General features: G+C 48.3%; 89 protein-coding genes, 1 rRNA gene and 1 pseudogene. 67 read left to right on the forward strand and 24 right to left on the reverse strand.

Annotated elements, in window-relative coordinates; translation table 11 throughout:
- Positions 1 to 289: 289 nt before the first annotated feature.
- Both GNP95_RS22880 and GNP95_RS22885 read left to right on the forward strand, forming a co-directional pair.
- On the forward strand, positions 290 to 1,075 hold the full coding sequence (locus tag GNP95_RS22880; RefSeq protein WP_155613150.1) for a TIGR00266 family protein: 786 nt from the start codon (positions 290 to 292) through the stop codon (positions 1,073 to 1,075).
- An 82-nt stretch (positions 1,076 to 1,157) separates the two neighbouring features.
- Positions 1,158 to 1,583: an Rrf2 family transcriptional regulator gene (locus tag GNP95_RS22885; protein ID WP_155613151.1), complete on the forward strand. Its 426-nt coding sequence runs from the start codon at positions 1,158 to 1,160 to the stop codon at positions 1,581 to 1,583.
- A gap of 73 nt (positions 1,584 to 1,656) precedes the next feature.
- Here the strand turns inward: GNP95_RS22885 and GNP95_RS22890 are convergent, their stop codons facing one another.
- Together GNP95_RS22890 and GNP95_RS22895 are read right to left on the reverse strand one after the other, a co-directional pair.
- Positions 1,657 to 2,436 (reverse strand): hypothetical protein, encoded by a 780-nt coding sequence (locus GNP95_RS22890; RefSeq protein WP_155613152.1) that lies wholly within the window; start codon positions 2,434 to 2,436, stop codon positions 1,657 to 1,659.
- Between the two features lie 68 nt (positions 2,437 to 2,504).
- Positions 2,505 to 3,416, reverse strand: a complete 912-nt coding sequence (locus GNP95_RS22895) for a DNA-3-methyladenine glycosylase 2 (RefSeq protein WP_155613153.1) — start codon at positions 3,414 to 3,416, stop codon at positions 2,505 to 2,507.
- 149 nt (positions 3,417 to 3,565) lie between these two features.
- Between GNP95_RS22895 and GNP95_RS22900 the strand changes: the two genes are divergently transcribed.
- The 17 genes from GNP95_RS22900 (at position 3,566) to GNP95_RS22980 (ending at position 22,973) form a co-directional block, all read left to right on the forward strand.
- Positions 3,566 to 4,147, forward strand: a complete 582-nt coding sequence (locus tag GNP95_RS22900; RefSeq protein WP_155613154.1) for a bifunctional transcriptional activator/DNA repair enzyme AdaA — start codon at positions 3,566 to 3,568, stop codon at positions 4,145 to 4,147.
- Entirely contained in the window at positions 4,144 to 4,692 is a 549-nt protein-coding gene (locus tag GNP95_RS22905) for a methylated-DNA--[protein]-cysteine S-methyltransferase (protein ID WP_155613155.1), read from the forward strand. Before GNP95_RS22900 ends, GNP95_RS22905 begins: the two co-directional genes overlap by 4 nt.
- A 230-nt stretch (positions 4,693 to 4,922) precedes the next feature.
- Positions 4,923 to 5,591 (forward strand): pectate lyase, encoded by a 669-nt coding sequence (locus GNP95_RS22910; protein WP_155613156.1) that lies wholly within the window; start codon positions 4,923 to 4,925, stop codon positions 5,589 to 5,591.
- Positions 5,592 to 5,725: 134 nt separating this feature from the next.
- On the forward strand, positions 5,726 to 6,484 hold the full coding sequence (locus GNP95_RS22915; RefSeq protein WP_155613157.1) for a MerR family transcriptional regulator: 759 nt from the start codon (positions 5,726 to 5,728) through the stop codon (positions 6,482 to 6,484).
- A 479-nt stretch (positions 6,485 to 6,963) separates the two neighbouring features.
- Positions 6,964 to 8,787: an assimilatory sulfite reductase (NADPH) flavoprotein subunit gene (locus tag GNP95_RS22920; RefSeq protein ID WP_155613158.1), complete on the forward strand. Its 1,824-nt coding sequence runs from the start codon at positions 6,964 to 6,966 to the stop codon at positions 8,785 to 8,787.
- Positions 8,788 to 8,826: 39 nt separating this feature from the next.
- On the forward strand, positions 8,827 to 10,548 hold the full coding sequence (cysI, locus tag GNP95_RS22925) for an assimilatory sulfite reductase (NADPH) hemoprotein subunit (RefSeq protein ID WP_155613159.1): 1,722 nt from the start codon (positions 8,827 to 8,829) through the stop codon (positions 10,546 to 10,548).
- A gap of 157 nt (positions 10,549 to 10,705) precedes the next feature.
- Positions 10,706 to 11,275, forward strand: a complete 570-nt coding sequence (locus GNP95_RS22930) for a biotin transporter BioY (protein ID WP_155613160.1) — start codon at positions 10,706 to 10,708, stop codon at positions 11,273 to 11,275.
- 108 nt (positions 11,276 to 11,383) lie between these two features.
- Positions 11,384 to 12,196 (forward strand): energy-coupling factor transporter ATPase, encoded by an 813-nt coding sequence (locus GNP95_RS22935; protein WP_155613161.1) that lies wholly within the window; start codon positions 11,384 to 11,386, stop codon positions 12,194 to 12,196.
- Entirely contained in the window at positions 12,181 to 13,056 is an 876-nt protein-coding gene (locus GNP95_RS22940; RefSeq protein WP_155613162.1) for an ATP-binding cassette domain-containing protein, read from the forward strand. Before GNP95_RS22935 ends, GNP95_RS22940 begins: the two co-directional genes overlap by 16 nt.
- A gap of 3 nt (positions 13,057 to 13,059) precedes the next feature.
- Positions 13,060 to 13,863 (forward strand): energy-coupling factor transporter transmembrane component T family protein, encoded by an 804-nt coding sequence (locus GNP95_RS22945; RefSeq protein ID WP_155613163.1) that lies wholly within the window; start codon positions 13,060 to 13,062, stop codon positions 13,861 to 13,863.
- Between the two features lie 9 nt (positions 13,864 to 13,872).
- Positions 13,873 to 15,594 (forward strand): adenine deaminase C-terminal domain-containing protein, encoded by a 1,722-nt coding sequence (locus GNP95_RS22950; RefSeq protein ID WP_155613164.1) that lies wholly within the window; start codon positions 13,873 to 13,875, stop codon positions 15,592 to 15,594.
- 38 nt (positions 15,595 to 15,632) lie between these two features.
- Complete coding sequence (locus tag GNP95_RS22955) at positions 15,633 to 17,186, forward strand: AMP-binding protein (RefSeq protein WP_155613165.1); 1,554 nt, start codon at positions 15,633 to 15,635, stop codon at positions 17,184 to 17,186.
- A gap of 2 nt (positions 17,187 to 17,188) precedes the next feature.
- The gene (locus GNP95_RS22960; RefSeq protein ID WP_155613166.1) at positions 17,189 to 18,358 is read left to right on the forward strand and encodes a thiolase family protein; all 1,170 of its coding nucleotides are present in this window, start codon (positions 17,189 to 17,191) and stop codon (positions 18,356 to 18,358) included.
- Between the two features lie 15 nt (positions 18,359 to 18,373).
- Complete coding sequence (locus GNP95_RS22965; protein WP_155613167.1) at positions 18,374 to 19,222, forward strand: SDR family NAD(P)-dependent oxidoreductase; 849 nt, start codon at positions 18,374 to 18,376, stop codon at positions 19,220 to 19,222.
- Positions 19,223 to 19,245: 23 nt separating this feature from the next.
- Positions 19,246 to 20,496 carry a nucleotide disphospho-sugar-binding domain-containing protein gene (locus GNP95_RS22970; RefSeq protein WP_155613168.1) on the forward strand — a complete coding sequence of 417 codons (1,251 nt, stop codon included), beginning with the start codon at positions 19,246 to 19,248 and terminating at the stop codon, positions 20,494 to 20,496.
- Between the two features lie 108 nt (positions 20,497 to 20,604).
- Entirely contained in the window at positions 20,605 to 21,741 is a 1,137-nt protein-coding gene (locus GNP95_RS22975; RefSeq protein ID WP_196427294.1) for a glycosyltransferase, read from the forward strand.
- Positions 21,742 to 21,803: 62 nt separating this feature from the next.
- Positions 21,804 to 22,973 carry an acyl-CoA dehydrogenase family protein gene (locus GNP95_RS22980; RefSeq protein WP_155613170.1) on the forward strand — a complete coding sequence of 390 codons (1,170 nt, stop codon included), beginning with the start codon at positions 21,804 to 21,806 and terminating at the stop codon, positions 22,971 to 22,973.
- Here the strand turns inward: GNP95_RS22980 and GNP95_RS22985 are convergent.
- On the reverse strand, positions 22,970 to 23,998 hold the full coding sequence (locus GNP95_RS22985; protein WP_196427295.1) for a MaoC family dehydratase: 1,029 nt from the start codon (positions 23,996 to 23,998) through the stop codon (positions 22,970 to 22,972). The genes GNP95_RS22980 and GNP95_RS22985 overlap by 4 nt on opposite strands.
- Positions 23,999 to 24,329: 331 nt before the next feature.
- Between GNP95_RS22985 and rhaB the strand changes: the two genes are divergently transcribed.
- The 11 genes from rhaB (at position 24,330) to GNP95_RS23040 (ending at position 37,178) form a co-directional block, all read left to right on the forward strand.
- Positions 24,330 to 25,811, forward strand: coding sequence for a rhamnulokinase (rhaB, locus tag GNP95_RS22990; protein WP_155613171.1), 1,482 nt, complete (start codon positions 24,330 to 24,332; stop codon positions 25,809 to 25,811).
- Between the two features lie 66 nt (positions 25,812 to 25,877).
- The gene (locus tag GNP95_RS22995) at positions 25,878 to 27,947 is read left to right on the forward strand and encodes a bifunctional aldolase/short-chain dehydrogenase (RefSeq protein ID WP_155613172.1); all 2,070 of its coding nucleotides are present in this window, start codon (positions 25,878 to 25,880) and stop codon (positions 27,945 to 27,947) included.
- 102 nt (positions 27,948 to 28,049) lie between these two features.
- A complete protein-coding gene (rhaI, locus tag GNP95_RS23000) occupies positions 28,050 to 29,270 on the forward strand; it encodes an L-rhamnose isomerase (RefSeq protein ID WP_155613173.1) in 1,221 nt (406 codons plus the stop codon).
- A gap of 53 nt (positions 29,271 to 29,323) precedes the next feature.
- Positions 29,324 to 30,088 carry a DeoR/GlpR family DNA-binding transcription regulator gene (locus GNP95_RS23005; protein WP_155613174.1) on the forward strand — a complete coding sequence of 255 codons (765 nt, stop codon included), beginning with the start codon at positions 29,324 to 29,326 and terminating at the stop codon, positions 30,086 to 30,088.
- 47 nt (positions 30,089 to 30,135) lie between these two features.
- The gene (locus GNP95_RS23010; protein ID WP_155613175.1) at positions 30,136 to 30,864 is read left to right on the forward strand and encodes a (Fe-S)-binding protein; all 729 of its coding nucleotides are present in this window, start codon (positions 30,136 to 30,138) and stop codon (positions 30,862 to 30,864) included.
- Positions 30,861 to 32,453, forward strand: coding sequence for a LutB/LldF family L-lactate oxidation iron-sulfur protein (locus GNP95_RS23015; protein ID WP_155613176.1), 1,593 nt, complete (start codon positions 30,861 to 30,863; stop codon positions 32,451 to 32,453). Before GNP95_RS23010 ends, GNP95_RS23015 begins: the two co-directional genes overlap by 4 nt.
- Positions 32,454 to 32,494: 41 nt before the next feature.
- Positions 32,495 to 33,193 carry a LutC/YkgG family protein gene (locus GNP95_RS23020; protein WP_155613233.1) on the forward strand — a complete coding sequence of 233 codons (699 nt, stop codon included), beginning with the start codon at positions 32,495 to 32,497 and terminating at the stop codon, positions 33,191 to 33,193.
- A 243-nt stretch (positions 33,194 to 33,436) separates the two neighbouring features.
- On the forward strand, positions 33,437 to 34,216 hold the full coding sequence (locus GNP95_RS23025; protein WP_155613177.1) for a prolipoprotein diacylglyceryl transferase: 780 nt from the start codon (positions 33,437 to 33,439) through the stop codon (positions 34,214 to 34,216).
- The gene (locus GNP95_RS23030) at positions 34,213 to 35,628 is read left to right on the forward strand and encodes a radical SAM protein (protein ID WP_155613178.1); all 1,416 of its coding nucleotides are present in this window, start codon (positions 34,213 to 34,215) and stop codon (positions 35,626 to 35,628) included. Before GNP95_RS23025 ends, GNP95_RS23030 begins: the two co-directional genes overlap by 4 nt.
- Positions 35,625 to 36,026, forward strand: coding sequence for a hypothetical protein (locus GNP95_RS23035; protein ID WP_155613179.1), 402 nt, complete (start codon positions 35,625 to 35,627; stop codon positions 36,024 to 36,026). The genes GNP95_RS23030 and GNP95_RS23035 overlap by 4 nt, the downstream gene beginning before the upstream one ends.
- A gap of 48 nt (positions 36,027 to 36,074) precedes the next feature.
- The gene (locus GNP95_RS23040; RefSeq protein ID WP_155613180.1) at positions 36,075 to 37,178 is read left to right on the forward strand and encodes a metallophosphoesterase; all 1,104 of its coding nucleotides are present in this window, start codon (positions 36,075 to 36,077) and stop codon (positions 37,176 to 37,178) included.
- 38 nt (positions 37,179 to 37,216) lie between these two features.
- On the opposite strand, the gene GNP95_RS23045 is transcribed toward GNP95_RS23040, so the two are convergent.
- Positions 37,217 to 38,245, reverse strand: a complete 1,029-nt coding sequence (locus tag GNP95_RS23045; protein WP_155613181.1) for an ABC transporter substrate-binding protein — start codon at positions 38,243 to 38,245, stop codon at positions 37,217 to 37,219.
- Positions 38,246 to 38,460: 215 nt separating this feature from the next.
- Between GNP95_RS23045 and GNP95_RS23050 the strand changes: the two genes are divergently transcribed.
- From GNP95_RS23050 to GNP95_RS23095, 10 genes are all read left to right on the forward strand, one after another.
- Positions 38,461 to 39,444: a FecCD family ABC transporter permease gene (locus GNP95_RS23050; RefSeq protein WP_155613182.1), complete on the forward strand. Its 984-nt coding sequence runs from the start codon at positions 38,461 to 38,463 to the stop codon at positions 39,442 to 39,444.
- A complete protein-coding gene (locus GNP95_RS23055) occupies positions 39,441 to 40,487 on the forward strand; it encodes a FecCD family ABC transporter permease (protein ID WP_155613183.1) in 1,047 nt (348 codons plus the stop codon). Before GNP95_RS23050 ends, GNP95_RS23055 begins: the two co-directional genes overlap by 4 nt.
- An 18-nt stretch (positions 40,488 to 40,505) precedes the next feature.
- The gene (locus GNP95_RS23060; protein WP_155613184.1) at positions 40,506 to 41,435 is read left to right on the forward strand and encodes an ABC transporter ATP-binding protein; all 930 of its coding nucleotides are present in this window, start codon (positions 40,506 to 40,508) and stop codon (positions 41,433 to 41,435) included.
- Positions 41,436 to 41,593: 158 nt separating this feature from the next.
- Positions 41,594 to 42,289 carry an HAD family hydrolase gene (locus GNP95_RS23065; RefSeq protein ID WP_155613185.1) on the forward strand — a complete coding sequence of 232 codons (696 nt, stop codon included), beginning with the start codon at positions 41,594 to 41,596 and terminating at the stop codon, positions 42,287 to 42,289.
- A gap of 246 nt (positions 42,290 to 42,535) precedes the next feature.
- Entirely contained in the window at positions 42,536 to 43,018 is a 483-nt protein-coding gene (locus GNP95_RS23070; RefSeq protein WP_155613186.1) for an RrF2 family transcriptional regulator, read from the forward strand.
- 43 nt (positions 43,019 to 43,061) lie between these two features.
- A complete protein-coding gene (locus GNP95_RS23075) occupies positions 43,062 to 44,081 on the forward strand; it encodes an LLM class flavin-dependent oxidoreductase (RefSeq protein ID WP_155613187.1) in 1,020 nt (339 codons plus the stop codon).
- A 155-nt stretch (positions 44,082 to 44,236) separates the two neighbouring features.
- The gene (locus GNP95_RS23080; RefSeq protein ID WP_155613188.1) at positions 44,237 to 44,653 is read left to right on the forward strand and encodes a VOC family protein; all 417 of its coding nucleotides are present in this window, start codon (positions 44,237 to 44,239) and stop codon (positions 44,651 to 44,653) included.
- Positions 44,654 to 44,956: 303 nt separating this feature from the next.
- On the forward strand, positions 44,957 to 45,409 hold the full coding sequence (locus tag GNP95_RS23085; protein ID WP_155613189.1) for a MarR family winged helix-turn-helix transcriptional regulator: 453 nt from the start codon (positions 44,957 to 44,959) through the stop codon (positions 45,407 to 45,409).
- A 23-nt stretch (positions 45,410 to 45,432) separates the two neighbouring features.
- Positions 45,433 to 45,948 carry a GNAT family N-acetyltransferase gene (locus GNP95_RS23090; RefSeq protein WP_155613190.1) on the forward strand — a complete coding sequence of 172 codons (516 nt, stop codon included), beginning with the start codon at positions 45,433 to 45,435 and terminating at the stop codon, positions 45,946 to 45,948.
- Between the two features lie 164 nt (positions 45,949 to 46,112).
- Entirely contained in the window at positions 46,113 to 47,027 is a 915-nt protein-coding gene (locus GNP95_RS23095) for a tyrosine-type recombinase/integrase (protein WP_155613191.1), read from the forward strand.
- Positions 47,028 to 47,124: 97 nt separating this feature from the next.
- Here GNP95_RS23095 and GNP95_RS23100 read toward each other — a convergent pair whose 3' ends face one another.
- A complete protein-coding gene (locus GNP95_RS23100; RefSeq protein WP_155613234.1) occupies positions 47,125 to 47,637 on the reverse strand; it encodes a DUF3231 family protein in 513 nt (170 codons plus the stop codon).
- Between the two features lie 192 nt (positions 47,638 to 47,829).
- Between GNP95_RS23100 and GNP95_RS23105 the strand changes: the two genes are divergently transcribed.
- Positions 47,830 to 48,684, forward strand: a complete 855-nt coding sequence (locus GNP95_RS23105) for a manganese catalase family protein (protein ID WP_155613192.1) — start codon at positions 47,830 to 47,832, stop codon at positions 48,682 to 48,684.
- 88 nt (positions 48,685 to 48,772) lie between these two features.
- On the opposite strand, the gene GNP95_RS23110 is transcribed toward GNP95_RS23105, so the two are convergent.
- Positions 48,773 to 49,468 (reverse strand): peptidylprolyl isomerase, encoded by a 696-nt coding sequence (locus tag GNP95_RS23110; protein ID WP_155613193.1) that lies wholly within the window; start codon positions 49,466 to 49,468, stop codon positions 48,773 to 48,775.
- 88 nt (positions 49,469 to 49,556) lie between these two features.
- Positions 49,557 to 50,069, reverse strand: a complete 513-nt coding sequence (locus tag GNP95_RS23115) for a DoxX family membrane protein (protein WP_196427296.1) — start codon at positions 50,067 to 50,069, stop codon at positions 49,557 to 49,559.
- A 225-nt stretch (positions 50,070 to 50,294) separates the two neighbouring features.
- Here GNP95_RS23115 and GNP95_RS23120 point away from each other — a divergent pair, with 225 nt between their 5' ends.
- From GNP95_RS23120 to GNP95_RS23150, 7 genes are all read left to right on the forward strand, one after another.
- The gene (locus GNP95_RS23120) at positions 50,295 to 53,660 is read left to right on the forward strand and encodes a discoidin domain-containing protein (RefSeq protein WP_155613194.1); all 3,366 of its coding nucleotides are present in this window, start codon (positions 50,295 to 50,297) and stop codon (positions 53,658 to 53,660) included.
- Positions 53,661 to 53,811: 151 nt separating this feature from the next.
- On the forward strand, positions 53,812 to 54,519 hold the full coding sequence (locus tag GNP95_RS23125) for a DUF421 domain-containing protein (protein WP_155613195.1): 708 nt from the start codon (positions 53,812 to 53,814) through the stop codon (positions 54,517 to 54,519).
- Positions 54,520 to 54,553: 34 nt separating this feature from the next.
- Positions 54,554 to 56,137 carry an alkaline phosphatase family protein gene (locus tag GNP95_RS23130; RefSeq protein ID WP_155613196.1) on the forward strand — a complete coding sequence of 528 codons (1,584 nt, stop codon included), beginning with the start codon at positions 54,554 to 54,556 and terminating at the stop codon, positions 56,135 to 56,137.
- A gap of 106 nt (positions 56,138 to 56,243) precedes the next feature.
- Positions 56,244 to 57,224: a LacI family DNA-binding transcriptional regulator gene (locus tag GNP95_RS23135; protein ID WP_155613197.1), complete on the forward strand. Its 981-nt coding sequence runs from the start codon at positions 56,244 to 56,246 to the stop codon at positions 57,222 to 57,224.
- 167 nt (positions 57,225 to 57,391) lie between these two features.
- A complete protein-coding gene (locus tag GNP95_RS23140) occupies positions 57,392 to 58,861 on the forward strand; it encodes a glycoside hydrolase family 32 protein (protein ID WP_155613198.1) in 1,470 nt (489 codons plus the stop codon).
- Between the two features lie 45 nt (positions 58,862 to 58,906).
- Positions 58,907 to 59,908 carry a carbohydrate kinase family protein gene (locus tag GNP95_RS23145; protein ID WP_330163592.1) on the forward strand — a complete coding sequence of 334 codons (1,002 nt, stop codon included), beginning with the start codon at positions 58,907 to 58,909 and terminating at the stop codon, positions 59,906 to 59,908.
- Positions 59,901 to 61,883: a sucrose-specific PTS transporter subunit IIBC gene (locus GNP95_RS23150; protein WP_155613200.1), complete on the forward strand. Its 1,983-nt coding sequence runs from the start codon at positions 59,901 to 59,903 to the stop codon at positions 61,881 to 61,883. The genes GNP95_RS23145 and GNP95_RS23150 overlap by 8 nt, the downstream gene beginning before the upstream one ends.
- A gap of 42 nt (positions 61,884 to 61,925) precedes the next feature.
- Here GNP95_RS23150 and GNP95_RS23155 read toward each other — a convergent pair whose 3' ends face one another.
- A complete protein-coding gene (locus GNP95_RS23155; RefSeq protein WP_196427297.1) occupies positions 61,926 to 63,719 on the reverse strand; it encodes an Ig-like domain-containing protein in 1,794 nt (597 codons plus the stop codon).
- A 282-nt stretch (positions 63,720 to 64,001) separates the two neighbouring features.
- Between GNP95_RS23155 and GNP95_RS23160 the strand changes: the two genes are divergently transcribed.
- Positions 64,002 to 65,231 carry a cytochrome P450 gene (locus GNP95_RS23160; RefSeq protein ID WP_155613202.1) on the forward strand — a complete coding sequence of 410 codons (1,230 nt, stop codon included), beginning with the start codon at positions 64,002 to 64,004 and terminating at the stop codon, positions 65,229 to 65,231.
- Positions 65,232 to 65,312: 81 nt separating this feature from the next.
- Here GNP95_RS23160 and GNP95_RS23165 read toward each other — a convergent pair whose 3' ends face one another.
- Entirely contained in the window at positions 65,313 to 66,101 is a 789-nt protein-coding gene (locus tag GNP95_RS23165) for an SDR family oxidoreductase (RefSeq protein WP_155613203.1), read from the reverse strand.
- A gap of 274 nt (positions 66,102 to 66,375) precedes the next feature.
- Between GNP95_RS23165 and GNP95_RS23170 the strand changes: the two genes are divergently transcribed.
- From GNP95_RS23170 to GNP95_RS23195, 6 genes are all read left to right on the forward strand, one after another.
- Entirely contained in the window at positions 66,376 to 66,960 is a 585-nt protein-coding gene (locus GNP95_RS23170; RefSeq protein WP_155613204.1) for a TetR/AcrR family transcriptional regulator, read from the forward strand.
- Between the two features lie 259 nt (positions 66,961 to 67,219).
- A complete protein-coding gene (locus GNP95_RS23175) occupies positions 67,220 to 67,762 on the forward strand; it encodes a MarR family winged helix-turn-helix transcriptional regulator (protein WP_155613205.1) in 543 nt (180 codons plus the stop codon).
- 31 nt (positions 67,763 to 67,793) lie between these two features.
- Positions 67,794 to 69,245, forward strand: a complete 1,452-nt coding sequence (locus GNP95_RS23180) for an aryl-sulfate sulfotransferase (protein WP_155613206.1) — start codon at positions 67,794 to 67,796, stop codon at positions 69,243 to 69,245.
- Positions 69,242 to 70,252, forward strand: a complete 1,011-nt coding sequence (locus GNP95_RS23185) for an ABC transporter substrate-binding protein (RefSeq protein ID WP_155613207.1) — start codon at positions 69,242 to 69,244, stop codon at positions 70,250 to 70,252. Before GNP95_RS23180 ends, GNP95_RS23185 begins: the two co-directional genes overlap by 4 nt.
- A gap of 17 nt (positions 70,253 to 70,269) precedes the next feature.
- Positions 70,270 to 71,046 carry an ABC transporter ATP-binding protein gene (locus GNP95_RS23190; protein ID WP_155613208.1) on the forward strand — a complete coding sequence of 259 codons (777 nt, stop codon included), beginning with the start codon at positions 70,270 to 70,272 and terminating at the stop codon, positions 71,044 to 71,046.
- Positions 71,047 to 71,068: 22 nt separating this feature from the next.
- Positions 71,069 to 71,845 carry an ABC transporter permease gene (locus GNP95_RS23195; protein WP_155613209.1) on the forward strand — a complete coding sequence of 259 codons (777 nt, stop codon included), beginning with the start codon at positions 71,069 to 71,071 and terminating at the stop codon, positions 71,843 to 71,845.
- Between the two features lie 459 nt (positions 71,846 to 72,304).
- On the opposite strand, the gene GNP95_RS23200 is transcribed toward GNP95_RS23195, so the two are convergent.
- Together GNP95_RS23200 and GNP95_RS23205 are read right to left on the reverse strand one after the other, a co-directional pair.
- Positions 72,305 to 74,599, reverse strand: a complete 2,295-nt coding sequence (locus GNP95_RS23200; RefSeq protein ID WP_155613210.1) for a glycosyl hydrolase — start codon at positions 74,597 to 74,599, stop codon at positions 72,305 to 72,307.
- Positions 74,600 to 74,767: 168 nt separating this feature from the next.
- Positions 74,768 to 75,139, reverse strand: coding sequence for an ArsR/SmtB family transcription factor (locus GNP95_RS23205; RefSeq protein WP_155613211.1), 372 nt, complete (start codon positions 75,137 to 75,139; stop codon positions 74,768 to 74,770).
- A gap of 62 nt (positions 75,140 to 75,201) precedes the next feature.
- Between GNP95_RS23205 and GNP95_RS23210 the strand changes: the two genes are divergently transcribed.
- The 7 genes from GNP95_RS23210 (at position 75,202) to GNP95_RS23240 (ending at position 84,360) form a co-directional block, all read left to right on the forward strand.
- Complete coding sequence (locus GNP95_RS23210) at positions 75,202 to 76,230, forward strand: arsenic resistance protein (RefSeq protein WP_155613212.1); 1,029 nt, start codon at positions 75,202 to 75,204, stop codon at positions 76,228 to 76,230.
- A gap of 168 nt (positions 76,231 to 76,398) precedes the next feature.
- On the forward strand, positions 76,399 to 78,612 hold the full coding sequence (locus GNP95_RS23215) for a heavy metal translocating P-type ATPase (RefSeq protein WP_155613213.1): 2,214 nt from the start codon (positions 76,399 to 76,401) through the stop codon (positions 78,610 to 78,612).
- Positions 78,613 to 78,625: 13 nt separating this feature from the next.
- Positions 78,626 to 79,246 carry a class I SAM-dependent methyltransferase gene (locus GNP95_RS23220; RefSeq protein WP_155613214.1) on the forward strand — a complete coding sequence of 207 codons (621 nt, stop codon included), beginning with the start codon at positions 78,626 to 78,628 and terminating at the stop codon, positions 79,244 to 79,246.
- A 271-nt stretch (positions 79,247 to 79,517) separates the two neighbouring features.
- Positions 79,518 to 80,081 (forward strand): pyridoxamine 5'-phosphate oxidase family protein, encoded by a 564-nt coding sequence (locus tag GNP95_RS23225; protein ID WP_196427298.1) that lies wholly within the window; start codon positions 79,518 to 79,520, stop codon positions 80,079 to 80,081.
- Between the two features lie 36 nt (positions 80,082 to 80,117).
- Complete coding sequence (locus GNP95_RS23230) at positions 80,118 to 81,344, forward strand: copper amine oxidase N-terminal domain-containing protein (RefSeq protein WP_155613215.1); 1,227 nt, start codon at positions 80,118 to 80,120, stop codon at positions 81,342 to 81,344.
- A gap of 76 nt (positions 81,345 to 81,420) precedes the next feature.
- The gene (locus tag GNP95_RS23235; RefSeq protein ID WP_155613216.1) at positions 81,421 to 83,322 is read left to right on the forward strand and encodes an AAA family ATPase; all 1,902 of its coding nucleotides are present in this window, start codon (positions 81,421 to 81,423) and stop codon (positions 83,320 to 83,322) included.
- Positions 83,323 to 84,360, forward strand: coding sequence for a hypothetical protein (locus tag GNP95_RS23240; RefSeq protein WP_155613217.1), 1,038 nt, complete (start codon positions 83,323 to 83,325; stop codon positions 84,358 to 84,360). It abuts the gene before it with no gap.
- A gap of 160 nt (positions 84,361 to 84,520) precedes the next feature.
- On the opposite strand, the gene GNP95_RS23245 is transcribed toward GNP95_RS23240, so the two are convergent.
- Positions 84,521 to 85,189: an ArsR/SmtB family transcription factor gene (locus tag GNP95_RS23245; RefSeq protein ID WP_155613218.1), complete on the reverse strand. Its 669-nt coding sequence runs from the start codon at positions 85,187 to 85,189 to the stop codon at positions 84,521 to 84,523.
- Between the two features lie 501 nt (positions 85,190 to 85,690).
- Between GNP95_RS23245 and trxA the strand changes: the two genes are divergently transcribed.
- From trxA to GNP95_RS23260, 3 genes are all read left to right on the forward strand, one after another.
- The gene (gene trxA / locus GNP95_RS23250; RefSeq protein WP_330163593.1) at positions 85,691 to 86,011 is read left to right on the forward strand and encodes a thioredoxin; all 321 of its coding nucleotides are present in this window, start codon (positions 85,691 to 85,693) and stop codon (positions 86,009 to 86,011) included.
- 386 nt (positions 86,012 to 86,397) lie between these two features.
- Positions 86,398 to 87,651: an MFS transporter gene (locus GNP95_RS23255; RefSeq protein WP_413773774.1), complete on the forward strand. Its 1,254-nt coding sequence runs from the start codon at positions 86,398 to 86,400 to the stop codon at positions 87,649 to 87,651.
- A 12-nt stretch (positions 87,652 to 87,663) separates the two neighbouring features.
- Complete coding sequence (locus tag GNP95_RS23260) at positions 87,664 to 88,758, forward strand: flavin monoamine oxidase family protein (RefSeq protein WP_155613220.1); 1,095 nt, start codon at positions 87,664 to 87,666, stop codon at positions 88,756 to 88,758.
- An 80-nt stretch (positions 88,759 to 88,838) separates the two neighbouring features.
- Here GNP95_RS23260 and nfsA read toward each other — a convergent pair whose 3' ends face one another.
- Positions 88,839 to 89,579 (reverse strand): oxygen-insensitive NADPH nitroreductase, encoded by a 741-nt coding sequence (nfsA, locus tag GNP95_RS23265; protein ID WP_155613221.1) that lies wholly within the window; start codon positions 89,577 to 89,579, stop codon positions 88,839 to 88,841.
- A gap of 190 nt (positions 89,580 to 89,769) precedes the next feature.
- Between nfsA and GNP95_RS23270 the strand changes: the two are divergent.
- Both GNP95_RS23270 and xerS read left to right on the forward strand, forming a co-directional pair.
- Positions 89,770 to 89,865: pseudogene (locus GNP95_RS23270) on the forward strand (winged helix-turn-helix transcriptional regulator); the annotation flags it as partial.
- Between the two features lie 177 nt (positions 89,866 to 90,042).
- Complete coding sequence (gene xerS, locus GNP95_RS23275; protein WP_155613222.1) at positions 90,043 to 91,113, forward strand: tyrosine recombinase XerS; 1,071 nt, start codon at positions 90,043 to 90,045, stop codon at positions 91,111 to 91,113.
- A gap of 392 nt (positions 91,114 to 91,505) precedes the next feature.
- On the opposite strand, the gene GNP95_RS23280 is transcribed toward xerS, so the two are convergent.
- From GNP95_RS23280 to rrf, 11 genes are all read right to left on the reverse strand, one after another.
- Positions 91,506 to 92,144 (reverse strand): HAD family hydrolase, encoded by a 639-nt coding sequence (locus GNP95_RS23280; RefSeq protein WP_155613223.1) that lies wholly within the window; start codon positions 92,142 to 92,144, stop codon positions 91,506 to 91,508.
- 63 nt (positions 92,145 to 92,207) lie between these two features.
- Positions 92,208 to 92,834 carry an HAD family hydrolase gene (locus tag GNP95_RS23285; RefSeq protein ID WP_155613224.1) on the reverse strand — a complete coding sequence of 209 codons (627 nt, stop codon included), beginning with the start codon at positions 92,832 to 92,834 and terminating at the stop codon, positions 92,208 to 92,210.
- A gap of 76 nt (positions 92,835 to 92,910) precedes the next feature.
- Positions 92,911 to 93,861 carry a LacI family DNA-binding transcriptional regulator gene (locus tag GNP95_RS23290; RefSeq protein WP_155613225.1) on the reverse strand — a complete coding sequence of 317 codons (951 nt, stop codon included), beginning with the start codon at positions 93,859 to 93,861 and terminating at the stop codon, positions 92,911 to 92,913.
- 810 nt (positions 93,862 to 94,671) lie between these two features.
- Positions 94,672 to 95,793, reverse strand: coding sequence for a sensor histidine kinase (locus GNP95_RS23300; RefSeq protein ID WP_155613226.1), 1,122 nt, complete (start codon positions 95,791 to 95,793; stop codon positions 94,672 to 94,674).
- A complete protein-coding gene (locus tag GNP95_RS23305; RefSeq protein ID WP_155613227.1) occupies positions 95,790 to 96,239 on the reverse strand; it encodes a response regulator transcription factor in 450 nt (149 codons plus the stop codon). The genes GNP95_RS23300 and GNP95_RS23305 overlap by 4 nt, the downstream gene beginning before the upstream one ends.
- 93 nt (positions 96,240 to 96,332) lie before the next feature.
- Positions 96,333 to 97,913: an alpha/beta hydrolase domain-containing protein gene (locus GNP95_RS23310; RefSeq protein WP_155613228.1), complete on the reverse strand. Its 1,581-nt coding sequence runs from the start codon at positions 97,911 to 97,913 to the stop codon at positions 96,333 to 96,335.
- A 577-nt stretch (positions 97,914 to 98,490) separates the two neighbouring features.
- Positions 98,491 to 99,405 (reverse strand): NmrA/HSCARG family protein, encoded by a 915-nt coding sequence (locus tag GNP95_RS23315; protein WP_155613229.1) that lies wholly within the window; start codon positions 99,403 to 99,405, stop codon positions 98,491 to 98,493.
- Between the two features lie 147 nt (positions 99,406 to 99,552).
- Positions 99,553 to 100,122, reverse strand: coding sequence for a TetR/AcrR family transcriptional regulator (locus GNP95_RS23320; protein ID WP_196427299.1), 570 nt, complete (start codon positions 100,120 to 100,122; stop codon positions 99,553 to 99,555).
- Between the two features lie 341 nt (positions 100,123 to 100,463).
- Entirely contained in the window at positions 100,464 to 102,014 is a 1,551-nt protein-coding gene (locus GNP95_RS23325) for a glycine betaine uptake BCCT transporter (RefSeq protein ID WP_155613231.1), read from the reverse strand.
- Positions 102,015 to 102,481: 467 nt separating this feature from the next.
- Positions 102,482 to 103,693, reverse strand: coding sequence for a bis-aminopropyl spermidine synthase family protein (locus GNP95_RS23330; RefSeq protein WP_155613237.1), 1,212 nt, complete (start codon positions 103,691 to 103,693; stop codon positions 102,482 to 102,484).
- Positions 103,694 to 104,338: 645 nt separating this feature from the next.
- Positions 104,339 to 104,455, reverse strand: a 5S ribosomal RNA gene (gene rrf / locus GNP95_RS23335).
- Between the last annotated feature and the right edge of the window lie 9 nt (positions 104,456 to 104,464).

A 104,464-nucleotide genomic window follows, 5' to 3' on the forward strand; every position in this document is an offset into this window, starting at 1 on the left:
TCGCCACACACTTCCATCCATTTGTCAAGTCCTTTTTTCTTTTGCATGCAAAAAAAGAGCGGGCTATCTTTTCGATAACCTGCTCTTTTCACGATATTTGGATCTGCGCCCTAACTTAATGACATTGCCCCTGCGGGGCATCCTTTTCCCACCGGAGAATTGGATGTCTTTTTTTTATTTTTGCGGCGATGACGGTGTATAATGAGATAAGCAAAACAGAATGGATTTTCGCTTAAGCTATCTTTGGTTTACATAACTATAATTACGTTAATTTATTGGAGGACTGCGTATGAATGCACATGAAATCGATTTTGAAATTTACGGCAACGAAATGCAGTGCGTCGAAATTCAGCTGGATCAGGGGGAGAGCGTAGTCGCTGAAGCAGGAAGCTTCATGATGATGGATCAGGACATTCGGATGGAGACGATTTTTGGTGATGGCAGCAGCAGCGGCGGCGGGTTGGTCGGCAAGCTGATGGGAGCGGGCAAACGGCTTCTAACCGGAGAAGGCTTGTTCATGACCGTGTTTACGAACGAGGGCTATAACAGACAAAGCGTGACCTTCGCATCTCCCTATCCGGGCAAAATTATTCCGCTCGATCTTCAGATGCTCGGCGGGAGAATTATTTGCCAAAAGGATTCCTTCCTGTGTGCTGCCAAGGGCGTATCGGTAGGTATTGAGTTTCAGCGCCGGCTCGGCACTGGCTTTTTCGGGGGCGAGGGCTTTATTATGCAAAAAATTGAGGGAGACGGGCTGGCGTTCGTTCACTCCGGCGGTCTCGTCCTGGAGAAAAACCTCGCGCCGGGCGAAGTGCTTCGCCTCGACACAGGCTGTCTGGTTGCGATGACGGCCGGAGTCGATTATAACATCGAGTTCGTGAAGGGAGTCAAGTCAGCCTTGTTTGGCGGGGAAGGGCTATTCTTTGCCACGCTGCGCGGACCGGGCAAAGTGTGGGTGCAGTCCTTGCCGTTCAGCCGTATGGCCGATCGCGTGCTATCGGCGGCCCGCTACTCGGGACGTAAGGATGAAGGCAGTATTTTAGGCGGGCTGGGCAATTTATTTGAAGGAAGATGAAGCAAATTAGACTCAGGCCTCCTATTGACAATCCGCCACTAGTGTAACTACACTTGTTACAGTATAGGCGGGAGGGATATGTATGACGATCAGTTCACGATTCGCCGTCGCTATTCATATATTGACCGTGCTGGAAACGAACCGGGGAGGCGTGAATACGTCCGAGTATATTTCGGACAGCGTGAACACCAACCCGGTCGTAATTCGGCGCATTACAGGGATGCTAAGCAAAGCAGGCCTCGTAGAAGCAAGGCCGGGCGTTGCCGGCTCGAAGCTGGCAAAGGAAGCAACCGATATTACGCTGCTGGACATTTACCAGGCTGTCCATGCTGTGGATGAGAATGGCCTGTTCGCGGTTCATGACAAGACGAACGATAATTGTCCGGTAGGACGCAACATCCAGTCGACGATTGAACCTGTTTTTGCTGAAGCTCAGAAGGCGATGGAGAGCACCCTTCAGAAGGTTACATTGCAGGATATCGTGCGCGATTTGGAGAGCAAGCCATAACCGTCTTGTTAGAAGCTCGAAAAGCCGATTCCCTCGCAAGAGAGAGTCGGCTTTTTGACGGGCAGGCATTGGCTTAAGCTTCCTGCTTTTCGATTTTGGCGACGTTGTTGAGCTTATGCCGTACGGGATGCTTGGCCAGTTTTTTGGCCACGATTTTAGCCTCAAAGGTAATGGTATCTCCAATGTCTAGTCCGGTCTTTTTCATGGTTGCGCTATGGCTTGACCAAGCGTCCCCGATTTCGATTTCAGGCTCGATGACAGCCGCATTCTCATAGATGACGACCTCATCATCGTTATCGGAGAAGTGATTGGGGATGGTTGTAAACTCCTTGACGGTAGCCATCATTTTCACTTTGCCCTCCGGAAGCTCCAGTTTGGTTTTTTTGGCTTTTTTACTGCTGGCTTTAGGGGTCTCTTCAGCAGCAGCTGGCAATTTGTCGTTCGTATTGTCGGCTGGGATCGCTTTCTCCTTCGCTGGAGCGGCGGCAGCTTCATTCTTAGCTTCATGTTCCGATTCCGCTGCCTTAGACGAATCTGTTTCATTGGCCTTATTGTCCGGTGCTTCCGCCGCGTCACCTGCTTTGACCCCATAACTGGCGGCCTGCATTTCCTTCAGGTAGGAAGGGTGGATACAATGCTTCTGATGGTTCGCCAACTCGATGACAGCCGTAATATGATCGACATAGCCGATAATGCTGCATGCTTCATTTAATCCATGGCCTTTATAGTAGAAAATTTTGATCTTAGCCGCTCTGTCGGATAACAGGCCCCATTCCTTGCACTTATCGATGAGGTCTGCTTCGTCCGAGAAGGCCGTATACGTATCCGGTTCGATCAGAAACGAATGCACCATATATTTTCTCCGCCTTTATTGTTTATTCCATCCTATTTTATCATGTTTTGCTCCAATTAGCGGCATGCTCAGTACAGGAATCTCCATAAGTAGAACGTCGCATATGCTTCCCAATTGGTCCACGCCGCGGCCAGTGTGCGGATTTCCTGCTTTGCCGGCTTGCGGTCGCTGCCCGTTAAATGCTTAATGGCGTTATGCAGACCGACATCATCGATTGGAAAAGCCGAAGGCATCCGCAAACAACGCATCATTACATAATTAGCGGTCCACGGCCCGATGCCGCGAATGGAAACAAGCATCTGCTCCGCCGCCTTTAAACTGCTGGCATTCAGCAGCTTGTCTTTCGTCAATTCTCCTTCGGCAATTAGCCGGGCTGCACCGATAAGGTACTCGCATTTTTTGACGGTCATTCGCAGCCCGCTTAAATCTTCAACCGTTAACACGGCTATGTCGGCTGCGGAAGGGAAGAGCCAATACTGCTCTCTATCAACAACTACTTGTTTGCCAAAACGCTCAACAAGCCGTCTTTTCAATGTATATGCATAACCCAGACTGATCTGCTGTCCGAGAATCCCCCAGCTTACCGCTTCGAACAGATCGGGGATGCCGATCATACGAAGTCCATAAAAAGAAGAGACCGCTTGCGTCAGCAGCCGATCCTCCCTGGCCATCTCATAAAAAGGAAGAAGATCCCGATCCATGTCGAACCATTCTCTGACGTATTTCGCGACTTCCGATTGCAGCGATGGACTGATGAGCGCAGTACCGGCTTTAATAGTTACCTTCAGCGACTTATCACCATTATCGCTGACCTCTATGATCGGTGTATGCTGACCGATCGCTAATGCTCTGCTAATCCGGCCATGGCGGATCTGATATAGGCATTCATTGGGCGATCTTAATAAGTAAGCCAAATTTTGCGCAAAGCTAAATGGTTCGGGAACGTCTATCAACAGGTTCATCTCTGTGCTTGTATCCATAGTTATTCCTCCATTCCGGCTGTTTAGAGCACATTCTAGTTGTAACATGAAAGTTGGTTTAGCAGTTTCGATATCTTGCTTTTACATTCGGAAATACGTTCAATTCGGCGAATCTGGAGTTATACTTGTTTATGGAGGCGAAGCAAGCTATGAGAAAACAAGGCCAACCGTTAACCGAAGAGTTATGGCAAGCGATCGTAGGGAATAATGCGACTTACGACAACCGATTTATTTACGCTGTGCAATCGACGGGGATTTTCTGCCGGCCTTCCTGCAAATCCCGCCCGCCGAAGAGGGGGCATGTCCGAATATTTGCCAATGCGGAGGAGGCTTTATCCGCGAATTTTCGCCCCTGCAAAAGATGCAAGCCTGCTCATGGCCAGCTTCCAGACGCTGAATGGGTGGAGCAGATTACGGGGTATATGGACGTCCATTACCGGGAGAAGCTCACACTGGATATTTTAGCTGAAATGTGCCATGGCAGCCCATATCATCTGCATCGCACCTTTAAGCGAATTAAAGGGGTGACGCCAGCTTTGTATCTGCAGCAAAGGAGATTGAACACGGCGACAAAATATTTGCGCACAACCGACAAAGCGATCTCTGAAATCGCCGAGACTGTTGGTATCGGCAGCACTTCTTATTTTATCACCCTTTTTAAAAAAGCGACGGGACAGACCCCGTCAGAATACCGCGAATGCGTGAATAGAACAGGAGGTACCTTATCATGACAGCGTTAACGGAAACCCCATTGTACTGGTCATTGCTGCAGATGGATCATTGGAGCATTCATATTGCCGCAACGCCCCGGGGATTGTGCTATGTCGGTTCTCATAACCAGCCGTTTGCGGAGCTGTCGGCTTGGGCAAACCGGAGATTCCCAGGCAGCGGCTTGAGGGAGGACGAAGCGAGAATGCGTCCCTATGCGGAAGAATTAAGTCAATATTTACGAGGAGAGCTTGAGTGCTTCAACCTTTCATTGGACGCTCCCGGGACCGGGTTTCAACGGATGGTCTGGCAAGCGCTCGCCGAAATCCCTTATGGCTGTACAGAATCTTATACAGGTATTGCCCGCAAAATCTCTAAACCATCTGCTGTACGGGCCGTTGGGGCCGCGATTGGGGCAAATCCGTTATTGATCGTCATTCCGTGCCACCGCGTTATAGGCAGAAATGGGGCCCTTACGGGGTATCGCGGCGGGCTGGACATGAAGGCGCGTTTAATCGAACTGGAACAGGACTATGGAAAAAGACAGGAGCCATTTATGAGGCTTTAAAATTTTTGAGCCGGTCAGCTTCGCACCGCGAGAAAGTATGTTAAAATGTTATAGAAAAACCCAAAACAAGTTTTCTATAAAATAACAAATATGTAAATATGATACAAAAGTCCTATTGATTTGTAATACATCCTCCACTAATCTGTGATTGAGAGAAAGTGTTCACAATTTTGTTAAAAATTGCAGACGTGTGCATAAACTCTCCACACCATATCGGGAGGATGATTTGTATGAAGAAGAAAGTTAGTTTTTTTCTCGCTCTATCGTTAGTGATGACACTATTCGGTGCGCTCCATGCATCCGCGGCGTCCATTACGGTAGACTCTACAATTATCGTTAAGGCAGGAACAACGTTTGACGGCAAAGGCCAAACTTATGTTGCCAACCCGAAAACTTTAGGCGACGGCAGCCAGGCTGAGAACCAGAAGCCGATATTCCGCCTGGAGGCGAACGCCACGCTGACGAACGTCATTATCGGGGCGCCAGGCGCTGACGGAGTTCACTGTTACGGAAACTGCAACATCAATAACGTAACATGGGCGGATGTAGGTGAAGATGCACTTACTCTCAAATCTTCTGGAACCGTTAACATTAATGGTGGAGGCGCTTACAAAGCGTACGACAAAGTATTTCAAATGAATGCGGCTGGTACGATCAACATTAAGAACTTCAAAGCGAACGATATCGGCAAGCTTGTGCGGCAAAATGGCGGCACCTCTTTCAAAGTTGTAATGAACGTGGACAACTGCGACATTTCCAAGGTTAAAGATTCGATTCTGCGTACAGACAGCAGCACATCAACCGGGAAAATCACGAATACGAGATATTCTAGTGTTCCTACCTTATTTAAAGGCTTCGCATCCGGCAACACAAGCCAGTCTGGAAATACGCAATATTAATAGTTTAGCCTGTTACGGCCTGCGAATGACATGCACGTGTTGTCATTTGCAGGTCTTTTATATATTTTAAAAATATTAGTGTTGACCTTCTCGTTACGTAAAGGTGTACAGTGATGTTGTCAGGAGGTGATCCCATGGAATATACCATACAGAAGCTAGCCCGGCTAGCCGGAGTCAGCACGAGAACGCTTCGCTATTATGACGAGATTGATATTCTTAAGCCGGCAAGAATCAACTCGTCCGGTTACCGCATCTACGGCCAAGCTGAAGTAGATCTGCTGCAGCAAATTTTGTTCTACCGCGAGTTAGGCATTTCACTGGAGCAGATCAAAGCGATCATCACCTCGCCCAGTTTCAACAGCGTTTTGGCGCTTAAACAGCACCGGGAACAGCTCCTTGACAAAAGAAAGCAATTGGATGTCCTGATTGGAAATGTGGATAAGACGATTGCTATGCATGAAGGGAGAACAAGCATGACGAATAAAGAGAAATTTGAAGGGTTCAAACAGCAATTGATCGACGATAACGAGCAGAAATACGGCAGGGAAATCCGGGAAAAATACGGGGAAGAAAAGGTTGACCAGTCCAACTTGAAATTGCGCGGAATGACGGAGGAGCAATACGAAAAAATGACGCACTTAGAAGAAGAGTTCAAGCGAACGTTGGCCGAGGCATATAGAACCGGCGATCCAGCTAGCGAAATTGCTCAGCGGGCGGCGGATCTGCACAAGCAGTGGCTGTGCTATTCTTGGAATGAATACAGCGCAGAAGCTCATGCCGGGCTGGCGCAGATGTACGTAGACGATGAGCGGTTCACCGCTTATTATGATGCAGAACAGTCCGGTACGGCACAGTTCCTTCGCGATGCAATTCTCATTTATACGGGAATTTGATTCATCCCTGCGGGGAGCGGGTATTAATGAACAAGTGGGAAGTGGCTATAATCAATGAACAGACGGAACGGCAGAATCCTGTATTCCGAAAGGTAGTTGATTTACCATGTACTCTCTCAAAAGGAAGAGAAAATCGATATTGCGTCGATTGTTCTCTGGTAAGGCACCCTAGCTATTGGAAGGCGGCTGCGCCATAAATGGTAACCCCATAGGGGGAGCGCCATGATGGGTTGCGCCATAAATTGAATATGACTTGAAGCTACCGCTTCCCACGTTTAAAGACTCTGTGCCCTTGGCACGGGGTCTTTTTTGCTTCAGCGGGCGGCGGGTTTGCAATTATTAGTTTTCCTAATCAAAGATATAAGATCATTCTAATTGACCACCTGCACACGCTATGATAAGTTTTATTAAATGATAAATTAGATAGTAACACTAGGAATTAACTCAAATTCTATGTATGCTGCGTGAGGTGGATATTGTTGGAACTACAAGTGAGTAACAGCCCATTTAGTCAAGAGCAGGCGGAGCTGCTCAATCGTCTTCTTCCTACGCTAAACGATCATCAGCGTATTTGGCTAAGCGGATATTTGATCGCATTGCAGGGAGCCGGTGCGCCTACCGCTGCAGCTACCCTCGTTCAGGCAGTTGCGGCCGCAGAACCGGCCATTTCCAAGGAAGTGACCGTGCTCTACGGCTCGCAGACGGGGAACAGTCATAATCTGGCTGGAAAGCTGTCGAAGAAGCTGGAGGAACAGAGCTTCCAGGTCACTATGGCGTCGATGAGCGATTTCAAGCCGAATACACTGAAGAAAATTGAGAACCTGTTTATTGTCGTAAGTACACATGGCGAGGGAGAACCGCCGGACAGCGCTATCGCCTTCTATGAATTCCTTCATAGCAAGCGGGCTCCGAAGCTTGAAGGACTACGTTATTCCGTCCTTGCGCTTGGAGATACATCCTATGAGTTCTTCTGCCAGACAGGGAAAGATTTCGATAAACGCCTGGAGGAGCTTGGCGGCGAACGGATATCTCCGCGTGTGGATTGCGATGTTGATTTCGATGAATCCGCCGCAGAATGGATGGGGAATGTCCTCGAAGCGCTCGGCAAACTAGCGTCATCCGGTGTTTCGGTTAGCAGTACAGCTCCTGCGGCCGCAGGCAGCGGCACGGAGTCCGAATTTTCGAGAAGCAACCCGTTCTCTGCGGAAGTGCTGGAGAATCTGAATCTGAACGGCCGCGGCTCGGATCGGGAGACTCGTCATATCGAGCTATCGCTGGAAGGCTCGAACCTTCAGTATGAACCGGGAGACAGCCTGGGCATTTATCCGGAGAATCATCCGCAACTGGTCGAGGATCTGATCACGGCTATGGGCTGGAAGGGCGAGGAAACGATCACCGTAAATAAGAACGGAGAACAGCGGACCCTTCGGGATGCCCTGCGTCGCTATTATGAAATTACGGTATTGACTAAACCCCTGCTGGAGCAAGCTGCGCAGCTAAGCGCGAGCGGAGAGCTGAAGCAGCTGTTTGAAGCCGGGCGCGAACAGGAGCTGCGGGCCTATCTGGCTGAACGCGATCTGCTCGATCTGGTTACGGATTACTCTTTTGCGGGGGTAAGCGCCAGCCAGTTCGTGTCGATTCTGCGGAAAATTCCTGCGCGCCTGTACTCCATTGCCAGCAGCCCCAACGCATATCCGGACGAGGTGCATCTCACCGTTCGCACCGTCCGTTATGAAGCGCATGGCCGCAACCGTTACGGGGTCTGTTCGGTTCAGCTAGCAGAGCGGGTAGAGCCGGGGGATACTTTGCCGGTATTCGTTCAGCATAATCCGAGCTTTAAGCTGCCGGAGAATCCCGACACTCCGATTATTATGATCGGGCCAGGAACGGGAGTTGCGCCTTTCCGAGCTTTTCTAGGCGAACGGGAAGAGACGGGGGCGGAAGGAAAGTCATGGCTGTTTTATGGGGATCAGCATTTTTCAACGGACTTCCTGTATCAGGTGGAGTGGCAGCGCTGGCTTAAAGATGGCGTGCTGACCCGCATGGATGTTGCGTTCTCCCGGGATACCGACAAGAAGGTCTACGTTCAGCACCGGATGCTCGAGAAGAGCAAAGAGCTCTACAAGTGGCTGCAGGAAGGCGCGGTAGTGTATGTATGCGGGGACGAGAAGAAGATGGCCCATGACGTGCATGCCGCCTTGGCTGCTATTCTTGAACAAGAGGGCGGTCTTAGCCCGGAGGAAGCTGCAGAGTATTTGACGCAGATGCAGCAGGAGAAACGTTATCAACGGGATGTATATTAAGCGGGGAATCCTGGAGATTACGAGAGGAGAATTGCCAATATGTCAGACAACAATTTATTGTCGCCGAACAGTGCGCCGCATAGCGACGTTGAAGATATTAAGATAAGAAGTAATTATTTGCGCGGAAGCCTGGAAGAGACGCTCCTGGATCCGATAACCGGATCCATACCGGAGGATGATAACCGGCTGATGAAATTCCATGGCAGCTATATGCAGGACGATCGGGATTTGCGGAACGAGCGTCAGAAGCAGAAGCTGGAGCCGGCCTATCAATTCATGCTGCGGGTGCGTGCCGCAGGCGGCGTCGTAACGCCGGAGCAATGGCTCATGATGGACAGCGTATCGCAGAAGTACGCAAATGGAACGATTCGGTTGACGACGCGGCAATCGTTCCAGCTTCATGGGGTCATCAAGTGGAACTTGAAGAAGACCATCCAGGAAGTAAATGAAGCCATGCTGAGCACCTTGGCCGCTTGCGGTGATGTGAACCGTAACGTGATGTGCAACCCGAATCCGTACCAATCGGAAATCCATTCCGAGGTATATCATTGGGCCAGCAAAGTAAGCGACCACCTTGATCCGCAAACAAAGGCGTACCATGAGATTTGGCTGGACGGCGAGAAGGTTATCGACAGCAATGATCAAGCCGAGCAGGAGCCTATCTATGGACGCGTCTATTTGCCGCGGAAGTTCAAAATCGGCTTAGCCGTCCCGCCGTCGAATGATGTCGACGTTTTCTCGCAGGATTTGGGGTTCATTGCAATAGTTGAGAACGGACAGCTAAAAGGCTTCAATGTTACGGTGGGCGGCGGTATGGGAATGACCCACGGTGATGTGAAAACTTATCCGCAGGTATCCAAAGTAATCGGCTTCTGCTTGCCGGAGCAAATCATCGATGTGGCGGAGAAGACCGTCACGATACAGCGAGACTACGGAGACCGTTCCGTCCGGAAGCATGCGCGTTTCAAATATACGATTGATGACCGAGGTATCGATTGGTTCGTTCAGGAACTGACAAATCGCCTGGGATGGAGCCTGCAGGAAGCAAAGCCTTTTCACTTCGAGCATAACGGCGATCGTTACGGATGGGTGAAGGGCAGTAACAACAAATGGCATTTTACGCTATTTATTCAGAACGGCAGAATCAAGGATGAAGCGGATTACAAGCTGATGACGGGCCTGAGGGAAATCGCCAAGGTCCATACCGGGGATTTCCGGCTTACGCCGAACCAGAACCTGATCATCGCTAATGTCAGCAGCCAGAAAAAGAAAAAAATCGAAGGCTTGATTCAGCAGTATGGACTTACCGACGGCCTGCATTATTCTGCGCTGCGGAGAAACTCCATGGCCTGTGTGGCATTCCCGACCTGCGGCCTCGCCATGGCTGAGTCAGAGCGTTATTTGCCGACATTGCTCGACAAGATCGAGCCTATGCTGGAGGAGTCCGGTTTGCAGGAAGAAGATATCGTCATTCGGATGACTGGCTGCCCGAACGGCTGCGCCAGACCGATGCTCGCTGAAATCGCCTTTATCGGCAAAGCGCCAGGCAAGTACAATATGTATCTTGGCGGGGGGTTCTCTGGGAACCGCTTGAATAAATTGTACAAAGAAAATATCGGCGAGGCTGAAATTCTGGAGTCCTTGCAGCCAATCATTACTCATTACTCCAAAGATCGCCAAGAAGGCGAGCATTTCGGTGATTTCGTCATTCGCGCCGGTTACGTTCAGGAAGTCACCGACGGCCAGAATTTCCACGCTTAAAATCAAGCCGAGTCAAGCATAGCGTCTCACTGCCAAGTGAGGCGCTATTTGTTTTTTTGTCTTAAAAAGTTAATTATTGACATGAAAAAAATATTATGTCATTATTGTGTCAATATTGAATCTATTAAATGAAAATCGAATAGTAGGGGGCCGATTTATGAAAATCAAAGATATGATGTATGTGGCTTTATTTGCCGCAGTCATGGCTGTTTTAGGTTTATTGCCTCCTATTCCGCTCCCGTTCATCCCCGTGCCGATTACAGTTCAAACGTTGGGAGTCATGTTGGCCGGAAGTATTTTAGGCGCTAGATTAGGAGGTTTAAGTCTGCTTATCTTCGCAATCATCGTCCTCGCAGGAGCGCCTCTACTGTCCGGTGGAAGAGGAGGCTTGTCCGTTCTGGCCAGTCCAACCGGAGGTTACTTCTTAAGCTGGCCGATCGCTGCATTTTTGATTGGATACATGGTGCAGCGGATGGGTGCACGCATCAACCTCTGGAAATTGATATTAATCAATGTGGTTGGCGGAATCCTAATCATTTATGCCGTCGGCATCCCTTACATGTCCTTCATGACGGATGTACCGCTTGGGAAAGCCATTATTGGCAATATCACCTTTATCCCTGGCGATCTGCTCAAGGTCGTGGTATCTTCACTGATTGCGATCAGAATGCTGAAGGTAAGTCCAGTTATGCTCCGCCAGGCGAACAGCCGCTCACACAAAGCTTAAATCTCCTACCATTGCGAATACGTAAGGTTTGCCTCCACTTGGCAAACCTTTTTTCAACCAAACAATTCCATTGCTGCTGCATTACTAACATCATATGGAGGTCATGCCATGATCTATTTTTCGGGCGTCTCATTCCAGTATCCCCAGCAGGACTGCGTTCTGAGTGATATATCCTTTACTATTTCACCCGGCGAATATGTGATTATCGCAGGAACAAACGGCACTGGGAAATCCACGGCAGCCAAGCTGATCAACGGGCTGCTGCTGCCTACGGAGGGCGAGGTGCGATATATGGAGTACCGGACCAGCAATGAACGGGAGCTGGGAACGATACGACAAAAAATCGGGATGGTCTTCCAGAATCCCGAAAATCAAATCGTTGCTTCTACCGTGTATGAAGATGTTGCTTTTGGCCTGCAGAATCTCTGCTTGGCCCCAGAAGAGATTGCCACGAAGGTGAGGCTCGTATTGGAACTCGTAGGTATGCTGGAATACATCCACGCTGATGTCGATTCTTTATCAGGCGGTCAGAAACAGAGAATAGCGATTGCCGGCATTCTGGCTGTAGAGCCGGATGTAATTATATTCGACGAGTCGACTTCGATGCTTGATCCGGAAGGCAAACAGCAGGTGCTGGGTCTGATCAGGGAACTGAACCGGAAGGGGATCACAATCATTTCAATCACCCATGATATGGAGGAACTGGCCGAGGCGTCTAGACTGATCGTGCTGGATCAGGGATGTATCCGGTACGACGGTCTGCCGGGCAAGCTGTTCGAGGAGGGCTATCTGTCGATTCCCGGCTTGGCTGCTCCTTTCGCTGTAAACGTAAGAGATGCTTTGCGAAGCAAAGGAATTCCGCTCCCGCGCAACCTATTTAGTATGGAAGATTTGGTGGATGGATTATGGAAATTACATTAAATGACGTATTTTACTCCTATAACGCTGGAACGCCGCTCGAGAACGAAGTGCTGCGCGGACTCAATTTGAAGCTGGACAGCAATAAAATTACCGCTGTCGTAGGAAGGACGGGCTCTGGCAAATCTACCTTCGTCCAACATCTTAATGGACTGCTGTACCCGACGAGGGGAAGCGTCCATGTTGGCGACGCCATCATCAAGAGCGGCAGCAAAAGGAAGCCCGTTCTCTTTGACAAAGTGGGCATCGTATTTCAAATGCCGGAGCACCAGCTGTTTGAGGAGACCGTTCTAAAGGATGTTTCCTTTGGTCCCCGTCAGTTAGGCTGGCCGCAGGATCTGATCCGAGCCAAGGCGCTGGAGGCGCTTAGGCTGGTCGGTCTGGACGAATCTTTCGGAGAGCGGTCGCCATTTGAGCTAAGCGGCGGGGAGAAGAGGAGAGCTGCGATTGCCGGAGTGCTGGTGATGGAGCCTTCCGTGCTTATTCTGGACGAGCCTACGGTTGGTTTGGATTCCGAGGGCAAACAGTCGCTTATGGAGCTGTTTCTAAGCTGGCGCAAGGAGAAGCAGCGTACGCTTGTCATTGTAACCCATGATATGGACCTACTGGCCGAGTACGCTGAAGATGTCATCGTTTTCGAAAGTGGTAAAGTCAAACTCAAAACAGATCCGCTTACGCTTTTTACGTATTATCGAAAGGAAATTGAGGCGTTAGGATTAAAGCTCCCGCTGGCGCTGTCCCTCGTCGAGCAATTAAACGCCAAGCTGTACACCCCTATAACGGTTGAGTCCGTGAAGAAGGAAGCGATTCTGGCGCAGCTCGCCGATCATTTCCTTATCCCCAGCGGAAAAGGAGGGGTCTGAAGCATGGCCTTGACCCAGCATCTGATATTTGGCCAATACATTGATAAGAAATCGCTGGTCCATGAGCTCGATCCGCGAACGAAGCTGTTGATCGTCATGGCCTTCATGATTTCGGCGCTGCTCCTCACGACGCTTGTCTCTTATGTTCTGCTGGCGCTAATGGTCGCGGCGGCCATTGCCATTTCCAAAATACCGCTCACCTACATCATCAGGGGATTAAAGCCGGTATGGCTGATTGTGATCATTACGTCGGTCTTTCACATTTTCTTAACGCAGGGCGGAGAGGTGCTGTTTCAACTTGGCTCTGTGTCCATCTATGAGCAAGGCGTACTTAAGGCGATTGCGATTGCTGTACGCATCATTTTACTGTTAGCCATGGCCACCTTGCTGACCTTAACGACGAAGCTGAGCGATTTGACCAGCGCCATTGAAACACTGCTGTCACCGCTGCGCAGAATAGGAGTGCCGACACAGGAAATCGCCATGATGATGACTTTAACGATCCGCTTTATTCCGATTCTTCTGCAGGAAACCGACAAAATTATGAAAGCCCAAAGAGCCAGGGGCGTTGATTTTGCCTCCGGCAACATAGTCAAAAGATTGCTGAACTTTATCCCGATTATTGTACCCGTCCTGATGCTGGCGTTCCAGAAAGCCGAAAGTGCCTCCCAGGCAATCGAAGCCCGGGGTTACCAGCCAGGAATGCAGCGCACACAGCTAAGAACGCTTGCTCTGAAAGCCATCGACTTCAAATCGCTGCTTGTGTCGGGACTATTCATGTCCGTGCTGATCGCACTCAGAATGTGAGGAGGAACGATGCGTATATATCCATGCACTCTTGAAGAGTACCGCGACCTTATTGCCGTATCCCTTGGCCGGAAACCTCCGGATGTTTGGTTGAAGAATGCAGCCTATCTCAACGTATACACGGGACAAGTCGAAAGGGGTCATATTTACGTTTCCGGCAACCGGATCGCCTACGTCGGAGACAAGGAATTTGCGGCATCGCCAAATACGCAAATCATTGAACTGGAGCAGAGGCAAATCGTCGTTCCCGGTTATATTGAGCCCCATGCGCATCCCTGTCAAATGTACAACCCGTTCACTTGGGGCGTTAGCCAGCTCCGTCAAGGGGCCGTATTATCGATTAACGATAATTTGTCCCTGCTTATGCTCCTTGGCGAACGGGCGATCTCGTTTATTGAAGAATTAGACCGGATCAGCAGCCATATGTTTTTGTGGTGGTGCAATTTTGATCAAGTACAGGCTGGCGACCGGCATTTGCTCAAAACGTGGCTTGCTCATCCGCTTGTCATTCAAGGCGGTGAATTTACGGAATGGTTTCAGCTTCTTCAGGGCGATGAGGAGCTGCTGGAACGGCTGTATCTGTTAAAGAGCGCGCGTTTGCGAGTAGAAGGTCATCTGCCGGGCGTCTCCTATGAAAAAATCAGCGGGATCGCGGCGGCGGGTATCGGGGCGGATCACGAGTCCCTAAATGCCGAGGATGTGCTAAAGAGATTGAAGCTCGGACTGTACGCCAGCCTGAGATACTCTTCTATACGCCCGGATCTGCCGGATATTTTGGCTGGACTGGCCGGAGATCCGCGTTTTAATTTAAACCGCGTTATGCTTACGAGCGACGGCCCTTCGCCGCATTTTACGGAGGAGCACAGCATTCCCGCCATGATCAAGCTGTGCATGGAAGCCGGCTTATCCGCCGTAGAAGCTTACAGGCTGGCTACCCTGAATCCGGCGACGTACTATGGGCTCTATGAAGATCTGGGCGGCATTGCCCCCGGCAGGCTTGCCAGCTTCAACGTACTGGATTCGCTGAACGAGCCGGCTCCGCTCCATGTTATGCAGCAGGGGACATGGCGCATCTGGAACCGGGAAGACATGCAGCCAGCCGATGAAGCTGCTATCGCAAGCTGGCTGCATACCTATTTCCGGCCCCCAAGAGTGCCAGCCGAGCTGGTCCCGGAACAGATCCGTGAACAAGGCAGCACAGGTATTGAGCTTGTCAACGATGTCATTACGAAGCCATACGAATTTATTGCTGGTGAACCGCTAGAGGACGAGGAGAGCTTCATTACGCTGCTTGACTCTAAAGGGAATTGGACGCTTCATACCCGTATAAAAGGCTTTGCTTCTGGGGTTACGGCGCTGGCCAGCACTTATAGCGCTTCAGGTGATACTTTGCTGATCGGCAGGAGTGAAAAGGGGATATGCGACATATTGCAGGAGCTGAACGAGCGTGGCGATGGGATACTGGTTTATTTCATCAACGGGGAGAAGCTGCATATCCCCCTTCCGTTAGGCGGCACAATGAGCGCCGGGAACATGAAAGAGATCAGCGAATCCCTTGGTCTTTTTGCATTTCGGATGAAGCAACACGGCTATCGGTTTCGCGATCCCGCCTATACGCTGCTTTTTCTGACCGCTTCCCATCTGCCTAATATACGCATGTCTGCGAAGGGACTGTATCTGGTTAAGAACGGACATGTGATTGCCAGTCCTGTTCGTCTGGATACCCGTTAGATGTCATTACCAAACATTCTGCAGAGAAGGTGATCCTTATGCTGATTACGGAGGCCGTTCAAACACACGCCGCCAGACAACCGGAGAAAACCGCGCTCGTCGTCGATCACCGCCGGTTGACATACCAGGAGCTTGACAAGGCCATTAACGAGGCGGCTTGCGAACTTATGGCCTTTGAGAATAGCTTTAATGAAGCTGGGCATACGCTCGTCGGTTTCTTGCTGCATAACAGCGTGGAGTTCGTGCAATATTTTTTGGCTGCGGCAAAGCTCGGGATATGCTCAGCGCTATTCGATCCGAAATGGGCCGATGCAAATATCGAGGCGATTTTAGAGGAGTGCAGGCCTGCTATTTTGGTTGTTGGCATCGATTTGCTGCCTCGCTTGGCCAGTGTTCCTGATACGACGAAGCTGATCGTCATTGACAGCGATTCCGCAGTGCAGGAGGAAATAAGGGGCCATAGCCGCGAAGGCAATACGGCTCCAGCCAGAGCTGGTTTTGCCGGACACCGATTTCCCCGCAATTCAACTCCAGACAGCATATTCTATATGGGGTTTACTTCAGGAACCACTGGAATGCCGAAAGGCTTCCTTCGTGCTCAGCATTCATGGCTGGAGAGCTTCGCTCAGGCCAAGGAGGCATTTGGCTTAAGCGAAGCCGACCATGTTCTTGGTACCGGGCCGCTCGTACACTCTTTGACGATTTATGCGGCGATTCAAACCTTGTATCTTGGCGGAACCTTCTATCTCCCGCGAAGATTCAAGGCCGCGCCAGCGCTGGCTATGCTGGAAGCCTGTCCCATTACCCATATTTATCTCGTTCCAACGATATTCGAAGCGCTGTACTATGAAGCGATCTCGCAAACCCCTGTTTTTGCTGCGCCGCAGGTAAAATCATTAATCACGACGGGAGACAAGTGGACACCGGAATCGAAGGTGAAGGCAGGGGAGGTCTTTCCTCAGGCAGGCATTTACGAATTCTATGGCGCTTCCGAGCTCAGCTTCGTCACGGTGCTGGATCCGGCAGGCAACGAAGCTAGACCGGACTCGATCGGCAAGCCGTTTAACGGAGTGGAGGTGTCCTTGCGCAAGCCTGACGGTACAGAAGCAGGGGCAGGTGAAGTGGGACAGATTTTTATCAGAAGCGGCATGATTTTCTCCGGCTACTTCAATCATGCTGACGAAACGAAGCAGGTTATCCATGGAGAGTGGGCAACGGTAGGAGATCTGGCGATGAGGGACTCAGAAGGCTTCCTCTATATGGTGGGCAGAAGCAACAATATGATCATCAGCGGTGGGCTTAACATTTATCCCGAAGAAATCGAGAAAATTTTGCTGTCGTTAGAGGAAATCGAGGAGGCCATTGTAGCTGGATTGCCTGACGCCTACTGGGGGCAAAAGGTCGTGGCTCTCGTGAAAGCAAAACAGGACGCGGTGATCAGCGATCAGGATATTATGGCGCACTGCCGCAAACGGCTGGCCAGCTATAAATGCCCGAAGGAAATTTTGCGGGTCGAATCTTTCCCTTACACGAACAGCGGCAAAATATCGCGCGCGTCCATCCATGATTGGCTGGCCGGAAGGGTGGTGTGAGTATGTCCATTCCTGTGATTGTAGCTGCCAAACGAACGGCCATCGGCAAATATGGAGGAATGTTCAGGGAGATTCCACCCGAGTTGCTCGCCGCAGAGGTCATTCGAGCTATTCTGGGCGAAACCTCCGTGAACCCTGGGGATATCGATGACGTAATCCTCGGCAATGCAGTTGGCCCTGGCGGCAATATCGCCAGATTGTCCGCTTTAACCGCCGGACTGCCGGTGGAGGTACCAGGAGTTACGGTCGATCGTCAATGTGGCTCGGGTCTCGAAGCGATCCATTTGGCGGCGCGGCTGATTCAGGCTGGAGCGGGCGAGATCTATTTGGCGGGCGGTGTGGAGAGCACAAGCCGAGCGCCGTGGAAGATCGAGAAGCCTCTTTCTTTATATGGCCGAGGATTTCCAGTTATTATGGGCCGCGCAAGGTTCTCTCCTGATTTTATCGGCGATCCGGATATGGGCAAGGCCGCGAATAATGTTGCTAACAAATATGGGATCACCAGGGAGCAGCAGGATTTATTTGCGCTTCATAGCCAAAACAAGGCCGTAGACTCGATCCGCAGCGGGCGCTTTCAAGGTGAAATCGTGCCGGTCTCCATTACGGCAGAGCGTGAAGCAATCATCATCGATACGGATGAATGTCCGCGCCCGGGCACAACGCTCGAGAAGCTCGCGGCTCTGCCGCCCGCATTCGATGCCGACGGCACGGTAACCGCGGGCAATGCTTGCCCGGTCAATGACGGTGCAGCGATCGTCCTGTTGATGTCACTCAAGATGGCCCGCTCATTAGGCTTGCAGCCTGTCATGCAGTTCGTCGATTCGGCCGCAGCTGGCGTTGATCCGAATTATTTAGGAATCGGTCCGGTACCCGCAGTAAGCAAGCTGCTCGCAAGAAACAGCCTGACGGTAGGTGATCTCGATATCGTGGAATTCAATGAAGCTTTTGCCTCGCAGGTGCTGGCCTCTTTACAGCAGCTGAGCATACCGGAGGATATCGTCAATGTCGGCGGCGGGGCTATTGCGCTGGGCCATCCTTACGGAGCCTCCGGCGCCATTCTCGTCACACGCCTGTTCAGCGAAATGCGGAGCATGGACGCTGCAAGGGGCGTGACGACGCTTGGTATCGGCGGCGGACTGGGGCTCGCGACGTTATGGGAGAAATGCGTATAAAAAGGAGGCAACTGCATGCACCTTAATCAGCAAACTGCAGTAATAACCGGCTCCACCCGCGGTATCGGCCGAGCGATCGCCCATAGAATGGCACAAGAAGGTGCCCGGGTGGTCGTCAACGGTACCGATGCAAGCCGTGTTAACGCAGTTGTTGAGGAAATTCGCCAAAACGGCGGCGTCGCCATTGGCATCGCCGAACCAGTCCATACGATGGAGGGCGGAGCCCGGATCATCTCCGCGGCGACGGCGGAGTTCGGCCAGGTGGATATTCTGGTGAACAACGCTGGAATTATCCGCGATAAAATGGCGCACAAGCTTGGCGAAGAAGATTGGGACGCTGTGATCAGCATTCATTTGAAAGGAGCCTTCTCCTGCATTCGGGCCGCGCTGCCGGGCATGAGGGAGAGGAGACAGGGCTGTATCATCAATATGACCTCAACAGCGGGCTTAACCGGAACAGCGGGTCAGCTCAATTACAGCGCGGCTAAAGCCGGCTTGCTCGGCATGACGTGGACGCTGGCACTGGAGCTCCGGCATTACGGAATCAGCGTCAATGCCATCGCTCCGGCGGCCTTGACGGACATGACTGCTCCGTATATCGAGCGGGCGAGACGGGATGCAGAGGCTGCGGGCCAAAACCTCCCCGATTACTGGCGGGTCGGAACGCCCGAAGAGGCTGCCGAGCTGGCGGTGGCGCTAAGCCTGCCGCAGACCCGGGGAATTAGCGGTGAAATATTCTCCGTTAACGGCGGCGATATCGGATTATGGGCACGACCCAAGCATGAGTTGCTGACCTCGCGTACATCGGGAAATTGGAAGGCCAGCGAAATTGCCGCCGAATTATTGACCAAATCGCCGAATTGATCGAGCTATGGGGGAATGCCTTGTTGAAAAAGAAAAGAATATTTATCGGCATGATGGCCGGAATGGGCAGGGTCAACCGCTGCTTGCCCATCGCACTCAAGCTTCGGGACATGGGGCATGAGGTCGCTTTTACGATTTGGGGAAATGCGGGCGCAGCCATGGAGGAGCTCGGCTTTGAAGCTATCCCGATTCCGCCTATTCCGGAGCCGAAGGGCCAAACATTCGATCCCGATTTTGCGGATTTCAATCAATTTCTGGCGATGATGGGTTATGCCGACCCGGTATATATGAAGAACGAGCTTGAATCCAGGCTGGGTGTAACGTCGGCCTTCAAGCCGGATCTCGTGCTCACAGATTCCAGTTTATCGGCGGCTTTCATTGCCCGCAAGCTTGGAATTCCGCTTGTTTCCATCCACCAGTCCTGCTCCCTTCCCGGAGGCGTGCCATTTAACCCAGAGGCAGCAGCAGAACCGATAGATGACGGCGCCGGTAATGCCAATGATGCCGGTAATGCCGGTAATACTGTCACTGTGGCGCTAAACGAGACGCTTGCTTTGCACAGACTGGAACAGAGCGACAATGTCTTGACCTTCTTGGCCGGCGATTTAGCAATTGTGCCAAGCATCCCAGAATTTGATCCCGTAGATCCAAGGGCCCTTTCAATCCCCCTGGAATATGTTGGTCCGATCGTCTGGAGGGATGACAGCGTGGCAGGTCTGCCGCCGTCCTGGTTGGCCGAGGAGCGGAGCGTGGCCGGGAAGAGACGCGTATTCGTGTATACGAGCAGGCTCGTGGAATGGGGTGTCGAGAGCGGTGGACATATTTTCAGGGAAGTGGTCCATGCGCTGGGTAATACGTCTACGGAAATACTAATCGCTACGGGCTTTAATCCGCTGGAAGGGGATCGGGGGAAAATTCCTCCGAATGTGAGCTTTGCGACTTACGTATCCGGGGTGATGGCGGCAGAGCGAAGCGATATTATGATACACCACGGCGGGCACGGGAGCTGCATGACGACGCTATTGACAGGCACACCTTCATTGATGATTCCTACCTGGGCGGAAAGGGAGTTCAACGCTAGGCAGCTGCACCATATTGGCGGCGGCCGTATGATCCGCCCTAACGAAATGACGGGGCAGCGGCTGGCGGAAACCGTGGATACGATGCTCGGCGGGGGTGCTTTGGAGCAGGCGCAAACATTACGGGACAGCATTGCTTCCCGTCATTACGGAGGCGCAGAGCGCGCTGCCGCCTTAATTAACGGACTGCTGTAGGCGTTGCGCATAGATTGACTAATAAAAGGAGCTAACGGCTTTGCCCTATCAATTTCGGCCACGATGCAATGCATGTTCCCGGGCTGCGGGCCGAGAAAGGAGAATTCTATGAAGGCTAGCATTGTCATACTGGCCTATAATCAGAAAGAAATTATCGAAGCCTGCCTGACTTCCCTATCCCGTCAATATCTGCAGGAGGGGGATGGCTTCGAGGTCATACTCGTCGATAACGGATCAACGGATGGCACAGGAGAAATGATTCATCAATTAGCGGTAAATTACCCGCTAACTTATAAATACATCCCGGACACGGCGGAATCGAGCAGAGCTGTTTCCCGTAATCAGGGCATTGTAAGCTCAAGCGGTGATATCGTTATTTTTCTGGATGGGGATCAAATTCCCGGACCGGGGTTCGTCGCCGAGCATTTGCGCGTTCATAAATTTGCGGAGGACAAGCTTGTCATCGGCTTTAGAAGATATTTGGAGCAAGGAGCGATCGCTGGGGGGCGAGGAAAAGCGCTTTTTGAAGCAGGCAGCTTGCCGCCCTTTGAGGAAGATGAACGGTTTTGGCTGATGGAGCGGTTCTCCGAGAATGCCGGAGCGCTTCGTACGGCCTGGCATCTGTTCTTCAGCTGCAATATATCGGTCAGAAGAGAGAGACTGATCGGAGCCGGCATGTTTAATGACGGTTTCGTGGGCTGGGGACTGGAGGACAGCGAGCTCGGCTACAGGCTGGAGCAGGGAGGCGGTTCGTTTATTTTCAACAAGAGCGCGCTTGCCTATCATGTCCATCATCCTTCCGAATTCAATGAGGCCCGTTACGCTGGCTGGCTGGCGAATTTGCAGCATTTCATCTCCCGCCACCCGTCCTTTGAAGTAGAAGCGCAAAAAATCCTGGCGGAATTTTTCAATCCGCAAATCAGAATTTCCTGGTGGGACTGCTACGTAAGGTTCGAGAATGTCGTCCGGGCCTATCAAGGGTATGAAGGGAGCCGTTATCCCGTCAGCATTATCGTGGTTTATAAGCATAGCACCGAAGCGGTCAATGCGATTACTTCCGAGGCAGCAGGCAGGGAAGTCGCTGTGATCGATCAAACCGCATTATCCGATCTCGATCTTATCTGCCAGTCGATCAGGCAAGCTTACGATGTACTTTACTATAAACACCCTACCGAGAGGCAGCTTGTCGAGCTGTACCGCATATTTGCAGCCAGAGGAATTTGGAGGCAGCAGGTGTTCGACTGAGTTGGGATCGCTTTAATATCAGGTCATAATCGGATCATATTCATAAGGAGTTGAAAGGAAGCATGAATTTTGAACTGACCGAAGAGCAGAAGCACATTCAACGCACCGTACGCCAATTTGTTGCCGATGAGCTCATTCCTTTAGAACGCCAGCTGCTTCTCAACGAGCGAGAGGGCAGGCAGGGGATCAGCCGGGAGCAGCTCAGAACGCTTCAGAACAAAGCTAGAGACCTCGGGCTTTGGGGCATAGAAACGCCGCAAAGATACGGGGGAGCTAATCTGGGTACGATCACAAGCGCCATCGTAAAAATGGAGCTGGGCCGCACCTGCGTTCCTTTTGTACTGGGCGGGGAGGCTGATAACATCCTGTTCATGTGCAATGAGAAGCAGATGGAACGGTATTTGTACCCGGTCATTGCCGGGGAAAGGCAGTCCTGCTTTGCGCTTACCGAACGGGCAGCCGGGTCGGATGCAAGCAATATCCAAATGTCGGCCAAGCGGACGGTTGGCGGATGGATTTTGAATGGCGAGAAGGCTTTTATTACGAATGGAAACGAGGCGGATTTCGCCATTGTCTTTGCCGTGACCAATCCATCAACCGGCAAGAACAAAGGTATTACCTGTTTTCTTGTCGACCGGGAAATGGGCTGGACGTCGGAACCGATTCTGACGATGGGCGGAGATAAAAGCCCCTCCTTGCTGACGTTTGACCATGTGCTCGTTCCCGATGAGAATGTGCTCGGCGAAGTGGATCACGGGCTCACGATGGCAATGCAGTGGATCAGCAGAGGACGCTGGGTCGTTCCGGCCATTGCGGTCGGGGCGTCGGAGAGGCTGCTGCAGATGGCGATCGATTATGCGAACGAAAGGGTGACCTTCGGCGAAACACTGGCTTCCAGGCAGAGTATTCAATGGATGATTGCCGATTCCGCGGTTGAGGTCGAGGCGCTGAAATGGCTTGTCCTGCATACGGCATGGCGGGTGGAAAAACAGCTTGATGCGCGTCATCATGCCTCCATGTCGAAGTTGTACGGTGCGGGCGTCGCCAACCAAGTCGTTGACAGGGTGCTGCAAATTTACGGCGGCATGGGTTATTCCAAAGATCTGCCGATCGAGCGCTGGTACCGGGAGATGAGAGTATGGCGCATCTATGAGGGAACGGATGAAATTCAGCGGCTCATTATTGCGCGAAACCTGCTGAAAGGAAATGTGAAGATCGGTCATTGGGATTAGGCGAGTACATAATCGGCCGAACCGCTGTATGCCAATATGCGCTGCGATTGACCACTCGTAAAAGGAGCGTCCGCATAAGATTCAGAACACGATGAATCAGGCTCAGGCCGAACGATAGAAACCTCCAGGAGGCAATGGATAACCGGATTATTTTGGGCTTCTGCTTCATTGAGAATATCACCGTCGATGATAGTCTCTTTGTCCCCAGGCTGAGAGGGGACTACGGACTGAACAATAACCTTGGCGAACACGGTGTCCCCTTCTACAATAGGCATGCGAAAGCGGCATTCCAAATTCCTGAGCGTCATAGGCGCGGTTTGCAGCTCCTGCAGCAGATTTCCGACCATGCCTAATACGAGCATGCCATGAGCCACCCGGCCGGGCAGCCCGAATTCTACTGCCTTCTGGGCATCCAAATGGATGGCATTGTAATCGCCGGAAGCTGCGGCATAAGCGACAAGCATGTCCCCGGTTATCGTGCCGAGGCAGGCATCGATCAGTATGGTTCCCGGAATGAGAGAGCTCTCCTTATCCCATAGGCCGTACAGCGCGGAAGGTAAAGTATGCCGGGCAATCCTAGGGGTAGCTGGGTTGGTATGCGATTGGGGCCGCGGCTGTGGTTTTGGCTGATCCAGCAGAAGAAGGGTGGTATTCGCCTGCAATATGAGTTCCTCATGCGCATTCCTGACATCCATCACGCAATCCAGCAATTGCATTGGTCCTTGGGAACCTTCCGTTTCCCGTATGCTTGCCAGGTGAATTTGCCAGATAATCTCCTCATTATAGGGAAGAACCCGATAATACTGCAGCGTCTGCTGGCCGTGAATGATAGTTTTGCCGCCTTGATCGTCTGGCAGCCAGGGAAGCTCTACGTTCTGCCACAGCGTAATAGGATACGTCAGAGGAACGATGGTAACACTAGAACGAAAGGCTGCGGGAAAGCCCTGCAGAAACGCACCGGTTCGTTCCTTGGTAATGATTGTGCGCTGCGGCGGTACTGAAGTTAGCTGCCATTGATCCATCATCGAGACTCCTCCATTCAAACAATAAAATGCGCGATACAAATGTATATTCCATAAAATTCCTCCCCTTTAATATAGCCGATCATTTCAAGCTGCTGCAATAAATAACGTCCAAACCTGATTCTACGATGAATCGGGTTTATTTTGTTTCCCTATAAAATCAAGTAAAAATACAGACAAGCCCAGCTGAAACACAAAAACAAAATAAAACCAATTACTAAATAAACAAAAACAGATATAAAAAAAGAAATAATTATGTATTATTGTTGACTTTTATGGTATTTTGGGATTAGGATGATGTCATACCTTATTTTATTAAGGAGATGGGTATGGAATGAAGAACTACATTGCCGTAGATATCGGCGCCTCGAGCGGCCGCCTGGTGAGGGGAACCCTTCATCAGCAGGAGCGGAGGATCGAACTGCAGGAAATTCATCGCTTCAGCAATGCTTTTACCGAAACAGAAGGGCATGATTACTGGGACATCGATTACTTATTTGCGGAAATTATCAAGGGATTGCAGCAAGCCAAGAAGGAGGGGATTGAAGCCTGTACGCTTGGAATCGATACGTGGGCTGTCGATTATGTACTTCTTGACGATAATGGAAAGCGCATTCATGATGTGTACGCTTACCGGGACGGCAGGACAAAGGACGCCCCGGATCGTCTGCACCGAACGATTAGCAGAGCCGAGGTGTACAGCAGGACAGGAATACAAGAGCTGCCGTTCAACACGTTGTACCAGCTCTATGTTCATGAAGACGATCAGCTCTCCCAAGCCGCCAAAATCATAATGGTACCGGACTATCTATATTACCGCTTAACCGGCAAGCTCATAAACGAAGTGACGAACGCCTCGACCATGCAGCTTCTGAATTTGGCAGAGAGAGATTTTGACAGTAAACTGCTCGGGCTGTTGGGATTGCGCCGCGAACAATTCGCGAAGCTTACGGAGCCGGGCGTGAAGCTGGGAAGAATCTCACCTGAGCTGCAGCGGCAGTACGATTTGCCCGAGTGCGAGCTCATCGTTGCTCCAACCCATGATACGGCCTCGGCCGTTGCGGGGGTTCCGGCTCAGCCGCATACGTCCTGGGCATATATCAGCAGCGGGACATGGTCTTTGCTGGGTGTGGAGCGCAGCACCCCGCTGAACACGGCCGAGGCAATGAACGCCAATTATACGAATGAGTGGGGCGTTTATGGCACGTATCGTTTCCTCAAAAATATTATGGGACTCTGGATGATCCAGGAGGTGCGCCGCGAGACGCAGAACGCTTACAGCTTTGCCGCGCTGGCGGAGCTGGCGATGCGGGAAAAGCCGTTTCAGCACTTGGTTCCGTGCAATGACCAGCGATTCTTAAACCCCCGCAGCATGACGGAGGAAATCCGGGCTTGCTGCCGGGAGACGGGGCAGCCCGAGCCGGATACGATCGGCAAGCTGGCGCGCTGTATCTTTGACAGCCTGGCACTGACCTACAAAGACAGCATCCAGGAGCTGCAGAGACTGACGGATCAGCGAATCGATACGCTGCATATTGTCGGCGGCGGAGCCAATAATGAGCTGCTCTGCCAGTTAACCGCAGATATGGCGGAAATCGAGGTTATAGCGGGGCCATCGGAGGCGACCGCTCTAGGTAACATCGCTGTCCAGATGATCAGCTCGGGACAATTGCAGGGAATGGAAGAGGCCCGGGGGATCATCGGTAATTCGGTTCCGTTAAAGCGATACGAGCCACGGCCTATTCATGAAGAAGAAATGGATGCTGCCGGCGCGCGCTGGGAGCAAATCAAAGCGAGATTGGTTCAGCCCCGCTGAAAATATATCAATACTATTATATCAATACTATAATCGCTATTATCTTAAACAATCGGAGGTTATCACATGGTACAAAATTTATGGGATTCTTCTAAAGCATCCGCACTGCAGGGAGGACTCGACCAACTCGTTTACCGCTCCAATCTCATAGGCTCAGACCGCCGGGTGTGCAACTGGGGCGGCGGAAATACTTCAAGCAAGACCGTAATCAAGGATTTTAGAGGCCGTGACGTTGAAGTGATGTACGTCAAGGGGAGCGGTTCGGATCTTGCGACGATGAAGCAGGGAAATTTCACCGGCCTGCGTATGGAAGACATCCAGCCGTTATTCGAGCGCGAAGAAATGTCTGATGAAGACATGGTCGCCTACTTGGCAAATTGCATGATCGATTCCAAACATCCGCGCGCTTCCATCGAAACACTGCTGCATGCTTTTCTGCCGTTCAATCATGTAGATCATACGCATCCGGACGCGATTATCAGCCTGTGCTGCGCAGATAACGGCAAAGAGATTGCGAAGGAAATTTTCGGAAACCGCTTCGTTTGGGTCCCGTACATCCGGCCGGGATTCACGCTGTCGAAAATGATTGCCCAGGGCGTTCTTGATAACCCTAAGGCCGAGCTTGTATTAATGGAGAAGCATGGGCTGGTAACCTGGGGCGATAGCTCTGAAGCCTGCTATGCCAAGACGATCGAAATCATCAATGAAGCCGAGCGCTACATCGAGTCCCGCGTTAATGAGGCCACTTTGTTCGGGGGCTTGGTTCATCAGCCGCTGCCAAGCGAAGAGCGCAAGAGCATCGTCGCAAAGCTAATGCCTTCGATTCGCGGAGCGGTCAGCGACGGCAAGAAAATGATCCTGACCTTCGACGATGAAGATGATGTGCTTGCCTTTGTCGGCAGCAGGGATTCGGCCCAGCTGTCCCAGGTGGGGGCGGCCTGCCCGGATCATCTCGTGCACACGAAGGTTGTACCGCTCTTTATCGACTGGACGCCGGATGCAAGCGATGTCGAAGGGCTGCGCAGGAAGCTGATTGAAGGTATCGCTGATTACAAGCAGCAGTACAAGGCCTATTTCGAGCGGAACAAGAATGAGGGCGATGTCATGTTCGAAGCAGCTCCGCGGGTTATTCTCATACCGGGACTTGGAATGATCAACACCGGCAAGAGCTGGGCCAATTCCCGAGTCAGCGCGGCCTTATACCATCGCGCGATCGCAGTTATGCGCGGTGCGACGACGCTCGGCAAGTTCGTCTCGCTCAGCGAGAACGAGTCATATAACGTAGAATATTGGCCGCTTGAGCTGTATAAGCTGTCCCTGGCCCCGGCCGAGGCGGAATTCTCCCGTAAGGTAGCATTCATTACGGGCGGAGCAGGCGGCATCGGCAGCGCGACGGCATGGCGCCTCGTTAGCGAAGGAGCGCATGTGGTGCTGGCGGATCTGAACTTGGAAGGCGCGCAGCAGGTGGCCGTGGAAATAAACGGGAAGTTCGGCGATAACGTCGCTTTGGCCGTAAAAATGGACGTCACCAATGAGGACATGGTGCGCGCCGCATACGAGCAGGCAGCCCTGCATTATGGAGGCGTTGACATCATCGTCAACAACGCGGGACTGGCGACTTCGAGTCCTTTTGACGAGACCTCGCTGCAGGAATGGAATCTGAACATGAACGTGCTGGGAACCGGTTATTTTCTCGTGGCGAGAGAAGCCTTCAAGCTGATGAAGGAACAGGCTCTTGGCGGCAGCATGGTGTTTGTAGGCTCCAAAAATTCGATCTATGCCGGTAAAAACGCCTCAGCCTACAGCTCGGTGAAGGCGCTGGAAGCTCACCTGGCCCGCTGCATCGCCGCAGAGGGTGGTAAATACGGCATCCGCGTGAACACGATTCTTCCAGATGCCATCCTGCAGGGTTCGGCCATTTGGAACTCGAATTGGCGCAATGAGCGGGCCGCGGCTTACGGGATAGAGCCGGATCAGCTGGAGGAGCATTACCGCAAGCGCACAACACTGTTAGTCAATATTTACCCGCAGGACGTAGCCGAAGGGATTGCCTTTTTCGCCTCCTCCAAGGCGGATAAGACTACGGGCTGCATGCTGACGATCGATGGGGGAGTACCGGCAGCATTTACGCGTTGAGGGTACATGGTGCAACATCTTAATATTAGGGAAACATCGCCTATTTTTTCATAAGTGATTCGCAGAATTGAATTCTCATGGGATGAAGAGGAGGACTTGTCGATGTCGGATAAAACGTATATGTTATTTGAAGAGCAGCAGAAGCTGCGGGGGATCGATTTGGAGCAGGTAAAGACCAGGCTGAAGAAGCTGAAAATCGAAACGCCATCTTGGGGTTACGGGGATTCTGGAACGCGTTTTAAAGTGTTCCAGAAGGTTGGCGTACCGCGAAATCCGTTCGAGAAATTTGAAGATGCCGCCATCGTGCACCGCCTCACGGGGCTATGTCCTTCTGTGGCGATCCATATTCCGTGGGATCACGTCGATGATTACGGGAAACTAAGAAGCCATGCCGAGGGGCTTGGACTCTCGATCGGGGCTGTTAACCCGAATCTGTTTCAGGACGACGATTATATGCTGGGCAGCGTCACGAACAGTGATCCGGCTATTCGCCGCAAAGCGGCAAATCATTTGCTGGAATGCGTGGATATTGCCAAGGAGACAGGCTCGAAAGATCTGAGCCTGTGGTTTGCGGACGGAACAAATTACCCGGGCCAAGGCGATCTCCGCAAGCGCAAGCATTGGATGCTTGAAGCATTGGCGGAAATGTACAGCGCGCTGACGCCCGATATGCGCATGCTGATCGAATATAAAGCGTTTGAGCCGGCTTTTTACCATACAGATATCGCCGATTGGGGCATGGCCTACAACTATGCCCTCAAGCTGGGGCCGCAGGCCGAGGTTCTGGTTGACACCGGGCATCATTTGCCTGGAGCCAACATCGAGCATATCGTGGCTTATCTGATTGACGAAAAGCGGCTGGGCGGATTCCATTTTAACAGCTATAAATATGCGGACGACGATTTGATCGTCGGTTCGATGAATCCCTATGAATTGTTCCTGATTTTCTACCAGATCGTGCTTGCCGCCAATGATGCGGATGAGGAAGTACGGGGAACGGTAGAGAAAATCGCATTTATGATCGATCAGTCCCACAACATAGAACAGAAAATACCAGCCATGATCCGCTCCGTGCTGAATGTGCAGACACAGTATGCCAAGGCGCTGCTCATCAATCACGAAGAGGTCGCGGAAGCGGCTGAGCGGGGTGATGTGCTCGGTGCCGAGGACGCGGTGCGCCGTGCATTCGAATTTGATGTCACACCTCTGCTGCATGCGTTGCGCGAGGAAGCCGGGCTTCCGGTCGACCCGATGAAGGCATATCATGCTTCCGGCTACGGAGCGGAGATCATGGCCAGAGGCAAGGGCGGAGCAAGCTGGTAGTTGGCAAGCCCGTTCTGCCGTTCTAATGAAGAAAGATATGGAGTGAAGTAGGAATGCTGGTAGCTGAACGCTATGAATACATCGTACAGATGATCAATGAGAAGGGAAGCATGCGGGTCTCGGAGCTTAGCGAGCTTTGCGGCGTAACCGAGGAGACGATTCGCCGCGATCTCGACCGTTTGGAGCAGGCCGGGCGGCTTCGGCGCTCACATGGTGGAGCCGTGAGCGTCAAGCCAAAGGGAGATGTGCCGGAAATCCCCTACGCGGAACGCGAAATTACGCACGCCGAGCAGAAAATGCGGATCGCGGATGAGGCGGTCAAACGGATTCAACCGAATGAGCGCATCCTGCTGGATGCGAGTACGACCGCTTGGTATATGGCATCCAAGCTTCCGGATATCCCGCTTACCGTGCTGACCAACTCGATTCGCGTCGCTACCGAGCTTAGCGGCAAAGAGAAAATCGAAGTGATCTCCACGGGCGGGCTGCTGGCGAGCCGTTCCATGTCGTTCGTCGGACCGCTCGCCGAGCGCTCGCTTGAATCTTATTATGTAGATAAAATGTTTCTCTCCTGCAAAGGGGTTCATCTTGATCGCGGGGTCAGTGAATCCAACGAGCTGCAGGCCCGCATCAAGCAAAAGATGGTGGCCATCGCCGATCAGGTGATTCTGCTGGCTGATGCCAGCAAATTCGGGCAGCAGAGCTTTACCCATGTCATGAACCTCGAGCAGGTGAGCGCGGTTGTTACGGACGAGGGGATTGCGGAGGAGACGCTGGCCGCTTTATCCGACAGGTCGATATCCGTAACGGTCGTGTAAAGGGCGGAAGCTGAAGTTTCAAACGGCTCCAGGAAGAGAGGTTTGCCATGAAAGTATCCTTATTTATCACTTGCCTTAGCGACGTCATATATCCGCAAGTCGGCGAAGCGATCGTGCGCATCCTTGCCCGGTACGGCGTTCAGGTGGACTTCCCTGAAACCCAGACATGCTGCGGGCAGCCCCCTTATAACAGCGGATACTGGGAGGAGACGCGAACCGCTGCCCGAACGCTGCTGCAGGCTTTTGATGACAGCGATTTTGTCGTATCGCCTTCGGGCTCATGCACGTATATGATACATCATTACAGCGAGCTGTTTAAAGACGAGCCTGAATGGCTGGACAAAGCGAAGCGCCTGCAAGAGAAAACCTACGAGTTCACGCAGTTCCTCGTGCAGGTGCTGGGCATTACCGATGTCGGCGCGAGGTTCCCGCATAAGGTCACCTATCATCCTTCCTGCCACGGCAGCAGACTGCTCGGGGTGAAGGAGGAGCCGGTACAGCTTCTCAGCAATGTGAAGGATTTACAATTCGTGCCGCTGCCTTATGCCGAGGACTGCTGCGGGTTCGGAGGCACGTTCGCGATTAAAATGCCCGATATCTCCGGCGCCATGGTCACCGAGAAGGCGGAGCATGTGAAGGAGAGCGAAGCTGAGGTGCTCGTCGGGCTGGACATGGCCTGTCTCATGAACATCGCGGGCCATTTGCGCTACCGCAATGAACCGGTGCGGGTGATGCACCTCGCTGAGCTGCTCTATGAAGGGATGCGGGTAAAATGAGTACGACGAATCCGATGGCGGTCGACGTTAAGAAGAGAGCCGAGCTGGCGTTGAACGATGATTTTCTGCGCAAAGCGGTTCGTTTTACGACGGAGCGGCTCAAAAACGGCAAGCTAAGCGCCGCCGAAGAGCTCAGTAACTGGGAAGCGTGGCGCGAAAGAGGCCGTGAGATCCGGCTGCATACGATCGCACACCTGGACTATTATTTGAACCTGTTCGTGGACAACGCCCGCAGGAACGGGGTGCATATTCATTTTGCGGATAACTCCGCAGAGGCTGTGCAGATCTCTTTGGAAATCGCCAGGCAAAAGCAGGCGAAAAGCGCAGTGAAATCAAAGTCCATGGTTACCGAGGAGCTGCATTTAAACGAGGCGCTGGCTGGAGAAGGCATTGAAGCGATCGAGACGGATTTGGGCGAATATATTATCCAGCTGGCTGGAGAAGGGCCTTCCCATATCGTTATTCCAGCGATTCATAAAAACCGGTACCAAATTGCCGAGCTCCTCTCGAGGGAGGCCGGTGAGCCGCTGGCTGCCGATACGACCGTGCTCGCCGGCTTCGTGCGCAAAAAGCTGCGCGAGAAGTTCCTGGAAGCCGATCTAGGCATTACCGGCTGCAACTTTGCCATCGCGGAGACGGGCTCTATGGTGCTCTTCGAAAATGAAGGCAACGCGCGCATGGTGTCCACCGTTCCCAAGACGCAAATTACGTTTATGGGCATGGAGCGGATCATTCCGTCCTTTGCGGACTTGGAAGTGATGGCGACGCTGCTGCCGCGTTCGGCGACGGGACAGAAGCTGACGATGTACATGTCATGCATTTCCGGCCCGCGGCGGACGCAGGATGCGGACGGACCGGATGAAATGCATATTATTATCGTTGATAACGGGCGTTCCTTGCAGCTAGGCGATCCGGAGTTCCAGGAGCTGCTGAACTGCATCCGCTGCGGCGCCTGTCTGAACGCCTGTCCCGTCTATCGCCACATCGGCGGCCATGCTTACGGCGGCACGTACAGCGGCCCGATCGGCGCCGTGCTGACCCCAGCCTTGAACGGTAACGTCAGCGAGTGGAATGATATCGCCAGCGCATCCAGTCTGTGCGGGGCCTGTTACGAGGCTTGTCCGGTGAAAATACCGCTGCATGACATGCTCGTCTCCTTGCGGCGGCGCAAGGTGGAGCAGGGGCAGGGCAATAAACTGGAGACGGCCGGGATGAAAGGTTTCGCCGCGGTCGCCGCCAATTCCAAACGGTTTGCCGCTGCGGTCAGAGCGGCACAAATCGGGCAGAAGGCAATCGTCCGTGATGGCGGCATTCCGCTAAAGCTTGGGCCGTTAAAGGGCTGGAACAGCTATCGTATCGCTCCATCCGTCGCCAAGCGCACCTTCCGGCAGCGCTGGGCTGAATTGGAGCATGAGCTGCAGGAAATGGGCGGATGGCGTGATCCCCACCCAGCGGATCATGGGCAGAAAGAGGTTGAAAGTGACGGCTTGAGAACAGCCGCGGATGGCGCAGCCGCCCGTTCGGTGGATGCGGCGATCCGTGAGCGGATGGAGCGTATCATCCGGCAGCGGCAGCAGGGAGGGGAATAGAATTGAGCAATTCGCAGAAGCAGGATGAATGGCTTGTCAGGATGGAAGCCCAGTCAAAGGCAAAGCAGGAGCAGTTCATGGACCGCATTGCCCAGCGGCTCAACCGGCCGCGAATGATTGAGAGGCCAGCGCAGCCTTTCCGCGGGGCACCGGATTTTTGGCGTACGTTCGAATGGAACGAGCAGGAACGCATCGAGCGGTTCACGCAAAATTTTCTGAGCGTCGGCGGCCATGTCAAGCGATTGGGTACGATGGAGGAGGCCAGCAGCTTTATTACGGCGAAAGCCCGAGAGCTCGACGCGAAATATATCGTCAGGCAGCAGGAATCCGCACTGGAGCAGCTCGGCCTTGAAACGAAGCTCGCGCAAGCACAAGTATCCGCTTGGAATTCCGATGGTTCTGGGCCTGACTTCTGGAAAGCGCGTGCCGCCGAAGCCGACATCGGGGTTGTCATGGCCGATTACGCTGTCGCTTACACGGGCTCTGTGGCCGTCCTGTCCTCTCCGTATAAAGGGCGTTCCGTAAGCCTGCTGCCAACGGTGCTTATGATCCTCATTCCCGCCGAACGGTTAAAGACGAGACTAGGAGAGGTCCTGCCTGAGTTCGATGAGCTAGGACAGGGTCGGCTGCCCGCCGGTATCCATTTCATCTCCGGGCCGAGCCGTTCCTCGGATATCGAGAATGATCTGACGATTGGCGTGCATGGCCCAGGAATCGTATATGCCTTGATTGTTGGGTGAGCACTGCGCAGAGAAATATGGCATATCGCAGCGAAGCCGAGGAGAATTAGCTAGAATACGAGATTTGAAAATTTTAATAAGAGAATACTAGAATACAACTGTTATAGGACCGCTAATTCAGCGGTTTTTCTTTTTTTATTTTTCTCCCGGTTTGGTAAGATGTGTATAATAGAAGCAGCTCCTAAAAATATCCATTCACTAAATTGGTTCATATCTTTCGAGGAAAGAACAGGAGGTGGACTATTGGAGTTTCCCGTCTACATACATATCGCCGGATTGCGGATTCATCCCCATTTCTTGTTTGAATCGCTCGCCTATTTCATCGGCTTCCGAATCTACGTTTGGCGGCGCAAAAAAAGCGATATCTCAACGATCAACATGTTCTGGCTGATCGTCGGCGCGGCGCTCGGCGCTTCCCTGGGCTCCAAGCTGCTCTTTTGGCTGGAGAATCCGGCATGGCTGCTGTCCATTTCGGAACACTGGAGAGAGCTGTTCGGAGGCAAGACGATCGTCGGCGGATTGCTGGGTGGATTGATTGGTGTCGAGCTGACCAAGAAATTTGTAGGCATTACCCGCTCAACCGGGGACGAATTTGCATTTCCCCTGATCATTGCGATAACGATCGGGCGGATCGGTTGTTTCTTGACCGGGCTGGATGATCATACGCATGGCACGCCAACGACCTGGATTACGGGTTTCGACTACGGGGACGGGGTATTGAGGCATCCGACACAATTGTATGAAATCGGATTTCTGCTTCTCCTGGCCTTTACGCTGTTTGCGGCGAAGAAGACAAGCGTTTCGCGCAGGCAAGAGCTGCCCAATGGCCTGATCTACATATGGTTTATGTTCGGGTATTTAACGTTCCGCTTCGCCATTGACTTTATTAAGCCGACACCGCATCCTTATTTCGGACTGAACAATATCCAGCTTGCCTGTGTGCTCGGCATGATGTATTTTGCGTATCGCATGTTCGCGGTTAGCCGTAATGCGAATATTCTGAAAGGGAGCCATGCCTCATGACGACGAAAAATCGACCGTATTTATTTTACGAGCTGACAAACAGCATTTGCTCGAAATGCCTGAAGAAAGTAGAAGCCAAGGTCATTATTGAAAACGATTGCGTCTACCTGTCAAAATACTGCTTCGAGCACGGACGGGAAAAAGTGCTAATCTCAACCGACGTCGGATATTATAAACGCTGCCGCGAGTTCATCAAGCCTTCGGAGATGCCGCAGCACTGGAATACGCCCATTCGTTATGGCTGTCCATACGATTGCGGATTATGCCCCGATCACGAGCAGCACAGCTGTTTGTCGATTGTGGAAATTATCGATCAATGCAATTTAAGATGCCCGATCTGCTATGCCGATTCCTCCCCGGACAAGAAGCTGTGGCGTTCGCTGGAGGAAGTTGAGCGGATGCTGGACGCCGTTGTGCGCAATGAAGGCGAGCCGGACATCGTACAGATCAGCGGGGGAGAGCCGACGATCCATCCGCAATTTTTCGAAATTCTCGATATGGCCAAGAGCAAGCCAATCAAGCATTTGATGGTGAATACGAACGGGATCCGCATCGCCCAGGATCGGGAATTCGTAAAGCGATTGGCGGACTATTTACCGGGCTTTGAGCTGTACTTGCAGTTCGACAGCTTTGAACAAGAGGTGCTGCAGGAGCTGCGCGGCGCCGATCTGCGGCAAATCCGCGAGAAAGCGATCGCGCATTTGAATGAATTCAATATTTCCACGACCCTTGTAGTTACGCTGAAAAAAGGGCTAAACGACCACGAAATTGGCGATATTATCCAATACGGCCTTAAGCAGCGGGCAGTGCGGGGCGTTACGTTCCAGCCGATCCAGGCGGCAGGCCGGACGGAGGATTTCGATCCCGCCAAGGATCGCCTGACGCTAAGCGAGGTCAGGCAGTCGATTATCGATCAGTCCGGTGTGTTCGAGGCCGAAGACATGCTTCCGGTGCCCTGCCATCCGGACAGCCTGGCAATGGGTTATGCCTTGAAACTGAATGACGGGGTCATACCTCTCACTCGTATGGTTGATCCGCAGATTTTGCTGGAGGGCGGCCGCAATACGATCGTGTTCGAGCAGGATCAAAGTTTGAGGGAGCATATATTCGAGCTGTTCTCCACCAACCATTCGCCGGAATCATCAGCCATGTCATTGAAAAGCTTGCTCTGCTGCCTGCCGTTTGTGCAGGTTCCCGAGTCGGTAAGCTATGACAATGTGTTCCGGGTCATTATCATGCAGTTCCTCGATCCGTATCATTTTGACGTTCGCTCTGTCAAGAAATCCTGCGTGCACATCGTTCATCCGGACGGAAGAATTATTCCTTTTGATACGTATAACATTTTTTACCGGGGTGACCTTGAAGAGCGTCTAAAGGAAATTAAAGCTGAAATGGAGGGAAGAATAGAATGAGCGATGGCCCTAACGAGCGCGAGAAGCCTGAGTTAGTCCAGCCTCAAGAAAAGGTGACGGCGGGGGAGCAAGACCCGATGCAGGAACAGATGCAGGGTCCGTTTCATGAGACGCTGCAGGAGCTGCCCAGGGAACCGCTGCATGAACCGCCGAAACGTAACCATACTACCGAGGTATTCAAAGGGATCGGGATTCTGGCGCTGCTTCATCTTTTGCTCATTTTTATCCCCCTATCCTATTTCTTTATTGGCATAGCCCAGATCGTCTATTTAATCCCTGCTGCGGTGGTGGCTTTTGCGAAGAAACGGGTTGGCATCGGACAGGGACTGTTGATTGGCGGAGCTGTTACGTTTCTGTTGAATGCGGCTTGTTTTGGCGTCGTTATGGCCAATTTTTAATTTCCCGCAGATGCGCTATAATAGCGATAGAAATGAAGGGAGATTAATATGTTTGTTGTATTTGGAATCATTGCACTGCTTGTTTATGGCCTGTTAGTATTATATATCGGCCGGAGCTGCTGGGGTTGGCTGAAGGAAGGTACCCCCACCTGGTTCAAATATATCTACATAGGTGTTGTTGTGCTGCTGGCCGTTTCTTTTCTGCTAGGAAGGGTCGGAGAGGGGCTCGTACTGTTCCAGATTCTCGGCGCATACTGGATGGCCGTATTTTGCGTACTGCTGCTCGTACTGCCTGTCGTTCATGTCAGCTTGTGGCTGCTCCGGCTGACGAAACTGCCGCGTTCCGCAGCGAAGAAGGGGGCTGGAGCCCTTGTGCTGATTATACTGCTGGCTACCCTCGGATACGGCAGTTTTAACGCCTATAGTCCCGTTGTCCGGGAGTACCGCGTGGACATTCCGAAGGCTAGTCCGGCTGCCCAGGAATTGAATATCGTCATGGCGGCAGATATGCATTTCGGGGCATTATCCGGAAAGCAGCATGCGATCCGGCTAGTGGAACGGATCAACGCTCTGAAGCCAGACATCGTCTTATTCCCGGGAGATATCGTGGATGACGATCTCCGTCCATACGAGCAGAAGGGGATCGATAAAATTCTAAGCGGCATCTCCGCCCGTTACGGCGTCTATGCCACCTTGGGCAATCATGACCGCTACAGCGGGCAAATGGAGCATTTAATCGATGTCCTCGAGCAGGGGAATATGAAGATTCTTTACGATGAGGCCGTTATCATCGATGACAGCTTTACGCTAATCGGGCGTAAGGACCGGATCGACAGGGAACGTGCTCCGCTTAGCGAGCTTACCCAAGGATTGGATGCTTCCAAACCGCTGATCTTGCTCGATCACCAGCCTTATGACCTCGATATCGCCCAGCAGGAGGGGATCGACCTGATGCTGTCGGGTCATACACATCGCGGACAGATCGCGCCGGCGCATCTTATTACAAGCATGTTATTCGAGAACGATTGGGGTTATTTGCAGAAGGGAAGCCTGCAATCTATCGTCACGTCCGGCTTCGGCTTTTGGGGCCCGCCAATCCGTATTGGCAGCCGGTCGGAAATCGTACAAATTCATGTTTCATTCACGGAATGAACTAAAAAAGAGACCGGTGACGGTCTCTTTTAATTATCTTATTGCTGAATCTCATAGATTTCATAAAGCTCATCGAGCATCAAGTTGGCTGCTTTAATGCCGCCCGCTGTGTTCCAGATCGCATCGCTTACTTTATAAGCGCGCCCGTTTTTTACCGCGCCGAGATTTTTCCACAATGGGTCGTTTGTCCATTCCTGTTCGGTCGCATTTGCTTTATCGTCTCCGGTTTCATAAGTGAAGTAGAAGAGGCGATCCGCATCTGCTTCTGGCAGACGCTCCTTGGTAATTTCATCGACAAAGGAGTCCTTCGCGTTCTTCGTCATGTCCGTCCGTGCGAGACCGATCTGGTCAAAGATAATGCCGGAGAATGTATTAGTGTGGTAGACGCGAGTTTTACCTGCCATGAAACGAACGACGGATACGGTCTCGTTCAATTTGTCGCCGGCTTTCGCCTTGAAGTCCTCGATGCGTGCATCGAATGCAGCCATCAGTTCATCACCTTCCGCAGATTTGCCAAGCGCTTCAGCATATAGCTTGAAGTTGATTTGCCATTCGCCGCGCAGATCCTCGGCCATGACGGTTGGAGCGATCGCTTTCAACTGCTCGTAGACTTTCTCCTGGCGCATTTTGTTTCCGATAATCAGATCCGGCTGCAGACCGGCGATCAGCTCCAGGTTCGGCTGGCTTTCCTCGCCGACTACAGTTACGCCTTCCATCTCATCTTTAATGTGTTCATACCAAGGATCTCCTGTCCAGGATCGAACAGCGCCTATAGGCTTAACACCCAGCGCGAGCAGGGCTTCGGTTCCTTCATTGGTCAAGACAACGATCTTTTGCGGCGTGCCTTTGATTTCGGTTTCTCCCATGGCATGCTTCACTACGCGAAGCTGATCATCATTGCTGGAAGCAGCATTATCAGCTTGCGAGTTATTAGCCGGAGCAGGCTGGTTGTTTCCACCCGCCGAATCCTTGCTGCCGCATGCGGTAAGCACCAGGAACAGTGCCAAAAATAGCGCGGCTATTTTGAAGGTATGGCTCAAATTATGATTTGTTTTGTGTACGAACATGAGTACAGCTTCCCCCTAATATGATGTAGTGTCTCTGTCTGAGAATCATTATCAATCACTGACACTATCAAACTATAATCGACAGGAGAATTGCTGTCAATAAAAATCTGAGAATGATTCTCATATTCATTGACATTACCGGCTGCTTCATCTAAAATTCATAAAGAGTTCATGTGAGATTTTTCGCAGAGATTAAGTTGGAAGCGTGGAAAATGATGAGAGTCGTATATATGATCGCATCACTCGTCGCTCTGGGAGCGATAATGATAGCAAGCATCGCGTTTGGGGTAACCGATATTCCGCTAAGCACAGTATGGGAATCGCTTACTCACTTTAATGGAGGCAATGAACATTTGGTGATTCTCACTACGAGGATACCGAGAGCGCTGATCGCGGCTTCGGTAGGAGCCTGCCTGGCGGTGGCCGGAGCGGTCATGCAGGTGATGACGCGAAATCCGATCGCTTCCCCAAGCACGCTTGGCGTTAACTCGGGAGCTGCATTTTTCATAATGCTCGCTTCGGCTTGGCTAGGGGTGTCCGGGATGCACGCTTTTACGTGGGTAGCGCTGATTGGAGCCGCCCTTAGCGGGGGAATCGTCTTTCTGCTGGGGAGCATTGGCAGGGACGGCATGTCGCCGGTCAAGATCACGCTTGCCGGGGCATCGATGTCGGCATTTTTTGCTTCGCTGACTCAGGGGTTGATGCTGACGGACGGCAAAATGTTTGATCAGATTCTCGTATGGCTTGTCGGGTCGGTCGCCGGGCGGGAAATGTCCCAATTGCAGGCGGTATGGCCTTATATGCTAGCGGGCATGATCATTTCGTTATTGCTGTCCAGGCATTTGAATGTGCTGGCCATGGGCGATGATGTCGCTCAGGGGCTCGGCCAAAGCACGGCGTACATCAAGTTGTTTGGCGCGCTGGCGGTAATACTGCTGGCCGGCGGTTCAGTCGCCGTAGCCGGACCAATTGCGTTCGTTGGCATTATCATTCCACATATCGTCCGTTATCTGGTCGGCACGGATTTTCGCTGGATATTGCCTTATTGCGCAGTTCTCGGCGCTATTTTGCTGGTCGCCGCCGATTTGGGATCGCGCTACATCGCCATGCCGAAGGAAGTCCCTGTCGGGGTAATGACTGCGGTCATCGGTGTACCGTTCTTTGTTTACATTGCTAGGAAAGGCAGACGCACGTCATGAGTAAATACAAGCCGCTACGTTCAGAGGGCGCCAAATTTTCCGTGTTGATCGAGAAAAAGGCTGTCTGGATTTCCTTCATACTATTCATTATCTGTCTCGCTGTCATGATCGTGAGCACTGGATCGGGAAGCCAGTTCATCTCGCCGATTGATGTTATCAAAGTGCTGGTGGGCAAAGGGGAGCCTACCTATGAAATTATTATCATGAAGCTCCGTTTGCCGCGAATTGTCATTGCTGTGCTAGTGGGAGCATCACTGGCTGTTGCCGGTGCGGTTCTGCAGAGCATAATCCGCAATCCGCTGGCTTCTCCGGATGTCGTCGGGATTACGGAAGGGGCCTCGCTTGGCGCCGTTTTGTTTATTTTTATATTTGGCGGCACGGTGTCAATTCATTGGATGCCGCTGACTTCTATGGCAGGAGCCTTTCTGGTTACAGGTCTGCTGTACGTCCTATCCTGGAAAAAAGGCGTTGATCCGCTGCGGCTGGTGCTGATCGGCATCGGACTGTCCGCCGCGATCAAATCGATCTCCTATATGTTAATTATTTCCGGACCTCTGCAATTGGCTCAGCGCTCACTAACCTTTATGACCGGCAGCATATACGGGACGTCTTGGGATAAAGATGTTCTGACGCTCCTGCCATGGGTGGCGATTCTATTGCCGCTTACCTGGCTGCAATCCAGGAATGTCAACATTCAAGCACTTGGGGATGAGGTGGCGAGCAGCGCCGGGGCGCATGTGCAGAGGCATCGAATAGTGCTACTGGCATTAAGCGTAGCGCTCGCCGGGGCTGCAATCGCGATTGCTGGAGCTATCGGATTCATCGGATTAATGGCTCCGCATATGGCGCGCAAGCTTGTCGGTTCCTCATTCGGGAATGTGCTGCCCGTCAGCGCCCTGCTTGGAGCGATCATTCTGCTGTTGGCTGATTTGGCAGCACGTACCGCGTTCCTGCCGAATGACATTCCTGCGGGAGTGTTGACGGCTGCCATTGGGGCTCCGTTTTTTATGTATTTGCTATACCGCAACCGAAACCGTTATTAATTCTGGAGGAATGCTACTATGGGTACGCTGGAAGCGAAAGAGCTCGGATTGTCATATGGAAGCGCCTATATATTCGAGAATTTGAATCTCTCCATACCGGAGGGGAAAATCACCGTGTTTATCGGCAGCAACGGATGCGGCAAATCGACGCTGCTCCGCTCCATGGCCAGACTCCTGAAGCCACAGCGGGGCTCGGTTATCCTGGCTGGCAGCGATATCTCCAGCATGTCAACGAAAGAGGTTGCGAAGAAGCTGGCGATCCTCCCGCAGGGCCCGACGGCTCCCGAGGGGCTGACCGTGCTGCAGCTCGTCAAACAGGGAAGATATCCCTATCAGAGCTGGCTGAAGCAGTGGTCGAAAGAAGACGAGCAAGTTGTTCAGCAAGCGCTCGAAGCGACAGGCATGAGTGAGCTGGCTGAGCGCCCTGTAGACGCATTGTCGGGCGGTCAGCGGCAGCGGGCATGGATCGCCATGACTTTGGCTCAAGAGACGCCGATCATTCTGCTTGATGAACCGACGACATACCTCGATCTGACGCATCAAATCGAAGTTCTGGATTTACTTTATGAGATGAATGATCGCGATAAACGGACGATTGTCATGGTACTTCATGATATTAATCTTGCTTGCAGATATGCAGACCATGTTGTAGCGATTCGCGACGGACGAATTGAAGCGCAGGGAGCGCCTAATGAAATCGTAGACGAGCAGCTCATCGAAAACGTCTTCCGGCTCAAATGCGAAATCATTCCGGATCCGTTATATGGCACACCGCTGTGCATCCCGCATGATAATTGCCGGCTGCGGGCAGCCCGCGCACTGGCGCAGCAGCAAAGAAAGGTTGACAGTTCGCCTCGGGATTCAGTTTCTGAAGAGGGAAACCATGAGGAGGAAGAAACGGTTGCGCCAAAGAAGGAATTAGTTGCTGCCTCTTCCGTCTCGGTATAGGGTTAAAGTTTTTATGGTAAATAGGTATTTGCACGGTAACAACCTCGCTAATTGGCGAGGTTGTTAGTTTTGTCAGGTTATTTTCTTACATATTATTGTTTAACACTATTAAATATCCCAAGCAGGGAATTGTTTACTTATAACGAATTTTATGTTAAATGGGAGTGATTCAGTTGACCATAAATGCAGTTCTTTTTGATTTGGATGGAACGCTGCTTGACCGTGAAGCATCCCTGTTAAAGTTTGTGAGGGACCAATACCATCGATACCCCGAGTTACAAATCGTTGAAAAAGAAATTTTCGTTCAACGGTTTATTGAGCTTGATCATCATGGTTACGTATGGAAGGACAAAGTATATCAACAGATGATGGATGAGTTTTCTATTAGAAACATGGACTGGACTTTGCTTCTAGAGGATTACATAAGAAATTTCCAAAATCATTGTATCGGCTTTCCTAATTTATTTAGTATGCTTACTCAGTTAAAAAACCATAACATCAAATTGGCATTGGTCTCCAACGGTTTTGGGCAATTCCAATACGATAATTTCAAGGCGTTACACATTGAACATTTATTCGATGAGGTTTTAATATCGGAATGGGAGGGGCTGCGGAAACCTGATAAAGCAATTTTCAATCGTGCTTTGACAAAACTGGGTGTAAACGCCGAAAATGCTCTCTTTGTTGGAGATCATCCTGATAACGATATACGAGCTAGTCGTGACGCTGGAATGAGAGCGGTGTGGAAACGTAATCGTCAGTTTGAAACGATTGTTGATGCTGATGCCGTAATTGATGATTTAGCTGAATTATTTGCTATTGTATCATCTTTTGGAATGATGTCAGAAGCATAGCTTTTAGAGTCCATTTTTCGCAGATATCCTTGTCACCTCCAGAAAAGCGGAACACCACCTCGGTCATTAACATCCACACATATTTGTCCTTTGCCTTCTACGATACCTCTGAACTGGCATGCAAAGCGAACAGAGGTTTACTTGCTATAAAAAATAAAGTATATTGTAAAAAGTATCTCGTTAACGCCGATAATGTTTGTCCGCGTTAGCAGGTATAAGAACAATAAAAAGGCGTGAGACACACAAATGCACATGAAGACGGGCGTTGAGCAATCCGTGTATGCCATACTCCTGCTCAGCCTGCTGCCTGAAAAGGCAGTGCTGCCAGGGGAAGCGATCAGCCAGCAGTTGGGCGCCTCGGCTACTTATTTTCAGAAATTATTGAGAAAATTAGTGAGCGCTGATCTCATCACATCCGTTCCTGGCGTCAAAGGCGGCTTCAAGCTGAAAAAGAAGCTGGAGAATATCCGGATTTATGACGTGTATCTCGCAATAGAGGGACAGCAGACACTGTATTCCTCATGCGGAACCTTGAACGATATGCTCGAGCTGCCAGCAGAGGAGCAATGCTGTCTGTTGACCGATTTGATGGAGGAAGCGGAGACAGCCTGGAAGTCCGTGCTGAAGCGCCAAACCGTCGCCGATCTGGCTGCAGAAATGCAGGAGGAGCGGTTTAGAGGCAAATTGGAGTGTTTACAAGCGTGGATCAAGGAAAAAATGGTTGTATAACGTAAGCTGGCAAAGCTTATTACATGCGAAGGAAGGGAATTATATGAGCCAACATCATAAAAAACTAAGCGAAGTTTCATATTCCGTACTGGATCTTGTGCCAATCACAAAAGGAGGTTCGCCAGCCCAATCTTTCAAGAACAGTCTTGATTTGGCCCAGCATGTCGAGCAATGGGGATATCGGCGATACTGGCTCGCCGAACATCACAATATGCCGGGGATTGGCAGTTCGGCGACTTCGGTTGTAATCGGTTATATCGCTGGCGGAACAAGCACGATACGAGTTGGTTCCGGAGGTATCATGCTGCCCAACCACTCGCCGCTAGTCATCGCTGAACAATTCGGCACACTGGAAGCGATGTATCCCGGGCGGATCGATCTCGGCTTAGGCCGTGCTCCGGGAAGCGACCAAAGTACGATGCTGGCGCTTCGCCGCGATCCTCGCGCGAACGGTCATGATTTTCCGGATCAGCTGCAGCAGCTGCGAAGCTACCTGGATGAGAATTCACGGCATAACCGTGTAAGGGCGATACCCGGTGAAGGCCAAGACATTCCCATCTGGCTGCTCGGTTCCAGCGGCTTCAGTTCAGCACTAGCGGCAAAGCTGGGATTGCCGTTTTCATTCGCTAGCCATTTCGCCCCTGAACATACAGTTGCGGCGTTAACGCAATATAAATCCCAGTTCCAGCCCTCTGATGTACTGGATAAACCCTATGCAATGGCCGGGATTAATGTGTTCGCGGCCGACACGACGGAAGAGGCGGAGTACCTCGCGACTTCGTTCCAGCAGCAATTCCTAAGCCTGATCCGCAACCACCCCGGCCAAATTCCGCCGCCAGTCGAGAGCATGGAGAACATTTGGACGGAGTATGAGAAAGCCTTGGTCATGAAGCAGCTGAATGCTTCGATTATCGGCAATCCGGACGAAGTCAGGGAGAAACTACAGGCGTTTATAGATAACACTGGGGCGGATGAACTGATTATTAATACAACGATGTATGATCATAAAGCGCGTGTTCGTTCTTACGAGCTTGTTGCTGAGATTACCGGTATGAAGATCTGAGTTAACGTAATATATATTATGTAAACTATAATAAATGGATTCCTTTTTCTGGATTGTTGTAGTATTATAGATATACGAACAAAGGTTCTTCTTTGTTCCAGCACCTTAGTCAGGCATTTCTACGTAATATTAATCCATGATAAGGTGGTATCTAAATGGCGCTTCAATGTAATCAGATTTTTGTGAATTTGCCGGTAAAAGATTTGCCCAAGACGAAGGATTTCTTTGAACAGGTTGGATTCGAATTTAATCCCCAGTTCACGGACGAGAAAGCAGCCTGCCTGGTCATAAGCGAGCATATTTATGCCATGCTGCTGAGCGAGGCCTATTTCAAGACCTTTACGAAGAAAGACATCCCGGATACAAAGGCTAATGCAGAGGTGATTGTCGCTTTGTCCGCAAGCAGCCGGGAGCAGGTGGATGAGATCGTGGAACGGGCTCTTGCTGCAGGCGGCCAGCCTTTTAATGATCCAGTAGATCACGGGTTTATGTACACTTGGAGCTTCCAGGATCCTGATGGCCATTTATGGGAGGTCTTATATATGGACCCGGCCACGATTGAACAGGGTTGAATCAACTTATTTAATGATATGAATTAATATAATTAATCATATTAATCAAGAGTGCGAGCAAAACAAGAAATGGCTTTTGATTGGTAGATTGAATAGGATATAAATTTAACTAGAAGAAGTCTCCTTAGGTAATAACCTGAGAAGGCTTCTTTTTTATGTTGATTGAGACAGAGATTAATCATAAAGCTTTACATCGAAGAGATGATTCGTCACTTATGTTGCAAATGCAACAATATTATATTAAATTATAGGCATGCCGTTTTGTTGCATTTGCAATATAATAACCTACTAAGGAGTTTAATAATGAAAGAGATTCTTCGTGAAATTGGGATGATCGCAAGGGCGCTGGATTCCATCAGTAATATAGAATTTAAAGAATTTGATCTTACAAAAGGGCAGTATTTGTACCTTGTGCGAATATGCGAATATCCAGGAATCATTCAAGAAAAATTAGCTGAAATGATCAAGGTAGACCGATCAACAGCAGCTCGTGCTATCAAAAAACTTGAAATTAGTGGCTTTATAGAAAAGAAAGAAGATCAACATAACAAAAAAATAAAAAAACTCTTTGCAACAGAGAAAGGGAAATATATCTATCCTTTTATTAAAAAAGAACATGATTATTCCAATTCCGTTGCTTTAGAGGGGTTTTCAGAAAAAGAAGCGGAAGCTATATTCAATTTTCTTCAGAGAATAAGAAAAAATATAGAAAAAGATTGGGAATTTGTGAAAAAGGGGAATAGGAGAAACTATTGATTTATTAAAGGAGCGCATATTTTATGAATATAGAAATAAAAAAATGCAACTATGAAGATTTACGCAACCTTCAAGCTATTGGTATTGAAACATTTAATGATACATTCAGGCATCAGAATTTATCCGAAAATATGAAAGCCTACTTAGATAGGGCTTTTAATTTGAAACAGTTAGAAAAAGAACTATCAAATATTTCTTCCCAATTTTATTTTATATATTGCAATGAGGATATTGGCGGTTATTTAAAAATAAACATAGATGATGCCCAATCTGAAGATATGGGCAAGGATTCGCTAGAAATCGAGAGGATCTATGTAAAAAAGAATTATCAAAAACAGGGGCTTGGCAAATATCTTCTAAATCAGGCTTTGGAAATTGCATTGGAGTGTAATAAAAAGAAAATCTGGCTAGGCGTATGGGAGAAGAATGAGAAGGCCATTGCTTTTTATAAGAAAATGGGTTTCATTCAGGCGGGAGCGCACTCTTTTTATATGGGTGATGAAGAGCAGATGGACTTTATTATGATCAAGCACATATGATTCCCTTCAGGGAACGTATGTGCTATAATAAGTACGCCAAACACGTATTTTGCGCACTTTTAGTTTAGAGCGATTTGTTTTCTTAGAGACAGTTTGTTATCAAGTTGATTTTTCGCAAAAACAACCTATAAATGGTAAATAACATCAACGTAAGAGGGATTGCTTTGACTACGAAATATTACATAGAAGAATTTTATGCCGAGCCGCTTCAAGCCTTTACGATTTGGATGAAACAATCAGGATATACGGAGACGACGAGAAAAGAATATTTAAGAGAAGTGTATGACTATTTATTCTCCTTAGATGAACTGCCTGTGCAACAGGCGGGAAAGTTAAATGTTGTTAGCTTTCTCGTCTCCAAACAGGAATCTGCCGGGGATAGGACAAGGAATCGGACTTTGTCGGCGATCCGTTCATTTTATGCCTCATTGATCGATTTTGAACTGGCGACCAGAAATCCGGCGCTAGAGGTCAAGAAGTCAAAGACGGAGAAAAATAAAATTCCAGTCTATCTGGAGGAGCAGGAACTCAAGAAGGTGCTCACTTATGTCGATGGTCGTTACCGGGACAGGAATCTGGCAATTTTCCTGCTGATGGGTTACTGTGGTTTGCGGGTGGGAGAGGTTCATCGCATGAATCTCTCTCATTTCAAGAGAGATAAGGGGACGCTTGAAGTACTAGGCAAAGGACGGAAGTGGAACGAGATCCCGCTGCCTGAGTTAGTCGTTGAATACCTGGCGAAAGTGGAGGAGGAGCGCATCCAGCCTTATAGCTCAAAAGAAGAAGCCTTCTTCATCTCTCAGAAGGGAAGAAGATTATCGATTCGTCAAATTCAGAAGATTGCGGCGCATGTCTTCGATGCCTTCAAACAGGATCACCCGCAGTTGACCGATATGAAATTATCCTGCCATAAGCTGCGGCACTCCTTTGCTACCATGCTGCTGAGAAACAACGTCGATATTCGCGTGGTAAAGGAACTGCTCGGTCATGCCTCCATTGAAACAACAATGATCTATACGCATATCAACGATGAGCAGAAGCGCAGCGCGATGACGACAATTGAGGTGCCGAAGATTTGAAGCTTCAGCATGAAATGGAGCGATGTTCAACTCAAGCTATAAGGACAACAAAATCCCACGCTGCGTGGGATTTTTTGATTTTCATTCATATCGTATTTTATTCTTCGACAGGTCTCTTTACCTGAAGGGGCGGAGGGATTAGCCAGCCTTTATCTTTGTTCATTTGAAGAATGCGCAAGCCTAATGCGGCTTTAGTAAGGTGATATTTGGCAAATAATGCGCCGACATCTTCTCTTATCGATTGCCCCATAACCGAACTACAGGCTGCAAGACCAAGCGCATTCTCCGCTGCAATTTTTGCAGCAATTTCAGGATCTGTAAATCTTGCTCCCGCTGGAATATCCTCAAGCTTAGCTGGGGGTCTTTCTGGCAATACAGGCGCGGGTGCAATACCATTATCGGTGAGCAGGGTGTCACACTCTTTAATTTCTAATTTCGCCTGTTCAATTAAAGCTTCGAGAATTTTCTTGAGATCCTCGTCACCGGCGTGGTTGAGGAAGGCCTGGTAACAGGAAACCGTGCCTTTAGCCATCATGGATGCTTGCCATACGCTGAAAATTTCACCATAATGCATCGGTTCGTCTTTGGGATTACCGCTTAATATACCCATATCGTTTATTGTCTCTCCTTTTATTATAATCACCGTCATTATTCACTTCATCCTGATGTTTTATGCTTCTTACTTAACATCATGTCATCTCATGATACTTGGAGAAACATGGCAGGCTCCTCCTTGCATTCACCCTAGTCGACTAGCGCAAACTCATAAGGACGTAAATTTGCATAAAAGGAGATTATCGTGATGTATTTCTATAAAGAAGATTTAATTAATTTGATCGTCCCAGATCAGCCAGATCCGGCAGCAGCGAAGGTGCTTCAAGAAACATTAGGCGGGAGATTTGGCGAGATGCGCACCATGATGCAGTTTTTCTTTCAAAGCAATAACTTTCGCGGTAACGCAACCCAGTTTCGGGATTTGATACGAGGCGTGTTTCTGGAGGAATTAAGTCATGTCGAGTTGGTGCAGCATACCATTAACCAATTGCTCACCGGTGCAGGCGCTTCTGGAGCAGGCGATTCGGGCTTGAATGCAGCTCCGCTGGATGAGGCCGTCAAACACGCCAATCCCCATCACTTTATTATGGGTGCACAAAGCTCGCTGCCGGTCGATGCAGCCGGAAATCCTTGGAATGGAAACTATGTGTATGATCATGGCAATCTGATCAGCAATTTATTGGACAACGTTGTTCTGGAATCAACGGGAGTGCTTCAAAAGACAAGAATTTATGAAATGAGCAACAACAAAGCGTTCCGTGAAACGCTGGCCTTTCTGATCGTTCGCGATAACGCCCACCAGAACGCTTTTGCCAAGGCCTTAGAAACATTGGGCGTAGAATGGGGCAAGCTGTTTCCTGTTCCAAACTATGATATTAACAAATACCCGGAATGCAAGAAATACGTCGATATGGGCTTTCACAATGCGCAATTTAATTTCCGGCTGGATCCTACGCGGATTGCTGAAATCTTTAGCGGCCAAACACCAAGCCGCAACGGCGGGGAGCTGCAAGTAGTCGCACCGCCGGAAGGTTATCCGCTACCTAGCCTGCCTGAATTGGCCAATGAGCATAGCCCGGGTCTTCACGACTTGAATTCATGAGCTGCTAAAAAAGTAATAGCGAAACAGAAACAGGCCTCGCAATCCTTATTAGGATTACGGGGCCTGTTCTGATTGAAATACCCTTGCTTTATTGCTCTGTTATCTTGATTTCCTTGATCTGGACGGTCTCTATTGGTGAACTCAGTTCACGACGCGGGCCGCCGGGTTCAACTGGTGTGGCTGCAATATCTTGGACGACATCCATGCCATCGACGACCTTGCCAAAAATAGTATAGTTGGGCTTTAGGTTTAGGGACAGGCTATCTTCACCCGTGCAGATGAAAAATTGGCTGCCATTCGTATCCGGTCCGGCGTTGGCCATCGCAACAATGCCCGGCTCGTATTCGTAGTCCGTCTTTTCATCTTCAAATCGATACCCAGGGCCTCCGCCACCCGTGCCTTCCGGATCTCCAGTTTGAATCATGAAGGATTCGATGATCCGGTGGAAGGTGACGTCATTGTAAAAGCCTTGCCGCGACAGGAATACAAAGTTATTAACCGTCTTTGGCGCGTCTTTGGCGAACAGCTCGATCGTGAAGTTCCCCTTCGTCGTCGAGAATTCGGCGGTGTACGACTTATTCGTGTCGATCTCCATGGCCGGAGGACTGTCCCAGCTCATTGTTTGCTTTGGCGGTTCAGGCGCCGTAGATTGCTCTGCGCTATTGCCAGCAGATTGTTGTTGATTTGCTGGTGCTTCCTGTGCTTCTTTGTCCTTGCCGCAACCGCTCATGATCATAGCAGTCAGCAGAAGGAGGAATGGGAATACTAGTAGCTTTGTTCTCATAAGTGCTGGTCCAACTCCTTTGTAGCATTTGTAACAAATCATGTTCTATCATACCGGCATTTCGCGGAAAATTCCAGTTTGTATGGTGTCAGGTTTGTTCCGGGTTTGCTGAAGTTGTGTGTTTAGTTCTAAACCGATATTTATTGAGCAAATACAGTACGCCGATTCGCCCTGAGTTACTGCCCGCGTAAATAATGAAAAATGCGCATAAAAGCATTTGAGGGATGATGCTAATGGAACCAGAGAGGAAATAGCAAAGGTTCATGATTACGCCCGCCGATGCAGCAAAAACAGTAAATACGCCAAGCAACAAGGCTAAACCAACTAAAAACTCTCCCCAGGGAACCAGGAAGTTAAATATTTCAACTTGGGGGATAACAGCAGTTTCCAATATGCTTCCCCACCAATCCTGAACAATCGGATTCTCTCCTTTGGAGTTGGCAACAGCGTTTTGTAGATAGCCCGTGCTATCAAATGGTTGTGGAGCGGTAAGCTTCATCCAGCCAGCAGTAAGCCATTTCCAGCCCAAGTAACACCGTATCAGCAATAGAAAAACGGCACCGGCCTTACTTTCTCTCATAAAAAAATCGATTTTCGCCATTATTTCAACCCCTTTTCATAGATAAATACATTCTACTCATTCAGTGCTATAAATTTGAATGAAACAGACTAATCCCAAACCCAATTCCGAGCCCAATTCTGATTTCGAATGTAGGATAAACTTGAGAACGCCTATCTTTTCCGTAGAATTGCTAATTATAATTAGGCTTGTCTCGCCTTTATAATGGAATTGTCTGTAAATATATCATAAATAAGGAGGAGTGAAATGCGCAACAATTTTATCGTATGGCTGCTACTGGCAAGCATGCTGATCTCGAGCCTGTTTATGGCGGTGGGGTCTGATTTCTCTGTCTCAGCTGCGGGCGAGCCCAATCTGACACTGGGCAAAGTCATCACGGCAAGTGGGCAAAACCAAACTTATGAACCGGGCAACGTACAGGACAACAATCAAGGGACGTACTGGGAAAGCGATAACCATGCGTTTCCGCAATGGATTCAGGTCGATTTGACCGAAAATACGAGCATTGATCAAATTGTACTTAAGCTGCCGCCAAATTGGGAAGAGCGCACTCAAACGCTAACTGTGCAAGGCAGCACGGATGGAATGACCTTTACTGACATCGTCGGTTCTGTGAGTTATGACTTCGATCCTAATTCCAATAATTCGGTCACGATTAACTTTGCAGCAGCGGACACCCGTTATGTTCGTCTGAATATTACCGGCAATACGGGATGGCCGGCAGGGCAGCTGTCTGAATTCGAGATTTACGGTGCTGCCGGAACAACACCAACGCCAAGTCCGACACCTACACCAACACCAACAGCCCCAATAGGAACTAACATTGCGATCGCTGCCTCTTCGAGCACGTTTACATACGTGGCCGCCAATGCAAATGACAACGATACAAATACGTATTGGGAAGGGGGCGGAAATCCAAGTACTTTGACGCTGGATCTTGATGCAAATCACAATATTACATCCATCGTACTGAAGCTGAATCCAGACCCGATATGGAGCACTCGAACGCAGACGATTCAGGTGCTTGGGCACAACCAGGATACGGCAAACTTCAGCAATCTCGTATCCGCACAGGCCTACACCTTCAACCCCTCCACCGGCAACACGGTAACGATTCCGCTGACGGCGACGGTCAAGCGCCTGCAGCTGAACATTTCCTCGAACACCGGAGCTCCGGCGGGGCAAATTGCCGAATTCCAGGTATTCGGAACACCTGCGTCAAACCCCGATTTGACGATTACCGATCTGACCTGGTCACCGTTATCGCCGAACGAGGGCGGTACGATTTCGTTAAACGCAGTGGTGAAGAACATCGGTAATGCCGGCTCTGCCGCGACGACAGTGAATTTCTACCTGAACAACGAGCGAGTTGGCTCCGCTCCGGTCGCAGCGCTTACTTCCGGCGCTTCAGCAACGGTATCGCTGAACGCTGGAACGAAAACCGCCGGTAATTATTCAGTTAGCGCGAAGGTCGATGAGAGCAACACGATTATTGAGCAAAATGAAATGAATAACAGCTATACGAGCGCTTCGCCACTGGTTGTGACTCAAGCAGCCAGTTCTGATCTCGTGGGGACTGTCTCCTGGTCTCCTGGCAATCCGGCAGTGGGTAATGCGGTTTCTTTTAACGTCAATCTTAAAAATCAAGGAACTATCGCTTCGGCAAGCGGCTCCCACGGAATAACGGTTATGCTTAAAAATGCCGCCGGAAGTACCGTCCAAACCCTGAATGGTTCGTATAATGGCGCTTTGGCTCCGGGAGCTTCTATCAATGTTGCAATTCCGGGTACGTGGACAGCGGCAAACGGGAATTATACCGTAGTTACGACAATTGCCGCAGATGCTAACGAACTCGAAGCCAAACAGGCCAATAATACGAGTACAGCCAACCTGACGGTCTATGCTGCCCGTGGCGCAGTCATGCCATACAGCCGATATGATACGGATGATGCCACTCACGGGGGCGGCGCTGTCCTGAAGACAGCACCGACCTTCGACCAATCTTTAACGGCTTCGGAAGCATCTGGTCAGCGTTATGTGGCTCTTCCTGCAAATGGCTCGTATCTCGAATGGAAGATCAAGCAGGGACAGGGCGGGGCAGGAGTGACTATGCGGTTTACGATGCCGGACTCTGCGGACGGCATGGGGCTGAACGGTTCACTTGACGTGTACGTTAACGGCACCAAAGTAACAACCGTGCCATTAACATCCTATTATAGCTGGCAATATTTTTCCGGGGATATGCCTGGAGATACACCTAGCTCGGGACGGCCGCTATTCCGTTTTGATGAGGTTCACTGGAAGCTGGATACGCCGCTGAAGCCCGGGGATACGATCCGCATTCAGAAGAATAACGGCGACAACCTGGAATACGGGGTAGATTTCCTCGAAATCGAGCCAGTTCCTGCGGTAATTCCCCGCCCAGCTAACGCGGTATCCGTTACGGATTACGGTGCCGTTGCCAATGATGGAAAGGATGACCTTGACGCCTTTAAAGCTGCTGTTCAGGAAGCGGCAGCCTCTGACAGAACCTTATACATTCCCGAAGGGACATTCCATCTGGGCGGCATGTGGGAAATCGGCTCTGTCAGTAATAAAATCAACAATATCACAATAACGGGAGCCGGCATGTGGCATACGAACCTGCAATTTACGAATCCAAACGCGGCAGGAGGCGGCATTTCGCTGCGAATTCAGGGACAGCTTGATTTCAGCAATGTATATCTGAATTCGAATCTGCGGTCGCGGTACGGGCAAAACGCCATCTACAAGGGTTTCATGGACAATTTCGGCACTAATTCCATAATACATGATGTATGGGTGGAACACTTTGAATGCGGCTTTTGGGTCGGAGACTATGCCCATACTCCCGCCATTTATGCCAATGGATTGGTCATTGAGAACAGCCGGGTCAGAAACAATCTGGCCGATGGCATCAATTTTGCCCAGGGTACCAGCAATTCAACCGTCCGCAACAGCAGCATACGCAATAACGGGGATGACGGCCTTGCCGTCTGGACGAGTAACGTAAACGGAGCGCCTGCGGGAGTAAACAATACCTTCTCCTATAACACGATCGAAAATAACTGGCGTGCGGCCGCCATTGCCTTTTTCGGCGGAAGCGGTCATAAGGCCGACCATAACCTGATCATCGACACCGTCGGCGGCTCCGGGATCAGAATGAATACCGTGTTTCCCGGCTATCATTTTCAGAACAACACCGGGATTGTATTCTCGGACACCACTATTATTAACAGCGGTACAAGTAAAGATCTCTACAACGGGGAACGCGGAGCTATCGACCTCGAAGCTTCGACCGATCCGATCAGAAACGTTACGTTCAACAATATCGATATTCTCAATACGCAGCGGGACGCGATCCAATTCGGATACGGGGGAGGATTCGAGAATATTGTCTTCAACAATATCACGATAGATGGCACCGGCCTTGATGGGATCACAACCTCACGCTTCTCCGGGCCGCATCAGGGCGCAGCTATTTTCTCCTATACAGCGAATGGCTCCGTCAGATTCAACAATCTCACCACGAGAAATATCGCATATCCTAATTTGTACTATATCTTGAATGGCTTTAACCTGATGATCCAATAATCACTTCGCCTTGTTGGCAAATAGAGATAGCGAGGGGCTCTTCGGAGCTCCTTTTCCTTTTTTTGTGCATATGCATTGTTGCATTGAATAGAGATGCGAATATAGGAAACCTTAACGAATAACTTGGATCTCAATGAAAGGGTTGAATGGATTGGACTTTTTTGCAAGTAAGGAATCGTTGACAGCCATTGAATGGATTTTAAGAGGTATTGTCAGCTTTGTTTTTTTGCTGATTGTAACTAAATTCATGGGGCAGCGTTCCATTTCTCAATTAAGATTGCTCGATTTCATAATTGCTCTAACCCTGGGCAATATTATTGCTCACCCGCTTTCCGATGAGAAGTTAGGGTTAAAGGGATCCATGATTACTACCGTAGTTCTGATCGTGTTATATTTATTAGCATCCTTGCTGGGACTAAAGTGGCCTTTATTTAAGCACTACCTGGATCCATCCCCAGTCACGCTTGTTAAAAATGGAAAAGTTGAATTTAATCATCTATCAAAAGCAAAAATTTCCGTTGAATACTTATTTTCCGAACTTAGAAAAGAGAAAGTGGAGGATATCCAAAAAGTATCGCTTGCCATATGGGAACCTGGCGGGACAATATCCGTTTTTATGGACCCGCAATACCAACCGATTACCCCGGCTGATATGAAATTAACAAGCGAACCATTTACCATTACCTGGCCGATTATTATCGACGGCACGATCGACACGAGGCTGCTTCAGGAAATGGGTAAAGATACCGATTGGCTTCAGGATCAGGTCAAGCAATACAATGCGAATATCTGCGAAGTTATGCTTGCCACCATAAACAGTAATTCCGAAGTGCAGGTTATGAACAATAATGCTAAATGAACCTATCTCATATCGACAGGCTGGTGATTCTTTCATGTTACAAGCAATAATCGTACTGCTTATTCTGCTGGTCGTATTCTGGCTGGTCCGCAAGAAACAGAGGTCATCTTCAAAAGAACAGGATTTGCAGCAAGTCAAATCCAATGCCGGGAACGACGCCAGGAAAGTGATACTCGTCGTCATCGATTCCTTAATGGCCGAAGCAATCGATAAAGGATTAGAGTTAAAAGTGCTCCCAACGTTTCAATATCTGATCGAGCACGGTCAATATTACAAGGATTTAGTAAGTTCCTTTCCGACGATGTCCGTAACGATTGACAGTTCCCTGCTTACCGGCGCTCACCCGGATGTCCATCACGTGCCCGGCTTGACCTGGTATTCGGTTCAGGATAAAAAACTCATCAATTACGGGACCGGGCCGATGGAAGTAATGAAACTAGGAGTCGGCTCAGTCATGGCGGATGCTTTGCTCCATTTAAACAACAGTCATCTGAACCCTGATCTTCCGACGATATATGACGAGCTAGCGCTGATGGGGAAGAAAACAGGCAGCATTAACGGCTTGATTTACCGTGGCCCTGTCCCTCATATGCTGTCTCTCCCGGTTTGGATGCATGGGCCTACATCCTTGCCTGAATCCGTATCGGTCCAAGGGCCGGATTATTTGGCGCTTGGTTCATTGTCAGATCCGCTAGAAGGCATCGTCGAGCATCCCGGCGGCTTAGCTCACCGGATCGGTATCAACAATGAGTTCTCGATATCCACGGCCGCTTATTTAATCAAGGAAAATAAGTTGCCCGACTTCTTGTATATCTACCTTCCCGATTTGGATCAACAACTTCACAAAAACGGTCCTCCTGATCTGAACGGGGTACAAGAAACAGATCGCCAGCTTCAAACTTTACTGCAAAGCTTCGGTTCTATAGAAGATGCTTTGGAGCAAGCGATTGTCGTAATTATCGGGGATAACGGGATGTCCGAAGTCCTGCCTACGGGTGAGAATCCGGTCATCGATTTGTCCTTGCTGCTGAAAGAATATCGCGTCTATCACCAAGGGGAGGCCATTACGGATGATACGGAAATTGTTCTGGCCGTGAATGATACCATGGCTTATGTCTATAGCCTTCAATCGATCGAATTCCAGGAAATCATCGCCACATTAAGAGCCGATTCCCGGATCGATTTGATTTCTTGGAGGGAAGGGGAATGGATTCGCGTGCAAGGCGCTGATAAGAATGAATTTCGATTTAAAACCGATGGTCATTTCAGAGACACTTACGGGCAGAAATGGACGATTGAGCAGGAACCGGAGGTATTGGATTTAATCATTAACGCCGAACAGCATACGATCCATTATGGCCGGTACCCTGATGCGCTTCGGAGGCTGCAAGGAGCCCTCCATTCTCATGCTGGAGATTACCTGGTGGTGATCGCTAAGCCGGGATATGAGCTATCAGACAAGAGCTCGCCGTCCCATAAAGGAGGTGGAAGCCACGGTTCACTTGTACGCGCGGATTCGCTTGTACCTTTAATCATCAGTGGTACGCAAGAGAGGCCGGAGCATTTAAGAATCGTTGATTTAAAGGCTTTCCTGCAGAAGCTTGTGGCGAAACAATAGGCAGCAAATCAGCGCAGCTCCCGATAACTACCCGGCGCGTGAAAAAGACAGTATACTTAGTATGAAGAATAAACCGGGAATGGAAAAAGGGAGTAACGATGATTAGATGATTAAAACAATTTCAGATATTGCCGCAATTGCAGGCGTGGCCAAGAGCACGGTATCCCGTTACTTAAATGGAGGTTCAGTCAGCCAAGCTACGCGGCGGCGCATCGAAAAAGTCATTAAAGAGCATCATTATGTTCCGAATACATTTGCTCAAAGCTTGAAAGCGAGAAGAACGAACATTATTGGCACCGTAGTGCCCCGTCTTGACTCTTTTGCTACTTCCCAAACGCTGATGGGGATTGACGAAGAGTTGCGCAGCGCCAATTTTCAAATGCTGATCTCCAATACGAGCCAGGATATGGAACGGGAAATCGAAGCGATTTATGATTTTGCCCGGCAGAAGGTTTCGGGGATCATTTTGTTGGCCGCCCAAGTGAATGAGGAGCATCTAAAAGCGGCAGAAGGGATCAATATTCCGATATTGTTAGTAGGACAGGAGCATTCTCAGCTGTATAGCCTGATCCACGATGACTTTCATGCGGGTTACAAAATAGGACGTCATGTACTGGAAATGGGTCACCGGCAAATTGCCTATCTTGGAGTAACGGAGAAGGATATTTCTGTGGGCATCCGGAGAAAAGAGGGCTTTAAAAAGAGCCTGGAAGGTACGGAGTGCTCGGTCTCCTATTATGAAACAGGCTTTAGAATGACGGATGCGATGGCAGCGGCATCGCAGATTCTGGATGAAAGCACGCCTTCCATCATCGTATGCGCCACGGATAACATTGCGCTCGGGGTCATGAAAGCCGCATATCTCCGGCAAATCGTCATCCCTTCGGACCTGTCGGTGACAGGCTTTGGAGGATATGACATAACGGAAATTATCCATCCTACGCTGACTACGGTACGATATTTTTACAAAGAAGCAGGACAAGCTGCAGCGCGCAATATTATCAAGCTCGTGAGGGATGAGGAAATGGATCAAGTTACCATGCTGGATACCGAGCTTCTTGAGCGAGAAAGCGTTGACAAACGGTAAAACGGTGTTTATAATTCGAGACAGAACCGGTTCCATAATTCACTGCATTTTGCTTTAGAATTATGGGACATCTTTTATAACACGCTTGGAACCGGTTCCTTTTTTTCGCACAAAAATGGAGCCGGTTCTACTGGCTCTCGGAAATAGAGGGGAGATGGAGGCATTCGATGACAGCATTAAGAGAAGAAAAATACAGAAAATTGGAGCAGGCGGTGCCTGGTGAGCTGGAAAAGCTCCAGGACCTGGTTAAGAATTGTCCATGGAGGCAAACTTATCATATTCAGCCCCCGTATGGCCTGTTGAACGATCCAAACGGCTTTACATTCTATCAAGGCGAGTATCATTTATTCTATCAATGGTTTCCTTTGGGAACATTTCATGGCATGAAATATTGGTATCATACGAAATCGAAGGATTTGGCCCACTGGGACAATGTCGGCATTGGGATTGAGCCCGGCGATGCCCATGATTCTCATGGGGCGTATTCCGGAAGCGGGATCGTTAAGGACGGCAAACTGTATTTAATGTATACGGGCAATACGCGGGACGAGCAATGGAACAGGCATCCTTATCAGAACCTGGCGATCATGGACAGCAGCGGCATGATTACGAAGCTCGACCATCCTGTGATCGACTCGGTGCCCCCTGGCTACACGGATCACTTCAGGGATCCGAAGGTGTGGAGCAGCAACGGCGAATATTATTGCGTTCTGGGAGCACAGCGAACCAATGGCACCGGTTGTGCCGTAATGTACAGTTCTCAGGATTTGCATACCTGGAATTTCAAGGGCGAAATTTCTACAAAACTGACAGACTTCGGATACATGTGGGAGTGCCCGGATTATTTCGAACTGGATGGACAGGGTGTATTGTTGTTTTCACCGCAAGGCATCGAACCTCTCGGAGATTATTATCAGAACATATTCCAATCGGGTTATATTGTCGGTCAACCGCTTGATCTGACAACAAGCAAGCTGGAGCATGGGGAATTCCAAGAGCTGGACAGGGGCTTTGACTTCTATGCGCAGCAAACGACGGCAGCAGCAGACGGGCGGAGGATCCTTGTAGGCTGGATGGGGCTTCCCGATGCCAATTATCCGACGGACAATCACGGGTGGGCCAATTGCCTGACTCTGCCGAGAGAATTGACGCTCCAAGGCAGCAAAATCCATCAGCGTCCGGTCAGGGAACTGGAGAAGCTGAGAAAACAAGGGGTCAAGGGTGAAGCCATTTTGCAGGATGAGACAAAGAGCTTTGCCGGATTCGAGGGAATGACTTATGAGCTGGTTTGTGAGTTTACCAATACGGATGCCGAGCAATTCGGCATTGAGTTTCGGGCAGGAGAGAACGAGAAGACAGTACTGTCGTATGATCGGAATTCGAAAAAGGTCATTTTGGACAGATCATTATCCGGCTACCCTGTTGCCGTGGAATACGGAAGCGTACGGCGCTGCCATCTGGATGCGGAGAACATTAAATTCCAGCTTTATGTAGATACCTCGTCCGTTGAGATCTTCGTCAATGATGGGGAAGAGGTGTTTACGAGCCGCATTTTCCCTAGTCGGGAAAGTACGCAAATCCGCTTTTTTGCAAAAGGGGGAACGGCTGCTTGCCGAGCATCGCTATGGAAAATATAGCTCTCAAACAAGACGGATTTGAATATAAAACGGGGCGGTGACAACGTGGGACAGTTATTTGCAATCGGAGAAGTGTTAATTGATTTTATCCCCTTACAAAAAGGGAGCCCGCTGAAGGACGTACAGGCCTTTGAACGAGCGGCAGGAGGCGCGCCAGCCAACGTAGCGGCTTCTGTCGCCAAGCTTGGCGGGAACGCCTCCATGCTGACTAAGCTAGGAAAGGACGCCTTTGGGGATTACTTAATCGAGCAGCTGGCTCATGCGGGAGTAAGGACAGATCTTATCCGGCGAACAGACGAGGCCAACACGGGTTTGGCGTTCGTATCGCTGCGTGAGGATGGAGAGAGGGATTTTTCCTTTTATCGCAGCCCCTCGGCCGACTTGCTATTGTCCGAAGACGAAATTGATCCGGGTATTTTCGGTACGAACGATATTTTGCATTTCGGCTCGGTCGATCTTGTGGAAAGTCCGATGAAGCAGGCGCATTTGAAAGCGATTCATGCAGTAAAAAGTCAGGGAGGGCTCATCAGCTTTGACCCGAACGTCCGGCTTCCTTTATGGCATAGTCCGGAGGAGTGCCGGAGAACGATTCAAGATTTTATTCCCGTCGCCCATCTTATAAAGATTTCTGAAGATGAACTGGAGTTCATTACGGGTATAACGTCAAAGAAGGAGGCGATTGCTTCCTTGTTTCAAGGAGATGTCCTAGCCGTTGTCTATACCCGAGGGAAAGAGGGAGCGGAGCTCTATCTTTCTGCGGATGAGAAGTATAAGGGGCGAGGATTTAACGTCAAAGTTCAGGACACGACAGGGGCCGGCGATGCGTTTGTCGGAGGTTTTCTGTATAAGCTGCTGGAAACGGGGGCTGCGCAGGACAACATCATAGAGGTGCTTCGCGTGCATCATGATGAAATCCTGGAGTTTGCCAATGCCAGCGGGGCATGGACAACTGCAGGTAAAGGCGCGATTCCTGCTCTTCCTAGCCAGGCGGACGTGCATAAATTAATTGAAATGCAATCGAACAAGGGGATGATGACGAATGTCTGAAAATCGGGATATTGCCAAACAGGTCGTAGAGGCGGTCGGCGGCAAGGATAATATTGCATCCTTTGCGCACTGCGCTACGAGGCTGCGGATTATGGTACATGACAAAGATTTGATCGATCAGGCTAGAGTAGAGAATATTGATAAGGTAAAAGGAGCCTTCTTCAACTCCGGGCAGTTCCAGGTTATTTTTGGGACCGGCACAGTGAACCGGATCTTTGAGGAGGTGGAGAACCTCGGAATTACAGGCACAACGAAAGAAGATATTAAAAGCCAAAGCAAGAAGCAAGGAAATGTCTTTCAAAGATCGATCCGCACGTTCGGCGACGTATTCGTGCCGATTATTCCGGTGCTCGTGGCTACGGGATTGTTCATGGGATTACGCGGCTTGCTTACGCAAGAGCAGATTCTGTCGCTCTTTGGGATGACCGCAGCAGATATTCCCGCTAACTTCCTGCTCTTTACCCAGGTATTAACCGATACTGCGTTTGCGTTCCTGCCAGCGCTTGTCGCTTGGTCCGCATTCCGGGTATTCGGAGGCAGCCCGATTCTGGGTATCGTCCTGGGATTAATGCTGGTCAATCCAGCGCTTCCGAATGCTTACAGCGTGGCCAATGGTTCGGCTGAAGCCTTAGTCATGCTCGGCTTTATACCAGTGGTCGGGTATCAGGGCTCCGTGCTTCCTGCCTTTTTCATGGGTCTGCTGGGCGCAAAATTTGAAAAAATGCTGAGAAAACGCGTACCTGAAGCGTTGGATCTGATTTTGACGCCATTTATCACACTGCTCGTCATGATAACTCTGGGACTTTTCGTCGTCGGCCCTATTTTCCATTCCTTGGAGGAATGGGTGCTGCATGGAACCACATTTATTTTGGGTCTTCCTTTCGGCATTGCGGGATTAGTTATCGGCTTCTTCAATCAAATCATTGTCGTGACGGGTGTTCATCATATTTTTAATTTTCTGGAAATACAGCTGCTGGAGCAGTTCGGCTCCAATCCGTTTAACGCATTGGTCACGAGCGCCATGGCTGCCCAGGGTGCAGCGTGCCTGGCGGTAGGCTTGAAAACCAAAAACGTCAAGCTGAAATCTCTCGCTTTGCCATCCTCGCTATCCGCTTTCTTAGGAATTACGGAGCCGGCGATCTTCGGCGTCAATTTGCGGTACATGAAGCCGTTTGTCATGGGATTGATCGGCGGGGCCGTCGGCGGCTTCCTAGCATCGTTGTCCGGTCTGGCCGCGACAGGAATGGCGATTACAGTTATACCGGGAACGCTGCTATATCTCAATGAACAGCTTCCAATGTACATCCTATGCAACCTGATTGCGATGGCGATCGCCTTTATATTGACGTGGCTATTTGGTTATAAGGATGAAGCAGCGGAAGAGACGGCAGCCACTGCGGGCGCAAATTCTCCGGGACAGGCTGCCTTACAAGCCGATACGAGAGCTTCCAAGGTAATTGCTGCAGAACCTAGCCAAGTCAATGCGGATTCGTCGATAGAAGTGCTGAATGTGCCATCGCCCATTTCTGGAAAGTTGATTGCACTTGAAGAGGTTCCTGACCCTGCTTTTGCCCAGAAACACATGGGGGAAGGGTTTGCGGTTGAACCGAGCGAAGGCAAAGTATTAGCTCCGTTTGATGGTGAAGTGGCTCACATTATGAATAAAAGCAAGCATGCGGTCATCCTGGCCCATGAAAGCGGCATGCAGCTCTTGATTCATATTGGAATCAACACCGTCTCTTTAAAAGGGGAAGGATTTACGACTCATGTTCAGACCGGGGACATTGTAAAAGCAGGCCAACTGCTGATTGAGTTCGATGTCGATGCCATTCAACAGGCCGGGCTCTCCACGGTTACTCCCGTAATTATTCCTTCGGGAACGGAGCAGGTCGCTGGGCTGACGGTGAAGGCAAGCCAAGGCCGAATAACGGCTAATAAAGAGGCCGTAATGGACGTCCAGTTCCAAACGAAGTAAAGGCAAAGACCAACGCTGAGATGCGTTGGTCTTTTTTTGTATTTATATATGCTGTACATACGGACGGACAACCCAGACGCTTGCTCTGTAGATTATGCCGTTATAGGTGGCGGTAATATGAGTGATTCCCGGACGGATTCCTCGAATGTTTCCGTACTCATCAACCGTAGCAATAGAGGGATCATCAATACTGAACATGGTATCCTGCGTAACCTTAAAGGGGAGACCGGATTCATTCACGTAGTAGGCCGCCACATCGAGCTCCGTTCCAATCGAAAGGGAGTATTCCTCAGAATCCAGGTAGAAGCGGCCAGATCCTTGTGCGTCCGTGACTTCGACAGCAATCCTTGTTTCTAATCCTTCGTAGGCTGCTTTGATCCACGTTGTGCCTGGACTGTTTCCAGTAATATTGCCAAATACATCCACACTGGCGATGCTCGGGTCAAGTGATTCGTAGATGGAGGAATACGTCACATCTGTTACGGAAGCGTCGGAATAGACGGCGTTAACGACAGTGGCTGCGGATTGACCTACGGATAGCTTGAGCTCTGGATGCTGAAATTCGAGTCTGGCCAATTCTGGATCCGATGGGCCTTCATTCGGTACAGATATTTTCAACACATGCATTTCATTTCTATAGCCTTGCCCGGTGTTTATTCTAACGGTTCCCGTTAAAAGGAGCCCTTGATTAATAGCAGTAATGCTATTTTTACTAAGTCCTAGATCTAAATCGCCAAACTGATATTTTTTTAGAGGAACAGCATTCTCGTCCAGTAGAATAATATGGTATCTGGATTTACCGTTTTCGATGCTGGATGGTTTATTTTGCACGAACAGAACATAGCCATCATCCACCGGTTGGGTTCGAATAATCCTCTCTATCTCATCCATGGCTGATGAATTCAGCGGTTTATTCCAGAGTTCATCCCCGGCTTCGTTGATCTTTTGCAGGTAATGGGCCTGTGTGCCAGGGTTATATCTGGTCAGAATATAATTCCCGTCTTCAGAAGTAATGCTGGTGGATGTAACATAGTCGGTCTCATCGGTTTTCATCCAGACGACTTCGCCGTTGTGGTCTATTTTTAGCAAATAAGGCAATGATACCCGATCATATTCCTCCAGTGTCCGACTCCCGGCTACGATAACACCGTCATCCGAAGTTAATATGATATTGTTGAACGATCCACTGTAGCCGATTGGATAGGTTTTAGACCAAATTTCTTCTCCATTCGCATTAATTTTAAGGAGGTAAGCAGGGGAGCCGCTGTATTCGTTCCATCCGCCTCCGGTAATTACAAAATCGCCGTCAGAGGTTTCTTGAATATAACTAGCAGATTGCTGATAGTAGGGCATACGAGGATAATATTTCTGCCACAATAGCTCTCCATCCGCACTCAGCCTAAAAACATAGGGAACAAAACGCGGTCGGCCATAGGAGCCATCTCGAATTTCTCCGCCAACCAGGATGCTGCCGTCAGAAGTCTCGATGACCGTGAATGCTGTATTCTCCTCATAATCATAATCGTAATATACCATTTCTTTTTCCCATAAGATCTCGCCGCTGCTGTTCAGCTTGACGACGTAAGAGCAGTTCTCATCCGGAGTTTCGCAATACTTGTCACCTGCGGCTACATAGCCTCCATCCGATGTAGCGGTTGCGGCATAACCAGATACACTCTTATATAGCGGATGATTGCCTTCTAAGATGTGGGACCATTCAATGTGAGCTTCTTCCTCCAATGCAGCAGCGAACCCCTGATTTGGCCAACCCATCGAGAGCATCAAGATAGCGAGGGTTACCAGCAAGAGTTTGTTCAAATTCAATTCCTTGGCCACGAGCAAAACTCCTTCCATAACAATATTTGGTAAAGTATAATTACATATCCATTATCAGGGGCTAGGGGTCAAAGTGAATATCCTTCAAATTACTTATATTGCTAGGTAAGAATACATGCTGCTGGCTTTAATTTTCATAGAAGGTCTGAGGTTCTTCAACAGATCGAAGCAATGTGTCGGTTGATCATAGAGTGGGTTTGATGTAAATTTTTTACTAACCGTCAGGTTGTCTGATTCATACAAAACTAAAAAATGTTGTTTGTCTGAAAAGGAGGAAATCATATGCGAGAAATCATTCCGGTCTCAGAGATAACAAGGTTCAGCAGCAAAGCCGATGAATTCAATCCTTATCCGTGGTATAAAGAGAAGCTGGTGCATGAGCCTGTCAGCTATCATTCGGAGACAAATACTTGGAATGTATTCAGGTACGACGACGTCAAACGGGTGCTCAGCGATCATGAATTCTTCTCCAGCGTGCGTTCAAGGACGATCATTGATGTGGGAACGAATACGAAGGAGGGCCATATCGCCGAGAAGCTCAATCTTGGTGTCGATCCCCCCGAACATCGTAAACGGCGTGCCCTGCTTGCGAGCGCATTTACTCCCCGCAGCCTGAAATTATGGGAGCCGCGCATCCGCGGCATCGTCGACGAGCTGATTGACGACATATTGGACAAAACGTCTGTCGATATTGTAAGCAGTCTGACATCCCCGCTTCCGACGATTGTCATGTCGGAGCTGCTTGGCGTGCCGTGGGAACACCGGAACCTGTTCAAGGAATGGGTGGACATTCTCTTCATGCCGACCAACAAGCAGAATGTGGATCAGGTGAATGAATTAAAAGGCAAGGCCGCTCGGGAATATTATTCATTCTTATATCCCTTAGTTTTGGATAAACGCGATCATCTGCAGGAGGACATCATTTCCGATTTGATCCGGGCGGAGGTCGATGGGGAACGGTTCACTGATGATGAGATCGTACGGACAACGATGTTCATTTTGGCAGCAGGCATCGAGACAACAAGCCATTTGATGGCCAATACGTTTTACTCTTTTTTATATGATGATGATACGATTTATAACGAACTGCGCCAGGATCCCCGGCTGATTCCGAATACGGTAGAAGAGATGCTGCGTTACCGTTTTCACATTAGCAAGATGGACCGGACGGTCAAGAAGGATAACAACCTGCTGGGGGTCGAGCTGAAGAAGGGGGATGTCGTCATCACTTGGATGAGCGCTGCCAACCACGATGAAGCAATGTTTGACGATCCGTTCAAGCTGGATATTCGCCGGCATAATAGTAAGAAGCATCTGACGTTCGGCAATGGCCCGCATTTCTGCCTGGGTGCTCCGCTCGCCAGATTGGAGGCTGCGATCATGCTCGAGCAATTCGTTCAGCGGTTTAGCAAAATCGAGCCTGTTCCCGGCTTTCAGTTAGAGGATCACCTGCAGCCTTCGGCGGCTGGTCAATCCCTGCTGTCACTGCCGCTCGTCGCTTACTATGCTTGACTAGCAGGCATTCATGCAACCTCAAAAAGGCTAATCCTTTGGAAGGATCAGCCTTTTTGCCATTATCATTTCATATTGTCGCTATAGTGACTTGACCATCCCACCGTCGACAAGCACCGTCTGTCCTGTCGTGTAGGAATTAGCCGTCGAGGCCAGAAACACCACCATTTTGGCAAGCTCATCCGGCTGGCCATAACGGCCTAGAGGAATATTCTGCTCTGCCCTGGCACGAATTTCCTCCATAGGGATATTCATTGATTCTGCTTTATGTTTATCCAATTGATAGATACGATCCGTCGCAATTCTTCCAGGCGCTACCGTGTTGATTAAAATACCGTAAGGAGCCAGCTCATGAGCCAGCGTCTTGGCCAGACCGGCGATACCCGCACGGTAGGTGTTGGAAAGAATAAGACCTTCAATGGGCTGCTTCACTGATGTTGATGTGATATTCACAATGCGGCCGTTTTTCGAGCGTTTTAAATAGGGAAGGGAACAGCGAATAAGCCGGATGACGCTCATCAAATTTTGATGAAAGGCGTGCTCCCACACATCGTCCTCCATTTCCTCGAACCTTCCGCTTGTCGGGCCGCCGGAATTTGTAACTAGAATATCCAAGCCTCCGAAAGCCGCGGCAGTGGCCTGAACTAAATCCTCGATATCCTGCTTCACGGAAAGATCTGTTACCCTATAGTGAACCTGCGCATCATAATGCCCCCTAATCTCTTCCGCTGCTGCCTTCAAATCATCCTCATGGCGTGAGCAAAGCATAATATGAGCTCCTTCACTGGCAAAGCATGCTGCGATCGCTCTCCCGATCCCTTTACTAGAGGCTGCTACGAGTACTTTTTTTCCTGTAAGATTCAAATTCATAGGCCAACACTCCTTGATCTATTTATTTGCGCGCTGCTGATGTACAGTATCCTAATTCATTATTCATTATATCCCGTTCTCACCTGTTAGAAGCTAAGGTAATGATAGAATATCCCAACAGAATCCCTCATTCTGTCGGTTGATATTAATTTCCTTATGATGTAAATTTTGAAAGGATGAAAGAGAACTCCAAATATGAAGATATAAAAAGTATAATCAGAGCTCGCAGCATCTTGATCGATGCATAACGCAAAGGAACAAGGAGTGCTAAACCATGGCGTTTGATTATCGGGACGACAAGAGAAGCATCCGATCGAAGGAGCAGCTGAAGGAAGCTTTGTTTGAGCTTCTCTATGAGAAAGAGTGGAGACAGATTACGATACAGCACTTGACGAAAAAAGCGAAGCTGAACCGTTCCACCTTTTATCAGCATTATGAGAATAAATATGACTTGCTCGTACAAAATGTCGAGGCTTTATTTCAAGCCTTGAAAGAAACTGTGCTGTCTACCAGCATCGATAACAGCAGCGCGGATACGATCAGCTACGGCTACCTGCTGGCTTTCTATCGGCATCTGAAAGAACAGAGCTATTACTTCAAGGTGATTCTGAACAGGGGATACGAGCTGGATATTATGGAACTGTTCTCCGATATTGTCCAAGAGGCGATGGGGCAAGTCGTGGATGTTCAGCAAGCCATTGACGGAGTTCCTGCGGAGATCCACTGGCGATACAGCATCGCGGCTCATTTCTCAGTCGCAAGCTGGTGGCTGCAGAATGATTTTCCGTATTCGCCGGAATTCATGGCCGAAGCTGTGCTTAAGCTGACGAAAGAAGGGAAGCATCATGCCTTGTTATAAAACTTAAATATCCAACTTGACAGGTAGGGTTAATTGGTATATTCTAATTTCAAGCCTGATAGGTCGTTGTTCATTATCTAATCATTTATTATTTCAAAATCAAACTAAATCATTAGCCGATTGGTCCACCAAAGGCTCCTGTGTTCGAAACCGAGTAATTTTCGGTAAAGAACAGGGAGCCTTTTCTGTATTTGACGAATCTAAAAGGCCGTCCAGTATATCTCCAGCGGCTTAGTGGATTGGGAGAGGAAGGAGCGTTATGGAACATAAAGATTGGGCGCGAATGGAGGAGGCGGATTGGCATTTCCGCCGGCTCGTCAGGCGATTTGTGAAGGAGCGGGACAAAATTGCGATTGAAGGCGTGTCGCTTCCCGGCATGCTTATCCTTAACGCCATTATGCGGGATGGGGAACAAAGGCTCGGAGATTTGGCGGAACAGCTGGATTTTACGTCTGGCGCTGTCACGGCGATCTGCGACAAGCTGGAAAAGCTGGGTTACGCCATTCGCAGACGCAGCGTGGCGGATCGCAGATCCGTGGCTCTGTATATTACTGAGGAGGGGAGGAGGATGGTTGAACGCAACTGGGCGGCAGCTACATATATGATCGATGCCATTTTCGGCGAATTTACCCTGGATGAGCTTGAAATTCAAATTTCATTATTCCGGAGCCTGCACGATCGGCTGGACGGATTCGCAGAAGGAGTTTTGCGCCTGACGAAGTCCTTGGAGGACAGCGACACGGCGGCAGCCAACCAGCTAAAGGCTGGCCTGCAGCGAACAAACCGGTTTATTACCTACTAAATTTATACGGTGTATGAAAGGAGAGAGCAATATGGGACATCCCACGATTTATCCTACGGGAACGACGGTATATTTGCCGGAAAAAGCATGGAACGGTTATACGATTTATCAGGCTGCCGATACCGGGGCGCTGCTCATTGAGATGAATGGAAGAGAGGTTCATTTATGGAAAGGCCTGCGAGGCTTTCCGAACAAATTGTTCCCGGGCGGCTACGTCCTGGGCAGCACGTCGGAGCGCGATCCAAAATACGGCTTCCAGGATGAGAAGAACCTGGTCCAGGTGGATTGGGACGGCAACATCGTCTGGAAATTCGACCGCTATGCTTGGATTGAGGACCCGGGGCACCCGGCGCAGTGGATGGCGCGGCAGCATCACGATTATCAGCGGGAAGGCAATCCGGTCGGCTATTATGTACCGGGGCTGGAACCGAAAGTCGACTCCGGCAACACTACAATCCTTGCGCACAAGAACGTGCAGCGCCCCGACATCTCCGATACCGAGCTGCTCGACGATACGATCATCGAGGTGGACTGGGAGGGGAATGTCATCTGGGAATGGGCGGTGAGCGACCACTTCCATGAGCTGGGCTTCGATGACGATGCCAAGGCGGCGCTGTTTCGCGATCCGAACACCCGGTCATTCGGCACGCACGCCGGGGATTGGATGCATATCAACTCTATATCGGTGCTGGGACCCAACAAGCACTACGATGCTGGCGATGAGCGCTTCCACCCGGATAATCTGATCTGGGATGCCCGTGAAACGAACATTATGGCGATCATCGACAAGCGATCAGGCTACATTGTCTGGAAACTCGGCCCGAATTACGATACGAAAGAAACGGAACATCTCGGCTGGATCATCGGCCAGCATCATGCCCACCTGATTCCCAGAGGCCTGCCGGGCGAAGGTAATCTTCTCGTGTTCGACAACGGGGGCTGGGGCGGCTATGGCAGACCGAATCCCGAAGCTCCAGACGGGCTGAAGGTGGCGCGCCGCGACCATTCCCGCATTTTGGAGATCAACCCGGTAACGCTGGAGATCGAATGGCAGTATACCCCGACTGAAGCGGGATTCCAGGCGCCGCTCGACTCGTATCGGTTTTACAGTCCGTATATCAGCTCCGCACAGCGGCTGCCGAACGGAAATACGCTGATTACCGAAGGGGCGGATGGGCGGATTTTTGAAGTTACCCAGGAGCATGAACTGGTCTGGGAATACATTTCGCCTTACAAGAACAAACGCAATTCCAACATGGTTTATCGGGCTTACCGAGTACCCTATGAGTGGGTACCGCAGCTGGAGAAACCAGTGGAGACTGAAATTGAACCGATTGACGTGGCGGACTTCCGTCTGCCCGGCGCCGCACCGAGAGGTGCCGTAACAGCGGTTGAAGTCGAAGGAACTGCTTCTTACGGCGAGGGCGCCTTCTGCGTGGCTACGACGGACGAGGCGGACAGGAAGGAAAGGGATCCGCAATGAAAAAACGCAGCATTCGTCATGTAAGCCTATCGATTATCACGCTCCTGCTTGCGGGCACGCTGCTTAGCGCCTGCCAAGCGGCCTCAGGTTCGGATCAAGGCAGCAAGCTCAAGCTGAGAATAGCTGACATTTCCACGAATACCGTGTTTCGCGTCGCGAAAAATAAAGGATTTTTTGAGAAACACGGCATAGACGCAGAGCTGGTGAACTTCGCTACTCCGGCCGAAGGAGTCAATTCCTTGTTCATCAAGCAGGTTGACATCGCCTTTGGCGCGGATTTCCCGCTGCTGAACGCCGTCAGTAAAGGAGACTATTCGATCTTCGCTTCTTCCGGAACGGCGACCGACCTGAGCGCTAGCGAGTGGAAATTGTTTGCCCGCAAAGAGATTGCTGGCGCGGCGGATTTGAAAGGCAGGAAGCTGAGCTTCTCGCGCGGAACGTTCATCCCTTATTTGTGGGATGTGTATTTGCAGCAGCACGGCGTTCAGTTGTCCGATGTGACACTTGTGGGTCAAGGCGGTTTTGACGAAGCTTATGTGGCTTTAAAAAAAGGAGAGATCGATGCAGCTTGGGTTTACGGAGCCGTACTCAACGAGAAATTTACAGCGCTCGAAGAAGCTTATGAGCTGACGGACATGTCGCAAACTTCGGTGCGGCTTGGTACTGGGCTTATTGCTTCCAATGAGCTAATTCAGAATCACGGGGACAGTCTCGTAAGGTTTCTGAGGGCATTGGACGAAGCTTCCTCCTATGCCCAGGCGAACCCGGACGAAGCTGCGGACATCATGTACGCAGAAGTGAAGCAGCCTAGGGAAGCGACCTTGAAGGATCTTCCGAAGAATCCCTGGCAACTCGGTTTTACCCAGCAAGCGTACGAGGGATTGGTTGGCCAAAAGAAATACATGGTGGAGAACGGCATCATCGAGCGGGATTTTGACTTGAACGATAAATTAAATTTGGAACTGGTGCGTATAGCATTCCCGGCTCGCGTCATTGCATTGGAATAAGAGAGGGGAAGACATCCATGAGTTTATTGCCCAAACCAAATGAAATTCATATAGAAGGGTTGAACAAGAGCTATGCGCCCCAAGCTGCAGGAGATGTTCATTACATTATTCAGGATGTGAATCTGGTCGTCAAGGGAGGCGAGTTCTTTGTCCTGCTGGGACCAAGTGGCTGTGGAAAATCGACCCTTCTTAGCTTGATCGCTGGCTTTGTGTCAAAAACCTCCGGCCAGGTCAAGGTGGGTGAGAAGGAAGTGGAACGGCCCGGACAGGATCGGGCGGTCGTCTTTCAGCAGGCGGATTCCTCCTTGTTCCCTTGGCTGACGGTCAGAGAGAATGTGGAGTTCGGCCTGCGGATGAAACGGATTCCAGCTGTTCGCCGGAAGGAGGTATCGGACCGGTTCATTTCGCTTGTAGGGCTCAAGGGACATGAGAACAAATTCCCGCGGGAGCTATCCGGCGGCATGAAGCAGCGAGTACAGCTGGCGAGAGTGCTCTCGAACGATCCGGCCATTCTCCTGATGGATGAACCTTTCGGAGCGCTGGATGCGATGACCCGCCGGACGATGCAGAGGGAACTGGTGAACATTTGGCGGGATACCGATAAAACCGTGATTTTTGTGACGCATGATATTCAGGAGGCGTTATTGCTCGGAGGACGCATCGGCATAATGTCGTCAGGGCCTGCCTCCCAAATTACACATGTTTATGAGGTGCCCCTCGGCTATCCCCGGGATTTGACCACACCGGAATTTCAACGGCTTTACAACCAGATCCAGTCGCATTTTGACGACTAAAGCAGGAAGCGGAGGGAGCAGCATGAACGAAAAATTTAAGAAAGCTTGGATGCAGCTTTGGTTTTGGATCGTGATCCTCGGCCTTTGGCAATTGCTGTCGCTAGTGTACGGCCCGGAAATCGTTCCGGGGCCTTTATATACAGCGAAAGGCGGCTATGAGCTCCTAGTGGACGGAACGCTGCTGCAATACATCGGCATTAGCGCATACCGCGTATTATTGGGCTGGACGTTGGGCAGTCTGATCGCCGTGCCTGCGGGCATCATCATTGGAAGAGTAAATCCGATCCGGGTATTCGCGGAGCCTTTTCTCAACTTTGTCCGGTTCATTCCGCCGATTGCCTTTATCACCTTATTCCTGGTCTGGTTCGGCATTGGAGAAACATCGAAAGTGATGCTGATTATGTACGCTACATTCTTTATCGTTATTCTCAATACGCTGACCGGCGTCTTGTCCGTTGAAGAGGATAAAATCCGCTCCGCTCGCAGCATGGGCGCCTCGGAATGGCAAATCGTCCTTCATGTGATCATTCCGGCCACGGTTCCGTACATCTTTACGGGCGTCCGCCTGGCGATGGGCACGTCGTTTATGGCGATTATCGGCGCCGAAATGATCGCTTCCAACGAGGGCGTAGGGTATTTAATCTGGAACTCACGGCTGTTCTTCCGGACGGATTGGATATTTGTCGGGCTGATTTGTCTGGGATTGATGGGATTTCTGACGGATCATGCGGTAGCGCTGCTTGGGCGAAAATTGCTGGCGCGATATGGTGTGGTCAGCACGACTTCTCTGAGGCGATAATGCAAAATGAATTTTGAATGCCAAAAAGTCCCAGCTAAATATTCGCTGAATGCTGGGGGTATATAATTTAATTAACATAATGATAATTATGTAAACTAATTAAAAGCATCGGTAATCTCGGGATGGGAAAAGCACATTTCTTAAGTTTGATTCATTATAACGCTCATCATCATTTGAATCATGGTGGGCGTTTTTCATTTGACAATATCTGGTGTTTTATATATTATGTCGGAGATAGAAGAGGAGGGATGATTTGAAGAATTTTATCAAAAATTCCAGCTGTCTTGTACTCATAGCCATCTTTTATTTTGGCGGAACCACATTATTGCGCAATCATTACGAGGAATTCAATGACTCATATATGGGCGCAAATGGGTTATAGCGCCTGTATCTTGCCTAACATAACAAAAGGGTTGGAGCAGGGGATAGCCCTCGATCCAGCCCTTTTATTTTACATCCTTACGGCTCAATCCCCCAGACAAGCTGACCGCCGATATACCCGGTAACCTGTTCATGGTCTGCGAACTGACTGCTGGAGGCCTTATACGAGTAATCGTTAGCTTGGTTGTAATTGGACCAGTCAGCTTTGGAGAATCGCGCTTGGATTTCTGCGCTTTGGCCCGGATTAAGCGTTCCAGTTGAACTCGTAAAGCCAATTTCCAAATAATAATCGGCTCCGGTAACCGGATTCGCCAGTTTCACGAAATTGCTGGTTACATTTGCACTGCCGATACTGGCCCAGTCGCACCAGAAACCTTGTGCTTTTTCCCCATCAATTGTATAGTAATAGCGGAGTTTTACGTCACTAAGCTGAATCGCCGTATTCCCGGTGTTGACTATTTTGAATTTGGGCGAAATTCCGTTAGTGGAGGCGCTTGTGCTGCCGTTAAAGGCTTGGATTGCCAAGCCTCCTGCGGGTATGGGAACACCGCTGTCCACTACATTTACTGTAAGAACTGCGTTTTTTCCTCCGCTGAAATGAAAGGTTATCGTATGCTGTCCCAGCGGCAGCTTGGAAAGATAGGAATTGCTCAGTACGACAGCAGCACTTGATGCTGTATAATCCTGGCCCGATTGAAGAGTATAATTTCCATTCGTTATGCTCGCAAGCTGGTGGCCGTTTAAGGTAAGGGATACGGAAATATCCTGCTCTAGATTCGCCGCTTTATCCAATGCTGCATTCACAGGCGAAATCGCAGCACTTGGCGTTGGAGCGTCAACCTTTAAATTGGGCAGCTCATCCAATGTGATGACATAATCGCTTTGATAAAGCGTTGTCAGGGTGGCCGGATCATTAAAAGCAGAACTCATCAGATGCTCGCCATACCAAGGGCAGAAGTAGAGCCATCCCGCTTTTTCCTCGATCAGATTCTGCAGGCTTGGGACGGTGTCGTTCTCCGTCATGGCCACCATTTTCGTGCCGCCAGTTAAATCAACAAGCTGATAGAAAATCGAAGTAATCGCATCCTCATTGGGCACGCCGGATAGACCGTCATGGCGGTTGTAAATCGTATTATATTTATCATAGCCGACGATATCTACCTGATCGTCACCGGGATACCATGCGGGGGAAGTCGGATACACATAGCTGTTGTAGGTCCATATCAAGTTATGCAAGCCGTACGTTTCCGTAAGTTCGGTATAGAGCAAATCCCACAGCTGCTTGTACACCTCGGCGCCTGCCGAAGCCCACCAGAACCACGCGCCTTCTCCGTTCAACCCGCCGTTGCCCTCAGCCTCATGATAGGGACGGAAAACAACCGGCACATGGTTATCCTGCAGAATCTGCAGCTGTTCCGCTAAATCCTCAATAGTCATCATCACGTATTGATATTCTTTCGTACCAGGAATCACCGCATTGGCTGTATTAAAATTGGTTTCGGTCGGCTTGTAGGTAGCGTCCTTCCAGTCCACAAACTCCCCGAGCTGGTAGGTGGTGAAATTTCGGGGCACATTGATATGCCAGCTGGCTGTCGCGATTCCGCCGCGGTTGTTTACCCAATCGATAGCCCGATCGGTCGTTCCGTCCTCCCAGCCGTACAACGGATTATAGTTCATAAAATCAAAGCCGCGGATGGCCGGATACTTTCCGGTTAAATTGTAAATCCAATCAAACTCCAGCTCATAATTGCCATCGTTTCCGCTTCCATAAATCTCCTGCTGGCCGGAAATAATGTGGTTACCGTAAACCTCCGTTAAATAATTCATCAAAAGCTGTGTTTCCGGTGTAGCCTCAGGATCGGTGAGGACAGGCTGCACATCCAGAGGGTCAAGATCGGCATAATCCACCGTAAAGGTATCGAAATAAGCGAAGCCCCAACCAGCCTTCAGCTGAATCGTGTTGGTTCCCTGGTTTAACTTATGAAAGCCGAAATCGAAATTCGACCACGTGGTCGTGTAGGGCAGCATATACGAACCCTTGGTAACGCCGTTAACGGTTAAATATTGAAGCCTGCCGTCAGGACTCAGCTCCTGCATATAGCGGGTGGAGATCGCATACATGCCGGTTTCCGGGACAGTCACTGTAAAGGTCATAGTGCCGGAATTCTGCATCCAGACAAATCCACTCCCAGAGAAGCCGGGTTTCGGTTGTCCGTAAATTTCCGTCACGACTTGAAGATCGGAGCTGAGCTGAGCGTTTTCGCTTTCAATCGTGAAAAGTGGGGTGTCCGCATGAACGGGCACTGTCATCAAGCCAAGGAGAAGAGTAAATGCCAGCAGCATTGCGCTTGCCTTTTTGAGCCAATTTGTCATGATCAGACTTCCTTTCCATGTAAGATATGAAAACGATTATACAATCTACCAACTCATGGATGCGCTTTCATAGTATCATGTATACCATTATATGTAAATACAACCATTTGAAGCTGGAAGCAAAACAACCCAGACTGCCAATACGACAGCCGGGGTTGTTTCAATAATTCAACTATGATTTGTGTGTTGAAGAGTTTGGATAAAAATTTGCTCAATATGATTATCGTCTAAGGAGTAATATACGGTTTTACCGACCTTACGGCGTTTTACAATCCTCATATTTCGTAAATACCTTAGCTGGTGAGAGACAGCGGATTGTCCCATTCCTAAGAGTACCGTCAAATCATGAACGCACAGCTCTCTTTTTAATAATGCACTAATTAATTTAACCCGGGTTGGATCACTAAAAGCTTTGAACCAGTCGGCAAATTGAACAGCTGCCTGATCGTCTATCAGCTCTGCCTTAATTGTGTTTAAATCTGTATCCGATCCAAGGCAAATTGTGTCACATTCCTCAGCAGAATTTAGAGACTGTGTCATTAAAATCACCTTTCTGTTAGCATCTTTTCCATTATTATAACAAAAAAAAGGACTTAAACGAAATGATTACTATTAAGTGCTGTGATATAATCCGAATAAAAAGAGGAGATTGGGTAGTGCTTACAAGAGAGAGTTTAGAAAAGAACCAAATAGGCGTTTACGCAGCAGCATTAATTGCGGGAGGGATCGCGGGGTGGGCAAGTCCCCGAATAGGCGCCTTTCTAGAACCCATGGTTTCCTTTGGGATTGCTGTCCTGTTATTTAGTATGTTTTGTCAAATTCCCTTTCTTAAACTAAAGGAAGCACTTTCTCACGGCCGTTTCATGGGAGCCCTACTGCTTGTAAACTTTGTTTTCATTCCCTTGCTGGTATACATATTAATTCAGGTTTTTCCTCAGCCAAGCCCCGTTCTGATTGGAGTTTGCTTAGTACTTCTCACTCCATGCATCGATTATGTTATTGTTTTTACTCAATTAGGCAAAGGGAATGAGAAGTTAATGCTTGCGTCCACGCCGGTGCTTTTTATCGTACAGATGATTATGCTGCCTTTTTACCTTTGGCTGTTCATTGGTCAAGAGGCCGCCCAAATCGTAAGAGTTGCTCCTTTCATTGAAGCTTTTATTTATTTAATCGTTGTCCCTTTTTTGTTTGCCTTAGCCGTCCAGTTATCAGCAAATAAACATTCACGCGGCCTTAAATTATTGGACTTTACAGCATGGCTCCCGGTGCCGCTAATGGCACTCGTGCTCTTTTTGGTCATAGGCTCTCAAGTGGACCGAATTGTCAAGGATTTTGATGTCATTATCGCTGTGATCCCGATTTATGTATTATTCCATATCGTTTCGCCATTAGCTTCGCGAATCATCTCATCGGCGTTTCGAATCGGACCGTCAGATGGCAGAGCGCTGATTTTTAGTGCAGGGACTCGCAATTCCCTTGTAGTGCTTCCACTTGCCCTGACCTTGCCAGGGGGGATGGCTACAATTGCGGCGTCTGTCATAGTAACCCAAACCGTCATTGAATTAATCGCGGAGCTAGTGTATATCAAAATTGTGCCTAATTTAATATACCGAGATCTAAAAGCCGCATGATTGCGGCCTTTTTTGTTTTAACGATATATGATTTTGTCAAAATCTTGGATAACTGCCGGGGGATTAGGGTAAATAAAGCAGTATGTTGACAGCAGTGAGAAGTGAGGAATATACTATATATGAATAGTTGCTCATGTATAGCTTTTACTGATGAGGTGAGATAAATATATGGAAACAGGTACATCCGCAGTTAAGCGAAAACTGGTGTTGGAAGGTCTGGACTGCGCAAATTGTGCTATGAAAATCGAGAACGGTGTCCAGAAGATTGACGGGGTTTCTGCTTGTTCGGTGAATTTTGCAAATAAAACGTTGACGATGGAGATGGCCTCGGATCGTTCGGAGGACATTCTTGAGCAGACGAAGAAAAAAATTCGTACACTCGAGCCGGGCATCAAAGTATTGGAATACGGAACGGCGGGAAGCCATAAGGCGGGAGCCTCCAAACATAATCACGCTCACAGCCATGATCACGGTGCCGAAGCGGCGGATGAGGGACATGGACATTCCCATGACCATGGAGCCCAAAATATCAAAATCATGGTCGCCCGGCTACTAACAGGTCTTGCCATTGGCGTGTTGGCGTTTGCGTTACCGCTGAGCCGGGAGCTTGAACTGATCCTGTTTATTGCGTCCTATCTCATTGTAGGCGGAGATATTGTATTCAAAGCGCTGAAGAACATCGTAAGAGGTCAAGTGTTCGACGAATACTTCCTCATGTCAATCGCGACTGTCGGCGCTTTTGTGATCGGGGAGTATCCTGAAGGTGTAGCTGTTATGCTCTTTTATCAGGTTGGTGAGCTGTTCCAAAGCATTGCCGTCAACCGGTCGCGAAAATCAATCAGCGCATTGATGGATATCAGACCAGACTTCGCCAATTTGAAAACAGGCAACGAGATCAAACGTGTGAGTCCGGAAGAGGTGCGTATCGGCGATTTGATTATCGTGCGGCCTGGTGAAAAGGTACCTCTTGACGGTAAAGTCATCGAGGGGAATTCGGCAATGGATACCTCGGCGCTGACTGGCGAGTCCGTGCCACGGGAAGTGGCTGCGGGGGATGATGTGCTGAGCGGATTCATCAACAAAAACGGCGTACTGACGATCGAGATCTCAAAGGTATTTGGGGAGTCTACCGTTGCCAAAATTTTGGATTTAGTGGAGAACGCAAGCAGTAAAAAGGCACCAACGGAAAATTTTATTACGAAATTCGCGCGTTACTATACGCCGTTTGTCGTCATTGTCGCTGCATTGCTGGCCGTTGTGCCTCCGCTGCTCTTCAGCGGAGCGACCTTCTCGGATTGGGTGTACCGGGCTTTGGTGTTCCTGGTCATTTCCTGCCCTTGCGCCCTAGTGGTTTCGATCCCGCTCGGCTTCTTTGGGGGCATAGGAGCTTCGTCCAAGAACGGCGTCCTGGTTAAGGGCAGCAATTACCTGGAAGCGTTGAACGATGTCAAGTACGTCGTTTTTGATAAAACGGGAACGCTCACCAAAGGTGAATTTAAAGTAAACGGCATTTATCCGCAAAACGGATGGTCCGAACAAGCACTGCTGCGCCAAGCTGCTTTTGCCGAAATGCACTCTACCCATCCTATTGCAGAGTCGATCAAGGAAGCTTACGGACAGGAATTGAATGAAGAGCTGCTTTCGGGTTACAACGAAATATCGGGACACGGCATTCAGGTTATGTTCGAGGGCAAGGAAGTGCTGGCCGGGAACGCGAAGCTCATGATACGGGAAAATGTTGATTTTACCGCACCATCCGAGCTGGGCACCATCGTGCATATTGCGGTCGACAAACAGTATGCCGGATATTTGGTCATTGCCGACGAAGTCAAAGAGGACTCGGCACGGGCGATCCGTTCGCTGAAAAATCTTGGCGTGAAGAAAATTGTCATGCTGACGGGCGACATCAAGGCAGTGGGGCAGGCGGTTGGCAAAAAATTGGGGGTGGACGAGGTTCGCTCCGAACTGCTGCCGCAGCATAAGGTCGAAGAGCTAGAGAAGATTGACCGCCAAAAATCGAGCAAAAAAGAAAAGATCGTGTTCGTCGGCGACGGAATCAACGACACGCCGGTTTTGGCCAGAGCCGACGTCGGCGTGGCCATGGGCGGCCTCGGGTCTGACGCTTCCATTGAAGCCGCTGATATCGTCATTATGACCGACGAGCCTTCCAAGCTGGCTTCTGCGATCCATATTGCGAAGAGAACCCGGCGCATCGTATGGCAGAACATCCTTTTCGCACTGCTCGTCAAAGCGGTCTTCCTGCTCCTGGGCGCGTTCGGGATTGCGACGATGTGGGAGGCGGTGTTCTCGGATGTGGGCGTTACTCTGCTCGCTGTATTGAACGCCATGCGCGTATTGAAGATCAGGCCTAATTTGATTTAGGGGACTTAAGGGGATGAACAATCGCTGGAATAAGTTAATCTATCGGGCGGGAGCTCCGTTTTACGATGTTTTATTTAATGCAGGCCCATTCGCCCGGGTTAGAAAAAAGGTTTTTGCTGATTTGGCTCTAGAACCCGGCCAGCGCGTACTGTTGGTTGGGGTAGGGACTGGGGCCGATCTGCGTTTTTTCTGCGGAAAGACGCTTGAAATTACAGCTGTCGATCTCTCGCCGGCTATGCTTGCTCAGGCGAAATCAAAAGCAGGCAAAAACGAGCACATCCGGTTTTTGGAGATGGATGCTCAGGATCTGCGATTCGCTGACCAGTCCTTCGACCTGGTGATTGCAAGCCTGATTTTGTCGGTCGTTCCCGACGAACACAAATGCATGTCGGAGCTAGTTCGTGTTACAAAGGAGCGAGGCAGCATCGTCATTTTCGACAAGTTCAAGGGCGGGGAAGGGAAAATGCCGCTGATTATGCGTATGCTGCGGCCGCTCGTGGCCGTATTGGGCACCGATATCGGCCGGAATTACCAGGCGATCCTGAAGCCGCATCTTGAAGGGTTGAACATTCGAGAGGACAGCCCTGCCATGTTCGGGGATATGTATCGTAAAATCGTGCTTGAACGAAAATGAAGTTTTGTTCTTTCTTTACAGCCAAAATTGTGCCCTTTAATGAAGGCCGCAGTTTTGGCTATTTTTACGCCTTAATCATCGTATGATATCTTCCACCTTTAAACCAGGCTTCCAAAAAAGTAATCTCTCGCTTTAATCTACAATACTTATGTACTAAAATATGAGTATATATTATATTAATTTTTAGTTAATTAGCCAATCTTAAGCAAATACCATCTCGGCGGTGCTAAGCATCTTCGAACCAAATTACAAGTTTGAGGAGGGGATTCATTTGGGAAAACAATTTCCGGCCATGCTTCCAGAGCACATGGCCTTTATCCGAAAGCAGCATCTATTCTTTGTCGGAACGGCACCTATGTCACGGGATGGGCATGTCAATCTGTCACCGAAGGGATATGACAGTTTTAGGATTTTGTCCGAGTCTAAGGTAGCGTATTTGGATTTAACCGGCAGCGGCAATGAGACCAGCGCCCATCTCGAAGAGAACGGTCGAATCACGATCATGTTCTGTGCATTTCAGGGGCCTCCGAACATCTTACGCCTATACGGAAATGGAACAGTAGTTCTCCCAGAGGACAGCAAATGGGAGGAGTTATACGGATTGTTCGATCCGTTGCCTGGAGTCCGGCAGATCATTACGGTCGATATACATAAAGTCCAGACATCCTGCGGTTATTCTGTGCCTTTCATGTCGTACGAGAAAGAGCGGGACACACTCCGGCGATGGGCGGAGCAAAAGGGCGAAGATGACCTGCAAAGTTACTGGCGTGAAAAGAATATGAGCAGTCTAGACCAATTGCCGACGTCTCTTGGCAAACGCCTAGGGACAAAGTAATCACAGCACAAATTCAAAAAAATGAGGAAATTACCCATGAGAAAATGGCTTGTATGCACGTTAGCTATTATGCTGAGCGTAGCTGCGTTGACTCCCTCTATCTATGCTTCTGGAGTCCGAGTATCCGTGGATGGACGTAACGTTCAATTCCTGGATGAGCACCCCTATGTCGATCAGAGGTTCAACCTTACAATGGTTCCACTTGCTTTTATATCCGACAAGCTCGGAGCTGCTACGGAATGGGACGGCAAATTAAAACAAATCACGATCTCGCTTAACCGTGACACTGTTATCTTGGTAATTGGCGACCATCATGCACTGGTCAACGGAAAAAGAGTAGACTTTGATGGGGCCGCAGTGCTCAAAAACGGCCGAACGATGGTTCCGCTGCGTTTTATAAGTGAAGCCCTGCATGCAAATGTAGAGTGGCAGCCCAAGCACAAGCTGGTGAGCATTATGAGCTCCGTAGGCAATGTTCCGAAAGGAACATGGATATGGGATACTCATTTCATCAAGCAGGATCAAGAGAAAATGATAAGCTTCGCAAAAATGAAGGGCGTGACATCTATTTACCTTCAGGTGAATAGAGATATTGATTCAATGATATATGAGGAATTTATACGAAAAGCCAAACGTGAAGGAATATTAGTGGAAGCACTTGAAGGGCGCCCCGAATGGGTCTATAAGTCCGGGCAGGAGGATATTCAAAAATTCATCGAATGGGTTAAAACCTACAATTCCTCTGTTGGCCCCGAAGCAAGCTTTACGGGACTGCATTTCGATATTGAACCTTATGCGCTTGACGAATGGACTAAGGTCAACAAAGTGATTCTTGAGAGCTGGATGGACAATTTGAGACTGATCGAAAAAGAAACCAAAGGCAGCGGCTTGCAAATTACTATGGACGTTCCGTATTGGCTAAATACGGTTCATGTACCCGGAACGAATTACAGCATGAGCGCATGGCTGCTGGAAAAGTTCGATTGCCTCGTCATCATGAATTATCGGAATCATGCGTTAGGCGATAATGGAATTGTGGAAAATGCACAGGACATGCTGAGAGAAGCCTCCACGCTCAAGAAGAAAATTGTTATTGCCGTTGAAACGGTTAAAAGCAAAGAAGGGCCGCGGGTCTCATTTTATTCCATGAGCAATGAAGTGATGGAAAAGGAGCTTCAGTCCGCCCATAATAAATTGGCAAGCTACGAAAGCTATGCTGGCTTTGCCATTCACGATTTCAAAGGCTGGCAGGATATGAAATAAGAAGCTGCTAGTATTTTGATGAAGGAAAAAGAGTATCTTAATTGAGTCTGATGCAGGCCGCCGGGAGGGAAAAGGATTGCAACTGCTGTATGTGTGGACCAAAAGTGATAGCCTGGTTATAAAAGGGGAGGGAATGCATTTTCATAGCGAATACCGCTTCGAATATTTACCTGAACAAGGTGAACTTTATGTAAAAAGGAACCCGTTTTTTATCGAGAATTTTTTTTCGGAAATTACGGATTTTGATCAGGTGACAGCTATTGTGGGGCGTAATGGCACTGGGAAAACGTCACTTCTGCGTTTTATGATTTCTTTACTGGCTAACGGTAATGAGGGCTTTGCAGCAAAAATCTTAGAAGAGCCCATTCTTTGTGTTTTTCGTTTATTTGGGCACGATGAGTTGATTGTGGTACACAATCCAGACCTGAAGCTTGTCGGGGGCAATTATGAGGAGAATCATATTTCAGTATTCGAACCCGATTATTTTAGAAGATCTTATATAGTTAAGGACTCTGAGGCTTTTTTCAACAATCTTTCGGTAGTTTTGTATTCTAACATCTTCGACCATTCTGCCATCAAGAACGGTAACAGGCTGATCGATATGACAACAAATACGCTCCTTTCAAAATCTATTCACAATGATCCTCAAGCTCATGAAACACTAGCACATAAGTATGACGATATTCGGAGGCAAATAGATTTCTTTTTGGAACAGGGAAATTCTTCATTTTGGACTATCCCTTTTGAGGTGCCAAAAGAAATGTATTTTCGTTTTTCACGTTTGTTGCAAAGACTTGAAGAAAATTTAAGATTAGACATCATCAACTTCGGGTCTGGTATAAATGAAGAACAATCCTCTTTTGAAGGTTATCTCTATAAAGCATATAACAAGATGGAAAAATACGATATTTATAACGGAGTCCAAAAGGATATAAGTGTAGAAGGGATCAAGTCTTTCACTATGGTGTTTTTACTCCTATTATATGAAGTGTACCGTGAATCCCCTCACACATGCACAGAAAAAATTAACCGTTTTATTGATGAGTATGAATTAGACCCCGAAAATGATATTGGTTATGAGATATTTAGCAATTTTGTGGGGTTATTGACGGAAAGGCTGCCAAGAGAAGATGATAATAGACGATTCTTGGAGAAGGCTGAAGTGCTTGAAATTGTATATGATGAACTTATTGAGCTAATTATGGACAATGTTATATTCATGGAAGATGGTGCTATAAGAGCCCAGTTAGTTTCGAACGAAAGCCCGGCATCTACAGTTCTCTCGATCTTGAGAAAAGGGAATCAAAAAGTAAGCATTGATTTTGATTTGGATTGGCCGGATCTAAGTTCTGGAGAAAAATCACTTCTCACCATGTACGCACGGCTATATGAGTCGTTCTCTTTAAACATCGAACAAGAGCATATTCTTCTTATGATCGATGAAGGCGAGTTATATATGCATCCGCAATGGCAACGCAGATTCATCAAAGAACTAATAGATTTTTCTACTGAATATTGCTGTGTACAGCAGCAGAAGACTTTGGATATCGTCCTGACAACCAACTCTCCTTTTTTAATTTCTGACTTGCCGCATGCTAATATCGTGTTCCTTCAAGCAACCGAAAATGGTGCCACAGTGGTCGGGGGACTTGAGGATCATCGGCAATCCTTTGCGGCTAATATACATACATTGTTGTCAGATGCCTTTTTTTTGCCTGACGGACTACTCGGTGAATTTGCCAAGCAAAAGATCAACCGACTTGTTCATGAATTATACCAGGATGATATCGCAGATATTAGGGAAAAGGAAAGCCGCATAAGAAAACAAATTGAAATTATTGGAGAGCCTGTTATTCGTAATAAATTGATCTCTGTCCTGGAGGACCGGCTGCGCATTCAAAATCAATCATTCCAACAGCTGGTAAACAGAATATCGGATCTAGAGGCTGAAGTTCGGTCATTGAAAGGGAAGCAATAAATGATCAAAATAAATGATGCTGGCCATGCAAATATTAAAAAAGAACATTTGAGCTATTTTAAAAAACAAGGTCTTGATTTACTAAGGAAGTATGCAGGTCAAAAGTATAAGCACCCGTTTGAAAAGAAGGTAATGGAATATTTGCGAGATAATTATGAAAAAGTATTAATTGGGAATCCGGAAGTGCTGGCTGATACGATCATTACAATCAATAAGTTGACTAGCGGACACCCATTCTCAAAAACAACGAATCGCAAACTGCAGGCTGTATTCGACTACGACATTTTTAGTAATCGCTCACCTGGGGTGAAAGGGACAAATTGGGGTGGTTACTTACTTGTCAAAAATCTTGGGGTCGGGACTTGTCCCTACTGTAATCGGCAGTACATCACCACGATTCGGAACAGGGTTCGAAGAAAGAAGGGCACCCGAAAATCTCTTTGGGAAGGACAGACCAGAGGAACATTAGATCACTTTTATGATAAGAAACGTTATCCATATCTGGCCATATCTCTGTATAACTTGATTCCAAGCTGTAAAGTATGCAATTCGGATTTCAAGGGTCGCCAAGAGATGACAATGACTGATTTTATTCATCCTTACAAAGAAGAGTTTGGTTCAGAAGTAAGATTTACGATTGTACCTAATGGGGGAACCGCCGGTCAGCCCTATGATGTTACTTTCCTTCTAGGCAATAATACGGAGGAGTTCCATATCGACTTCCGTTACCTGTCACCTGATCCAGACTTCACTCGACGCGCCAAGCAAAATATTGAGCTTTTTAAGATCAAGGAGCTATATAATTTCCATAAAGAAGAAGTAAGAGAACTACTTCAGAAATCGCAGCATTATACGTCTGATTATATCGATACGATTCTCAGTCAATCAGGCACTCTCTTTAATTCTCGTGAGGAGGTCGTTAGATTCGTCATCGGCAACTTCGCTCATGGGGCAAATCATGATCGACGTACTCTATCGAAGTTCACTTCAGACATCGCGGACGAGTTAGGGCTTCTGAAGTATTTGGATACAAGATAACAAAAATGTTCCATTACGCTTGCGAAGAAGTAGTTGAAGTAGACGAGTCGGGATAAAAATATGGGATTTGCGATGCAAATCCAACTGACGAAAATATAGAAAAAATGCTCATGTTCGGCGCATGAGCATTTTTCAATTGATGGACTTGAACGCATCCATTTTAATGAGCAAAATGTTCCTGCCATTCATTCAAGCCCTCATCCATTCGAAAAGCTTTGAATCCTCTAGCCTGTAATTTTTGTGCAGCGATGGCGGAATACACACAGAGTGGGCCTCTGCAATAAGCAATGATTTCAGCGTCCTTAGGTAATTCACGTATATAATATTCAAGTTCTTCCATGGGAACGGAGATAGCGCCCTTTATATGGCTGATTTCAAACTCTTCTTTTGGACGTAAATCTAAGAGAAGGATAGACTCTGAGTTTAATTTCTCCATCACTTCATCCATCGTTAGTGTTTGGATGTTATCCAGGTTATGCAAAAAGTCGTGTTTAAGTTTTGAGATATCTGGAAGTTGTTTTTCGCTAATCCTCCACAACGAATTAAGTAAGTCAACAATAGAGGGATCAGCCAATGAATAGATGGCGCTGGTGCCTTTCTTTGTGAATTTAACAAGCTTGGCATCTAGTAATACCTGCAAATGACGAGAAACATTTGCAAAATTCATACCCGAGGATGAGGTTAACTTTTCGACCGTTTTTGGTCCCTGGGACAATAAGGTCAGAATTTCCAAACGCTTATCGCTAGACAGGCTTTTTCCGATTCTCGATAATTGTTTGTAGAGCTCTTCTTTTAAGAGTTTCGCGGAATCCAGCATAGGATCAGTCATCGTGATTTTCCCTCAATTCTTGAAATACTTAATAAATACTGCACTATCATTCGGTGTGCCCTTTAAATACTGTAAATTCATGCTATAGGAAAGACTTCCTTTCCTTGTATAGTGTACATCAAGTTATTCAATTATTCAATTGAGCAAAAATTTGAAAGTAATATTGTTTCAGTGTATGTAATGGAAACTCGTTGTGAAAGCAAGATATATAGTGAATGCTATTCTCAAAACACGGTTTCATGCTGTGGTGAATATGTCAATGAGTTGTAGGATACTTGACTGATTATTATTTCAGTACTATAATTCAATTACTCGATTGAATTATTGAATTAATGGACTTCTATTGATCAGATTTAAACAAACTGAAGGCGAAGTCATTATGCAAAAGACTTATCTTCAAATCACGAGAACTTATAGTTCGTGATGAAGATGTACAAGTTTTGCACAGTTTCAATAATGAGTCTGAGGCAATCTACTCGGCATATTAAAGGAGGTACTTAAGTGGGAGCAGTAGCACTAACAAAAGAAACGTTTCAAAGTACGATTCAGTCGGGGGTAAGTTTGGTTGATTTTTGGGCTCCTTGGTGTGGGCCATGTCAAGTCCAGCTTCCGATTGTTCATGAATTAGCTGATGAAATTAATGATCAGGCGACGATCGCAACAGTGAACGTCGATGAACAAGGGGAGCTGGCTTCGCAATTTGGTATCCGCAGTATTCCAGCTTTGCTGCTGTTTAAAGATGGTAAGTTAGTAGAACAAATGGTGGGGATCAATCATAAACCTATACTCAAAAGAAAAATCCTGAGTCAAGTAACTTCATAATGTCTGTGGTAACTGGCAATACAGTACGAGAGTGTTGCTGATTTTCTTTCTCATAGAGTTTAACCTTACGAAGAGGTTCAAAATGGGAGTCAATCACAAGATTGGCTCTCTTTTTATTTTGTAGTTCTCTTGCTCCTGTTATTCACCCATAGGAAATGTCTTTGATGTGGTATACCAGCCCATTAGATTGACTTGACGTATTAATAATTCGGCAATATGATTCAATAGAAAAAATGTTGAGGCTAAATCTTTAGAAACGAATGAATATCTATAGGCAAGTTTTGAGAGTCATATCCTGAATAGAATTCTATAGAAAAGAGAGAATATACATGCTGGATAATATTTCCGATATTAGTAACAAGGCACAGAGTCTACCGCCTTCTATTATGGAATACGTGAATGAATCGAAGAAACAGCGTCAGCTACATGCCAAAACGTTAAAGATTGTTATTTTATCACAAATACTTGCTGGAGCGGGCTTGGCGGCAGGGGTCACCGTAGGTGCGTTGCTTGCTCAAGATATGCTGGGCACAGATCGGTATGCCGGAGTTCCTTCAGGACTTATTACGCTGGGTTCGGCAGCAGCCGCTTATGGAGTGGGCCGACTTTCTCAACGATGGGGACGCAGGCCTGGTTTGGCTATAGGATTTATGACAGGCGGTCTGGGCGCTATTGGCGTCGTGCTTTCTGTGTTATTCAACAGTGTACCTCTACTTTTCCTCTCTATGTTGCTTTATGGGGCAGGCACGGCAACCAATTTGCAAGCAAGATATGCGGGAACGGATTTGGCATTGCCAACACATCGGGCAAAAGCGATAAGTATGGCTATGGTTTTCACAACACTTGGCGCTGTTGCCGGTCCGAATCTGGTCACGTTGACTGGCAAGTTCGCTGCGTCCTTTGGCGCTCCGCCATTGTCAGGACCTTTTATGCTGGCAGCCGTGGCGTATCTGATTGCCGGGCTGGTGCTGTTTGTTTTCCTGCGACCTGATCCGTTCCTTGTCGCTAGGGCCGTAGCTGAAAAGCAAAGAATCGAATCCATAACGAAAGATGCGGAACGATCTCGAACACACGAAAATGTCGCCAATAAAAAGGGGATAATCATTGGCGCAACGGTTATGGTTCTTACACAGATTGTGATGGTTGCGATTATGACAATGACTCCCGTTCACATGCAACATCATGGACACGGTTTGGGTGCAGTTGGTATTGTCATCGGCATTCATGTTGCCGCGATGTATCTACCTTCCCTGATCACAGGTGTTCTCGTTGATAAATTCGGACATATCGCCATGTCTTACGCTGCTGGATTTACGTTGTTGTTGTCAGGTTTGCTGGCAGCATTTGGACCTGGCGATTCTATGGTCATGCTTATTCTGGCCCTTGCACTCCTTGGATTGGGTTGGAATTTTGGTTTGATTAGCGGGACGGCAGCAATTGTTCATGCAACACCTTTACAGATTCGGGCGAAAACCCAAGGCACGATTGATGTTTTGATCGCATTAGGCGGAGCTTCTGGCGGCGCGTTATCGGGTATGGTTGTAGAGCAATCCAGCTACACAACCCTTTCCTTAGCTGGAGCTTTTCTGTCTTTGCTTTTGATTCCAGTTGTCCTTTGGGTTCGTAAGAAGAAAAGTTAAGCAAGATTGAATATGAAAAAACATGAATCAGTAGTAATTGTCGGTGGAGGTTTAAGCGGCCTGCGGACAGCTTCTTTGCTTTCCGCTAAAGGGATTCCATGCCGTGTGCTCGAGGCCCGGGATCGTATTGGCGGGAGAGTTTTAAGTCAAGAGGTTATTGGCAGACCTGATCTCGGAAAGTTTGATTTGGGTCCAACGTGGTTCTGGCCGCGTTATGAGCATGCCATTACCGGACTTGTTCATGAGCTTGGTTTAAAGACATTCCTGCAATATCAAACGGGACTTATGGTTACAGAGCGATCACATAAGGAGCCTCCGCAGCAATATGCGCTGCCAGAGGGAGCGATGGAAGGCGCCGTCAGGTTTGCGGGAGGAGTTCAGGCTCTCGTTGATGCCATAGCGGCTACTCTGCCTGAAGGAATCATTCAACTGAATACGAGAGTGAGCTCGGTTAGCGAGAATGGCGACGGCAATCTTGTCATTGAGGTTGATGGGGGAAAGGAAGAAATCAGGGCAAGGGCGGTCATTATAACGGTGCCGCCGCGGCTCGCAGCACGAAACATTATTTTCAGGCCCGAGCTAGCTCCTGATCTGATGATAAGTTTGTTGAACAAGCCTACATGGATGGCATCCCATGCGAAAGTGATTGCGGTCTATAAACGCCCATTTTGGCGGGAACAGGGACTTTCAGGTTTCGCAACAAGCTGGGCAGGACCGCTGCAGGAAATCCATGATGCATCACCTGTTACCGGCGTGGGGGGACTGTTTGGTTTTTTTGGCATATCGGCGAAGAGGCGTGAAGAGTTAGGAGAGGAAAGAATAATGAAGCTTGTCAAAGAGCAATTAATTCGACTCTTTGGGCCGCTTGCGGGACATACGCTTGCTCTTCTCTATAAGGATTGGTCGAACGATCCGGCAACAGCTGTAACTGAAGATCCCAATTATGGCCCTCCAGTAGGTATGCAGAGCTGGGATAAAAAGATCTTTTTTGCGGGTACGGAAACCGCTCCGACACAAGGCGGACATCTGGAAGGTGCGTTACGATCTGCAGAACGAGCGGTATCTGAACTTATGGATCACTTCCAAGCGAATGAATCACATCTTTAGCTTCAGCATTTGAGCAACTATAGAAACGTAGGCTTAAAATAGTCCCCACCTGTGCAGCAGATGGGGACTTTAAGCTTACTTTATTTTTTCGCATATCCTTGCTTGTTCAAATAGTTCATCATTTGAGGGAGAATACTTCTCTGGAGATGATCTTGGATATGGTCACTCCATCCTTTTACTCTTTTCACTGTGAAGGGAGCCATAACCGGACGGCTCTCATAATACTTCAACATGGCTTCATCATAGATGGCTAATTTCTCTTGATCCAGTGGTTGATACTGATTTTCTAGCATGACCATGGATTGAGGCAGCCGCGGCTTAAGTTCAGGTTTTTCTTCTGCCGGGGTACCGAGGCATAATCCCACCAAAGGTATCACATACTTCGGTAATTTCAATAGGTCAGATAATTCGTTAATATTAGCTCTGACAGCTCCGATAAATACACCACCAAGTCCCATGGATTCGGCTGCTGTTAAAGCATTTTGTGCCATCAGTCCAGCATCGAACGTACCAACCAATAGAAATTCAATATATTCAATATCCACCTTTGGGGCAATTTGATGATTACGGTTGAAATCTGCACAAAAAATCCAAAACTCTGGTGCTTCTTCAATATAGGGTTGATCCATACTGAGCTGCATCGCTTTTTTTCGAAGATCAGGATTTGTGATTCGAATAATCGAAACAGCTTGAAGAAGACTGGATGATGAAGTTTGACTGGCTGCTTTATAGATTGCTTCTCGCTGTTCTTCTGTCAAGGGTTTATTGGTAAAAGATCGCACAGATACATGATTATGAAGCAATGAAATGGTTTCATTCATGTAATTCATCTCCACATTTATTTGATATAATAACTCCGTAAGACTGCTTTAACTAAATATTGGCCAATGAAGTTCTGTCCCGGTGACATTGACACTATCATAAAATTTTTCGTTGGATTCGCAAAGAGGGCAATATAAATGAACATAGTACAACTTTTTGTACCTTTAGGGGGGATATCAATGAGGGTCAGTTCCTCCACGGGTAGAGTATTCGCTTACAGACAAGGGGAAAAAATTACTGCCGATTCTTGAGAAGATGGAAGACTTCGGAAGAGAATACGGCTAATTAGTGATGTACCTTTATAGGCGGGGAATCCTGAAATAACAAAACATAAGAAATAAAAAATGGAAAGGGAACAGGGTTGTTTTATTCAGGGAGTAGTATCTATATAATTACGTAAAATAATAATTTGACGAATAAATAATAATTAAGTATATTGGAATCATGGAGGTTTGCACATTTATGGATAAACAAATGAAAATGCACTATATGCAACGAATTGATGAAAAACTGTCGGATTTACCTTGGTATGTTACAGAATTTATCGATAGTAAAAAACGCAAATTATCTCCAACGACACTTCTTAATTATTGCCATGATTACATTATATTTTTTGATTGGCTGATTGCTGAGAATCTAACTTCATCAAGTCGAAAAGAAATAAACTTAGAAACTCTAGAGCGATTAACCGTTCGTGAAGTGGAAAATTTTTTGTCGTTCCTGGATTATCAGCTTGGAAACAAGAAACTTACGATAAATCGCAAATTGTCCTCGTTAAAATCTTTGTTTGATTACCTTCAGAATAAGGCTGAAACAAGCGATCTGAGGCCTTATCTTCAACGAAATGTGATGGCCAAAGTAGACTTAAATGCCGTCAAAGAAAGCCAAGAAACCATTGCAAACCGAATTGAAGGAAAAATCCTTAGAGAAGATGATTTTGAATCATTTAGGCAATTTGTAGCTTATGATTTCGGCGAACTACATAAAGATAATAAGCGGATCTTTACGTTTCATCAATTCAATCGGGAGCGTGACACAGCTATTGTTTCGCTGATTTTGGGTTCAGGGCTTAGATTGTCCGAGGTTGCAGGCATTAATATTGATGACTTAGATATGAATAAAGCTTTAGTACGAGTGGTACGAAAAGGTGATAAAGAACAATATGTTTACTTCAGTAAGCAGGCTTTATTGGATATAGAAAATTATCTGCAGATCAGAGAAGCAAGATATGTACCAGATAAACACGAGAACTATTTATTTATTGCAGCTCCTGTAGGTCGTAAAGGAAAAAGCCGGCGTTTGACACAACGCTCAATTGAAAAGCTGGTTGAAAAATATGCAACTGCTTTTGGGAAACCCTCTTTAACAGTGCATTCGCTTAGACACTCATTTGCAACGCGATATCATTTAGAAAATAATGATGTGCCAAGATTGAAGAATCAATTAGGGCATTCATCTATTCAAACAACGATGATATACACACACTTAACAGATGAAGAGATGCGTAATGCTGTAAATAATATGGATCGATAAACCCGCGTAGCAACGCGGGTTTTCTTTGACATTTTCACAAAATCCGTATTTTGTACATATGTCTATAAAGGAGCATGCAGTGTGTCAAACTACGACAACATTATTTCACATGGTTTGTGTCACAAACGAATGATTTATTTAGCTCTACTCTTTTATCATTAAATAACAAACTGAACCCACTGATTTATTTAATCAGTGGGTTTAACGAACAAATATATTTAGCTCTACTCTTTTACCATTTCGAATATAAAGCTAAACCCACTGATTTATTTTTAATTTAATCAGTGGGTTTTTAAATTTGTTTTAAGCGGCCGAAAATATCAGTGTTTGAGCAATACAGTTTCCACTTCTTCGATAGTACCAAGATTTCAAATGATCCCCACTCAGATTACTCAGAAGATTTTCATGAAATCTGTTATACTTGAAAACTCATAATCTGGTTTAATCGTAAATGCACTTCCGTGTGAATTAATAAGCCAGTTAACCCCAGCTGTTTCCACATCTGCTCTTTTTCCAGCCTCAATATCTGCATTACTATCTCCAACATAGAGTGTATTTTGGGGAGAAATTCCGAGTACTTTTAATGCTTTATTAATACCTTCTGGGTGCGGTTTTGGGTTAACTACATCATCACCACTAATAGCTACTTTATAAAATTCACTTAAGAATAGGTGCTTAAGTGATATTTCTAAACTTTTTCTAGCCTTGCCTGTTACAATACCAATTGAGATTTTTCTCTTCCTTAGGTGTTCAATCATATAAATTATTTCCTCATTCATCCTTACTAAATTACAATGCTCTCTTTCGTAACAAGAATAATAATCTTCTATTGCTTCCGTCATTTTTTCTTTATTCTGCAAATTTTGTTCAATGATACCAGTCTCCGATGGGCCAAACATTTCGATCATCTCTTTTTTAGACAAAGTTCTGCCATCGTATTTCTTAAAGATTGTTTGAAATGAATAGAAACATACAGGCAGTGTATCTGCAAGTGTTCCATCAAAATCGAATAAAACTGCTTTGTATTTCAAGTGTACACCCTCTTTTTATTCCATTAGCTTAATGAAGAAAAATATTTAGAGCGAAGCATAATACTAACTGAAATCAAAAAGAGTCAAAATCTCTTCTGGACTCTCGAACTTATACTTCGCTGGAATAGAATCAGGTTGATTGCATCCCCACAATGCTAATCCAAAGTCTATTCCAGCGTCTCTAGCACATTCGTAATCATAAATGGTATCACCGATGTATATAGATGTGTCAGCTTTTACACCAGATAGTTCAAGAAATTTAAGTAATGGCTCCGGATGAGGTTTGTGTAGCTCTGTATCTTCTGCAGATATAACAAAAGGAAGAAAATGAGAGAGTCCAAATGGGACGAAGTCATCTTGAAACTCTTTTTTTGTCTTAGAAGTTACAACCCCTGTTACAATCGATTGCTCCCTAAGGTTAGTAAACACTTGTTGAAAACCCTCATATACATGAATGGTATGCCGGTAATCACTCATAAGATCATTCCAGCATTTATTCGCATGTTCAATATCTTCAATACCTAGTTGCCCCAAGGATACTGTTCCCGGGATTCCGAGCACAAATGCGAGTTCATGCTGCTCCATTTTCCGATCATAATTTTTCTCCAGCAATTTCTGTAAGGATCCCAACACCGCTTGTTCAGTATTTATTATTGTGCCATCAATATCAAAAATAACGGTACTGTACATAATTTCATCCTCCTAGCATTTATAAAAAAGCTCCCTTAATGAATGCTAAAGGATGAAATCCTTTTCAGGTCAACAGTTATATTGATTGCCGTACAATGATATGATAAGGAATTTTCACCTTATTTTGAGAGTTTTCAATTACAAGATCAAAAGCCTGTTCACCGACTTTAACCAATTTATGATCAACTGTAGATAGGCCTAAACCAATTCCAACAGGTTGATTCTCTTGGCCAATAATCGCTAGATCATCCGGTACTTTCAATTGTATGCTCCTTGCATACTGATAAAAGCCCGTTGCAACTTCATCACCGTTCGCGTAAACAGCCGTGGGTCTAACCTCCATATTAAGCAGTTGTTGAGCCACTCTTAACCCATCATCAATGCTGTGACAATCACTGATATGATATCCTGCAGGCAGATCACCAAAAATTTTTTTATACGCTTTAATTATCAGCGATGTACTAGTGCTCTCTTCTCCTCTTGCTGTTGTAAAAGCGACCTGTGAATGACCTTTATCCTTTAACAGTTGAAACGTATCTAAAAAAGATGCATATCGATCCACATAGGCGCAGCCAATCTCATGATGGTCCGTAAACTCGCACGCAACAATTGTTCCATATTTGGTATATGGTATTATCGTCTCCCAAGTGTTCGAGCGCGATGTAATAACGATTCCATCCAGTTGTTTATTCTTCAACATATTTAAGTAACTAAGCTCTATTTGAGGGTCATATTTCGTAGGAAGAACCATCACAGAATACTCATATTCAACCGATCGATTAAGTACGCCATGCAGCAGCTGATCAAATGCTTGATTGTTGTTGTAAGGCATGACTACACCGATACTCCTTGTCACCTTACGGATTAAATTTACTGCTAAGCGATTTGGTGTGTAATCCAATTCATCAATCACATCTTGCACTGCTTTCCGCTTAGACTCAGATACGTAAGGATGATTATTTAGCACCCTTGATACTGTTGATACCGACACACCCGCACGCTTTGCTATATCAATAATATTTGCCATTACCACTTTCTCCTATATCATTTTAGTTTTCGAAGTGATATTCGCTTTTCATGCAAAGAAAAAATCATTGACTGAGTTCATCGTCTTAGGTAAAGTATAAGCTTTTTTACCTCAGAATTAAAAAAAATCAATCTCATTATAATTATTCTGACAGGTAGCTTAATAAAATGGTATTAGATACTTATCTAATCGGTAATCGGCTGATGTTCTTGTCCCTCGACAATTATTGTTCCCTGTTACTTGAATTCTTGAATTTTCGATCTGCATGGTCGAATACAAGCCATACCCTAATACAAGAATGCACAAAACGACTGGTCCCTAGATTTGGATTTAAAATGAGTTCGGTACTTTACCGAACTCATTTTGAGAAAGCTGCCTGATGAAATAACCGTAGCAATACCTCAACCTTCTTTCTCAGTTCCAATCCTTTCTCTGTTCAGCTAGGTACCCCGCACAAGCCACCTAACCCGGTTTGCTATTTTCCCGCCACAAATCCGCCGTCTACCGGCAAAGCGACGCCTGTTACATATTTAGCCATGTCAGAGCACAGCTACACCGCCGCATTTCCTTGATCTTGGGGTTCAGAGATTCGTCCGAGCGGGATTCGCGCCTGCATCGCAGCCGCTTGTTCTGGAGCTCAAAAAACAGTTGAACGAGCGGCGTCCTGACCGGACTCTTCATTGAAATCCTACACCATCACCCTGGCTCCTTCTCTTGCAAAAGCCAAAGCGCTTGCTCTCCCAATCCCAGAGCCTGCCCCGATAATCAAACCGGCTTTGTTCTGCATCAATCCCATTGTTATTCCCCCATTCAAAACATAATGGTAAATGTCGATCCTTGTTCCGGCACACTCTCCACCGAAACTCGCCATCCATGCTTCTCCACAATAGATTTGACAATGGAAAGTCCCAGCCCGGCACCACCTTCCTTACGTGAACGTGACTTGTTCACTCGATGGAACGGATCAAAAATAGATTGCAGTTCACTGGCTGGAATTCCGCGGCCGGTATCGTAAATGACAATCTTGCCGCCCCTATCTTCCGCAAACGTCTTGATCCAGATCCTGCCGCCGTCCTTATTATATTTGGCCGCATTCTCGACCAAGTTGAAGCATGCCCGATACAACAAGACCGGATTGGCCTGTACGGTTTGCAGCTCACAATGCAAGTCAACCTCCAATTGCTTCTCTTCGAACCGGAAGCGAAGTTCGCCGCATATCGTATCGAACATCTCCTTTAAGTTAACCGCGTCTATAGAGCCTTCGTCTTGCTCGTCATATAGCGTCAACAAGTCGTCTACGACGGCCATAAGCCGCTTCACGTTGCGTTCGACCGTGGTCAATGTCTCTTCGTAATCGGCCACCGTCGGCGCTTCTTCCAGACGAAGCACCTGTATGCCGGCGTTGATTGTGGCGAGCGGCGTCTTGAGTTCGTGGGCCGCATTCGCGGAGAATTGTTTTTGCCTGACGAACGATCTTTCGAGCCTATCTAGCATGACGTTAAAAGAATGCCCGAGCGCCCCGACCTCGTCTTTGCGTCCTTCTTCGGGAATCCTTTTCTTTAGATTGGCTTCAGTTATAGTAGCGATCGTTTTGCTTAAGCGATGGATGGGCAATAACGAACGCCCTGCTACAGTATAGACCATCACCATTCCGAGTATGGATACAGCTGCTAGGGTCGTTAGACCAACATGATCGAAATGTGCCTTGGCAGCTAATACGGTAGACCTGACCGTGTTAATAGGAACATCGCCTAGCTCAGCGCTCTGTGGCGCGTTCGGAGGAAGCAACACTTCGGCTGCCGTCAATTCGTAAAATAAAGTATAAGCATTATAAAATGCGGCACCCGTTAAAATAATAGAGCAGAGGACCAGAATGCCGCCGGCCAGGAGCGTAATCCTAATGCGTAATGAAAGCTTGTTCGCAATCTTCATCCCGACGTTTCCTCGACCTTATAGCCGACACCGCGAATATTTTGAATAAGATCAGGAGGGCAACCGGCTTCCACAAGCTTCTTCTTTATAGAATGAATATGGTATTTCAAGCTATCCGGATAGAGAGCAGCATCGCTATCCCATACATGGTTTAGTAGCTGTTCAGTAGCGATAGCTTTGCCTTTGTGGTCGTCGACTGCGCTCCGGGCGGACAAAATGAGAATCTTTGTCCGATTGTCATTGAGTCTGATTTTTCCGAGGACCTCCAGCCCGTCTAGCTTGGGAATGTTCAGATCAAGAATGACGATATCGTACTCATTGACGCTGTAGTAATCCATTGCTTCTTCGCCGTCATAAGCTTTATCCACAGCATAGCCGTACTTGCGCAATCCGCGACTGACGATATCGGACAATTCTTCCTCATCCTCGACAAGTAAAATTTTCATTCCAAAACCTCCTTTATTGCACCGGCAAGGACAGAGAATTGTCGCTGGTCTTGCCGGTGCGCTTGTTCTGATCCGGGAGGGTAACGTAAGCGATTATCGGGTCTGTTGGACCTTCTTCATTATATCCGATACCTTCGGCAAATCCGGCATTGCCGGGGTCGGAATTGGGGCAGCCTTCGCCGCCCGGATATATTCATCAGCCCGGTACGGTAGAATGACCCCCGCTTTTTCGGCAGCCTCTGCCGCAGCTTTCACTTTGGCCACATAATCATCATGCGTCGGGTAGAGCTTTTTAAGTTGCTCAGCCGTGAACGTAATAGTAAAACCCCCAAGGCCGTACACAGGGCTGACCGCATACCGGGCAATCGGAACCTCCAGCTCTGGTAAGCGAACACCTCCCTTGGCGTTGCCGAATTCATCATAGGAATAATCCATTCCATTGCTGGCGATTTCGAGAGGCTTCATGCTCGGAGGTGCCTCCCCGCCGTTGATCCAATCATGAACATGAAGGATGGCCGCGTCGACGGTATACAGCCAGTTGACGTCGCTGGAGCGATACGGTGAATACGTGTCCAACGAGTTGGTCAGGCCGTCACGATCAGTCTTCTGCCGAATCAATTCCATCTGCCGGGTTGGTGCATGCGAGGCACCGGCGATCTCCCACGAGCGATAGAGATCCGTATCCGGTTGCCGCAACGGAACATAGAACAACCCTTCAGTCTGCGTGTTGATTTTCATCACCGGCGTCTTGAGGTCGTCACGCACTTTGGCCTTCACGACGCGACTATGTTTAGTTACGTCCGCATGTGCAAGTTCTCTTTCGAAGTCGGAAGCCGAACCGGCCTCGAGCATCGGCATTAGCGCATCGAATGTATGCTCGATGGGCTGAACGCCGTTCGCGTAAGCCAGCACTCGATTACCTGATTGCGAACCACCGATTGCAATTAATTTCTTGACCGGTAAGCCCCCCATCGGATCGACGTCACCTTTCCGATTCGGTCCGATTGCCCTGGCGGCTTGGGTAAAGATATCATAAGACACACCGTCATCGGGAATGGACAGGCTACCGTAACGATCGGGGTCCCACGCCTTCAATCCTTGGTTGTTGTCCTCGTAGCCTTCGACGCCAAGGGGCTGCGCTGACACGGAGACATAGGCGAATCCGTTTTGGTATAGCCCGTGCGGATCGGCAAAGGAAATCTCATATCCGTTACTGACGTTTGCCCACTCCATCAATACCGTCCCGTTAAATTTCGCCGGATCGATCGGTCTACGGACCAATATCCTGGTCTTATAAGGAGCCGTATCATCCGGCTTCAAATTCCACTTGCCGTCGGGCGTCAGGTTTCCAACCGGCTCATACCGCTGGGCTACGCCTTCAACAAAGTATTCCTCTTCTACATATCCGAGCTTCTTCATATCACCGAAATAAGCGCCGAACGGCTGCTTGTGTTCGCCCCCATTGATCGGCCCTGTTACGGTGAATCCGGATTCCGTCGTGGCTGTAGTCCCGTTGGCCGAAGCGACTCCCAATGAAGAAGCCGACGGAGAAGAGACGGACGAAGTAGAATCGTTTGAACCGGCACTTCCGCAAGCAGATAGCAGGGTCGTCAACACGAGCGCTTGTGTCACCACAAGGATAGTTCCGAACTTTTTCTGGCTAATTCTTCTCATCTTTATCATCCTCCATTTCTGTTCTCTTTATGCTGATGCATAGTGTCAACTGATGACAGGATGAGTATAACAAGCTGATGGTTGAGGAATCGTTAGTTTTTCACCCGGACTTATAATCAGTATTTCGCTGTCAAATACGACGAAGCCGCAAGAGCGGCTTCGTCGGTTGAAGTAACTGTTACATTTGTGTCAAAATCCTACAATGTGGTCCCTTTTGTGCATTTTTTAATGACACAATTTTGGCTACATAAAATAAAAAAAGCCTGATAAATCAGGCTTTTTAGCTTATTTTTAATGTATCCACTTTTGTGTCATTAGACAAAAAAGCTCCCGTTTAGTACAGAAGCTTTTATCTTATCTTATCTTATAGAAGTTTTTTCATGTTGGGAGTCCACGCCAACGCTACGCCTCTTCTCTGCTGTTTTCCAACCTCGTGCCGCTAACCCGCCTGCATCTAGTACATGAATGAGAAAGATCGCTTTTCTCACTCGGTCTGATTGACCAGGAGATAGGCTATCTTTTTAATGTGCCATCACGCCGGACATGTTCGTTCACTTCCGCCGCCAACATCAGCTACTTACTGAATGTCGAACCGATCTCTATTTTCATCCACCCATTCCGCAAACGACTTCAGCGCCACGCCATACTGCCTGGTTTCCTGCATATCGAAGCCGAATCCGGGGAATTCCTCCAACCACTCCATGAAATAAGTCGTGCCTTCCAGCATACCGCGATTTCGGGTTTCATCGCTGCCGACTGTTTCGAAAACCACTTTCTTATCAAGCACCCGGCTTAACGTATCGGCAATTGCCGACATGGACAGCTCGTCGCTTGCGACATTAATATCCTTGGCATGAAACTTCTGCGGATCTTCGAACGCCGCGCGTGCGAATTGGGCCGTATCCTCCCCCGAATTAAGCTTCAACGGCGTGTCTCTATGCATCGTGCCGAACAAGACGCCGTTTTTCAATTTCGGTGCCATAAAGGCTGAAAGGGGCTCCACGAAATTTTCCATAAACCAGCACGGGTGCAAGATCGTCCAATACCGGAAACCGCCGCCACGGATCAACTCTTCGATGTCGTATTTATTGTCCCATGTCCGAGCCAAATACTCGTATTTATCCCAGCGCGGAAAAAAATTGCTGCCGGCGACCGAGGTATGGACGACTTGTTCGATTCCGGCGTCCCTGGCGGCCTGGACCATGTTGGCGGCGTTCCGCGGCTCAATCGTCTGGTCGTATGGATCGGCGTACTGCACAGAAAAAATCGCCGCTACCTGGTGCATGGCTGGTCCGAGCGATGCCGGATCGGCTAAATCTCCCCGGCTCACTTCCGCACCTTCGGCAGCTAACGTTTGGGCGGCCTCGGATTCAGGATTGCGGGTCAGAATACGCACACGATGGCCGTGCCGTAACAACTCTCGGGCTACGTAGCCGCCTTGCGTACCGGTACCGCCTATCACCAATATCGTTCTTGTTTCCTTTTGCTCCATATCTGATCACTCCATTCGCTTCGAATAACCGAATTATATTACCGAGGTAATATAATGTCAACACCGAGGTAATGTATATTTTACACGTGGAAAACAAACTAAAAAACGCTCCCTCTATTGAGCGGAGCGTCCTGCCTGCCTCTTATCTCATTTGACGACCAACAAAATTTCAAATCGCTTTCTTGTTTCTTCCAGAATATCAAAGCTGCCGCCTGTCATGGCCCAATTCAGAATAACCCCGTTGGCCAGATTGCACATAGTGTCCAGCAGTTCCTCGGCGCTCGCCGGATTTTTGATTTGGCCCGCGTCTTTGGCCCGTTGAAGCAAAGCAGGAATAATGCTGCCGAGCAGCGCGGATTTGCTCTTATCGAGCGGAAGGATTTGATTTCGCAAGTGAACCCGATAATTTTCCTTCGTCATTTCGACGCCCGATCGGACAATGTGCTTCACGAATATTTCCATCGCTTTGATGGCCTGCTCGGCCAAATCGGTAACGGCAAGAATGTTCAACAAATCGTCGTTGGATACGAGGTTGTCAAACGAAAAAAATTCAGAAATCAATTCGTCCTTAGATTTGAAATGGTAGTAAAACGCGGTTTTGGTCACATTGATTTCTTGACAAATCTGATTGATCGTTACATTTTCGAATCCATATTGATTAAATAAATTTATGCTTGTAGTCAAAATAGCTTCTTTGGTTGCACCTCTGGCACTCATATTCGCGTCCAACCCCCTTGACCTATTATAAATCATTTATCAAGGAAAATGAATTATATTACTTCGGTAATAAAATTTAATATAACAGTATTGCCCGCTAGCTTAATAAGCTGAATTTCCTAACTCATAACATAACTACACAATCAGGAGTGGTCTATTGTATCCTCATGGGTCGGGTGGATCTGTAAAAAATCAGCCGTGTATAATGAAAATTCCATCGGGGTAGAGACATTTAGATGCTAACCCGAAAATTCGAATGAATCCTTGTTTCTGCAAGCTTTCTTAGCCCGTTCCGAACAACGTAACCTTTTTGCCTCGGAAGTATGTGAGGATCCGCCAGCTTATTTCATAGGAATCTTGAATTCTTCTTGTTCTTCGAGCAATCGTTTCAGCTTTTGGCGTTGACGTTTTTCTCGATGACGGCGCTCTTTGTCCTCAGCCTGAAGAGCTTTGAGCAGTGAGAAACACATCCCGATCAGGACAATTGCAAAAGGTAAGGCTGCTACAATGGAGGCAGTTTGAAGGCCGCTTAATCCGCCGCTAATCAGCAGAACTACAGCTATGGCGGATTGCAGAATTCCCCAGGTTAATTTCACTCTTGCGCTGGGATTGAGCTTGCCGTCTGAGGTCAGCATGCCCAGCACAAAGGTAGCCGAATCGGCAGAAGTGATAAAAAAGGTCATAATAAGGAGCGTAGCAATAAATGCTAATATGGTACCTAGGGGCAGCTGCTCTAGTGTGATAAAAAGAGCGGTAGTCGTATCTTCTTTAACTGCAATTGCCAACTGGGCAGCATTGAACAATTCCAGATGAAGGCCCGTACCGCCAAATACCGAAAACCAGATAAAAGCGAACAAACTCGGTATAATCATGACGCAAATGACAAATTCCTTAATCGTCCTTCCCCTGGATACCCTTGCAATAAAAGTTCCAACAAAGGGAGCCCATGCGATCCACCAGGCCCAATAGAATAACGTCCACGCTCCGACCCAGGTTCCCCTTGAAAAAGGAGTTAGCCTCAAACTCATATTGACTATGTTCTGCAGGTAGCTGCCCAACGTAGTCGTAAATATATCGAAAATAAAAGAGGTCGGACCTGTAGTCCATACGAATACCATTAAGAGGATTGCTATCACTAAGTTTGTATTGCTGAGAATTTTAATTCCTTTGTCCAAGCCTGTTGTGGCGGAGATGAGAAACAGTACGGTCACAACAACGATAATAACAATCTGAGATGCTGCCGTATTAGGAACCCCGAATAAATAACGCAATCCTCCGTTAATCTGAAGAGCCCCGAGTCCAAGCGAAGTAGCCACCCCAAAAATAGTGGCAATAACGGCTAAAATATCGATTACCTTTCCCAGCCAGCCGGCAGCCAGCCGTTTCCCCAATAAAGGGATAAAGGTTGAACTGATTAAGCCTTTATAACCTTTGCGAAACTGGAAGTAAGCAAGCGTCAATCCGATGATTGTATAAATAGCCCATGGATGCAGTCCCCAATGAAAAAAAGAATAACGCATGGAGATCCTCGCTGCTTCTGTCGTACCTCCCTCTACGCCCTCAGGCGGAGATAAATAGTGAGACAACGGTTCAGCGACTCCCCAGAATACAAGCCCAATTCCCATCCCTGCGCTAAATAGCATCGACAGCCAAGATAATGTGGAATATTCCGGTTCATCGTCGTCGTCTCCCAAACGGATGCTGCCAAACCTGCTGAATGCTAAATAAAAAGTGAAGATCAAGAAAAACAGAGTAGCCAGCAAATAAAACCAGCCGAAATTGTTGATGGAGAAATTGTATGCGACATTAGCGGTATTTGCCAACTGGTCAGGGGCTACTGCACCCCATATTGCAAAAATAGCCACAATGGTAATTGCAATTGTGAAAACCATAAATGAACCTCCATAATAATAAATACTTTGATTCGATTAGTGTGTGTTACTTAAATTTGAAGTATTCGGGAAATTAGGTCTCCCATAAAATCAAATTGACCTGTAGCGATATTAAACAGAGTTTTCAAATAGTAAACGCTCAGACATTTTGACTCAGCCTCTCTCTGTCTCAGCCTTATTAGACATGTGTCACATGTCGGAGACAATAACATGTACGTTTAAGGACAAGATGTTGTACCCTTTGCCGTAACTTGCCTTTTTCCCTCTTAGATCCTTTCATCATTCGTTTTAATAAAAATAAAACCCGTTGGATTTAATTATCCACGGGTTTTAAAAACTCAATTTTTTAACATATAGATCAATCGATTTTTGGAGTTGTATATTCTTATCATCTGCAATTAACAGACCGTTGTACAGCCCCTTCCTGTTCAAAGCGCTCATTTAGTCCGTACGTAGTTTTTCAAAAATCACGAACTTCGACCTGCTTTATAATCAGCCTTGTCATTCCTTTCTGAAGGAACCCGTTGTTTGGCCACCAGTTCAAATGTATCATGGCTGCAGCCCGTGCATCCTTCATTCTTTAACTGCTCAATGGTCGCAAACTCCTCGTTGATACCGACATACACATCTCTGGAGCATTGTTTGCAGCGGTAAGTACGCAGTGTTTGTTTCACCTCGCCTGTATACAAGGCATCCGTGAATTTCTCCATATATTCGGGTTTTGTCTGATCCGTTGTCCTCAGAATAAACATTTGGCTCCGGTTGGCAATCATTTCTGCTCCCTCGTAGGCGTTGAATTGCGGAAAATTAGCGTTGACCGTCAGCCCCATGCGGACAAATTCCCGCTGCATGGCAAGCATAAAGGCAGGCGATTTATGGGCAAAAGAGAGAAATATCGGCAGCCCCTTCTCCCTTTTCAAAGCTTGTATACCGCGTGATACGAAAAGACCCATTCCCTGAAGCGTATACGGAGGATCCGTAAAGAAACAATCAAACTGCTTGTGAAGGTTTTCCGGTAGTGGCTCCCTCAAATCAAGTCGGTGGCACGTAATTGGTAATCCCCACTCCTCCGCAATCGATTCAATATATTTTAGGAATCTTTCGTCAATATCCAGAACATCCACATGCGCAACGCTGTGCCCGATATCCGGAAACAACCGCTGTAGCAGCAAACCAATAGACACACTTACCAGGTCATCATCGCCTACGCATAAAATTTTCTTTCCGATCAACGCATGGTGCTTCAAACAAAGAATAGCTCGGCGTAAGCTCGTTTCGGGTGTGCATTTGGACTGATCGATCTGAACATCTACAGACGGCCGCTGTGATAATATTTCCTCCAGAATAGGTAACATATCTTTTAGACTTTCAATCCATCTTATCTCATTAAACAAATCGTGATAAAGGGATTGATCCAAGCCACGGAATCCCCATTCCTGCTCAATCCATGCAAGTCCGTCAGTTGTGCAGCGGACACCGCGATCCTGGACGAGCGCCCCTGCTTTAATAAATTCCCGTTTAATAGCCGCAGCGACAGGGGTCGGAAGCAGCGTTTTTCGTGCCAATTCTTTTGTTGAAATTCCCGGGTTCAAGTAACATTCGAGTAAGAGCTGCTTGATCACCTGTGTTCCTTCTTGCAGTAGAATATGCTCACTTACTTGTTCGATATACGTCTTCATACAAACCCTCCTATAAACTGTAATTTCACCATAATGAAAATAAAAAAGGGCAGGAATGAACATACGTCATCCCTGCCCTTTTTGGAATCTGCCTAAATAAACACCGCAAAAAAACAAAAAAATCCGAGCTGAAAACAGCACGGATTGTGGGTGCATAACAATAGGCAGCACTAAGGCCTTGATCATTATCCGTTGTTCTTAACTAATTCCGAAGTCCTCATGGTGTCCATAACGAAATAAACCTTGCTATTTCAGCAATTGGTTTTTGGGACTGTTGAAAACTTCAAGTATGGAATTTGGTTAGTTAAGAACTACCGCCGACATCAACATTTCTCCTTAGTAATGATTAATTTATATTACCACGCACAATTTGTTGTAGTCAAGCTGACCAGAGGGCTTTAAGTTCGCACTTGAATCCGATACATATGATAAATTCAAATTAAAGAACGTACGCGGGTAGCATGTGGTAATTAATGTTATTGATTGCATAACTGCTATCGTTTTAGTGGTATCGTCACCTACCATACCGGCTAGTTCTCCTGCTCTGCCAATAGAAGGTATATATAATAAGGAAGGGGACGAGTCCTATTAATAGCAAAAACGACTCCACCATGTAGAGTCGTTTTCATATTAGTTTATTAAACTGCTTGGCGACGTCCTACTCTCCCAGGACCCTGCGGTCCAAGTACCATCGGCGCTGGAGGGCTTAACGGTCGTGTTCGAGATGGGTACGTGTGGAACCCCTCCGCCATTGCCACCAAACGTGCTCAG

The organism is Paenibacillus woosongensis (assembly GCF_009725165.1).
GTDB lineage: Bacteria > Bacillota > Bacilli > Paenibacillales > Paenibacillaceae > Fontibacillus > Fontibacillus woosongensis.

Bases quoted from the DNA above. Each gene is read 5' to 3' on its own strand.
- GNP95_RS23055 (WP_155613183.1), top strand. From the start codon at position 39,441: ATGAGTAAATACAAGCCGCTACGTTCAGAGGGCGCCAAATTTTCCGTG.
- GNP95_RS23035 (WP_155613179.1), top strand. From the start codon at position 35,625: ATGAGCGATGGCCCTAACGAGCGCGAGAAGCCTGAGTTAGTCCAGCCT.
- xerS (WP_155613222.1), top strand. From the start codon at position 90,043: ATGGATAAACAAATGAAAATGCACTATATGCAACGAATTGATGAAAAA.
- GNP95_RS23045 (WP_155613181.1), bottom strand. From the start codon at position 38,245: ATGTTCGTACACAAAACAAATCATAATTTGAGCCATACCTTCAAAATA.
- GNP95_RS23185 (WP_155613207.1), top strand. From the start codon at position 69,242: ATGAAAAAACGCAGCATTCGTCATGTAAGCCTATCGATTATCACGCTC.
- GNP95_RS22910 (WP_155613156.1), top strand. From the start codon at position 4,923: ATGAAGAAGAAAGTTAGTTTTTTTCTCGCTCTATCGTTAGTGATGACA.
- GNP95_RS23285 (WP_155613224.1), bottom strand. From the start codon at position 92,834: ATGTACAGTACCGTTATTTTTGATATTGATGGCACAATAATAAATACT.
- GNP95_RS23315 (WP_155613229.1), bottom strand. From the start codon at position 99,405: ATGGAGCAAAAGGAAACAAGAACGATATTGGTGATAGGCGGTACCGGT.
- GNP95_RS23080 (WP_155613188.1), top strand. From the start codon at position 44,237: ATGGCGCTTCAATGTAATCAGATTTTTGTGAATTTGCCGGTAAAAGAT.
- GNP95_RS23050 (WP_155613182.1), top strand. From the start codon at position 38,461: ATGAGAGTCGTATATATGATCGCATCACTCGTCGCTCTGGGAGCGATA.
- GNP95_RS23075 (WP_155613187.1), top strand. From the start codon at position 43,062: ATGAGCCAACATCATAAAAAACTAAGCGAAGTTTCATATTCCGTACTG.
- GNP95_RS22905 (WP_155613155.1), top strand. From the start codon at position 4,144: ATGACAGCGTTAACGGAAACCCCATTGTACTGGTCATTGCTGCAGATG.
- GNP95_RS22945 (WP_155613163.1), top strand. From the start codon at position 13,060: ATGGCCTTGACCCAGCATCTGATATTTGGCCAATACATTGATAAGAAA.
- GNP95_RS23205 (WP_155613211.1), bottom strand. From the start codon at position 75,139: ATGACACAGTCTCTAAATTCTGCTGAGGAATGTGACACAATTTGCCTT.
- GNP95_RS22975 (WP_196427294.1), top strand. From the start codon at position 20,605: ATGAAGGCTAGCATTGTCATACTGGCCTATAATCAGAAAGAAATTATC.
- GNP95_RS22995 (WP_155613172.1), top strand. From the start codon at position 25,878: ATGGTACAAAATTTATGGGATTCTTCTAAAGCATCCGCACTGCAGGGA.
- GNP95_RS22915 (WP_155613157.1), top strand. From the start codon at position 5,726: ATGGAATATACCATACAGAAGCTAGCCCGGCTAGCCGGAGTCAGCACG.
- GNP95_RS23175 (WP_155613205.1), top strand. From the start codon at position 67,220: ATGGAACATAAAGATTGGGCGCGAATGGAGGAGGCGGATTGGCATTTC.
- GNP95_RS23210 (WP_155613212.1), top strand. From the start codon at position 75,202: ATGATTACTATTAAGTGCTGTGATATAATCCGAATAAAAAGAGGAGAT.
- GNP95_RS23130 (WP_155613196.1), top strand. From the start codon at position 54,554: ATGTTACAAGCAATAATCGTACTGCTTATTCTGCTGGTCGTATTCTGG.
- GNP95_RS23305 (WP_155613227.1), bottom strand. From the start codon at position 96,239: ATGAAAATTTTACTTGTCGAGGATGAGGAAGAATTGTCCGATATCGTC.
- GNP95_RS22980 (WP_155613170.1), top strand. From the start codon at position 21,804: ATGAATTTTGAACTGACCGAAGAGCAGAAGCACATTCAACGCACCGTA.
- GNP95_RS23215 (WP_155613213.1), top strand. From the start codon at position 76,399: ATGGAAACAGGTACATCCGCAGTTAAGCGAAAACTGGTGTTGGAAGGT.
- GNP95_RS23165 (WP_155613203.1), bottom strand. From the start codon at position 66,101: ATGAATTTGAATCTTACAGGAAAAAAAGTACTCGTAGCAGCCTCTAGT.
- GNP95_RS23040 (WP_155613180.1), top strand. From the start codon at position 36,075: ATGTTTGTTGTATTTGGAATCATTGCACTGCTTGTTTATGGCCTGTTA.
- GNP95_RS23105 (WP_155613192.1), top strand. From the start codon at position 47,830: ATGTATTTCTATAAAGAAGATTTAATTAATTTGATCGTCCCAGATCAG.
- GNP95_RS23300 (WP_155613226.1), bottom strand. From the start codon at position 95,793: ATGAAGATTGCGAACAAGCTTTCATTACGCATTAGGATTACGCTCCTG.
- GNP95_RS23330 (WP_155613237.1), bottom strand. From the start codon at position 103,693: ATGAAGACGTATATCGAACAAGTAAGTGAGCATATTCTACTGCAAGAA.
- rhaB (WP_155613171.1), top strand. From the start codon at position 24,330: ATGAAGAACTACATTGCCGTAGATATCGGCGCCTCGAGCGGCCGCCTG.
- GNP95_RS22895 (WP_155613153.1), bottom strand. From the start codon at position 3,416: ATGGATACAAGCACAGAGATGAACCTGTTGATAGACGTTCCCGAACCA.
- GNP95_RS23310 (WP_155613228.1), bottom strand. From the start codon at position 97,913: ATGAGAAGAATTAGCCAGAAAAAGTTCGGAACTATCCTTGTGGTGACA.
- GNP95_RS22890 (WP_155613152.1), bottom strand. From the start codon at position 2,436: ATGGTGCATTCGTTTCTGATCGAACCGGATACGTATACGGCCTTCTCG.
- rhaI (WP_155613173.1), top strand. From the start codon at position 28,050: ATGTCGGATAAAACGTATATGTTATTTGAAGAGCAGCAGAAGCTGCGG.
- GNP95_RS23065 (WP_155613185.1), top strand. From the start codon at position 41,594: ATGGGAGTGATTCAGTTGACCATAAATGCAGTTCTTTTTGATTTGGAT.
- GNP95_RS22930 (WP_155613160.1), top strand. From the start codon at position 10,706: ATGAAAATCAAAGATATGATGTATGTGGCTTTATTTGCCGCAGTCATG.
- GNP95_RS23060 (WP_155613184.1), top strand. From the start codon at position 40,506: ATGGGTACGCTGGAAGCGAAAGAGCTCGGATTGTCATATGGAAGCGCC.
- GNP95_RS23030 (WP_155613178.1), top strand. From the start codon at position 34,213: ATGACGACGAAAAATCGACCGTATTTATTTTACGAGCTGACAAACAGC.
- GNP95_RS22940 (WP_155613162.1), top strand. From the start codon at position 12,181: ATGGAAATTACATTAAATGACGTATTTTACTCCTATAACGCTGGAACG.
- GNP95_RS22880 (WP_155613150.1), top strand. From the start codon at position 290: ATGAATGCACATGAAATCGATTTTGAAATTTACGGCAACGAAATGCAG.
- GNP95_RS23220 (WP_155613214.1), top strand. From the start codon at position 78,626: ATGAACAATCGCTGGAATAAGTTAATCTATCGGGCGGGAGCTCCGTTT.
- GNP95_RS23100 (WP_155613234.1), bottom strand. From the start codon at position 47,637: ATGGGTATATTAAGCGGTAATCCCAAAGACGAACCGATGCATTATGGT.
- GNP95_RS23325 (WP_155613231.1), bottom strand. From the start codon at position 102,014: ATGGTTTTCACAATTGCAATTACCATTGTGGCTATTTTTGCAATATGG.
- GNP95_RS23115 (WP_196427296.1), bottom strand. From the start codon at position 50,069: ATGGCGAAAATCGATTTTTTTATGAGAGAAAGTAAGGCCGGTGCCGTT.
- GNP95_RS23255 (WP_413773774.1), top strand. From the start codon at position 86,398: ATGGAATACGTGAATGAATCGAAGAAACAGCGTCAGCTACATGCCAAA.
- GNP95_RS22935 (WP_155613161.1), top strand. From the start codon at position 11,384: ATGATCTATTTTTCGGGCGTCTCATTCCAGTATCCCCAGCAGGACTGC.
- GNP95_RS22900 (WP_155613154.1), top strand. From the start codon at position 3,566: ATGAGAAAACAAGGCCAACCGTTAACCGAAGAGTTATGGCAAGCGATC.
- GNP95_RS23085 (WP_155613189.1), top strand. From the start codon at position 44,957: ATGAAAGAGATTCTTCGTGAAATTGGGATGATCGCAAGGGCGCTGGAT.
- GNP95_RS23020 (WP_155613233.1), top strand. From the start codon at position 32,495: ATGGAAGCCCAGTCAAAGGCAAAGCAGGAGCAGTTCATGGACCGCATT.
- GNP95_RS23200 (WP_155613210.1), bottom strand. From the start codon at position 74,599: ATGACAAATTGGCTCAAAAAGGCAAGCGCAATGCTGCTGGCATTTACT.
- GNP95_RS23110 (WP_155613193.1), bottom strand. From the start codon at position 49,468: ATGAGAACAAAGCTACTAGTATTCCCATTCCTCCTTCTGCTGACTGCT.
- GNP95_RS23260 (WP_155613220.1), top strand. From the start codon at position 87,664: ATGAAAAAACATGAATCAGTAGTAATTGTCGGTGGAGGTTTAAGCGGC.
- GNP95_RS23150 (WP_155613200.1), top strand. From the start codon at position 59,901: ATGTCTGAAAATCGGGATATTGCCAAACAGGTCGTAGAGGCGGTCGGC.
- GNP95_RS23140 (WP_155613198.1), top strand. From the start codon at position 57,392: ATGACAGCATTAAGAGAAGAAAAATACAGAAAATTGGAGCAGGCGGTG.
- GNP95_RS23015 (WP_155613176.1), top strand. From the start codon at position 30,861: ATGAGTACGACGAATCCGATGGCGGTCGACGTTAAGAAGAGAGCCGAG.
- GNP95_RS23190 (WP_155613208.1), top strand. From the start codon at position 70,270: ATGAGTTTATTGCCCAAACCAAATGAAATTCATATAGAAGGGTTGAAC.
- GNP95_RS23170 (WP_155613204.1), top strand. From the start codon at position 66,376: ATGGCGTTTGATTATCGGGACGACAAGAGAAGCATCCGATCGAAGGAG.
- cysI (WP_155613159.1), top strand. From the start codon at position 8,827: ATGTCAGACAACAATTTATTGTCGCCGAACAGTGCGCCGCATAGCGAC.
- nfsA (WP_155613221.1), bottom strand. From the start codon at position 89,579: ATGAATGAAACCATTTCATTGCTTCATAATCATGTATCTGTGCGATCT.
- GNP95_RS23230 (WP_155613215.1), top strand. From the start codon at position 80,118: ATGAGAAAATGGCTTGTATGCACGTTAGCTATTATGCTGAGCGTAGCT.
- GNP95_RS22950 (WP_155613164.1), top strand. From the start codon at position 13,873: ATGCGTATATATCCATGCACTCTTGAAGAGTACCGCGACCTTATTGCC.
- GNP95_RS23005 (WP_155613174.1), top strand. From the start codon at position 29,324: ATGCTGGTAGCTGAACGCTATGAATACATCGTACAGATGATCAATGAG.
- GNP95_RS23240 (WP_155613217.1), top strand. From the start codon at position 83,323: ATGATCAAAATAAATGATGCTGGCCATGCAAATATTAAAAAAGAACAT.
- GNP95_RS23135 (WP_155613197.1), top strand. From the start codon at position 56,244: ATGATTAAAACAATTTCAGATATTGCCGCAATTGCAGGCGTGGCCAAG.
- GNP95_RS23290 (WP_155613225.1), bottom strand. From the start codon at position 93,861: ATGGCAAATATTATTGATATAGCAAAGCGTGCGGGTGTGTCGGTATCA.
- GNP95_RS23090 (WP_155613190.1), top strand. From the start codon at position 45,433: ATGAATATAGAAATAAAAAAATGCAACTATGAAGATTTACGCAACCTT.
- GNP95_RS22985 (WP_196427295.1), bottom strand. From the start codon at position 23,998: ATGATGGATCAATGGCAGCTAACTTCAGTACCGCCGCAGCGCACAATC.
- GNP95_RS22965 (WP_155613167.1), top strand. From the start codon at position 18,374: ATGCACCTTAATCAGCAAACTGCAGTAATAACCGGCTCCACCCGCGGT.
- GNP95_RS23120 (WP_155613194.1), top strand. From the start codon at position 50,295: ATGCGCAACAATTTTATCGTATGGCTGCTACTGGCAAGCATGCTGATC.
- GNP95_RS22885 (WP_155613151.1), top strand. From the start codon at position 1,158: ATGACGATCAGTTCACGATTCGCCGTCGCTATTCATATATTGACCGTG.
- GNP95_RS23245 (WP_155613218.1), bottom strand. From the start codon at position 85,189: ATGACTGATCCTATGCTGGATTCCGCGAAACTCTTAAAAGAAGAGCTC.
- GNP95_RS23070 (WP_155613186.1), top strand. From the start codon at position 42,536: ATGCACATGAAGACGGGCGTTGAGCAATCCGTGTATGCCATACTCCTG.
- GNP95_RS23010 (WP_155613175.1), top strand. From the start codon at position 30,136: ATGAAAGTATCCTTATTTATCACTTGCCTTAGCGACGTCATATATCCG.
- GNP95_RS23195 (WP_155613209.1), top strand. From the start codon at position 71,069: ATGAACGAAAAATTTAAGAAAGCTTGGATGCAGCTTTGGTTTTGGATC.
- GNP95_RS23320 (WP_196427299.1), bottom strand. From the start codon at position 100,122: ATGAGTGCCAGAGGTGCAACCAAAGAAGCTATTTTGACTACAAGCATA.
- GNP95_RS23180 (WP_155613206.1), top strand. From the start codon at position 67,794: ATGGGACATCCCACGATTTATCCTACGGGAACGACGGTATATTTGCCG.
- GNP95_RS23160 (WP_155613202.1), top strand. From the start codon at position 64,002: ATGCGAGAAATCATTCCGGTCTCAGAGATAACAAGGTTCAGCAGCAAA.
- GNP95_RS22955 (WP_155613165.1), top strand. From the start codon at position 15,633: ATGCTGATTACGGAGGCCGTTCAAACACACGCCGCCAGACAACCGGAG.
- GNP95_RS22960 (WP_155613166.1), top strand. From the start codon at position 17,189: ATGTCCATTCCTGTGATTGTAGCTGCCAAACGAACGGCCATCGGCAAA.